The organism is Pseudomonas sp. Irchel 3E20, from assembly GCF_900187645.1.
GTDB lineage: Bacteria > Pseudomonadota > Gammaproteobacteria > Pseudomonadales > Pseudomonadaceae > Aquipseudomonas.
The window spans coordinates 396,970-487,141 of sequence record NZ_FYEE01000004.1; the positions used below are offsets into that span (position 1 = coordinate 396,970).

Genomic DNA, 90,172 nt, shown 5'->3' on the forward strand with positions numbered 1-90,172 from the left:
AAGTGCTGGCGGTAGATGTCTTCCAGTTCGGCGTAGTGGTACTGGCCGCTGAGGCGCTCGTTGAAGCGGTAGTCCAGGCCGTACATGTCAAAGTGCTCGGCGGTAACGTTGCAGGCGTAGCGCTTGTTCTTGCAGTGCACGCGGATGTCCTGGGCGTCGGTGGAATCCCGGGCGGTGTAGTGATCCAAGCGCGCAGCCATCACGGTGAGGTCCTTGACCTCGCGGGAGCTGAGCATCGCGCCATTGAACATCGTCGGCAGCAGGCGCCCGTCGTTGTACTTGAGCAGTGGCAGGTCGGGCAGCAGCGCACCGTATTTCACCACTGTCTCAGAAACCCGGGCCTTGGCGGTCAGGCCCAGCTTCGCGTATTGGTCCTTGGAACCGCGCGGGTTCTGCCCACTGGAGGGCAGCAGGCCGCTGTTGCTGCTGTCGGCGCTGGAGTCGAGCTTGAGGCCGAGCATGCCCAACGCATCCACGCCAAAGCCGACCGTGCCTTGGGTGTAGCCCGATTGCAGGTTGAGGATAAAACCCTGGGCCGCCTCTTCACGCTTGGATGCACCCTGGTCGCTGGCGGTGTGGCCGTCGCGAAAGTCCCGGTTGAAGTAGACGGTGCGCGATTCCAGCTTGGCGCTGGCGTCATCGAAAAAGCCCACGGCCCGCACCTGGGCAGTAAAACCGGCGCACAGCAGCAGCGCACCGAAACCCAGGGTCTGGCGCGCGGGGGTGAAGCAAAAAGGGGGACGCATGCAAAAAGCTCCAGCGGTATTGCCTTGCGCCAGGCCTGGCCCGGCGCAAACAACGGTCCGTCCAACGCGGCGCAGTGCCGTGAAGGAAGGTTCAAATCAAAGGGGTGAAGGCAAATGATGGCAGAAGGCTTGTAGGTACCCCACCCGACCTTAGTCGCAAACGGCGACGGCTGCGGTTTGCATTGCCTCGGCCGGCCAGTAAGAATGCCCACCCCCATGCACCGCGCAATCCCACCCGCCAGGAGGCCTTATGCGCTTATCGATACGCTCCCTTCCCACTGCCCTATTGCTGGCAACGGCCTGCACCCAGGCCCTGGCCGCCAAGCTCGAAGACGTGGCGCCCTATCCCAAGGCCGACAGCGGTTTCACCCGCTCGGTGATCCGCCTGCCCGAGCAAAGCCAGGAAGACAACTACAAGGTCGAGATCCTCGCCGGCAAAACCCTGGAGGTAGACTGCAACCGCCAACGCCTGGGCGGCGACCTGCAGGAAAAGAACCTCGAAGGCTGGGGTTACCCCTTCTATCGCCTCGACAGCGTGATCGGCCCGATGAGCACCCAGATGGCCTGCCCCGACAGCAAGGGCAAGTTCGCCTTCGTGCCGGTGGTCGGCGACGGTTACCTGCTGCGCTACAACAGCAAACTGCCCATCGTCATCTACGCGCCCAAGGACATCGAGGTGCGCTACCGCGTCTGGTCGGCTTCGGCCAGCGTCGGCAAAGCCGTGGCCGAATAAGCCGCGTCGTACACCGCCGCACGCTCGGCGACGTGGCGCAGGCTGTCGAAATTGATGTTGGCGCCGGAGTCGATCGCCACCAGGGTCTGGCCACAGGCCCCGGTGCGCGCCACGTACTGCTTGATCCCCGCCACCGCCAACGCACCCGACGGTTCAGTGATGGAGCGGGTGTCGTCGTAGATGTCCTTGATGGCCGCGCACAGTTGGTCGTTACTCACCGTCAGCACTTCGTCCACATGGTTGCGGCACACCTCAAAGCCATAGGCGCCGATCTGCGCCACCGCCACGCCATCGGCGAATGTGCCGACGCTGGGCAGCACCACCCGCTCCCCGGCCGCAAGCGCCGCGTGCAGGCATGCCGAATGCTCGGATTCGACGCCGATGATGCGGATCTCGGGGCGCAGGTATTTGACGTAGGCGGCGATACCGGCGATCAAGCCACCGCCGCCCACCGGCACGAAGATCGCGTGCAGCGGGCCCGGGTGCTGGCGCAGGATCTCCATGGCCACGGTGCCCTGGCCGGCGATCACGTGGGGGTCGTCGAAGGGCGAGACAAAGGTGCAACCACTGTCCTCGGCCAGGCGCAGGGCATGGGCCAGGGCAAAGGGGAAGCTCTCGCCGTGCAGCACTGCGTTGGCACCGCGGCTGCGCACGCCGAGTACCTTCAACTCGGGCGTGGCGCAAGGCATCACGATAGTGGCCTTGATGCCCAGCTCCCGCGCCGCCAGCGCCACGCCCTGGGCATGGTTACCTGCCGAGGCGGTGACCACACCCCGCAGCCGCTGCGCCGGGGTCAGTTGCACCAAGCGGTTGTACGCCCCGCGAATCTTGAAGGAAAAGGTCGGTTGCAAATCTTCGCGCTTGAGCAGGACTTGGTTGCCCAAGGCTTGGGACAACGCCGGCGCCGCTTGCAACGGCGTACACACGGCCAGGTCGTAAACCGGTGCGGCGAGGATTTTTTTCACGTAGGACTCAAGCAGGTCGGGTCCGGGGGTGTGGTCGGGCATGAGGCGCTCCTGGTGCTTGTGCAAAGCCCTGGAGACAGAAAGAGAAAACCCGCCTCTAGGGCGGGTTGGGTGCAGCCGTCAGCTAACCCGCCAAATAAGGAATGGCGGTAATAATGCTGGGCTGGCTACGCAGTACGGGGAAAGTCATGGGCTGAACTTAAACCGCGCCATGATGGCGAGTCAATGGCCAATTTCCCCCGCCGCTATTGCAGGCCCACCCGATACAGGGCGCCCTGGTCTTCGTCGGTCAGCACATAGAGGTACCCGTCCGGGCCCTGGCGCACGTCGCGGATGCACGACTTCAGCTCGCCGAGCAAACGTTCTTCATGCACTACCTGGTCGCCGTCGAGTTGCAGGCGGATCAGCTCTTGCGAGCCCAATGCGCCAATGAACAGGTTGTGCTGCCAGGCCCTGAAGCGATCGTGGTCATAGAACGCCATGCCACTGATGGCTGGGGACTTTTCCCACACATGGTGCGGCGCCAGGGTGCCTTCGACACGGCTGCCCTGGGCTTCGGGAATCGCCAGCCCCGAATAGTTGACGCCATGGGTGGCCAGGGGCCAGCCGTAGTTGCTGCCACGCTCGACGATGTTCACCTCATCGCCGCCACGGGGGCCGTGTTCGTTGACCCACAGGGCGCCGGTCCAGGGGTTGAGGGCCGCGCCCTGGGGGTTGCGGTGGCCGTAGGACCAGATTTCCTCGCGCACGCCGGGTTGGCCGACGAAGGGGTTGTCGTCCGGCACCTTACCATCGGGGTACAGGCGCACCACCTTGCCTTGCAACTTGTCCAAGTCCTGGGCGGTGGCCCGTTCGTTGTTTTCCCCCAGGGTGATGAACAAGGAGCCATCACGGTCGAACACCAGGCGCGAGCCGAAGTGGTTGCTGGTGGACAGCTTTGGGGCCTGGCGAAAGATCACCTGGAAGCCCTTGAGGCCGCTCAAATCTGCGGCCAGGCGCCCGCGCCCCACCGCCGTGCCGGCCTTACCGCCCTCGCCGCCGCCCTCGGCGTAGGCCAGGTAGACCATGCGGTCGTCCTTGAAAGTGGGCGACAGCACCACGTCCAGCAAACCGCCCTGACCCTTGGCCCAGACCTCGGGTACGCCGCTCAGCGGCTTCGACACCTTCCCCGCCGGGCTCACCAGGCGCAGGTTGCCCGCACGCTCGGTGACCAGCATGCCTTGCCCCTCGGGCAGGAACGCCAGCGCCCAGGGGTGTTGCAAGTCGCCCGCCACGCGGGTCGCGGTGAGCGGGCCGAGCTCGCTGTGCAATGGGGTTTCTGGTGCTGCCAGGGCAGGTGCAGCACCTGCCAACAACGCGCCAGCACAGAGGCTGACCCAAAGGGTTTTACGCAACATGTACAGTTCCTTCTAAAAAATTTGCTTAACGTGCCGGGTGAGCCGGCGTTTGCAGGCGGGGTGCGGGCGCGGTGTTGTCCGGGGTACGCGGGTAGCCGTTGCCGACGCCGCCGTTGGGCACGCTCGGCGGGCGGGGCACCGGCACCGTGTTCGGCGCCCGCAGCGGCGGCGCGCTCGGTTGCGTGCCTTGCAGGCTGTTGGGGTTGGCCCGGCGAATCGGGCTGTTGTAGGGGTTGGAGCTATTGGCCCCCGGCAGGTTTTGCGCCAGCCACAGGGGCGTTTCAGCCTGGGCCAGGGCGGCCATGGCCCACAGGCTCAAAGCAAGTACACAGCGGTTCATGGCTGCCTCACAAACACGGGAAGACACAGGCTTGGAGAACAGACTAGGCGCGCGGTTCGAATTTTAAAGCGAACAGTGCCGGGCAGATGTAACAAGAACTGTGGCGACTGGCGGCCTAAGGCTGAATGGCGGCCGCCGGGCCACGATGGGAGGGAGTCAAATGAGGATGAAGATCGCCAGCAGTGCGCCGAAGATCGCCCACTTTTCCAGGTAATAGCGTGCGCGATTGCGTTTTTTCAGCTCTTTGCCCCGCAAGCGGATCTTGTACAGGCGGGTAAAGGCGCGGTTAAGCCCGCCGGTCTTGTCCCCGGCATCGTTGGGCGCACCCGCCGCCGCCATCACGGTGCGGCTGAACCAGCGGTTGAACGCCGCCGCCCAGCGATATTTCATCGGCCGCTCCACGTCGCAGAACAGGATGATGCGGTTCTGTGACGTGGTGTTTTCGGCGTAATGGATAAAGGTTTCGTCGAACATCACCGCCTCGCCGTCGCGCCAGTGGTAGCGCTCGCCGTCGACCTCGATGTAGCAACCCGGGTCGTTGGGGGTATCCAGGCCCAGGTGATAGCGGTACGAGCCGGCATAAGGGTCGCGGTGGCGCACCAGTTTCGACCCCGGCGGCAACTCGGCGAACATCGCCGCCTTGATGCTGGCAATGCCTTGCACTAACTCCGTGGTGCGCGGGCACAGCTTCATGGCCGAGGGGTGGCTGTCGCCGTACCACTTGAGATAGAAGCGCTTCCAGCCGCTTTTGAAAAACGAGTTGAACCCCACATCGTCGTACTGCTGCGAGCGCTTGATCTCACCGGCCCTGAGCAGGTTCTGCCCTTCGCGGCGAATTTCTTCCCAATGGGTTTGCAGCGCCTCAAGCTCGGGGAATTCGGCCGGGTCCAGGTACGGGCGGTTGGGCTTTTTTGAGAACAGGTAAAGAAAGCAGTTGATCGGCGCGAGGAAGGTGGAATGGTCGCTTAACTGGCGGCCGATCTTATGCCGCACACGGCCGCGAAAATGCACATAAGCGATGGATAAAAGGTAAAGGCTGGCGATGATGAGTTTCACGGTGTAGGTCACAAGTCAGAGAACAACAGGCTGCTGTAAAAAATGCAGCGTCCGAAAGCGAAAATTCCGGCAATGAATGAGGACAAGCGAGGCTCGGATATCACCATTCAATAGCCAATGGCCGTTATTTAGCCACAATCTGTAACAACAGGTTAACGCTCAATTGTTAAAGACTGTCCGGGACTTTCGCCGGGTAGACATCCGCGCATTAGCCTGCGCAACGGCCACTCAGGGGTGCCAACCGGGCGGGCAACCGTCGGCAAAAGAGTGGGATTGCGGCTGCAAGGCCGGTTGCACCGGCTGATCGAAGCTGCCCAGTAACAGCGCCACCACAGGCTCGTCGTCCAGTGCGCCCAGGGTGCTACCGCACACGGGGCAGAAGGCGCGGCTCGAATAGTCCGAGGACCGGTAACGCGCAGGCTCACCGCCCTCGCCCGTCCACTGCACCGCGCCTTTGGGGAACTCCACCCAGCACAGGGTCAAGGCCCCGGAATGGCGCTGGCAGTTGCGGCACGAGCAACTGTGGGGGTTGAGCGCCTCGCCACGGGCGGCAAAACGCACCTGCCCGCACAGGCAGCCTCCTTCGTACACCGCCGCGCTCACGCCTTGACCGCCATCAGGGTGTAGCTCATGGGCAACTGCGCCACCTGGTCTTCGTACTGGTCGTAGAGTTCCTCCCGGTTGGAGTGCGGGTACTCCTTGAAATGGCTGATCTGCAACCCGGCGGCGATGGCGGCGCCGAAGATGTCGCCCAGGGTGTGCACGAACCAGTAGGACGCCGGGCTTTTACCCTCGGCCTTGCCCTCGTAGACGATGGCTTGCTCTTGCACGAATGGCTCACGGCGGAAATACGAGGTGGCCAAGGCAAAGGGCTCGGCGGCTTCAGGCTCGAACATCTCCAGGAACGGGTGGGTTTCATAGATCACCAACGTGCCGCCGACCTTGAGGGTGGCAGCCACCTGGGTAAAAAACCCGGCGATGTCCGGCATCCAACCCAGCACGCCGATGGTCACCAGCGCCAGGTCGAAGCGATTGTGCAGCTCAACCGGCAGCGCATAGACGTTGGCTTCCACCAACTCCAGAGCGTGGGGCGAACGGGCCGTTAACTCACGGGCCTGCTCCAGGAACTCATGGGCTTGATCCACCCCCACCACATGGCGCGCGCCCAAGCCGAACAGCGACAGGCACTCGCGGCCATTGTTGCAACCCAGTTGCACCGCCTCCTTACCCGCCACCCCAACACCCAGCAGCACCTCGCTCAGCGTTTCATCCAGGCAGGAAAACCGCGGGCCGGTGACGTCCGCCAACAACCGCTGCCAACCCTCGGTGCCCTTATGGTGCCGGGCCGAGTCGTTCCAAGCGTCGCGGTTGCTGGTGATGATGCGCGGATCGTGTCTGTCCATGAGGGGATGCTGTCCTTGAGATATCACGGGGCCGGGCTTCAACGCTGCTGACAAGCCACCGCACAGCGCACCGCCTCCGGCAAAGGGCACAGTTGTAAAGACTGCGCGGGGAAATGGCAATGTGAAATCACCGGGACAGTGTCGCAAGCCCCCTGCTCTGCTATCGTGCCGCCCTCAAAGCGCACTGCAATGGAAGTACCGAAGAATGGACTTATGCAAAGCCCTGGCGATTGCCCTACTGGCGTCGATCGGCACACAGGCCACGGCAGCCGAAAACAACAACCCGTTCCAAGCCGCGCTGATGCTTACCACCATCGTGCCGGCCGTCATCATCTCTGGCGCTACGGCAGCCACATCCAGCATTCCTGATCTTTTCAAGTCAGCCAAAGGCGATGCACTGGCGTTCATTGGCTCTGACGGCCAGATCCGTGGCGCGGAGTTTGAGCAGGCGTCCCGGTACTACCGTTCGGCCTACCGCTCTCCCCTGATGTCCGACGCGCAGTTGGCCCAGGCCATCGCGACCACTTTCTAAAAAAACTCCCGAACCCGGCCCAGCGCCATTTTTGGGGGGGCGGCCTATCGGTGCTTACCCGCTCCCGCTTACTCCTTGCGAGGACCAGGATGACATTTACGGTCGGTGCGTATGCCTGTGCGCCAAGCAAGGGAGGTATGTGGATCAGGACGAGCAGTGTTACAATCGCGCTCTTTAAGTCCGCACTTAGCGCCCTCGGTATCCGCGAGCGGTGCCAATACGACACGCGCCACACCTACACGACGATGTGCCTGACGGCCGGAATGAGCCCCGCGTTCATTGCCAGCCCACTTGGCCACAGCGTCGAGATGCTGCTTTCAACCTACGCCAAATGGCTCAGCTCTACCTGCGACTGCAGAGAGCTTGAGACGCTGCCGGTTCGTTACGAACGGGCCCCACGTTGGCCAAGGACGAAGGCTCCTACTCAATACATCGCTGAAACCCCAGCAGGATAAGCAATTGATCTCCACAGCTAACATCACGATGCAGTTCGGCGCCAAGCCGTTGTTCGAGAACGTCTCGGTCAAGTTTGGTGCAGGTAACCGTTATGGCCTGATCGGCGCCAACGGTTGCGGCAAGTCGACGTTCATGAAAATCCTCGGCGGCGACCTCGAGCCGTCCGGCGGCCAGGTCATGCTGGAGCCGAACGTGCGCCTGGGCAAGCTGCGCCAGGATCAGTTCGCCTACGAAGAATTCACCGTGATCGACACCGTCATCATGGGCCACGAGGAGCTGTGGAAGGTCAAGGCCGAGCGCGATCGCATCTACTCGCTGGCGGAAATGACCGAAGAAGACGGCATGGCCGTGGCCGAGCTGGAAACCGAGTTCGCCGAGATGGACGGCTACACCGCCGAGTCCCGCGCCGGCGAACTGCTGCTGGGCCTGGGCATCGGCATCGAGCAGCACCTGGGCCCGATGAGCGAAGTCTCGCCAGGCTGGAAGCTGCGTGTGTTGCTGGCCCAGGCGCTGTTTTCGGACCCGGAAGTGCTGCTGCTCGACGAGCCGACCAACCACCTGGACATCAACACCATCCGCTGGCTGGAAAACGTGCTGACCCAGCGCAACAGCCTGATGATTATCATTTCCCACGACCGTCACTTCCTCAACAGCGTGTGCACCCACATGGCTGACCTGGACTACGGCGAGTTGCGCCTGTTCCCGGGCAACTATGACGAGTACATGACCGTGGCTACCCAGTCGCGTGAGCAATTGCTCTCGGACAACGCCAAGAAGAAGGCCCAGATCAGCGAACTGCAATCGTTCGTCAGCCGTTTCTCGGCCAACGCCTCCAAAGCCAAGCAGGCCACGTCCCGCGCCAAGCAGATCGACAAGATCCAACTGGCCGAAGTCAAGCCATCGAGCCGGGTCAGCCCGTTCATTCGCTTTGAGCAGAACAAGAAGCTGCACCGCCAGGCCGTTATCGTCGAGCGCATGGCCAAGGGTTTTGACGGCAAGCCCCTGTTCAAGGATTTCAGCTTCACCGTCGAAGCCGGCGAGCGCGTGGCGATCATCGGCCCCAACGGTATTGGCAAGACCACCCTGCTGCGCACCCTGGTCAATGAGCTGAGCCCGGATGCCGGTTCGGTGAAATGGACCGACGCCGCCGAAATCGGCTACTACGCCCAGGACCACGCCTCGGACTTCGAAGACGAGTCGAGCCTGTTCGACTGGATGGGTCGCTGGACCCAGGGCGGCGAGCAACTGGTACGCGGCACCCTGGGCCGCATGCTGTTCTCCAACGACGAGATCCTCAAGTCGGTCAAGGTCATCTCCGGTGGTGAGCAAGGCCGCATGCTGTTCGGCAAGCTGATTTTGCAAAAGCCCAACGTGCTGGTGATGGACGAACCGACCAACCACTTGGACATGGAATCGATCGAGGCGCTCAACCTGGCGCTGGAGAACTACCCCGGCACGCTGATTTTCGTCAGCCACGACCGCGAGTTCGTTTCGTCCCTGGCCACGCGCATCATCGAGCTGAGCCCAAGCGGCGTGATCGACTTCAGCGGCACCTATGACGACTACCTGCGTAGCCAAGGTGTGCTGATCTAGGCCAGCCACGACAAGCCTTAAGCGGCAAGCTCTTGGCTCGCCGCGCGCAACTTGCAGCTAAAAGCTAGAAGCTTGCGGCTCCACGAAAGCCCTGTCCTGGTGACAGGGCTTTTTGCGTCTGGGGGTGGCCGGGTTGTTGCTCCAGCAACAGTGGGCAAGCAGTGGCTGTTGGATTTGCTGAGGGCCAAAGGCTTCGCCACAACGTTTCTAGAAACCAGTAAAAGCATTATTTATCAGTCGCTTATCACCCAATAGCCGGCTCAAAAAACAGCCATTTTTCCCTTGGCACGATCTCTGCTCTAGCCCCTTCAGTGAATTTTTTCCGGGGGAGACAGACATGCACCAACTTAATCCGATTACCAAGGGCCTGTGGCTCAGCCTGTTGTTGGCCGGGGGCGCGGCCAGCGATCTGGCGCTGGCCGCCGAGGCGCTGGGCAGTGACGCGGCGAGCAGCGAGCCGGCACTCAAAACCGTGACCGTGACCGCCCAGCACCGCGAGCAAACCTTGCAGGAAGTGCCGGTGGCCGTGTCCGCCGTGCAGGGCACCCGTATCACCGCCGACGGCGTGCGCGCCATGGGCGATATCACCACGTTCATTCCCAACGCCTCGGCGAAGAACCCCGACGGCGACGGCCGCCCGCGCTGGTACATCCGTGGCCTGGGCACCGGCGATACCGGCGCGGCCACGGTGTTCCCGGTGGGCATCTATGCCGACGACGTGTACCTCAACGCGCCGATTGCCGGGGGCGGCCCGCTGTTCGACCTGGAACGCATCGAGATCCTGCGCGGGCCCCAAGGCACCCTGTACGGCAAGAACACCACGGCCGGCGCGGTCAATGTGATCTCGAAAAAACCCACCTTCGACACCGACGGCTACGGCACGCTCGGTGTTGGCAGCAAGAACGAACGCATCCTCAGCGGCGCCCTCGGCGGTGCCCTGGTGGACGAACGCCTGGCGGCGCGGGTGGCGTTGTACTCCGAAGAGCGCGACGGCTTCCAGAAGAACCTCGACGACGACCACAGCTACGGCGACGTCAACAAAAAAGCCGTGCGCGTGCAGTTCCTCGCCCAGCTCAACCCGGACTTGCAAGCCCTGCTGAAAATCCACAGCCGCGAACACAAGGGCGACGGCAGCAACGGCTCGCTGCCGGTGGGCCGCTACTACAACGTCGGCTACCAGCGCCCCCATGGCCGCGACAACGACCTGAACGTGGACGAAGACGCCAAGCTCAACCACGACGGCACTTCCCTGACCCTCAACTGGAACCTGGGGGACTACACCCTCACCGCCATCAGCGCCTACGACCACCTCCGCGGGCAGTCGGTGAGCGACGCCGACTACACGCCCTACGAAGTCAACGGCGCCGCCGACAACGACAACCAATACACCCAGTATTCCCAGGAGCTGCGCCTGGCCTCGCCCCAGCAGGAAACCCTGCGCTGGCTGGTGGGCGCCCACTACTTCCACGAAGACCTGGACAGCAGCAGCGTGCGCACCATCACCCCAGGCCCGACGCCCAATGGCAGCGGCTCCAACCAAACGGGCGGCGCCACGGTTTTTCGTGACCTCAACTACGACCACCAAACCGACAGCTACGCGCTGTTCGGCAACCTGACCTACGACTTCACCGACAACTTCACCGTCACCGGTGGCCTGCGCTGGACCCAGGAAAAGAAAGACATCGACCTCAACCTCACCCAACTGACCCGCGCCAGCGCCAACGGCCCGCTGATCCCCCTGAGCGCCGCCGGCAGCAACGGCAGCCGCGAGGACAACAAAACCTGGGAAGCCTGGACCTACGACCTCACGCCCGAATACCGGATCAACGACAACGTGCGGGTGTTTTTGCGCTACGCCCACGGTTTTCGTTCCGGCGGCTTCAACACCGGGCTGTCCACCAGCCTGGCGCAGCTGACCTCGGTGGATCCGGAGCAACTGGACGCCTATGAAATCGGCGTCAAGTCCGAGTGGTTCAACAATCGCCTGAGCGCCAACGCGAACATTTTCTACTACGACTACAGCGACATTCAGGTCAACCTGCTGACCGTCAACAACGGCGTGCTCACCACGGCCCTCACCAACGGCGCCAAGGGCAAGGTCAAGGGCGCGGAGCTGGAACTCGAAGGCCAACCCACCGACTACCTGCACCTGCGCGCGGCGGTGTCGTTCCTGGACACCGAATACACCGATTTCAAGAACACCAACCCCAACACCGGCGCCGTCACCGGCGACTACAGCGGCAACCGCTTCGTGCGCTCGCCGCGCCATGTGGTGGCCCTGGGCGCCGACTACACCATCCCCCTGCAGGTGGGCGGCAAACTGGTGGCCGGCGGCGACATCAGCTACCGCGACAAGGAATTCTTCCTCGCTGACCGCCAGGGTGGCGGTGCCGACAAAACCCTCAACCAACCCCACTACACCTTGGCCAACACGCGCCTGACCTGGTTCAGCCCGGACGAAAAACTCAGCGTCACGGGGTTTGTCAACAACGTCACTGACCGCCGCTACCAGGTGCACGGGCGGCCCAACGGCCCGGTCGGCCAGTACGTCATCACCTACGGCGACCCGCGCACCGTGGGCCTGAGTGTGACGAGCCGGTTCTGATTTCCTGGCTATTTGTAGGTAGCACGCGGGCCTGGTGACGGGCTGCTGATGGGGTGTTGCTCCAGCAGCAGTCGCGGCCCCCTCCCGCTATGTGTGGGAGCGGGCTCGCCCGCGATCGCGGCCGGCCAGTTCCCCACTTTGGCCGCTGACACCGTGCAATCGCGGGCGAGCCTGCTCCCACAGGGCCATAGGTACACGGCCCTGGCACAGCTCTTGCGATAGCCCCCCGGTACTTCGCTCATTTAAGGCTGACCATGCCCAATCGCCCTCGCCGTTTACTGCTTGCCCTGACCTGGCTGATCTCGCCCCTGGCCCTGCTTGCCCTGTGGGCGGCGGTGGCGGCCGCCGGTGTGTTCCCGCGCAACCTGTTGGTGCCGCCGCTGGCGGTGGTGCAGACCTTCGCCGAGCTGCTGGCCAGTGGCGAACTGCAAGAACACCTGCACAGCAGCCTGTCGCGCCTGGGCCTGGGCTTTGTCTTTGGCGCCCTCGGTGGCCTGGGGTTGGGGGTGTTGATGGCGCTGTCGAAAACCGTCGACGCCTATTGCGGGCCGCTGTTCCACACCCTGCGCCAGATCCCCAGCATCGCCCTGATCCCGATGTTCGTGTTGCTGTTTGGCATCGACGAAACCTTCAAGATCATCATCGTCGCCAAGGCCGCGTTCTTTCCCGTGGCCCTGGCCGCCAGCGAAGGGGTACGGGCGATCCCGCGCAGCTATTTCGAGGTGGCCCAGGTGTATCGCTTGCCCTGGCCCACGTTCGTCTGGCGCATCGCCCTGCCCGCCGCCACGCCGCCGATCATCACCGGCCTGCGCATCAGCCTGACCCGCGCCTGGGTGGTGCTGGTGGCCACCGAGTTGCTGGCGGCCGACAGCGGCCTGGGGCAGATGATCGAGATGAGCCGGCAGATGCTGCGCATCGACATCGTGATGGTCGGGGTGGTGGTCACCGGCGTCGTCGGTTTTGCCCTGGATTTTTCCTTTCGCACCCTCGAACAGCGCTTGTTGCGCTGGCAAACCCGCTAGGAGGCGCTGATGCCCACATTGCTTGAAAGAACCCGCGGGCTCTTGCTGCCGCTGCTGTTGCTCGGCGCCTGGGAATACGCCTCGCGCCAGGACGCCGCCGGGGCCTACGCCTTTGTACCGCTATCGACCATCGGCGCCGCCCTGTTGGAACTGCTGGGCAACGGCGAGTTGCTGGTCAACCTGCTCGCCAGCCTCGCCCGCACCTGCACCGGCCTGGCCGTGGGCATTGTCGCCGGCGTCGCGCTGGGGGTGGCGATGGCCCTGTCGGCGCGGGCCAATCGCCTGATCGGGCCGCTGTTTCATGCGATCCGCCAGGTACCGATGCTCGGCTGGATCCCGCTGATCGCCATGTGGTTCGGCAATGGCGAGTTTTCCAAGGTGCTGATCGTTTCCCTCGCCGCGTTCTACCCCATGGCGCTTAACACCTACCAGGGCTTTCACCACGTCGAGCAGCGCTACCGCGAGGTGGGCCAGGTGCTGGTGCTTAGCCGCCGCCAGCAGTTTGTCCATGTGCTGTGGCCCGCCGCACTGCCGAGCCTGTGCACCGGGGTGCTGCATGCACTGGCGTTTGCCTGGGTGACAGCGGTGGGCAGCGAGCTGTTCCTGGCCTCCGGCGCCGGCCTGGGCAACCTGATGATGAACGCCGAGGCCGGCTCGCGCATGGAGGTGATCGTGCTGTGCGTGCTGTGCATCGGCCTGCTCGGTTATGTGATGAACCTGTTGTTTACCCGTTTGAGCCGCCACCTGCTGCGCTGGCGCCCGACCCGTTGAGAGGCCTGCCCATGAACGCCATCGCCCCATTCGCCACACACACCGGCGCACCTGCCGCGCTGGCCGCCGCCAGCGGCGCCGTGCAGGTCCGTGGCCTGAACAAAACCTACCGCCTGCAGGGCAAGGCCCTGCCGGTGCTTGCCGACATCGAGCTGGACGTGCGCCCCGGCGAGTTCGTCAGCATTGTCGGCGCCAGCGGTTGCGGCAAATCCACCCTGCTGCGCCTGATCGTGGGCCTGGAGGCCGAGTACGAGGGGCAGATCCGCCTCGACGGCGCGCTCATTACCGGCACCAGCCTGGAGCGCGGCATCGTGTTCCAGGACCACCGCTTGTTCCCCTGGATGAGCGTGGCCCAGAACATCGCCCTGGCCCTGAAAAACCACGCCCTGCCCCAGGCCGAGAAGGCGCGCCTGGTGGCCGAGCACATTGCCCTGGTCAACCTCGACGGCTTCGCCGACGCCTACCCGCACCAGCTCTCCGGCGGCATGGCGCAGCGCGCGGCCATTGCCCGGGCGCTTATCAACAAACCCAAAGTGCTGCTGCTGGACGAACCCCTGGGCGCCCTCGACGCCCTGACCCGGGTGCACTTGCAGCACGAGTTGCAGCGCATCTGGGTGCAACAGCGCTGCACGGTCATCATGGTCACCCACGACATCGAAGAAGCCCTGTACCTAGGCGACCGGGTGATCGTGATGGACGCCCACCCAGGGCGGATCAAGCGCCAGATCCACGTCGACCTGCCCCACCCCCGCGACCGCGCATCGCCCGTGCTGCAAGGCTACAAGGAGCAATTGCTGGAGGAGTTGGTGGGTCATTGAGCCCGAGAGGGCTGTGGGAGGACTCTCTGTAGCGGGAACTGCCTGTGGGAGCGAGCCTGCTCGCGATAGCGGCCTGTCTGTTACACCGCTATCGCGAACAGGCTCGCTCCCACAACCTCGTCCCCACCGTGAGGCGGTTATTGCCTGAGCAAACTTGGCGACACCCCAAGCACAACTTCTTATATATAAATTGACCCAGATCAACAAAACCAAACTTAATTAACTTTCCAGCCTCAGAAACAGCAAAAACTTGTAGGCCAGCAACTTTCTATCGCCATCATAGACGCTATCGATAATACTATCGACAAGCTTGATTGGCACCCAAAAAACTTCGCACTTACACTGCGCACCTTGTAAACCGGGGCTTGGCGCCCATACCGCTACCACCAAAGTCGTATATACGCCAAATAACTCAGTGTTTTAATGGGTTATCCGCCACTACCAACTACCCTCTGCAAAACGCCCGCCGAATAACTAATAACCTCACGGCGCGCGCTCGGTATTTGTCCGGATTTTGTATTAACCGTGAATAAGAAATCCTTGCGGGGGTTACCTCGTTATATAGGCGCTTGCCTGATGAGTCGTAACGCCGCCTGAACCAGGAGATTTAAATGGACCTTGGCAGAAGACAGTTCTTCAAGCTTTGTACTGTCGGCGTGGCTACGGCTACGACCGCGACCCTGGGCTTTGCCCCTGGCGTGGCGCAGGCAACGCAGTCGCGCCAGTACAAGCTGCTGCGGGCCAAGGAAACCCGCAATAACTGCACCTACTGCTCAGTCGGCTGCGGCATTTTGATGTACAGCCTGGGCGACGGCGCGAAGAACGCCAAGGCGCGGATTTTCCACATCGAAGGCGACCCCGATCACCCGGTCAGCCGTGGCTCGCTGTGCCCCAAGGGCGCGGGCCTGGTGGACTACATCCACAGCGAGCAGCGCCTGCTGTTCCCTGAATACCGCGCGCCGGGTTCCGACACCTGGCAGCGCATCAGTTGGGAGCACGCCATCGAGCGCATCGCGCGCCTGATGAAGGACGACCGCGACGCCAACTTCATCGAGAAAAACGCCAAGGGCACCACGGTCAACCGCTGGCTCAGCACCGGCATGCTTTGCTCCTCGGCGGCCAGCAGCGAAACCGGCTCGCTGGACCAGCGCTTCACCCGCGCCCTGGGCATCCTGGGCACCGACAGCCAGGCCCGGGTGTGCCACGCGCCGACGGTGTCGGCCCTGGCGCCGACCTTTGGCCGTGGCGCCATGACCAACAACTGGGTGGACATCAAGAACGCCAACGTGGTGCTCATCATGGGCGGCAACCCCGCCGAGGCGCACCCCGTGGGCTTTAAGTGGGTGATCGAAGCCAAGATCCGCAACGGCGCCAAGGTGATAGTCGTGGACCCGCGCTTCAACCGCAGCGCAGCGGTGGCCGACATCTACTCGCCGATCCGCGCCGGCTCCGACGTGACCTTCCTCATGGGCATGGTCAACTACCTGATTACCCACGACAAAATCCAGCATGAGTACGTGCGCGCCTACACCAACGCCAGCCTCATCGTGCGCCCCGACTATGCGTTCGACGATGGCCTGTTCAGTGGCTACGACGCGAAAAAACGCAGCTACGACCGCAGCTCCTGGACCTACGAACTCGACGCCCAGGGCTTTGCCAAGCGCGACCCGACCCTGAGCCACCCGCGCTGCGTGTGGAACCTGCTCAAGGCCCACGTCAGCCGCTACACCCCGGAAATGGTCACCAACATCTGCGGCACACCCAAGGACGACTTCCTGAAGATCTGCGCGATCCTGGGCGAAACCAGCGCCCCGGACAAAACCGCGACCTTCCTCTACGCCCTGGGCTGGACCCACCACACCAACGGCGCGCAGATGATCCGCGGCTCGGGCATGCTGCAATTGCTGCTGGGCAACATCGGCATGGCCGGCGGCGGCGTCAACGCCTTGCGCGGCCACTCCAACATCCAGGGCTACACCGACCTGGGCCTGCTGTCGCTGCGCCTGCCCGGTTACATGAACCTGCCCTCGGACGAACAGACCGACCTGGCCACCTACCTCAAGCAAACCACGCCCACCGCGTTGCAGGCCGACCAGGTCAACTACTACAAGAACACGCCGAAATTCTTCGTCAGCATGATGAAGAGCTTCTGGGGCGACAAAGCCACCCAGGCCAACGACTGGGGTTTCGACTGGCTGCCCAAGTGGGATGACAGCTACGACATCATCAACTTCACCAACCGCATGTACGAAGGCAAGGTCAACGGCTACATCGCCCAGGGCTTCAACCCGGTGGCCGCGTTCCCGGACAAGAACAAAGCCTCGGCGGCCCTGGCCAAGCTCAAGTTTCTGGTGATTATCGACCCGCTCGCCACCGAGACCTCCAGCTTCTGGAAAAACCACGGCGAGCAGAACGACGTCGACACCGCCGCCATCCAGACCGAAGTGTTCCGCCTGCCTTCCTCCTGTTTTGCCGAGGAGAACGGCTCGATCGTCAACTCCGGGCGTTGGCTGCAATGGCACTGGGCCGGCGCCGCGCCGCCGGGCGAGGCCTGGCACGACGGCAAGATCCTCGGCCACCTGTTCCTCAAACTGCGTGAGCTATACGCCAAAGAAGGCGGCGCCAACCCGGCGCCGATCCTCAACATGGCCTGGGACTACAAAGACCCGCTGGACCCGGCCCCCGAAGAAGTGGCCAAGGAATCCAACGGCTATGCCCTGGCCGACCTGTACGACGACAAAGGCGCGCTGATACTGCGCAAGGGCCAGTTGCTCAACGATTTTTCCCAATTGCGCGACGACGGCAGCACGGTGTGCTTCAACTGGATCTTCGCCGGTTCCTGGACCGAGCAAGGCAACCAGATGGCCCGGCGCGACAACGCTGACAGCGGCTTGGGCTGCACCCCGGGCTGGGCCTGGGCCTGGCCGCAGAACCGACGCATCCTCTACAACCGCGCCTCGGCCGACCCCCAAGGCCAGCCATGGGACCCCAAACGCAAAATCATCGGCTGGGACGGCACCCGCTGGAGCGGCAGCGACGTACCGGACTTCCCCGTCGGCGTGGCACCGGGCACCAGCACCAGCCCCTTCATCATGCTGCCCGAAGGCGTGGGCCGGTTGTTCTCGGTGGGCGCGCTCAACGACGGGCCGTTCCCGGAGCACTACGAACCCACCGAGAGCCCGCTGCTCAACAACCCGCTGCACCCTAACGTCACCTACAGCCCCACGGCGCGCCTGTATGAGCACGACCGTTCGCGCATGGGCAAACGGGACGAGTTCCCCTACGTGGCTACCACCTACTCGATCACCGAGTTGTTCCGCCACTGGACCAAGCACTCGCGCCTCAACGCCATCGTGCAGCCCGAGCAGTTCATCGAGATCGGCGAAAAGCTCGCGGCGGAAAAAGGCATCGTCCAGGGCGACACCGTGCGCGTGAGCACCAAGCGTGGCTACATCAAGGCCAAAGCCGTGGTGACCAAGCGCATCCGGCGCCTGGCCATCGACGGCCAGGACGTGGACACCATCGGCATCCCCTGCCACTGGGGCTACGAAGGGTCGACGCGCAAAGGCTTTTTGGCCAACACCCTGACGCCCGGTATCGGCGACTCCAACACCCACACGCCTGAGTACAAGGCCTTCCTCGTCAACATTGAAAAGGTCTAACGGAGCGCCCTTATGTCCCTGCAATCCCAAGACATCATCAAACGCTCCGCCACCCACGTGCTGACCCCGGCGCCCCACGCCCGCGACCAGCAAATGGAAGTGGCCAAGCTGATCGACGTGAGCATCTGCATCGGCTGTAAGGCCTGCCAGGTGGCGTGCAACGAGTGGAACGACCTGCGCGACGAAGTCGGGCACAACGTCGGTGTCTACGACAACCCGGCCGACCTCTCGGCCGACACCTGGACCCTGATGCGCTTCGACGAAGTCGAGGATGAAAGCGGCAAGCTCGAATGGCTGATCCGCAAGGACGGCTGCATGCACTGCGCCGACCCGGGCTGCCTCAAGGCCTGCCCGCAACCGGGGGCGATCATCCAGTACGCCAACGGCATCGTCGATTTCCAGTCCGAGCACTGCATCGGCTGCGGCTACTGCATCGCCGGGTGCCCGTTCGACGTGCCGCGCATCAACAAGAAGGACAACAAGGCCTACAAGTGCACCCTGTGCGTGGACCGCGTGGCGGTCGGCCAGGAGCCGGCGTGCGTCAAGACCTGCCCCACCGGCGCGATCAACTTCGGCAGCAAGCAAGACATGCAGCACCTGGCCGGCGAGCGCGTGGTGGAGTTGCAGGGCCGCGGCTTTGCCGGCGCCGGCCTGTATGACCCGCAAGGCGTGGGCGGCACCCACGTGATGTACGTGCTGCAACACGCCGACAAGCCGCACCTGTACCACAAGCTGCCCACCGACCCGCGTATCAGCACAGCGATCCAGGGCTGGAAAGGCTGGATGAAACCCCTGGCCGCCGCCGCGTTCTTCGCCACCCTCGGCGCGACGATGTTCCACTACATCGCCACCGGGCCCAACGAAGTGGACGAGCAGGAAGAACACGAAGAGGACACCCTGGTATGAACAAGGACAAGATGATCCTGCGCACGCCGTTCCTGGAACGCGCCTGCCATTGGCTGATGGTGCTGTGCTTCATCGCGGTGGCCCTGTCGGGGCTGTCGTGGTTCTTCCCTTCGTTCAACGGCCTCAACGCTGTGTTCGGCACGCCGCAACTGGCGCGCATCCTCCATCCGTTCTTCGGTGTGGCGGTGTTTTTGGCCCTGGTGTTCCTGTTTATCCGCTTCGTCAACTACAACCTGCCCGAACCCGAGGACAAGCAGTGGTTCACCCACCTCGACCGGGTCATCAGCGCGCGCCACGACAAGCCCCTGCACATCGGCAAGTACAACCCCGGGCAGAAGCTGTTGTTCTGGGGAATCATGGGCCTGATTAGCCTGCTGTTGCTCAGCGGCGTGGTGATCTGGCGGCCGTACTTCGCGCCGCTGTTCAGCATTCCGGTGATCCGCGTCGGCCTGTTCGTGCATGCCCTGGCCGGGTTGTCGCTGATCCTGCTGGTGATCGGCCACGCGTACCTGGCGTTCTGGGTCAAAGGCTCGATCCGCGGCATGGTCACCGGCTACGTCACCCGCAACTGGGCCAAGCAGCACCACGACCGCTGGTATCGCCAACTCAACGCCAAACAGCGCAAGGCGCGGGGCCCGAAATGAACAGCATCCACCTCACCCCCGTGCAGGAGCGCAGCCCCGGCATCGGCGAAATCACCGCGCTGCTGCTGCCCGAACTGGGCCTGCGCTACAGCCTGCGGGCCCAGCGCCTGCGCCACTTGGCGGCGGAGCATGCGATGGGCGACTACCTGCGCTTTGTCGCGCGCATCGCCGACGTGCAGCAGCAACTGCTCGACAGCGCACCGCTGCCCGCCGCCCTCAAGGCCTCCCTGGCTGCGCGCCTGGAGCATCCCGGCGCGCCCCTGGCCGGCAACGCCGACCTGAGCGAGCCCTACTGGCAAGAACTGCTGCGCCACCTGTGCGAAGCGCTGTACATCGACAGCTCGCCGACCATCCGCACCACCCTCGATGCCGTCACCGCGCTGGACGCCGCCGCCCTGCACGCCAAGGCCCAGGCCCTGCTGGCGGGGCGTTTCGCCGAGGTCGACAGCGGCCAGGCACTGTTTATCTGGGCGGCCCTGGCGCTGTACTTCACCCAACTGGCGGCGCATTTGCCGGCCTCGGCCAAGGCCTGTGTCGGCGAGCACCGCCAGCATTGCCCAGTGTGCGCCAGTACCCCGGTGGCCAGCCTGATAATGAGCGGCGCCCAGGCCGGCCTGCGCTACCTGCACTGCGGCCTGTGCGAGAGCCGCTGGCACATGGTGCGGGTCAAGTGCAGCAACTGCGAAGCCACCGGCAACCTCGACTACTGGAGCCTGGAGCAGCACAACGCCGCCGCCAAGGCCGAGAGTTGCGGCGACTGCCACAGCTACCTGAAGGTGTTCTACCCCGAGCACGACAGCGCCTTGGAGCTGGTGGCCGACGACCTGGCCAGCCTGGCCCTGGACGGCGAAGTCGAACGCCAGGGCTTTGCCCGCAGCGGCCTCAACCCGTTTTTGTTCCCCGGCTGAAAAAAACCGCTGCGGCGTTTTGCCCCTTGCCCCCACGCAACGCCGCGAGCGCTCTGGCTCGCGGCTTTGGCGCTGAGATCAAAAAGCCACCTTATGCGATTTAGGAATCAGCAAATTCTTTTATATTCCTTTAACGTTTTGCAACAGGCTGCAAGACTCGGCACCAGAATCATCCATTAAGTGTTGAGAACCCCATGAAAAAATTGACTGCCCTCACCGCCCTCACCCTCGCCGTGCTGTCCGGCCTGGCCCACGCCGATCGCCTGGATGACATCAAGAAATCCGGCGTACTGCGCGTGGCTTCGTTCGACAGCAACCCACCGTTCGGCTTTATCGACGCCAAAAGTAAGCAGATCGAAGGCCTGGACGTGGACTACGCCAAGGCCATCGCCGACAAGCTCGGGGTGAAGCTGCAACTGCAACCGACCAACCCGGCCAACCGCGTGCCGTTGCTGGTGGCCAACAAGGTCGACCTGGTGCTGGCCAACTTCACCATCACCCCCGAGCGCGCCGAGCAGGTCAACTTCAGCATTCCGTACTTCAGCTCCGGCCAGCAGTTCATCGTCAAGAAAGGCACCCTCAAGTCCCCTGAAGACCTGAACAAATGGCGCGTCGGCGTAGACAAAGGCACCGTCAACGAAGGCGTGCTGCGCGACAAGTTCCCCGGCGCCAAAGTGATCGCCTATGACGACACCCCGTTCGCCTTCACCGCCCTGCGCAACGGCAACGTGCAAGCCATTACCCAAGACGGCCCGAAACTCATCGGCCTGCTGGCCAACGTGCCGGACAAGGACAAGTACGAAGTACCGCCGTTCACCATCTCCAACGACCTGATCGGCGTGGGCGTGCCCAAGGGCGAAACCGCCCTGACCGAAGTGGTCAACCAGACCCTGCTGGAGCTGGAAAGCAAAGGCCAGGCGCAGAAGATCTACGACACCTGGTTCGGCCCCGACACCAAGACCCCGCTGACCCGCCTCTACAAGATCGGCGACAAGAGCTGAGCCCAGCGCTGTGTAATGCCACCAACAGCCCGCAGCGGATCACCGCGCGGGCGTTTTTGATTCTGCATGGACACTGCTTTGATGTTCGGTGAACTGCTCGGCCCGCAATACCTGCACTGGTTGTTCGATGGATTTGTCCTGACCCTGGCCCTGAGCGCCGTGGTTTGCCTGGTGGCCACAGCCCTGGGTTTCGTGGTCTGCCTGGCGCGCCTGTCGCCCTCGCGGCTGCTGGCCTGGCCGGCCCACGCCTACCTGGCGCTGTTTCGCAATACGCCGCTGCTGGTGCAGCTGTTTTTCTGGTACTTCGGCGTCAGCGCCCTGCTGCCCGAAGCCCTGGTGATGTGGTTGAACATGCCCCACGAGATCAGCCTCGCGGGCTGGGTCATCGGTTGGCCGTCCTTTGAGTTCATCGCCGGTTTCTGGGGCCTGACGCTCTACACCGCGGCTTTTATCGCCGAAGAATTCCGTGCCGGCATCGCCTCGGTACGCACCCAGCAGCGCGAGGCCGGGTTCGCCCTGGGCCTGCGCAGCGCCCAGGTGTGGCTGTACGTGGTGTTGCCGCAAGCCTTGCGCACCGCATTCGGGCCGCTGTTGGGGCAGTACATGAACGCATTGAAGAACTCGTCCCTGACCATGGCCATCGGCTTGGCCGAGTTGTCCTACGCCTCGCGCCAGGTCGAAACCGAAACCTTCAAGACCTTCCAGGCCTTCGGCTTCGCCACCCTGCTCTACGTGCTCAGCATTGCCCTGATCGAAGCCATCGGGCAGTGGGTGCAGCACAGCAAGCGCTATCGCCAGGGAGCGGCTTGAGCCATGGACTTTTCCGTCATTAGCGACAACCTCGACTACTTCCTGATCGGCGCCTACCCCAACGGCCCCCTTGGCGGCGCAGCGCTGACCCTGGTGCTGAGCCTGCTGTCCGGCACCATCGCCGCCGCCCTGGGCCTGGCCTTGGGCTTGGGCCTGACCCTGCTCAAAGGCTGGCCCCGGGGCGTGTTGCTGGCGGTGCTGGGCTTTTTACGGGCGATCCCGGTGCTGATGCTGATTTTCTGGAGCTACTTCCTCCTGCCCATCGTCTTCAAGGTGGACGTACCGGCCCTGGCCACGGTGGTCTGCGCCCTGTCGCTGATCGGTGGGGCCTACCTGGCGCACTCGGTGCACGCCGGCATCCAGAGCCTGCCCACAGGCCAATGGGCCGCCGCCCGCGCCCTGGGCATGCAGCCTTGGCAGGTGCTGCGCCTGATAATCCTGCCCCAGGCCCTGCCGATCATGCTGCCCTCGTTCCTCAACCAGTGGATCAGCCTTATCAAGGACACCTCCCTGGCCTACGTCATTGGAGTGGGTGAGTTGTCGTTCGTCGCCACCCAGGTCAGCAACCGGGTCATGGTCCATCCCACGGAGATCTTCCTGTTCGTGGCCCTGGTGTACTTCCTGTTCTGCGCCAGCCTCGACCTGGCCGCCAACTGGCTGACCCGCAAACCCACCCGCGCGTCGTAGCAAGCGGAGCACCGCCCGGCCCGCTCCCACAGCGGAGCGGCGGGCCAGCCAGCATAAGTGATCGACACCAGAGTGGGAGCGAGCCTGCTCGCGATGGCGGTATTCCAGCCACGATAACTGCATGGCCTGAACCGGCCTGATCGCAGGTAAGGCCCGCTCCCACCGTTGGAATGGTGGGTGTTCCTCTGTAGGAGCGAGCCTGCTCGCGATGGCGGTATTCCAGCCACGATAACTGCATGGCCTGGACCGGCCTCATCGCGGGCAGGGCCCGCTCCCACCGTTGGAATGGTGGGTGTTCCTCTGTAGGAGCGAGCCTGCTCGCGATGGCGGTATTCCAGCCTCGATAACTGCATGGCCTGAACTGCCCTCATCGCGGGCAGGGCCCGCTCCCACCGTTGGAATGGTGGGTGTTCCTCTGTAGGAGCGAGCCTGCTCGCGATGGCGGTATTCCAGCCTCGATAACAGCATGGCCTGGACCGGCCTCATCGCGGGCGAGGCCCGTTCCCACAGGGGATGGGGCTTAGAACGCGGCCTTGACCGACACCATGAAGTTGCGCGGTTCGCCGTAGAAGTTGCCGAAGTTCTCCGTGCCGATGGTGGCGTAGTAGCGCTTATCGAACAGGTTGTTGCCGTTCAGCGCCAGCGACCAGGTGTCGTCGATGCGGTAGCCGATGCGCCCGTTCCAGATGGCGTAGCCGGCCTGGTTGAACTTCTGACCGGTGGCCGGCGAGGCACGGAAGTTGTCGCTTTGCGCGTTCACGCCGGCGCCGAGGGTGAAGCGCTCCAGCGACCCGCCCAGGCTGTAGTCGCCCCACAGGCGCAGCATGTGCCGGGGCACGTAGGTGTTGAAAGCCACGCCGTTTTTCGTGGTGTCGATGTCGTCCAGGGTCTTGGTTTGGGTGTAGGTGTAGCCGGCCAGCAGTTGCAGGCGTTCGAGCACCTGGCCGCTGACTTCGGCTTCAAAGCCCTGGGCGCGGACTTTGCCGGCGTTGAGGTAGCAGTAACCGTCCGGGGTGGCGCAGTCGGAGGAGGCGTAGTCGGTTTGCGCCTGGTCTTTGCGCAGGGTGCGGAACAGGTTCACCGAGCTGTTCAGGCGCCCGTCCAGCCACTCGCCCTTGATCCCCAACTCATAGCTCTGCCCCACCATCGGTTTGAGGGAGGCGCCGCTGTCGCTGCGCAAATTGCCCTGCGGGGTAAAGATGTCGGAGTAGCTGGCGTAAGCCGTGAGGTGCTCGTTGAGGTCCAGCAGCACCCCGGCGAACGGCGTGACCTGGCCGGTTTCCGTGCTGTTGGACACTTCACGGGTTTGCGAGCGCAAGTAGAACGAGTCGGTGTCGGATTTGTACCAACTGACCCGGCTGCCGACGATCAGGGTCAGCGGGTCGGCCAGTTTCAGGCGCAGGGTGGAATACGCCCCGTACTGCTTGGTCAGCGAATCCACCGGGCCACCGCGGGTGGAGTTTTTGGTGAAGTAATCATCGCTGGGCTCGATGATGTTTTTGTCCGGGTGCAACACGTTCTGGTTCTGCGGCACGAAGGCCACGGAGTAGAAGTCGTCCTTGTGGGAACGGCTGGCGTTGACTCCCACGGTCAGTTCGTGTTGCTGGCCCAGGGCATCGAATTTGCCGTCCAGGTAGGCGTCGAAGCCGTAGTCGACCTGGTCGTAGTCATAGAAGCTGCCGAGCATGCGGGTTTCGTTGACGCCCGGGGTCACCGCGCCTGAGGCGAAGGCGTATTTGATGTCTTGGGTGTTCTTGGTGTACACGCCGGCCACTTTGAGCGCCCAGTCGTCGTTGAGCTGATGCTTGATGTCGCCGAACGCCGTGGTGCGTTTGCTGCGCCAGTTGTTCCACGCCGGGTCCAGGCAGGTGGAGCGGCGCAGCTTGAGGTCGCTGCCGTCCTTGTAGCGCGGCAGGCCGCCCCAGCACGGGGTGGCGTCGAGGTCTTCATAGGCCAGGCCGACGCCCAGGGTGGTGTCGGGGCTCAGGTCCAAATCCAGGGCGCCGTAGTAGGTCTGGTCGCGGCGCTCGGCGTTGTCGTAGAAGTAGCGCCGCGACTGCTCGGCCACCACCGCCCGGCCGCGCACGGTGCCGGCGTCGTTGAGGGGGCCGCCGGTGTCGACCTGGCCACGGTAGTTGTCCCAGGTGCCGCCACTGAGCGACAGCTCGGTGTGGGCGCTGCTCTGCCCGCGCTTGCGCACAAAGTTGACCGCGCCCGAGGTGCCGCCCGCGCCTTTCATCATGCCCGCTGCGCCGCGCAGCACTTCCACGCGGTCGAAGTAGGCCATGTCGCTGCTGAAGCTGTCGGCCTGTACGTAGTTGTTGCCCATGTCCAGGGGCACGCCGTCGTACTGGTACTGGCCGAGCATCTGGAAGCCACGGGAGTAGAAGTATTTGCCGCCCATGGGCGAGTCGTAGACGGTGATGCCGGGGACTTTTTCCATCACCTGGTCGATGGTGGTCAGGTTCTGGTCGTCAAGCATCTTGCGGGTCATGACGGTGAGGGACTGGGGCGTGTCCTTGAGGCTGTGGGCGCCCTTGCCGATGGTCACCGCGCCCGTGGTGTAGGAGCCGCTGTTCTCGGTGGTGGCCCCCAGTTGCTCGGCGGAAATGGTGGTGGCCCCCAGTTCCAGGGCCGCGCCGTCGGCCGCCACCGCCCGCAGCACGTAGCTGCCGTTGCTTTGCGCCTCGGCCTGCAAGCCGCTGCCCTGCAGGATGCGGGCAAAACCTTCGGCAACGCCGTAGGCGCCCCGCAGCCCGGCCGAGCGGCGGCCCTCGGTGTGGCGGGCGTCGAACGACAGCGCCACCCCGGCGGCACTGGCAAAACGGCTGAGCACTTCGGCCAGGCTGCCAGCGCCCACCTCGAACGTACGCGCCGCACCCTGCTCCTGGGCGACCTGGGCCGCCGCCGGCAAGGCCAACCCGGTGCTGCCCACCACCATGCCCAACAGCGCGATCTTGACCCCGTGGGCCAAGCGCCCCGCCCGCGGTTTTTGAATATGAGACATGCGTGCCCTTCCCCGATAACGATTATTAAACTCACTGGGGGATAAGCCGAGCGATGGGCGGTAAAAGTGCAAAGGCCGCAAAAAAATTTTCAGCCACCCGTTACTCAGGCGCTAACGCTGACCCAATAGCGGGTGTAGCGCGTGATCTTCAGGCCAAAGGCGCTGTGCAGCGCGGCCAGGGCCAGGTCGGTGTCGTCCAGCGGGAACGCGCCAGAGACTTTGAGCCCGGCAATCGCCGGGTCGCAGCGCAACACGCCCACCCGGTAACGCGCCAGTTCGGCCAGCAACTCGCCCAAGGGCCGGTCGATGGCAATCAGGCTGCCCTGCTGCCAGGCGCCCACCGACGCATCGTTGGCCCGCACCGGCCCCAACCCCTGCGCTTGCAGGGCCACCCGTTGCCCCGCTTCCAGGCGCAGCGCCGTACGCTGCCCCGCCAGGCTGACTTGCACGGCTTTGTCCAACACCGCCACTTCACCGCCCACGCCCTCGGCGCGCACGATAAACCGCGTGCCCAGGGCCAGCACGCGGCCCTGGCGGGTCTCGACGCGAAACGGCCGGCGCAGCGGGTCGGCGGCGGTGCTGACAAGGATTTCCCCGGCCAGCAGGTGCAACAAGCGCTGCTGGCCATCGAAGCGCACATTGACCGAGGTATTGGTGTTAAGCAGCAGCGAGCTGCCGTCCGCCAGGCGCACTTCGCGGCGCTCGCCGACGGCGGTGTGGTAATCGGCAAAGCGCTGTTGCGACGCCTCGCTGCGCCAGCCCAGCCAACCCACGGAGCCAGCCGACGCCAGCACCAGCACACTGCGCAGCACCTGGCGGCGCGAGCGCTCGGCCCCGCGCAGGGCTGGCGCCGCCAACTTGCCCGGCACCCCGGCCAGTTGCTCGCGCACCGATTCCATGCGCTGCCAGGCCTGTTCGTGCAGCGGGTCGGCGCCGCGCCAACGGTGCCAGGCCTGCTGGTCTTCGGCCGTGGCAGTGCCGGACTCCAAGCGCGCGAACCACTGCGCCGCGGCACTCAGGGCGGCCAGTTCGGCGGCGGGCAAAGACGACAACAAACGGCTCATGGCGCCTGCACCTGCAGTTGCATCAGGCAGCAATGCTCCATGGCCCGGGCCATGTGGTTATTCACGCTGCGCACCGAGATACCCAACTGCGCGGCGATCTGCACGTAGGTCAGGCCATCGAATTGGGACAGGATGAAGGTCTGGCGCACTTTCGCGCCCAGGCCTTCGAGCATGCGGTCGATGTCCACCAGGGCCTGCACCATGATCGCCTGCTCCTCGAGGGACGGCTGCTCCCACTGCGGCGCACTGGCCAGCACTTGCAGATAGGACTGCTCCAGGGAGCGGCGGCGGAACAGGTCTACCAGCAAGCCCTTGGCCACCCGCGACAGGTACGGGCGCGGCTCGCGGATGTCCAGGGCATTGCGCGCCTTGATGATGCGCACGAAGGTGTCCTGCACCAGGTCCGCCGCGTCGCTGCCGTTACCCAGGCGCTGGCGCAACCAGCCGTGCAACCAACCCTGATGGGTGCAATAGAGGTCGTTGACGGCACTGCGCAGGGACAACTCGTCGGAAGGCATAACGGCAAAAAGTCGTGAGTGATAATGACTCGCATTGTCGAGTAGAGTCCCGACAATGGCAATAGCCAAGCGCTATCAACCCGCTTTCTACACAGGGCGGCGAAACACCTTTATCTGTATATCCATACAGATAAAGGTTGCCCGATGCGCCATCTCTGGCCATGCTGTAGGCCTGCGCAAACGTTGCAAATGAGGGTGGTTATGCGGCTGTTCCTATGTGAGAAACCTTCCCAGGCCAAAGACATCGCAGCGGTGCTCGGCGCCACACGCCGGGGCGACGGCTGCTGGGTGGGCGCCACTGCCACCGTCACTTGGTGCATCGGCCACTTGCTGGAAACCGCCCCGCCGCACGCCTACGACGAACGCTACAAACGCTGGGTGCTGGCCGACCTGCCTATCGTCCCGGCCCAATGGAAAATGCGCGTCAAACCCAAGACCGCCAGCCAGTTCAAAGTGGTCAAACGCCTGTTGGGCGAGGCCCAGGAACTGGTGATCGCCACCGACGCCGACCGCGAAGGCGAGATGATCGCCCGCGAACTGGTGGAACATTGCCGCTATCGGGGGCCGATCCAGCGCCTGTGGCTGTCGGCCCTGGACGACGCGTCGATCCGCAAGGCCCTGGGCGCCCTCAAGCCCGGCGCCGAGACCTTCAGCCTGTACCACTCGGCCCTGGGCCGCTCCCGCGCCGACTGGCTGATCGGCATAAACATGAGCCGCTTGTTCACCTTGCTGGGGCGCCAGTCTGGCTACCAAGGCGTGCTGCCGGTGGGCCGGGTACAGACCCCAACCCTGCGCCTGGTGGTGGACCGCGACCGCAGCATCGCTGACTTCGTGCCCGTGGCCTATTGGGCCATCGACGTGCAGTTGCGCCATGCCGACACCCTGTTCACCGCCCAGTGGCGCGCCCCCGGCGATGCCTGCGACGACCAGGACCGCTGCCTCAACCAGGCCCTGGCCCACAACGCCGCCCAGGCCATGGCCAACGCCGCCAGCGCCCGGGTCACCAAACTGCGCACCGAACGCCTGCGCGAAGTGGCGCCGCTGCCGTTCGACCTGGGCACCCTGCAGGAAATCTGCTCGAAGAAACTCGGCCTCGGCGCCCAGGAAACCCTGGACGTCGCCCAGGCCCTGTACGAAACCTACAAGGTCATCACCTACCCGCGCAGCGACTGCGGCTACCTGCCCCTGAGCCAGCACGGCGAGGCGCCGGCGATCCTCGCTGCCCTGGCCGCCGCCGACCCGGCGCTGGCGGCTTTGGCCCCGCACCTGCGGGCCCAGCGCCGCTCGCGGGCGTGGAACGACGCCAAGGTCAGCGCCCACCACGGCATCATCCCCACCGCTGCGGCCGGCCAATTGGCGCGCCTGAGCGGCAAACACCACGCGGTGTACACCTTGATTCGCGCACGGTATTTGGCGCAGTTCCTCCCCGACCACGAATACGACCGCACCCAGGCCGATTTCGACTGTGCCGGCCACGCCCTGCGAGCGGTGGGCAAAGTGATCGTGGAGCCGGGCTGGAAACGCGCCCTGCCCGAAGCCCTGGCCCCGGCCAAAGGCCGTGAAGCCCCGGCGCCCCAGGCCTTGCCGGCCCTGGCCGAAGGCCTGGACTGCGCGGTGGCCAAGGTCACCCCCAAAGACCTGTGGACCCAACCGCCCAAGCCCTACACCGAAGGCGACCTGATTAAAGCGATGAAAAACGTCGCCAAACTGGTGCAAGACCCACTGCTCAAGCAAAAGCTCAAGGACACCACCGGCATCGGCACCGAAGCCACCCGCGCGGGGATCATCCAGGGCCTGCTGGACCGCGGCTACCTGAGCAAGCACGGCAAGGCCCTGGCCGCCACCGCGCCGGCGTTCAGCCTGATCGATGCCGTGCCCCGGGCCATCGCCGACCCCGGCACCACCGCCATCTGGGAACAGGCGCTGGACATGGTGCAAAGCGGGGAAATGAGCCTGGAGGAATTCGTCACCAAACAGGCCGGTTGGATGAGCAAGCAAGTGGCCCGCTGCGCCGGCCTGAGCCTGACCATCAGCGGCCCCGCCAGCCCCGGCGCCACGCCGTGGAAAAACAAACGCAAAAGCCCCAAACGCAAAACCCCGGCCAAGAAGCCACGCCCCGCGTCGGTGTAGCAACCGGGCTCGCCCGCGTGCTACACCGACGCGGGTAATGGGGTGATGCGGTAAACGCAGCGCCGGGATTCGTCCAGCAGGTGTTCTTCACGGTGCACCAGGGCCTGGGGGCCGGCGACTTCCTGGAACAGTTGCAGCTCGGAGCGGCAAAAGCCCTGGCAGGTGCGGGCCGCCGCGCAGATCGGGCAATGGTCTTCGATCAAGCGCCAGGCGTCGCCGTCGCGCTCGACCCGGGCCATGTAGCCTTCTTCGGTGCGCACCCGCGCCAGTTGCTCCAGGCGTTCGGCCAGGGTCTGGCCGTTGCAGCGCTGCTGGTAGGTGGCACGGGCTTCGCATTCGCGCTGGCCGATCAAGCGGTCCAGGCCTTCTTCGCCGAACAACTGGCGGATCGAGCCGATCAACTGCACCGTCAACTGCGCGTGGGCATCGGGGAAGCGCCGGTTGCCCGCCTCGGTCAACGCCCAGTTCTGCCGTGGCCGGCCGACGCCAGAGGTGGTGTCCTGGTGGCCTTCGATCAGCCCCGCGGCCAGGAGTTTTTGCAGTTGCTGGCGCGCCGCCTCGGCGGTCATGTCCAGGGCCTGGGCGATCGCCGCATTGGGCAACGGGCCACGGGTTTTGAGCAGAAACAGGATGCGTTCTGACGTAGGTTGCCCCTGTGCTTTATCCAAGCTTTCACTTGTGTAACTCAATGTATCCCCCTAATATCCAAGCCAACGCTTGGATATTAGGCGCCGGCCGCTCACCTGTCGAGGAAACCCTGATGCACACAGACCCAACCCCCACCGCCACTTGGGGCGAATTGTTCAGCGGGCGCAATGGCCTGCTGGCCCTCGCTTTGGTCGGCGGCGTGGCGCTACACGCGATCAACGTGCACATCGTCACCACCGTGCTGCCGTCGGTGGTGCGGGACATCGGCGGCCTCGCCTGGTACGCCTGGAACACCACACTCTTTGTGGTGGCCTCGATCATCGGCGCCGCCCTCTCGGTGTGGCTGCTGGCGGCGGCGGGCAAGCGCGGGGCCTGTGTCACGGCGCTGGCGGTGTTCGCCCTGGGCTCGGCGATCTGCGCCCTGGCGCCTTCGATGCCCTGGATGTTGTTCGGGCGCAGCGTGCAGGGCCTGGGCGGCGGTACGCTGGCGGCCCTCAGTTATGCGCTGATCCGCCTGGTGTTCGAGCCGCGCCTGTGGCCGCGGGCGGTGGCGCTGGTGTCGGGCATGTGGGGCGTGGCCACCCTGTGCGGGCCGGCCCTCGGTGGCCTGTTCGCCCAGGCCGGGCACTGGCGCTGGGCGTTCTGGACGCTGCTGCCGGTGGCGTTGCTGCAAGGCCTGCTGATCGTGGTGCAACTGCGCCCCGCACCCGGCCAGGCCCGGGGCAGCGATGGCCCGGTGCGCATTCCCTTTGTGCAGATCGCCCTGCTCGCCGCTTCGGTGTTGGCCATTGCCGCGGGCAGCCTGTCGCCACAACTGCTCTGGCAAGGGCTGGGTGTGCTCGGCGGCTTGCTGCTGGGGCTGGCGGCGGTGCGCCATGACCGCCGCGCCGAGGTGCGCATGCTGCCGCGCGGCGCCACGGCGCTGACCACGCCACTGGGCGCGGTGTACGCCAGTGTCGCCCTGCTGCTGGTGGGCACTACCTGCGAGATTTTCGTGCCGTACTTCCTTCAAACCCTGCACGGCCACACCCCCCTGGCGGCGGGTTACCTGACCGCTGCCATGGCCGGTGGCTGGAGCCTTGCTTCGGTGTTTTCCTCCGGGCGCAGCGGCGCCAGCGCCGAGCGCTTGCTGCGGGTTGGCCCTGCCCTTTGCGCCCTGAGCCTGGCAGCCCTGGCGCTGCTGATGCCCACGGCCGGGGTGTTTTCGCCAGCGATTGTGACCCTGCTTTGCGGCCTGGCCCTGGCCGGCGCCGGCGCGGGTGTGGGGATTTGCTGGCCGCACCTGCTGACCCGCGTCCTGACCCTGGCCCCGGCCGGCGAAGAGGGCATGGCCTCGGCGGCGATCACCACGGTGCAGTTGTATGGCATGGCGGTGGGCGCGGCAGTCGCCGGGCTGGTGGCCAACGCCGCCGGGCTCAACGGCCCTAACGGCGTCGCCGGTATTCAATCGGCCGCCCTATGGTTGTTCGCCACCTTTGCCCTGGCGCCGGTGTTGAGCTTCCTGCTGGCGCGGCGCATCAACCCCAAGGCTGCGGCCACCAACGCGGCCACGGCCAAGGAGTGCTGAGATGAGTACGCAATTGAGTGTCTGGATATTCCAAGCAATCAACGCCGTAGGCTTGAGCCTGTGGCTGCTGATCGCCGCGCTGAATAACTGCAAAGGCTTTGCCGGTTCCGTCGGCGCGGTGGGCGCCACGCTGTCGATGGCACCGCTCAAAGAGGCCCCTGCCATCGATACGCCGCTGTTGGGCCGCGCCTTGGCGGCACCGTGGTGGCCACGCCTGGCGCTGGGGGGGGTGCTGGCGCTGCAAGTGTTCGCCGCCCTCGCCTGCCTGGTGGGCACCTATCAGTTGTTGGTGGGCGGCGACCTGGCCGCCGCCCGGCCTTGGCTGAACCTGGCCCTGAGTGGGTTCGCCGGGTTCATCTTCGCCATGCACCTGGGCGGGTTGTGGTTCGGCTACTGGATTCGCCAGGAAGGCTTGCAACTGACCCACCTGGCGCTGCTGATCTGGGTCAGCCTGGCATTTTTTCTCTTTAACCTGTCCTTGGCATAAGGCGCGCGCTGCGCCATTCTGGGCGGCCACATCGTCCCTAGAAAACAAGGATGCGTATGCGTATCGAACGACTGGACCAACCCACGGATCAAGATCGCCTGGCGATCCTCAACCCGCTGTTGGCCTACAGCGAAAGCAAGGTCAACAACCCTTACTTTCAAAACTTCGCCCTGGTGGTGCGCGACGAACACAGCGACGAAATCCTCGGCGGCCTCTATGCCAAGATTTCCTACCAGTGGCTGTACGTCGAGCTGCTCAGCGTGCCGGAACAGGCCCGTGGCCAGGGCGTGGGTACGCGGTTGATGCACATGGTCGAAGAGCTGGCGCGGGAGAAGGACTGCACCGGCATCTGGCTCGGCACCTTCGACTTCCAGGCCCCGCAGTTCTACAAAAAACTCGGCTTTACCCAGTACGGCCAGATCGACGACTACCCGCCAGGGCATCGTCAGCACTTCTTCCAAAAGCGCCTCAAACCCTAAGTCCCATTGCCTCCCCCCTGTAGCCAGCACCGCCCCACCGTCAGTGGGCGCGGGCCGGTGGGTTTTGGTGCGAGCCTGCTCGCGATAACGCTGGCCCAGGCAATGAAGATGTCGGCTGTGCGACCGCCCTCGCGGGCAGGCCCGCTCCCACAGTGATGGCCGCAGCTTGGGTGGGGCGCGGCTTAAAACAACCCCAACTGCCCACCCACCAGGGTCGAGAAATCGTCGCCGACAAAGGGCAGGATCGCGTCGGCCACCGGTTGCAACTGGCGGGCCACGTAGTGCTCGTAGTCGATGGCGCCAGTGCGCACTTCCAGGGGTTCGGGGCCGGCCTGGGTCATCACGTAGCTGATCCAGCCACCGTTCTGGTACTGGCGCGGGCGGCCCTGGCGGTCGTTGTAGGCGTCGGCCAGGCGCGCCGCGCGCACGTGGGGCGGCACGTTGCGCTCGTAGTCGTCCAGGCGTCGGCGCAAGCGCTTGCGGTAGATCAGCAATTCATCCAATTCGCCTGCCAGGGTGCGTTGCACAAAATCGCGCACATAGCCCTGGTGCGGCTGGCGGTTGAAGATGCGCAGGTACAGCTCCTGCTGGAACTGCCGGGCCAGGGGCGACCAGTCGCTGCGCACGGTTTCCAGGCCCTTGTAGACCATCTCATCGCTGCCATCGGCGCGCCGCACCATGCCGGCGTAGCGCTTTTTGCTGCCCTCCTGCGCGCCGCGGATGGTGGGCATGAGGAAGCGCCGGAAATGGGTTTCAAACTGCAACTCCAGCACGCTCTCCAGGCCCATTTCGGCCCGCAGGTGCTCGCGCCACCACTGGTTGACCTGGGCCACCAGGGCCTGGCCGATGCGCGCGGCGTCCTCTTCGCTGTGGACGCTGCCGAGCCAGACAAAGGTGGAGTCGGTGTCGCCATAGATCACCTGATGGCCCTGGGCTTCGATCAGCTTGCGGGTCTGCTGCATGATCTGGTGCCCGCGCAGGGTAATGGATGAGGCCAGGCGCGGGTCGAAGAAGCGGCAACCGCTGGAGCCGAGCACGCCATAGAAGGCGTTCATGATGATTTTCAGCGCCTGGGACAGCGGCCCGTTGTGCTCGCGCTTGGCCACTTCGCGGCCTTCGGAGACCTGCGCGACGATGGCCGGCAGGCAGTGGCGGGTGCGCGAGAAACGAGCGCCACGAAAGCCCGCCACCGACTCGCTGTCATCGGGGTGGCGCAAACCTTCGACCAGGCCCAAAGGGTCGATGAGGAAGGTGCGGATGATCGACGGGTACAGGCTCTTGTAGTCCAGCACCAGCACCGACTCGTATAGGCCCGGGCGCGAGTCCATGACAAAACCGCCGGGGCTGGCCTGGGGCGGCAACGTCCCCAGGTTCGGCGCGACGAAGCCTTGGCGGTGCATCTGCGGAATGTACAAATGGCAGAACGCCGCCACCGAGCCGCCGCTGCGGTCCGCCGGTTGCCCGGTGACACTGGCCCGTTCCAGGAGGAAGGTGAGCAGCTCGGTCTTGGCGAAGATCCGCGTGACCAGTTCACAGTCCTTGAGGTTGTAGCGGGCCAGGGAGGGTTTGTCCTCGGCGAACATGCGGTCGATTTCGTCCATGCGCTGGTACGGGTTGTCGATGCACTTGCCTTCGCCGAGCAGGGTCTGGGCGACGTTTTCCAGGCTGAACGAGGGGAAACTCCAAGTGGCCGAACGCAGCGCCTCGATGCCATCGATAATCAGCCGCCCGGGGGCCGAGGCGAAGTAGTGGTTTTTGCGGTTGCCGTGCTCGCGCCATTCCATTTCGCCACCGTTGCGCCCCAGCAGCAGCGGCACGCCGAGGCGCCGGGCGTGTTCGTGGAGCACCCGCAGGTCGAACTGCACCACGTTCCAGCCGATGATGGCGTCGGGGTCGTGGCGCGCCAGCCACTGGTTGAGGCGTTCGAGCAACAGCACGCGGCTTTCGCAGTACGCCAGGTTGAAGCCCAGGGCCGGGTCGTTGTCTTCGCCGCGCCCGAGCATGTACACCTGGCGCTCGCCACAGCCTTCAAGGCCGATGCAGTACAGCTCGCCGAAGGCGTTGGTCTCGATGTCCAGGGACACCAGTTTCAGTGCCGGGCGATAAGCCGGCGCCGGTTTGAGCTGAGCGTCGGTGAGCAGGCCCGAAGCCTGGGCCACGCCGCTGAAGGCCACGGGCGCGGTGATGAAACGCTCCATCAGGTAGCGCTCGGGCGGGCGGATGTCGGCCTCGTAGACTTCCACCCCGGCCTTGCGCAGCACCTTGTCGAGGTGGATCAACTGGCGGTGCTGGCGGCAGTACAGGCCCAGCACCGGGCGGTGGTGAAAGTCCACCAATTGCAGCTCGCGCAGCTCCACCTCACGCTCATCCGCCAGCAACGCTTCACAGGCCCCGCGCTGCTCGGCCAGGACAAACGCCACCGAGGGCTGCACCGCCAGGCGCAGCAGGCGCGGGCCACGGTCGGTGGCCAGCCAGAATTCCACCTCGGTCCCGGCCGGCGTGTCGCGCCAATGGCGGGTCAGGATAAAACCCTGTTCGAGCACGCTGTTCACCTTTATCGGGCGGCCGGAATCTGTTTGACGTGGGCCAGCCACTGCGGGTTCAGGGCGATTTGCTCGGGCTCCAGGCCCAGCTCCAGCATGCGCTCGCGGTGGCGGTCGATCTCCTGCACCGACTGGCTCAGGGCGCTGGTGTTGGCGTCGAGCAGGTGCATCTGGGTCAGGCCCAGGTGATAGAAGCGCAGCAGTTTCATCGCCGTTTCATCCCCCGCCGCGACACCGGCCGTGACGTGGTGCATGACGTTGGTCACCCGCATCAGGTTGCGCTTGAGCTGCCAGCCATAGGCCGCAGACGCCATCCACGGCTGCGACCAGAACTTGAAACGCACCAGCGCCGCACACACCAGCACCGAAGCAATCACACCGCCCAGGTTGTAGCGGAAATTGTCGCCGCCCGGCTCACCCAACAGCTTCACCGCCAAACCCGACAGCACCAGGCCCAGCAACACGAACACCACGGCTATCACCAGGGTGCTGCGGCGGGTTTCGCGCCGGTAAAGGATGGGATCCTGGTGTTTGATCTCGAACATCATGGCAAAGGCGTCCAGTAGGGGGAGGAAAGAAAGCGGCGGGCATTATCACCGCTATGGCGGCCGACAGACACCGGCAATGACCCGATCAGGGCGGCTATTGCGCCAGATCAGGCCAATGCCTCACTTGACCCCGCTGGCGACAGGCCGGCGCACACCTCACGCACACAGCCGCGCAACCAGCGGTGGCCAGGGTCGGCGTCCAACCGTGGCGGCCAGAGCAGCGAGACAGTGATCGGCGCCAGCGCCAGCGGCAGGGCAAAGCTGTGCAGGCCCTGGCGCAGGCCGGTGGTGTGGTGCTCGGGCACGCTGGCGATCAATTCGCCGCTGCGCACCAGGGCCAGGGCGGTGGAAAAGCCGCCGACCACCGTCACGATGCGCCGTTGCAAGCCCAGGGTTTGCAGGGCCAGATCGATGGCCGCAGGCCCGTTGTGCAGGCCCGGGCGCGACACGCCGATGTGGCGGCCCTGGGCGTAACGGGCAGCGCTGACGACGCCCTCGGCCAGGGGATGCTCAGGGCTGACCACGCCGATAAAACGGTCGCGGAACAACCCTTGGGCGATCAGCTCCGGCGCGGTGCCGGGGCCCACTACCGCGGTTTCCAGGTCCACATCGCCGTCGCGCATCGCACTGCTTTCCTTGTTCGGTTTGCCGACGAAGCGCAACTGCACCCCCGGCGCCTGGGCCGCGACCCGGGCCAGCAGCGCCGGGCCGAAGGTTTCGACAAAACCGTCGCTGCTGCGCAAGGTGAAAGTGCGCGCCAGTTGCCCCAGGTCCAGCACCGTGGCCGGGCGCAGCACCGCTTCGGCGTCGCGCACCAATTGGCTGACCTGCTCGCGTAGCGCCAACGCCCGGGGCGTCGCCACCAACCCGCGGCCGGCGCGTACCAGCAAGGGGTCGCCGGTGGTGGCCCGCAGGCGCGCCAGGGCCCGACTCATCGCCGAGGGGCTCAGGTGCAGGCGCTGGGCGGCACGGGTCACGCTGCCTTCGCTGAGCAAGGCATCCAGGGTGAACAGCAGGTTGAGATCAGGTTTCGTCATGGCCGGACGATAGCACGTTGCCCATCGAGATATGGCGCCCCATGCACAGGTGATGTGCAACCCGTGCGTCTTCCGCCCCACCCCGGCGCGCCTTAGGCTGCTGCATGCGCCCACCCCGGGCGCGCCTCAGGAGCCCCATGTGAACCCGACCCCCGCCCTCGCCAGCTTGGCGCTGACCCTGTTGCTGTGTGCCCTGGGCTCCAGCATTGCCAACGTCGGTTTGCCCGCACTGGCCCAGGCTTTTGCCGCCCCGTTCGGCCAGGTGCAGTGGGTGGTTTTGGCCTACCTGCTGGCCATCACCTGCCTGATCGTCAGCGCCGGGCGCCTGGGCGACCTGCTGGGTCGGCGCCGGGTGCTGCTGGCCGGGGTCGCGCTGTTCAGCCTGGCGTCGGCCCTGTGCGCGGTGGCGCCCAGCCTGGGGATATTGATCGGCGCACGGGCCCTGCAAGGCGTCGGCGCCGCGCTGATGATGGCCCTGACCCTGGCCATGGTCGGCGACACCGTGGGCAAGGCCCGCACCGGCAGCGCCATGGGCCTGCTCGGGACGCTGTCGGCCATCGGCACGGCCCTGGGCCCGACCCTGGGCGGCGTGTTGATCGACGGGTTCGGCTGGCGGGGGCTGTTCGTACCCTGCGCCGCCCTGGGCCTGCTGACCCTGGCCCTAGGCTATCGCTACTTGCCCGCCGACCCACCCAGGACCGCACCCAGCGGCTTCGACCCCTTCGGCACCCTGCTGCTGGCCCTGGCGCTGGGCGCCTATGCTCTGGCCATGACCTTGGGGCGCGGCAGCCTGGGCCTACTTAATGCCCTGCTGTTGCTGGCGGCGGCGCTGGGCGCGGCGCTGTTCCTGTGGGTCGAGGCACGGGTGGCGGCGCCGTTGGTTCATCTGCCGCTGCTGCGGGCGCCATTGATGAGTACCAGCCTACTGCTCAACGTGCTGGTGGCGATGGTGATGATGGCCACCCTGGTGGTCGGCCCGTTCTATCTGACAGACGCCCTGGGCCTGGCCCCGGCCAGCGTGGGCCTGGTGATGTCGGTGGGGCCGCTGATGGCCGCGTTCAGTGGGGTGCCGGCGGGCAAACTGGTTGACCGCTGGGGCGCGTTGGCGGTGCTGCGCCTGGGTTTATTCACCCTGGCCCTGGGCGCATTGGCCCTGGGCTGGCTGGCGCCGTGGCTGGGGGTGGTGGGTTACCTCGTGGCGTTGGCGATCCTGACGCCGGGCTATCAGTTGTTCCTCGCGGCCAACAACACGGCAGTCATGCAGGATGTGCCCACCGCGCAACGTGGCGTGGTGTCGGGCCTGCTCAACCTGGCCCGTAACCTGGGCCTGCTGAGCGGCGCGTCACTGATGGGCACGGTGTATGCCCTCACCGCACAGCACGGTGGCGCCGGCCAAGGCCTGCAATGGACCTTCACCGGCGCCACCGTGCTGTTGGGGCTGGGCTTGGCGCTGGCCTGGCGCCTGCGCCGGTAGGCGATCAGGCCTTGGTCGCCACGCCTTGAACCTGTGCCGAGGGCTGCGCCGGGGTGCGCAGGGTCCACAGCAGGTAGACGCCCACCAAACCGGCGGCCGAGAGCGACAACATCCCCGCCCGTGGGTCGGTGAACCAGATCTCCATGTTGGCCTTGAGCATCGGCGCGACGAAACCGCCGATGTTGCCCATGGAACCGATCAAGGCAATCCCTCCCGCCGCCGCCACGCCGCCCAGGTAACTGGTGGGCAGGGTCCAGAACAGCGGTTGCACGGTGACGAACCCCGCCGCCGCAAAGCAGAACGCCAACAGCACCGGGCCGAAGCTGTTGAGCAAAGCCGAGGCGGCAATGCCGATGGCGGCCAGGGCGAGCATGCACATGGCCATTTTCAGGTGCGAACCGTGGCGGTCGGCGTAGCGGGTAACGAAGTACATGGCGATGGCCGCGCACAGCCAGGGCACGGCAATCAGCATGCCCACCTTGAACCCCACCGTGGTGCCCAGCAGCTCGGCGATGCGCGTGGGCAGGTAGAAGATCACCCCGTAGACACTCACCTGCACGCTGAAGTAGATCAGGATGAACTTCATCACCCGGGTGTTGCGCAGCAGGTCCAGCAACGTTTTCGGGCCGTGGCTGACCTTGAGTTTGTCCTCGGCCTGCAACTCCAGGCTCAGCGCGGCTTTCTCCTGGGCGGTCAGCCAGTTGGCCTCCTCGGGCTTACTCTTGAGGTAGAACAGCGCGATGATCCCCACCACTACCGCGGCCAGGCCTTCGACCAGGAACATCCACTGCCAGTTGGTCAGGCCGAACATGTCGTGCATTTCCAGCAACCACCCCGACAGCGGGCTGCCGAGCATCAGCGCCAGTGGCAGGCCGAAGTAGTAGATGCCGATCGCCTGGCCACGGCGCTGGGCCGGGAACCAGTAGGTCAGGTAGAGGATCACGCCCGGAGAGAAGCCCGCCTCGGCCACGCCCAGCAGAAAGCGCAGCACGTAGAACGTGGTTTCGTCGCGGGTGAACATCATCGCCGCCGACACCAGGCCCCAGGTAATCATGATCCGGCTCAGCCAGACCCGCGCCCCAACCCGGTGCAGCATGAGGTTGCTGGGCACCTCGAAAATCGCATAGCCAATGAAGAAAATCCCCGCGCCGAGGGCGAACGCCGCGTTGCTCAAGCCGATATCGGCTTGCAGCGCGGCCTTGGCGAAGCCGACGTTGGAACGGTCGATCATCGCCAGGGCGAACATCAGGGCAAGGAATGGCAACAGCTTCCAGCGGCACTTGGCGAGGGCGCTTTCGATGGCGGCCAGGTGGTCTGATCGTGTCTTTTCTGGGGTCATGGTATGAGCCTTATTATTAGATTTTTCCGCTATCAGCAGCGCTGACCCCGGCACGCTAGTGCAGCCCACCGATAAATCCCAATGACATATTTTCAACCTTTGATATCGTTTCGTTATCAATGCCTCGGGGTGCCCTATGGAAAACGACGAAATATCCTACGCCAGCGTCAGCAAGTGGCTGAAAATCAAACACCTGCTGCTGATCGACACCCTGGCCCGGACCCGCAACATGCACACCACCGCCGAGCTGATGAACCTCACCCAACCGGCCATCAGCAAAATGCTGCGCGACATCGAGCGGCTACTGGGCTTTGCCTTGTTCGAGCGCCAGACCCGCAGCATGGCCCTCACCGAACTGGGGGAATTCGTGGTGCGCTTTGCCCGCATGACGTTGCACGACACCCAGTCGTTCGTCGACCAACTGAACAAAGTGCGCAAGGGCGGCCACGGCCATTTGAAGATCGGCGCGATCTTCGCCGCCACCTCGGTGGTGCTGCCCGAAGCCATCACCCGCATCAAGCGCGAGCGGCCACGGTTGTCCATCGAAGTGATCGAACAAACCAGCAACCAGTTGCTGGAGATGCTGGAACACAAAAAACTCGACCTGATAATCGCCCGCTTCACCGACGAGCGTTACCAGACCCCTTACGACTTCCGCCCCCTGGGCCACGAACCGTTCTGCCTGGTGGTCAACCGCGAACACCCGCTGGCGCGTTTCGACACGGTGGCCATCGCGCAACTGAGCGACTGGCCGTGGGTCATGTACCCCTTCAACGCGCCCCTGCGCCGGCAAATGGACGCCGCCTTCGCCCGCTTCAACCTGCCCACCCCCACCGACACGGTGGAAACCATCTCCATGCCCACCTTCCTGCACCTTCTGCAATCGGGCCCGATGCTGGCCATGCTCCCCGAGTCGATGGTGCAACCCCAGGTGCAAAGCGGCTTGCTCAAGGTCCTCGACACCCCCTTCAAGGTCGAACCCCAGGACTACGGCATCATCACCCGCAAAGACGAACTGCCCAGCGAAGCGGCGCGGGTATTTGTCGAGATCCTGGTGGCGTTTGCGCGGGAGCGGGAGGGGCAAGTGGGTTAACGGGTCAGCTGCAGGGCAGTAGGCGGGTTCACCCCAGGCTATCGCCCCTCACGGCTGGCGCTCGCTGCGGTCATAAATTGTCGTAGGCCGATTCCCACCAATCGCGTCCGTTTGGTCTGATTTCGCGCAATAAATTGCCTCGCTAGCATCGCGTTTTGTCCTGCGCGAGTGCGTGCCATGCCGCCATCCTCTACCCCAGAACCCACTGTTCCCGCCGACAACATGCGCGTCGCCCTGGCGTACATCACCGGTGCCCCGGAAAAACTCTTCGACGCCAGTGTCGATACCGCCCTTTGGGTGTGGGAGGCGATCCAGGGGGATTTCAACCAAGACCGCAGCACCGGGCAAATCGCCTTCGACGCGGCGGTTTCCATGGTGCCCTTGGTGGACCAGGTCTGCGACATGCGCGATTTGGTCGCCAACTGCCGCGAACTGCAAAAAGACCACAGCAACACCTGGGCCTGGGTCGGCCTGTGCCTGACCCTGATCGGCCTGTTTCCGGTGCTCGGTTCCCTGGTCAAGGGCGTGCTGAAAATCTTCTTCCTGTTTATCCGCCGCTCCGGTGGCCATGCCGTGGAGCAGGCCGTGGACGAGGCGATGACCTGGGTCATCACCCTGCTGCGTAAAAAGGAAGTGGTGAAGTATTGGCGTGGCATGAAATGGGGCCAGGTGTTCCAGACACTGGCTGACGCCATCAAAAAGGTGCGCAATCAAATAGACGTCTTGAGGTTACTGCACGCCTTCGACCGGGGCATTGCCCTGCTCAACACCCTACTGGGCAAAGTCAAATACGTCCCTGGGGCCGCCGCCAAGGCCGAGCAAACCCTGAACATGGTCAAGGCCGTGCGTTTGCAAGCCAATGCCCATATCGGCAAAGCCCTGCAACCGATACGCGACGCCCTCGACATCGTGATCCGCCGGTTGGAGATGGAAGACCTGATGCAGCATCGGGCGATCCTGAACACGGTGAATGTGCACTTTCACGGCGGATTGCCCGAGGCTCGGGCGGTGAAATTGATGCGGGATGCGAAGCCGTTGCCGGGGTGGTTGAGTCGGGGGAAGCCGGGGGAGTTTCGGCCGTTGGAATACTCTAAAGAAATAGAAAAGATCAAAGAGAAAGCTAGGCAAGGCTTTCCCAACCTCGATGATAAGCAGATCAGAACCTTCGCAAAGGGATTGGAGGCAGTTGAACTGGTCGGTCCTCTACGCCTTTACCGCATCATAGGCCCCGGCAGTGTCGCCAGCGCCCAGGACTGGGTCACGGAAGCCGTGTTCAAGCAAATCATGGATTCAGCCAACCCCAAATCTGCCTGGCGCAAGTACCTGGCGGTGTGGCCGGACTGGAACGTCAATGGCCAGTTCGTGGTGTACGAACTCAAGGCCGGGGAAACCCTCAAGGTCTGGAAAGGCCCTGCGGCGTCCCAAGTCAAGGATGGGGAAATGGAACTAGGTGACCGCTATCTGGAAGGCGGCTGGGAGCAAATCAAGTTCGATGCCAAGTTCATCCGTAATAGCGCCGGCGAAAGTACCGCTGAAGCCTTCGACACCCTGACCTACTACCGCGTGGATCGCCAGACCGGTCGCATGGAACCTGCCCCGGACATGAACTACGAGCGTTACAAGAACCTGTCGCCACAAGAACAGGAGTTCTATGAGTGCCTGCGTGAAAAAATCAATCACCCCGCCATCAGCGGCCCCTTTGATACCACCTGGGGCATGACCGACTTTGATACCCAACTTAATAACGTGCGCCTCGGCCTGCCCAACTTACCCGGCCAAGTAACGGAGTTTAAAAAATGAATCCGCTTTATCCGATGACCCCGACTTATCACCTGTCTCTTTGGCAAAAACGCCAAGCGGCAATGCTCTATTACTACTCGTCGCAAAGTTACTTGGACGCGTTGTTGCCGAAAATCGAGGAGCTGATCGTTATGGCTGAGATGTTTCTAGAGCGGCGCTCTATTCTCGACCCCCTGATGGTCAGCGAACGCTGGGGTATACGCGATACTGCAGCCAACTGGAGCACCGGCGGTTTTCCGGCTTTGATTGCCTATCGGCAAAGCACGATGTGGCATATGGCTAAACGCGCCGACCAGTGCTACGGCATCACGGGAACCAATCAATGCGCCCATATGCTGGGCGAACTTTCGATGCAATGGGCCACTGCAGAGCAGGAAAACGAGTTTCGCGAGCGGGCCAACGAGGTATTTTCCTATGGGTTTAAAATAGATGGTGTTGTATGGCGCAACTGGGATGACATCACCTTCTGGTATATCTGGAAAGACTGCAAACAGCACTTCCCTCAATTACCAAAGTTCAAAGTTCATCTGGATATTGAAGGTGAGACGGGAAGAGTACCGATCCGCACGGGTGTGTACCTCCCGCAGGATGATCCTCATGGTGCTTTGCAGTTCGGTTGGACCGGAGGCGGTGAGGGGATGTGGAAGTCTCTTGAAGAGTGCCAAACATTCAACGACATCGGGCTGGACGCCTTGAACGCAGTTGGGCGAGCGGGCCTGTGGGGCGATGATGTCGGGTTATTGAACTTTGCCCGGCAAAGTAAATACGCCAGTGTGTTCCCTAACATTGAACATCCGGCCCGCCACGAAATAATGGATAAAGCCTTCACCGAACGCCCCTGCAAGTGGTACTTCGTCGAACTTCTCGAAGGCGAGTTCGAAGACAGCGACCCCGACGCCATGGCCGACGCGCCGGGTAGCGAACCGCAGCACCCGCCGCGCAAAGCCAGCGGCGAGCCGTGCCCCCACGCCGGTTGGTGGTTCAGCCCCGCCCGTGAAGGTTCGCGGCAGTATTTTCGCGATGGCGCAATTTTTCCCAAGCTGGAAGGCGACTACGGCTACACCTTCTGGCTCTGGAGCCCGGACCAGTCCAGGCCAACACTTTGACTGCTCACAGGCGATAGTCCTTGAACAACTCCTCCTTGATGATAAGTAGCGCGTCTTCGTAGTAACGCTCACCCCGGGCCTCGCTTAGCGGCACCGAGCGCACGCTGGGCGGGGCGCCTTTGGGCAGGTGTTCGCAGGTGAGGAAAAACTGTGCGGTGACGGGTTCGAATTCCAGGTAGTAGAACAGCTCGCGACCTTCTTTATTCCAGTAACCGATTTCTCTACGCATCGAAGCCTCCGGGCCCAGGTTGAACGCGGGTGATCGTGCGGGCTTCAGCTTCGCCTGTCCAGGCCGATAGGTTGGGCGACCGCACGCCTTTACTCAGGAGACGCCCTTTTGCGAACCGCCCTTGTTGCCCTGCCCTTCGCCGCCGCGCTGTTCAGCAGCCCGACCCAGGCCGCCGAGCCTTTTGCCCTGTACGACGTGACGCTGGGCAGCGGCTTCAATGAAGCCGCCGCTCACCTGCAAAACCTTTGCCCCCGTGGCTGCCCGGCGTACACCAGCCAGAACGCCACCGGCATTGCGGAGCTGCAGGTATTCATCAAGTTCGCCACGGTGTACTTCTCCAACACACGGCGTACTGAAGTGGACCGCGCCAAGCCCTATGAGGCGGTCATCATCACCACCGGGCCGGGCAAGAAAGTCATCTCCATCACCGGCGAGGTGTACAGCGACCCGCTGACGGCGCGCACCTACGCCGACAAAATGGCCGCCCGCGCGCCGATGCCGTTGCAGGCGTTCAGCGAGATGAACAAAGACACGCGCATCGACCTGCGCGCCGATGCCAGCACCGACCACGCCCTCAACCTCTACGCCCCCTACCTGCGCGGCCAGCGCATGCAGATCAGCCATTGGCAAACGCGCCCGGGCACCGCCATCGCCCGGGTGATGCTGATGGATTTCGACGCCATGAGGCAGTTGGAAGCGAGCAACCCCCAGGCCTTTGCGCAGCTGCGCAAGGCCCACCATTTACCGATGCGCCGCCATGGCACTGAGGGCCTGGCGTCCCGTGTCGGCAGTTCCCTGGAGTTGAGCCGCGCCCCGGGCTATCCCTCTGCGGCGGGCGCGCCCGTGACCAAGCTGGTAGACGGCCGCGACAGCCTCAAGGTCGTCGCCGAGCAGACCGAGGGGCCGAACAAGGCGCCGAGCCAGCTTATGGTCAATGGCGTGGTAGTGGCCAAGGCTGCGCTGTTCGATGACGGCATGACGTTCGAGGGCGTGCAAAAACTCGACCAGGCCCCGGGCCTGTACCGGGTGCACGCCAGTTGGTTCGGTAGCGGTTGCAGCGCCCAGCAGGAACTGCTGCTCAACGTCACCGACGGCAAGGGCTATTTGTCCGAACCCTTTGGCCGTTGCAACACTCTATTGACGGTCAACAACGGCGCGTACTACTTCAGCTATGAGGCTGACGAGTACGAATCGGCTACCACCCTGGTCGTCCAATGACGGTATAAGGGTAGGTGGCGTCCGTGCCAGAGCTGTCTAGGCTTAAGCCAGGCATCCCGCACGGGGCCCCATGCCAGTCACCGGCTCTTTCTGTTCAAGAGGTTGCTGCCCGTTCGCGGCGCGGCCACCTCGTTTTCTGGAATCCCTGCATGACCCAACGACACGTCATCAACGCCTCGGTTAGCCCCAAAGGCAGCCTCGAAACCCTGTCCCAGCGCGAAGTGCAGCAACTGAGCGAAGCCGGATCGGGCAGCATCTACACCCTCTTTCGCCAATGCGCCCTGGCCATCCTCAACACTGGCGCCCACGTCGATAACGCCAAGACCATCCTTGAGGCGTACCACGACTTCGAAGTGCGCATCCACCAGCAGGACCGCGGCGTGCGCCTGGAATTGCTCAACGCCCCCGCCGACGCGTTCGTCGATGGCGAAATGATAGCCAGCACCCGCGAGATGCTGTTCAGCGCCCTGCGCGACATCGTCTACACCGAAAACGAACTGGACAGCCAGCGCATCGACCTGAGCAGTTCCCAGGGCATCACCGACTACGTTTTCCACCTGCTGCGCAACGCCCGCACCCTGCGCCCGGGCGTGGAGCCGAAAATCGTCGTGTGCTGGGGCGGGCACTCCATCAGCACCGAGGAATACCAGTACACCAAAAAAGTCGGCCATGAACTGGGCCTGCGCAGCCAGGACATCTGCACCGGGTGCGGCCCCGGCGTGATGAAAGGGCCGATGAAGGGCGCGACCATTTCCCACGCCAAGCAGCGCATCAGCGGCGGGCGCTACCTGGGCCTGACCGAGCCGGGCATCATCGCCGCCGAAGCGCCGAACCCCATCGTCAACGAACTGGTGATCCTGCCCGATATCGAAAAACGCCTGGAAGCCTTCGTGCGCGTGGGCCACGGCATCATCATCTTCCCCGGCGGCGCCGGCACCGCTGAAGAATTCCTGTACCTGTTGGGCATCCTGATGCACCCGGACAACGCCGGCCTGCCCTTCCCCGTGGTCCTTACCGGGCCGCAAAGCGCCGCGCCGTACCTGGAGCAGTTGCACGCCTTCGTCGGCGCCACCCTGGGCGAAGCGGCCCAGGCCCATTACCAGATCATCATCGACGACCCGGCCCAGGTGGCGCGGGAGATGGTCCAGGGGCTCAAGGCCGTCAAGCAGTTCCGTCGCGAACGCAACGACGCCTTCCACTTCAACTGGTTGCTGAAGATCGACGAAGGCTTCCAACGCCCCTTCGACCCGACCCACGCCAACATGGCGGCCCTGCAACTCAACCACCAGTTGCCACCCCATGAGCTGGCGGCGAACCTGCGGCGGGCGTTCTCCGGCATCGTCGCCGGCAACGTCAAGGACAAGGGCATCCGCCTGATCGAAGAACACGGCCCCTACGAAATCCACGGTGACGCGGCGATCATGGGGCCGCTGGATCAACTGCTCAACGCCTTCGTCGCCCAGCACCGGATGAAACTCCCCGGCGGCGCGGCCTATGTGCCGTGCTACCGCGTGGTGACCTGAGGCGTCACAGCGCGTCGATGTGCCGGTAGTCCAGGCCCAGGCCTTGCGCCAGGGCTTGGGCGCGGCCCAGCAGGATCGGGCCGCGTTCAATGTCCACCAACAGCCCCGGGCAATTGAGCCGGGGCAGCCCCTGCCAATCCTTGACCCGACCGTCGGTCAACAGCAATAGGCGTTGCCGCTGCGCCGGCAGGCGTTTGCGCCGCGCTGCCAGCCATTGCCCGGCCTCGGCCAGCGCCGCCAACAACGGCGTACCACCCGCCGCCCCCAACGCCTGCAACCAGCCCTGCAACCCGGCACTGGCCTTGAGCCCTTGCACCTGCCAGTGCGGCGCGGCACCGCTGGCCGTCAGTAGCGCCAAACGCGCCCGTTGCCGGTAAGCCTCATCGAACACCTGGGCCAACAGCCCCTTGGCATCGCTCAAGGCCTGATGGCGACGGGTGGAGGCCGAGGCGTCGACGATCACCAGCCACACCTCATGGGGCGCACGGCTGCGGGCCTGATACAGCAAATCGGCGCGGCTGCGTGGGCGGCCCTTGAGCAAGGTGCCCGGCCAGTTGACCGTGCCGCTTTGCGCGCTGCGGCTGCGCCCTTGGCGGCCCTGATCCAGCAGCCCGGCGCGGGGCTTGGCATCCGCCCCCGCGTCAGGTCGGGGGCGGATGCCTAGGGCTTTTTTGGCCAGCTCGGCACCTCACGGCGCGCGCCCACCGGCACCGCCTGGGCAGGCATTTCGCCCCACTGGCCCTGGGCGGACGACGCGGGTGTTGGTGCGCCCGAGGCCGGCGGTGGGCTGGCTGCGGGCGGGGTGCTGGCGGCCGGGTCGCGGCGGCGGTGGCGCAGGGCAAAGTCGGCCACTGCGTCAATATCCACGCCCTCAATGGCCGTCGCCCCGCGCCACGCCGCGTGGGCCCGGGCCGCGCGCAGCCACACCAGGTCGGCACGCATACCATCCACCCCGGCGGTAAAACAGCCCTCGGTGATGTGCGCCAGCGCCGCGTCGTCCAGGGGGATCTGCGCCAGCGCCGCGCGGGCCTGTTGGCAGCGTTGGCGCAAGGCTTGTTGCGCGCTTTCCCACTCGGCGCAAAAGCCTTGCGGGTCGCTGTCGAACGCCAGGCGTCGGCGGATGATCTGCCCACGCTCGGCCGGGAGCGGTTGGCCGCTGAGGGCGACGTTAAGGCCGAAACGGTCGAGCAATTGCGGACGCAACTCGCCCTCCTCCGGGTTCATGGTGCCGATCAGCACGAAGCGCGCCGCATGCCGGTGGGAGATGCCGTCGCGCTCGACCAGGTTGGTGCCGCTGGCCGCCACGTCCAGCAGCAGGTCGACCAAATGGTCAGGCAGCAGGTTGACTTCATCCACATACAACACACCGCCATCGGCCTTGGCCAACACCCCCGGGGAGAACCGCGCCCGGCCCTCGGCCAGGGCGGCATCGAGGTCGAGGGTGCCTACCAGGCGTTCTTCGGTGGCGCCCAGGGGCAAGGTAACGAACGGGCCACCGGCCAACAGGTCCGCCAGGCCCCGGGCCAGGGTGGACTTGGCCATGCCCCGCGGGCCTTCGATCAATACCCCGCCGATCTGCGGGTCGATGGCCGTCAGGCACAGCGCCAGTTTCAACGCATCGGCCCCGACCACGGCGGCGAGGGGGTAATGGGGGGTGTCGGTCATGTCAGGCGTCTCGTGGAGGGGTCGTTTTTTTGTACAACGCAAAACTCTTGTGGGAGTGGGGCATCCTCAGAAGAGGAGGCATTCCCAGAGGGCAAGCCGATAGGCGCGGGTTTCATTGGCTCAGCCCTCTTCTTCGATATCCAGCAGCATTTGCTCCAGAGCCTCGCGATAGGCCCCTGGCTCCTGCCATAAGCCGCGTTGCTGGGCTTCGAGCAGGCGTTCGGTCATGTCCCGCAGGGCATGGGGGTTGTGCTGGCGGACGAAGTCGCGGGTGTCCGGGTCCAGCAGGTAGGCCTCGGCCAGCAAGGCGTATTGATGGTCGTCGATCAGCCCCGAGGTGGCGTCGAAGGCGAACAGGTTGTCGAGGGTCGCCGCCATCTCGAATGCGCCTTTGTAGCCGTGGCGCTTGACCCCGTCGAGCCATTTGGGGTTGGCCGCCCGGGCGCGGATCACCCGGTTCAGCTCTTCTTTCAAGGTGCGCACGCGCGGCCGGTCGGGTTGGCTGTGGTCGCCGTGGTAGCTCGCCGCCGGGGCGCCGCCGAGGGTTTCGACCGCCGCGAGCATGCCGCCCTGGAACTGGTAGTAGTCGTTGGAATCGAGCAGGTCATGTTCGCGGTTGTCCTGGTTTTGCACCACGGCCTGCACTTGGCTCAAGCGCTGGGCGAACTGGCTGCGGGCGGCGGTGCCCTCGTCGGCACCGCCATAGGCGTAGCCGCCCCAGTTGAGGTAGACCTCGGCCAGGTCGGCGCGGGTCTGCCATAGCCGCCCGTCGATGGCGCCCTGCACGCCCGCGCCATAGGCCCCGGGTTTGGCGCCGAAGATCCGCCAACCGGCCTGGCGCGCCGCCGCTTCCGGCGCGGTGCCCGCCGCCAGCAACGCCGCGCGTTCATCGCGCACTTTGGCCGCCAGGGGGTTGAGGTCGTCCGGTTCGTCCAGCGCGGCCACCGCTTGCACCGCCGCGTCGAACAGACGGATCAGGTTGGCGAAGGCATCGCGAAAGAACCCCGACACCCGCAACGTCACGTCCACCCGGGGCCGGTCCAGCAGGCTCAGGGGCAGGATCTCGAAGTCATCGACCCGTTGGCTGCCGGTGGCCCACACCGGGCGCACGCCCAGCAGGGCCATGGCCTGGGCGATGTCGTCGCCGCCGGTGCGCATGGTGGCGGTGCCCCACACCGAGAGGCCGAGTTGGCGCAAATGGTCGCCGTGGTCTTGCAGGTGCCGCTCCAGGATCAGGTTGGCCGAGGCAAAACCGATGCGCCACGCGGTGGTGGTGGGCAGGTTACGCACGTCCACCGAGAAAAAATTGCGCCCGGTGGGCAGCACGTCGAGGCGGCCCCGGCTCGGCGCGCCGCTGGGCCCGGCCGGCACGAACCGCCCGCCCAGGGCCGCGAGCAAGCCATTCATCTCGGCCGGGCCGCAGGCGTCCAGGCGCGGCGCGACCACCTCGCGCAGGTGCGCCAGGATTGCGTTGACCTCCAGCCACGGCTCCCCGGCAAACGGCGCGTCGGCCACAGCCAGGGCCTGTTCCACCACGGCCAGGGCGAACAACTCGAGGCGCTCGCGGGTGTCGCCCGCGGTGCGCCAGGGCTCGTGGCTGGCGCCTTGCAACTCAACCGGGCGCGGCCCGTTCCAGGGCTCGCCTAAATTGCAGTCCAGGGGATCAAAACCCAGGGCCAGGGCCTTGGCCAGCGCCCGCAGCAAACTCGACTGAGCGCCGCGGCCGTCGCCCCGGGGGATGCGCAGCAGCGCCAGCAAGGTGTCCAGGCGCAGGCGCCCGGCGGGGGATTCGCCGAACACGTGCAGGCCATCGCGGATCTGCGATTCCTTGAGGTCGCACAGGTAGGTGTCCAAACGCGGCAGCCAGATCGCCGCGTCGGCCTCGCTGTCCAGCGCAGCGTCCAGTTGCAGCTCGCGGTCGATGTGGGTGTCGCGCACCAGGGCGAGGATGTCTTTTTGCAGCTCGCGGGCACGGCGCGGGTCGAGCAATTGGGCGTCGTAGTATTCGTCGGCCAGGCGTTCGAGGTCGCGCAGCGGGCCGTAGGTTTCGGCGCGGGTCAAAGGCGGCATCAAGTGGTCGATGATGACCGCTTGGGTGCGGCGCTTGGCCTGGGCGCCCTCGCCCGGGTCATTGACGATAAAGGGGTAGATGTTCGGCAGCGGCCCCAGCAGCGCATCCGGCCAGCACTCCGGCGAGAGGCCCACACCCTTGCCCGGCAGCCATTCCAGGTTGCCGTGCTTGCCGACGTGGATCACGGCGTGGGCACCGTAGGTATGGCGCAGCCAGAAGTAGAACGCCAGATAACCATGGGGCGGCACCAGGTCCGGGTCGTGGTAGACCGCGCTGGGGTCCACTTGGTAACCGCGCGCCGGTTGAATGCCGACAAAGGTCAGGCCCAGGCGCAGGCCGGCGATCATCAGGCGCCCGGCGCGGTGCATGGGGTCCTGCTCGGGGGCGCCCCAACGGGCCAACACGGCCTGCTGGTTGGCCGCCGGCAGGGCCTGGAACAGGGCCTGATAGGCGTCCAGCGCCAGGCTTTGCTGGCATGGGCGCAGGTCGAGGCTGCCGAGGTCGTTGCTGACCCCGCCGAGCAACGCCTGAATCAGCGCCGTACCGCTGGCCGGCAGCTCCGCGGGGAGCGGATAACCTTGCGCGTGCAGGGCCCGCAGGATATTCAGCGCCGCCGCCGGGGTGTCCAGGCCCACGCCGTTGCCGATGCGCCCATCGCGGGTCGGGTAGTTGGCCAGGATCAAAGCGACGCGTTTGTCGCCGTTACCCAGGCGCGCCAGGTCCACCCAGCGCCGCGCCAGTTCGGCGACAAAATCCATGCGCTCGGGCTGGGCGCGGTAGCAGACCACATCGGATTGGCTGCGCTCGCTGCGCCAGGCCAGGTCCTTGAAGCTGATGGGGCGGCTGATGATGCGCCCGTCGAGTTCCGGCAAGGCGATGTGCATTGCCAGGTCTCGCGGCCCCAGGCCCTGCTCGCTGGCGCGCCACCCGGGCTCGTTGTCCTGGGCGCAAATGGCCTGGATCACCGGGATATCGCGGCGAAACGGGCGCAAATGGGGGGCTTCGGGGCTCGATTGGGCGAACCCGGTGGTGTTGAGGATCACCGCGGCTGCGGCCTCGTCCAACCAACCTTCCACTGCCGCCAGGCAACCGGGCTCCTTGAGGCTGGCCACCGCGATGGGTAAGGGGTTGAGGCCCGCCGCCTGCAAGCGCTGGCAGAACACATCGATGAACCCGGTGTTCGCCGCTTGCAAGTGGGAGCGGTAGAACAGCACCGCCGCCACGGCTTGCCCGGGCTGCCAGTCGGTATGCCATTGGCTTAGGCTGGCGTGGCCATGGCGAGGGTGGTAGATGGCGCTGCGCGGCAGCACCTGGGGCTCGCCCCACGAATAGTCGCGGCCCAGCCAGCCACTGGCCAGGCAGCGGTAGAAATCCAGGGCATTGCCCAAACCGCCCTGGCGCAAAAACTGCCACAGGCGATCGCGCTCGGGCGCGGCCACGGTGCTCAGGTCGCTCAGCTCCGGGTCGGGGCGGTCGTCCCCCGGCACCAGAATCAGTTGCACGCCGCGCTCGGCCAGTTGCACCAGGCGTTCGATGCCGTAGCGCCAATAGCCGATGCCGCCGTGCAGGGATATCAGGATGACCTTGGCGTGTTGCAGCACCTGCTCGACGTAGAGGTCCACCGAGGCGTGGTTCTGCACCTGCATCGGGTTGGCCAGGCGCAGGCTGGGGTAATCCTCGGGCAGTTGCCGGGCAGCTTCGGCCAGCAGTGCCAGGCTGGAATCGCCGCTGCACAGGACCACCAGTTCGGCGGGGGTTTGCCCCAGGTCAGCGATGTTGTCATCGGCGACGAAACCACCGGGTTGGGTCCTGAGCAGGTGCATGGGTCAGGCGCCGAGAGCGGCGCGCAGTTGCGCTTCGAGTTGGGCGGCATCCAGGTCTTGGCCGATCAACACCAGGTGGGTGGTGCGCGGCTCGTCGCTGCGCCAGGCGCGGTCGAAGTGCTTGTCGAAACGGCTACCCACGCCCTGGATCAGCAAACGCATCGGCTTGCCCGGGATGGCGGCAAAACCCTTGACCCGCAAGATGCCGTGCTTGACCACCAACTCGTTAAGGGCGGCCAGCAGCAGGCTTTCGTCGGCCTGGGGCAGCTCGATGGAAATGGAGTCGAACGCGTCGTGATCGTGGTCATCTTCGCCGCCATCGCCGTGATGGTGGTCGTGGTGGCTGTGGCGCCCGTCGATGTGCTCTTCGGAACCGGCGCCCAGGCCGATCAGCACGTCCAGGGGCACGCGACCGCTGCTGGCTTCGATGATCTTCACCGCTGGCGGCAGTTCTTCGGCCACTTCCTGGCGCACGCGCTCCAGGTCTTGCGGGGCGATCAGGTCGGTTTTATTGAGGATCACCAGGTCGGCGCTGGCCAATTGGTCGGCGAACAACTCGTGCAACGGGGACTCGTGGTCCAGGTTGGGGTCGAGTTTGCGCTGGGCGTCCACCTGGTCGGGGAAAGCGGCAAAGGTGCCGGCGGCCACGGCCGGGCTGTCAACCACGGTAATCACCGCATCGACGGTGCAGGCGCTGCGGATTTCCGGCCACTGGAAGGCTTGCACCAACGGCTTGGGCAGGGCCAGGCCGGAGGTTTCGATGAGGATGTGGTCCAGGTCGGCGCGGCGTGCCACCAGTTCGCGCATCACCGGGAAGAACTCTTCCTGCACCGTGCAGCACAGGCAGCCGTTGGCCAGTTCATAGACGCGGCCGTTGGCTTCTTCTTCGGTACAGCCGATGGCGCACTGCTTGAGGATTTCGCCGTCGATGCCCAGCTCGCCGAACTCATTGACGATCACCGCGATGCGCCGACCCTGGGCGTTGTCGAGCATGTGGCGCAGCAAGGTGGTTTTGCCCGAACCGAGGAACCCGGTGACGATGGTGACGGGGAGTTTGGCCAGTGTTTTCATCGGATGCCCTTTGGCAAAGGGGGCGGGCATACGGGACGGCTGGCCGGGCGCGGGGGGCGCCAAGGCAGATTTCGCCACCGGATCACCCCGCCCGGTTGAATGTGAGAATCAGTGACGAGGCAGGTCTCCTGGCTGACGGTGGGCCAGTCCTTGGACTGGCATTCGCTGCGCCTTCCCGCTTGGCCCGAAGGCATCAGCAGTGGCGTGGCAGCGAACAGCACCGTTCACAGTTGCGGGGGCAGCCGCGGCATTGACCGCGTTCCCTTCTTAGCTTCGGCACGGGCCGAAGAACCTCGAACGCGCAAGGCTACGCAGTGCGTAGGGGCGGGTCAATGCCGGGCGCCTCGGGCATTTGACGCCCCGCCCTCGCCCATGCTCTCCTACGCACCTTGTTACAGGTGCCCTTGACAGGGTGAAACGGGAAACCGGTGGATCATGTGCTTTACTCAAGCCCTTGATGAATCCGGTGCTGCCCCCGCAACGGTAAGCGAGAGAGGAATCACAGCCACTGTGCCAACCGGCATGGGAAGGCGATTCCAGCAGGCCACGGCGCAAGCCCGGCCCCTCGCAAGCCCGGAGACCGGCCAGTGACACGACAGTGCGCCCCCACGGCCACTTTCACCCAACAAACCCGCGGTGGGCGGGCGCTGTCTGAAGCCCTGCGGGCCCGCCTCGCAGGGGTTTGCATGCGCTCGATCCGCCCTGACACCACAAAGGGAAGCGCCATGTCGATCATCAGCAGCACTCGCCATACCGGCACCGCCAGCAGCACCGCCACCTTGAGCCAACGCCTCACTGCCGCCATCGGCGCGTCGATTTTGGGCGCGTGCCTGGTGTATTTCGCCGGGTTCTCCCACATCGAAGCGGTGCACAACGCCGCCCACGATACCCGCCACAGCGCCGCGTTCCCGTGCCATTGAGACCTGCCGCCATGATTAAGCGCATCGCCCAAACCGCAGGTTTCACCGGCCTGCTGGCCGCCCTGCTGCTGACCCTGCTGCAAAGCTTCTGGGTCGCGCCGTTGATCCTCCAGGCCGAAACCTATGAAAGCGCCCCGGCGGCCCAGGCCCATGAACACGCCGACAGTGCCGGCGCCGCCCACAGCCACGACGCCGAGGCCTGGGAGCCCGAAGACGGCTGGCAGCGCGTGTTGTCCACCACCGGCGGCAACCTGGTGGTGGCAGTCGGTTTCGCCCTGATGCTGGCCGGGCTCTACACCCTGCGCGCGCCCAACAGCACCGTGCAAGGCTTGTTCTGGGGCCTGGCAGGTTATGCGACCTTCTGCCTGGCGCCGACCCTGGGCCTGCCACCGGAATTGCCGGGCACCGCTGCCGCCGACCTGGCGCAACGGCAGATGTGGTGGGTCGGCACCGCCGCGTCCACTGCCGCGGGCATCGCCCTGGTGGTGTTCGGCAGGCACTGGGCGCTGAAGATCCTCGGCGCGGCGATCCTGGCCGTGCCACACGTGATCGGCGCGCCGCAGCCAGAAGTGCATTCGATGCTGGCCCCCGAAGCCCTCGAAGCGCAGTTCAAGATCGCCTCGCAACTGACCAATGCCGCGTTCTGGCTGGCCCTGGGCCTGATTAGCGCGTGGTTGTTCCGCCGCAAGGGTGGCGCCTCATACCCGGCGTGAGCCGCCCCAGCCCGGCGCCGATCCTGGTGATCGGCCTGGGCTGTCAGCGGGGCTGCACCGCCAGCACGCTGCGCGCGTTGCTCGACCAAGCCCTGCAAGCCCACCGCATCGACCTGGATGCGGTGCAAGCCCTGGCCAGCATCGACCTCAAGCGCCACGAACCGGGTCTGCTGGAACTGGCGGCGCAATTGGGCTTGCCGTTGACCTGCTTCAGTAGCGTGGAACTGGCCACCTATCAAGATCAACTGAGCCATCAATCTCAGATCGCTTTCGAGCGCACCGGGTGCTACGGCATCGCCGAAAGCGCCGCCCTGGCCCTGGCCGAGCGCCTGGCGCAAGAGCCCTCCAGCCTGGTGATTCGTCGGCAGAAATACGCCCAGGCCACCTTTGCATTGGCGCGGGCCACGCAAAAGCGCCGATAATCGCCGCCCCGATCATGAGCAATCTTCATCTGCAAGCCTGCTCGCCCCCCCTCTTTTGCCTAGGACACCGCCATGACGGTCTACTTTATCGGTGCCGGCCCCGGCGACCCGGAACTCATCACCGTCAAGGGCCAGCGCCTGATCCGCCGTTGCCCACTGATTATCTACGCCGGCTCCCTGGTGCCCGCTGCGGTGCTCGAAGGCCATAACGCCGAACAGGTCATCAATAGCGCCGAACTGCACTTGGAACAGATCATCGAGCACATCAAGAGCGCCCACGGCAAAGGCCAGGACGTGGCCCGCGTGCACTCCGGCGACCCGAGCCTGTATGGCGCCATCGGCGAGCAGATCCGCTGCCTGCGGGAATTGGCCATCCCCTTTGAAATCATCCCCGGCGTCACCGCCACTGCCGCTTGCGCCGCGTTGCTGGGGGTGGAACTGACCCTGCCGGATGTGGCGCAAAGCGTGATCCTGACCCGCTACGCCGACAAAACCGCGATGCCGCCCGGTGAAACCTTCGCCAGCCTTGCCGCCCATGGCACCACCATGGCTGTGCACCTGGGAGTCAACCATCTGGAAAAAATCGTCGCGCAGCTGCTGCCCCACTACGGCGCCGACTGCCCCATCGCCGTGGTGCACCGTGCCAGTTGGCCGGATCAGGACTGGGTGCTCGGCACCCTCGACGACATCGTGGGCAAGGTCCAGGCCAAGGGTTTTCGGCGTACGGCGCTGATCCTGGTGGGCCGGGTGCTGGCCAGCGACAGCTTTGGCGAATCGTCCCTGTACCGGGCGGGGCATGCGCACCTCTATCGGCCGTAGGAAGGGCGCCACAAGCTGCAAGCTTTAAGCTTGTAACTGCGCTTTTTGGGCATAAAAAAACGGCGCTCACGGGCGCCGTTTTTGGTGTGCAGCGAACGCCTTTAGTAGTAGGCGTTTTCTTTCTGCGTGTGGTCGGTCACGTCGCGCACGCCCTTGAGCTCCGGGATGCGCTCGAGCAGGGTGCGCTCGATGCCTTCGCGCAGGGTCACGTCGGCCTGGCCGCAGCCTTGGCAACCGCCGCCGAACTTGAGCACCGCGATGCCGTCGTCGACGACGTCGATCAGGCTGACCTGGCCGCCATGGCTGGCCAGGCCTGGGTTGATTTCGGTTTGCAGGTAGTAGTTGATGCGCTCGTTGACCGGGCTGTCGGCGCTGACCATTGGCACCTTGGCGTTCGGCGCCTTGATCGTCAACTGGCCGCCCATGCGGTCAGTGGCGTAGTCGACGACCGCGTCATCCAGGAAGGCTTCGCTGAACGAATCGATGTAGGCGGTGAAGCTCTTGAGCCCCAGCGCGGTGTCTTCGGGTTTTTCTTCCCCGGGCTTGCAGTAGGCAATGCAGGTCTCGGCGTACTGGGTGCCGGGCTGGGTGATAAAGACGCGAATGCCGATGCCCGGGGTGTTCTGCTTGGACAGCAGATCAGCCAGGTAGTCGTGGGCGGCGTCGGTGATGGTAATGGCAGTCATAAAAACTCCTCGCAGGCGTGCGGTGAGTTTACGCCAATCAAGGCCTCGGACAAAGTCCTAGTATTTTTGTCGGAAACAGGAGGCGGCTGAGAGCCGCCAGCGGCAAGCTACAAGCGTTGAACTTGCCGCTTGCCGCTCAAAGATTCCCATACCGATTCATATCCAAAACTCCCTCTTCCACCGGGTCTGTTTCCTGGATGTAGCGGCTCAGGTCGTGGAAGTACTGCCAGAACTGCGGATGGCTGCGGCGCACGCCCCAGCGTTCGACAATCTGCTCGAAGCGGTAGCGGTCGCGGGCGTTTTCCATCTGCTCGACGAAGGCCGGCACTTGCTCGGCCGGGATGTTGAACATGAAGTTGGGGTAGCTGCTCAGTACCCCCGGGTAGAGGGTCAGGGTGTCCAGGCCCGGTTGGTAGCGCATCGACTCACCCAGCAAAAACGCCACGTTGCTGTGGGCGCGGTTGCGCAGCAGGCTGTACACACCGCGCGTGCCGTCGCGGGTTTCGATGCGCAGCATCGTCGCCTCGGGCAACTGGTCAATGACCTTGAGCCCCGCGGCCGGGCGCGACACCAAGCGGCTGAGGGCCTGTTCGGCATGTTGCAGCGCCGGGTCGATGTTGGGCCGCGAGCAGTAGGCGTTTTCGCAGCGGTTGATCGGGTCGGGGTTGGCATTGAGCTCGCCGTAGCGCGCCAACAATTGCTGGGCGAAGTCGCGCTTGGGGTCGCGGGCATCGAGTTTCAGGGCGCTGGCCTTGTCGTTATCGATGCTTTCGTAGTCGAGCCACATCTTGACCTTGCCACTGTTCTGGTACCAATCGTCGAGGTAGGCATCCCGGGAGTTGGCCGGCATCAGGCGCAGGAAATTCTGCTCGGCGCCGTTGCGGATCAGGTCGAAGTACAGGCGCGTCTGGGCCTGGTGGGAGACGTTGCCGAACACATCGAAATTGACCGCCAACTGATAGTAGGTGCGCTCCAGCAGCGGGAAATCGAACAGCCACAGCGTCTGCGGCACTTCACCGATCAGGCCTTTGGTCACCGAGGCGCTGTCGAAGTGACGGAAGATGCTCAGCAGCGCGTTGTCGTTGCCGGCCCACAGGCTCGACCAGCTCGGTGCCGGGGCGTCGGCGTAGGCGCCGCGGCGCAGGGCCTCGTATTCATTGCGCTTGTCGCGGTAGGCGTGCCACAGGCTCAGGACACTACCGACGTCGTCGTTCTGCCCGGGCATGGCCAGCAGCGGCGTGGCGTGGCCACGGTAGTTGGGGTCGGTGATGTAGAGGTCGTGTTCGGGGGCCTGAAACAGCGCCCAGAAGTTATCGCGGATCACGTCCGTGGCGATCTGCCCCCGGCACACCGGGCCGCGAATAAAGGTGCGCACGAAGTATTCGGCGTTATCGAGCATGAACTGATAACGTGCCGCCGCAGGGATCGCCTCGAAGGTCTGGAACGGGTTCTCCCGCCGTGCCGGCCCGTAGCCCGGCAGCGCCGTGACCTGCCAGTTACCGCTGTAGAACAGGGTTTTGATCCGCGCCAGTTTCGCCGCGCTCAACGGGTAGGTGATGTGGGTCTTGTGCACGATCACCCCTTGCACCGGCCACAAGCGGTAGTACACCCGCGTGCCCGGGTCGTCGTTGGGGCGACGCGTGGCGATCAGGTCGATGGGTTGGCCGGGCGGCGTGCGCGAACGCACCCACTGAAAGAAATGCCCCGGCTCGCCGCCCTTGAAATACACATGGGCCAGGAACAGGTGCTCATACAACCAGCGCGCCACCAGGCTTTCCCGGGCGCCGGGGGCGTTGAGCAGGCTCTCCCATTGGATGATCTGCCCCGCTTCCTCGGCGGTGGGTGCCAAGGCCTGTTGGTCCAGGGGCGCGCCAGAGGCCAGCCAGCCTTGCAGGGTTTGGTATTGCGAGTCGCTCAGGCCGGTGACGGCCAGCGGCATGCCCTCCTTGGGGTGGGTGCTGGCGTAGGCGGCGAACTCCCCGGGCTGCGGGCACATGTTTTCGCGGTTCAGGCCCAGGACGATCTCTTCGGGCAACTTGGCGTTGGGCTGCAACGGCGCGCTGTGGCCCAGTTCCAGCATCCGCGCCATCAACCCGGCCTGGCTGCTTTGGGTGTCGAGCACCGAGGTAAACCCCTTGTCCTGCCACGCCGCTTTGCCGAAGGCGTCGTAGAACAAACGGGTAGGCATTTGCGCCTGGCTGCGCTCGCCGTTGTACACCGGCAGTTTCGTCGCGCCACGGGCCGCGCCTTCGGCGCTGCCCAGGTTGAGCTGGCAGGCGGCGTCGTTGCAGGCGTGGCAGGCCACGCACTTCTCGGTGAAGATCGGCTGCACGTCGCGGGTATAAGAAATGGCCGGCACCGGACGTTGGGCCAGCGCCAGGGTGCTGAACAACACCAGCACAGCGCTGATGGCGAGGCGATACGGCATGTCACGGGTCCCGAAGATAAAAAAACGTCGCGATTCTACCGGGCCACGGCCCCGGCCAACATGAGCGATATTCATGCAAAAGCCGTTCATGATTAAAAAGCATGCCGGTTTGCTATGATCGCCGCTCTTTTGTGTTGGCCTTACCAGGTAGTCCTATGTCCGATCGCAGCGCTCGCCTCCAAGCTCTTCATCAAGCTCTCAAAGAGCGCATCCTGATTCTCGATGGTGGCATGGGCACGATGATCCAGAGCTACAAGCTCGAAGAGCAGGACTACCGTGGCAAGCGTTTCGCCGACTGGCCCAGCGACGTCAAGGGCAACAACGACCTCTTGGTGCTCAGCCGCCCGGACGTGATCGGCGCAATTGAAAAGGCCTACCTGGACGCCGGCGCCGACATCCTGGAAACCAACACTTTCAACGCCACCCAGGTGTCTCAGGCCGACTACGGCATGCAGGCCCTGGCCTACGAACTCAACGTAGAAGGCGCACGCCTGGCGCGTAAAGTGGCCGACGCCAAAACCCTGGAAACCCCCGACAAACCGCGCTTCGTCGCCGGCGTGCTGGGGCCTACCAGCCGCACCTGTTCGCTGTCGCCGGACGTGAACAACCCCGGTTATCGCAACGTCACCTTCGATGAACTGGTGGAAAACTACACCGAGGCCACCAAGGGCCTGATCGAGGGCGGCGCGGACCTGATCCTGATCGAGACGATCTTCGACACCCTCAACGCCAAGGCCGCGATCTTCGCCGTGCAAGGCGTGTATGAAGAGTTGGGCGTGGAGTTGCCGATCATGATTTCCGGGACCATCACCGATGCGTCCGGGCGCACCCTGTCGGGGCAGACCACCGAAGCCTTCTGGAACTCCGTCAGCCACGCCAAGCCGATTTCCGTGGGCCTGAACTGCGCCCTGGGTGCCAGCGAATTGCGCCCTTACCTCGAAGAACTGTCGAACAAGGCCAACACCCACGTTTCGGCCCACCCCAACGCCGGCCTGCCCAACGAATTCGGCGAGTACGACGAACTGCCGGCCGAAACGGCCAAGGTCATCGAGGAGTTCGCCCAGAGCGGCTTCCTCAACATCGTCGGCGGCTGCTGTGGCACCACCCCGGGGCACATCGAGGCCATCGCCAAAGCCGTAGCCGGCTACGCGCCGCGGGCAATCCCGGACATCCCCAAGGCTTGCCGCCTGTCGGGCCTGGAGCCGTTCACCATCGATCGCAGCTCGTTGTTCGTCAACGTCGGCGAACGCACCAACATCACCGGTTCCGCCCGTTTCGCCCGCCTGATCCGTGAAGACAACTACACCGAAGCACTGGAAGTGGCCCTGCAGCAGGTCGAGGCCGGCGCCCAGGTGATCGACATCAACATGGACGAGGGCATGCTGGACTCGAAGAAGGCCATGGTCACCTTCCTCAACCTGATTGCCGGCGAGCCGGACATCTCCCGCGTGCCGATCATGATCGACTCCTCCAAGTGGGAAGTGATCGAGGCCGGCCTCAAGTGCATCCAGGGCAAGGGCATCGTCAACTCCATCAGCATGAAAGAAGGCGTGGAGCAGTTCATCCACCACGCCAAACTGTGCAAGCGCTACGGCGCGGCGGTGGTGGTGATGGCCTTCGACGAAGCGGGCCAGGCCGACACCGAGGCACGCAAGAAAGAGATCTGCAAGCGCTCCTACGACATCCTGGTCAACGACGTCGGCTTTCCACCCGAAGACATCATCTTCGACCCGAACATCTTCGCCGTGGCCACCGGCATTGAAGAGCACAACAACTACGCCGTCGATTTCATCAACGCCTGCGCCTATATCCGCGACGAACTGCCCTACGCCCTGACCTCGGGCGGGGTGTCCAACGTGTCGTTCTCGTTCCGTGGCAACAACCCGGTGCGCGAGGCGATCCACTCGGTGTTCCTGCTGCACGCGATCCGCAACGGCCTGAGCATGGGCATCGTCAACGCCGGGCAACTGGAGATCTACGACCAGATCCCCGCCGAGCTGCGCGACGCGGTCGAAGACGTGGTGCTCAACCGCACCCCCGAGGGCACCGACGCCCTACTGGCCATCGCCGACAAATACAAGGGCGACGGCAGCGTCAAGGAAGCGGAAACCGAAGAATGGCGCGGCTGGGACGTCAACAAGCGCCTGGAACATGCGCTGGTCAAGGGCATCACCACCCACATCGTCGAAGACACCGAAGAGTCGCGCCAATCCTTCAAGCGCCCGATCGAAGTGATCGAAGGCCCGCTGATGTCGGGCATGAACATCGTCGGCGACCTGTTCGGCGCCGGCAAAATGTTCCTGCCCCAAGTGGTGAAATCGGCGCGGGTGATGAAGCAGGCCGTGGCCCACCTGATCCCGTTCATCGAGCTAGAAAAAGGCGACAAACCCGAAGCCAAGGGCAAGATCCTGATGGCCACGGTCAAGGGCGACGTGCACGACATCGGCAAGAACATCGTCGGCGTGGTGCTAGGTTGCAACGGCTACGACATCGTCGACCTGGGCGTGATGGTGCCGGCGGAAAAAATCCTGCAAGTGGCCAAGGAACAGAAGTGCGACATCATCGGCCTCTCCGGCCTGATTACGCCGTCGCTGGATGAGATGGTCCACGTCGCCCGCGAGATGCAGCGCCAGGACTTCCACCTGCCGCTGATGATCGGTGGCGCCACCACCTCCAAGGCCCACACGGCGGTGAAGATCGAACCCAAGTACAGCAATGACGCGGTGATCTACGTCACCGACGCCTCCCGCGCCGTGGGCGTGGCCACCCAATTGCTGTCCAAGGAACTCAAGGCCGGTTTCGTCGAGAAAACCCGCCTGGAGTACGTGGAAGTGCGCGAACGCACCGCCAACCGCAGCGCCCGCACCGAACGCCTGAGCTATGCCGCCGCGGTGGCGAAAAAGCCGCAGTTCGACTGGAGTACCTACACCCCGGTGAAGCCGACCTTCACCGGCGCCCGAGTGCTGGACAACATCGACCTCAAGGTGCTGGCCGAGTACATCGACTGGACGCCGTTCTTCATCTCCTGGGACCTGGCCGGCAAGTACCCGCGCATCCTCACCGACGAGGTGGTGGGCGAAGCGGCCACGGCACTGTTCGCCGATGCCCAGGCGATGCTGGCCAAGCTGATCGACGAAAAACTCATCAGCGCCCGCGCAGTGTTCGGCTTCTGGCCGGCCAACCAGGTGCAGGACGACGACCTGGAAGTCTATGGCGACGACGGCCAACCCCTGGCGCGCCTACATCACCTGCGCCAGCAAATCATCAAGACCGACGGCAAGCCCAACTTCTGCCTGGCCGACTTCGTCGCGCCCAAGGCCAGCGGCATCACCGACTATGTGGGCGGCTTCATCACCACCGCCGGCATCGGCGCCGAAGAGGTGGCCAAGGCCTACCAGGACGCCGGCGACGACTACAACTCGATCATGGTCAAGGCCCTGGCCGACCGTTTGGCCGAGGCCTGCGCCGAATGGCTGCACCAACAGGTGCGTAAGGAACACTGGGGCTACGCCCGGGACGAGGCGCTGGACAACGAGGCGCTGATCCGCGAGCAGTACAGCGGCATCCGCCCTGCCCCCGGCTACCCGGCGTGCCCTGACCACACCGAAAAAGGCACCCTGTTCCAGTTGCTCGACCCCCAGGCCCAGGAAATGCAACCGGGGCGCAGCGGCGTGTTCCTCACCGAGCACTACGCCATGTTCCCGGCAGCGGCGGTCAGCGGCTGGTACTTCGCCCACCCCCAGGCGCAATACTTTGCCGTGGGCAAGGTGGACAAGGACCAGATCGACAGCTACACCGCCCGCAAAGGCCAGGACCTGAGCGTGACCGAACGCTGGCTGGCGCCGAACCTGGGCTACGACAACTGAGCCTGGGCCGCGGCCCTTCTAGTGGCAAGCGGGCTTGCCCGCGCTCGGGCGCGAAGCGGCCGTAAGCGGCACCCCACCGCCGAAGGCCGCCCGCGTGCTACCAAGTCAGGCGCAGGGCCAGGGCCGCGAGGGTCAACAGCAACACCGGGACGGTGAGGACGATGCCGACCTTGAAGTAGTAACCCCAGCCGATGCGGATGCCCTTGCGCGCCAGTACGTGCAGCCACAGCAAGGTGGCCAAGCTGCCGATGGGGGTGATTTTCGGCCCCAGGTCGCTGCCGATGACGTTGGCGTAGATCATCGCTTCCTTCACCGGGCCGACCGCGTGGCTGGCGTCGATGGACAAGGCGCCGATCAGCACCGTGGGCAAGTTGTTCATCACCGACGACAGCAGCGCCGTCAGCACCCCGGTGCCCATGGCCGCGCCCCACACCCCATAGCTGCCAAACCAGTCCAGCCACTGCGCCAGGTGCCCGGTCAGCCCAGCGTTGCGCAGGCCGTAGACCACCAGGTACATGCCCAGGGAAAAAATCACGATCTGCCACGGCGCGTCCTTCATCACCTTGCGCGTCGAGATCTTGTGCCCGCGCGCGGCAATCGCCAGCAGCAGTGCAGCGCACAGGGCCGAAATGGCGCTGATGGGGATCCCTAGCGGCTCCAGGGCAAAACACCCCACCAGCAGGATGCCCAGCACCCACCACCCGGCGATAAAGGTGGCACGGTCGTGGATCGCGTGTTCCGGGCGCTCCAGTTGCTCGGGGTCGTAGGCCACCGGAATGTCACGGCGGAAGTACCACAGCAACACCGCCAGGGTGGCGGCAACGCTGACCAGGTTCACCGGCACCATCACCGCCGCGTACTGGTTGAAGCCGATCTTGAAAAAATCCGCCGAGACGATGTTCACCAGGTTCGACACCACCAGCGGCAGGCTCGCGGTGTCGGCGATAAAGCCTGCGCCCATGACGAACGCCAGGGTCGCGGCGGCAGAAAAACGCAGGGCCAGCAGCATGGAAATCACAATGGGCGTGAGGATCAGCGCCGCGCCGTCATTGGCGAACAACGCCGAGACCATTGCCCCCAGCAGCACCATGTAGGCAAACAGGCGCCGCCCGCTGCCTCGCCCCCAACGGGCCACATGCAGGGCGGTCCAGGCGAAGAACCCGGCCTCGTCCAGCAACAGGCTGATGATAATCAGTGCCACGAAGGTACCCGTGGCGTTCCAGATGATTTGCCACACCAGCGGGATGTCACTCAACTGCACCACGCCGCACAACAGCGCCAGCACCGCGCCCAGGGTGGCGCTCCAGCCTACGCCCAGGCCTTTGGGTTGCCAGATCACCAGGGTAATGGTCAGCAAGAAAATCAACGACGCGATCAACATCTAAAAACAGCCTTGGCTAAGCAAAAGAACGGGGCAGCACCGCGACCGAAAGCGGCCGCCAGCAATGCCCGAGGAAAAGAAAGGGAGCGCGGATCAGGCTTTCTTGTGCTGCTCGACCCAAGCGCCAAAGGCGTTGATAAAACCTTGCAGGAAAGGTTGGGTGGCCTCGGACAGCTTGCCCGCGTCGTCGAACACCGCCCCGGCACCGCCCAGGTAGGCTTCCGGTTGCTGCATGCACGGCACGTTGAGGAACACCAGGGACTGGCGCAAGTGATGGTTGGCGCCAAAACCGCCGATCGCGCCGGGGGACACGCTAATCACCGCGCCGGGCTTGCCGCTCCAGGCGCTCTTGCCGTAAGGCCGGGAACCGACGTCAATCGCGTTTTTCAGCGGTGCCGGCACCGAGCGGTTGTATTCCGGGGTGACGAACAGCACTGCGTCGGATGAGGCCACGCACTGACGGAAAGTGCTGTAGGCTGCCGGCGGCGTAACATCGATATCCTCGTTGTAGAGCGGCAAATCGCCGATTTCGACAATGTTCAGCTTGAGGTTGGCCGGCGCCAGGTCTGCCAGTGCCTTGGCGACCTTGCGGTTGATCGACTCTTTTCTCAAGCTGCCGACCAGGACTGCAATCGTATAAACCGTGCTCATGGAGAATTCCCGACTATCTGGCTGAAAGAGCCCGTAGTTATAGATGATTGGGGCCCCGTGGAGCCAGCGGGTTTCACAGAATCTGTGGGCAAGACTATTTTTTATCTGTAGGAAAACTAACCTGGCTCGACCGGGGTCTACAGAACCGCAACTTGCGTGTTTTATTTCCAGAGGTTCTAAGCAGATGGCAGCAGTACTTGTCGGTCAGTTCCATGCCAGAGACGCCGAAGGGCGTGTCTACTCCGTGCATGAGTTCCAGGAATCCACCCCCGCGCCCGACCAGCAGGCCGGCTCGGACCCCGTCACCACCTATCGCCTGGCCATTGGCGACCGTGTCAACAAGGTCGACGACAACCAGTTCACCCTGGTCCAGTCGGGCATCATCCTCCTTCGCGAACCCGAGACCACGGCCTCCTCATAACGCTCTGTTATGAGCGCAAGTCAGATCAGCGGACTTGGGTTAGGATTCAGCGATGGATCCGCCACCTGCTGAACATGGACTTCACGCATGCGTCTACGCCACATCGAAGTGATTCACGCGCTCTTGCACACCGGCCACCTCGGCACGGCAGCCGAATGGCTGCAATTGCCGGTCAGTGAAGTGGAAAACACCCTGCGCGACGCCGAGGCAACGTTGGGGTTCATGTTGTTCGCCAGTGTGCGCGGGCGTTTGCAGGCGACCCACGAAACCCGGCAACTGCAAGGGCAAATGGGCCATTTCTACCAGGCGTTAGAGCCCTTGCAGCGCCTGGCCAGCAGCCTGCGCCAGTACCAGAGCGCGCCGCTGCGCATCCTTTGCACCCCGCCCCTGGCCCAGCAGCTGTTGCCCCAGAGCATCGCCAGCCTGCGCCGCAGTTTCGCCGATACCCCATGCAGCTTGGCCAGCCACAGCAGCGCCGAGATCATCAAGACCCTGTTACTGCGCGAGGGCGACCTGGGTTTGAGCCTGCACAACCCCGAACACCCGGACATCCACTGCCAGCCATTGGCCCAGGGCAAGCTGCAACTGCTGGCGCCCCACGGCTGGCTACAACCGCGGCAGAAGTACATCGCCGTGCAGGACCTGGCCGGGCAACCGCTGGTTGGCCTGGAAGGCCATGACCCCCTCAGCGCACTGCTCGAGAGCAAATTGCAGAACCTGCGCCCGGCGCCGCTGATCCAGATCCGCGTGCAGACCCAGCAGATGATGCGCAGCATGGTGGAGGCCGGCGAAGGCCTGGCCATTGTCGACCCTTTCACCGCCCTGGGCGCCAAGGCCGCAGGCCTGGACGTGTGCCCGCTGTCGCCACCGCAGCTCATCAGCCTCTATGCCCTGACCCTGGCCCACAGCACGCCGTCGCCGGCTGCCCTGGCCCTGATAGAGAAAGTCACGGAAAACGCCCAGGCCCTGCTGACGGGCTAGAGCGTGGCGTCGTCGAAGAGGCGATACCAGAAAATCGCCACTTCGGCGGTGTGCGGGTCGATGCCGCGATAGCGCAAGTGGTCGATGCCGCCCACCACATAACCGCAGCGTTCGTATAGGCGGCAGGCGCCCAGGTTGTTGTTCTGGGTTTCGAGCATGATCCCCGGCAGGTTCTTCTTCTGGCTCCAGAACTGCGCCACGTCCAGCAATGCCTTGGCCACCCCGTGGCGCCGCGCCGGAGCGTGGACCGCCAACTCGTCGATATGGGCAAAGCCGTTCCAATTGGTGCTGATGACCAAGTGCCCCACGGGGCAGTCGTCCAGGTGCGCGACGAAAATCGCGCTGTCGGCGGCGCCGCGAAAGCTGTCGAACTCCTGTGGGTCGATGCCGTAGCACTTGCGGTAGGGGCTGACGTTCTCCAGGGGCCACTGCTCCACCGGCAAGCCGACCTGGGCCAAGCCGTGGGCGTGTACGTGGAAGCTGAAATCGCTGCCCCAGACATAGGGCGCGAACTCCTCGCCCGCCACCCGCACCGCGAGGCCAGGGTGCTTGGGGTTGATAACCGGTTGCATAAGCGTGAAGGTCCTCACGGGCGGGGCGCTCGACGGCCTGTTACTTCAGGGTAGATCACGCCCGATGCCCGTCAGCCCTTGGCCTCTTCCAATTGCGTCCAGAGCGCTGCTGCGCCCGCAGATTTGGCGATGGCCTCCAGGCGCACGCGGTGTTCGGCCAGGTCGGTTTCGCTGGCGCGGATGATGCGGGTGGCCGGGCGGTCGGCCGGCAGGCGGCGAATTTCACTGGGCCGGTTGCCCGAGCCTTCGGAACCGTTGCCATCGGAGGCGTTGCCCGCCAGGGACAGGCTGGTCTGCCCGCCCGTCATGGTCAGGTAGACGTCGGCCAGGATCTCGGAGTCGAGCAGCGCGCCGTGCAGTTCGCGGCCCGAGTTGTCCACGCCATAGCGTTTGCACAAGGCGTCGAGGCTGTTGCGCTGGCCCGGGTGACGCTCACGGGCCATCAATAGGGTGTCGAGGATGGTGCAGTGCTGGGTGATGTCGGCGCGGTCTTTCTGCCCGGCCAGGGCGAACTCGTTGTTGATGAAGCCGACGTCGAACGCCGCGTTATGGATAATTAGCTGCGCGCCCTTGATGAACTCGAAGAATTCATCGGCCACTTCAGCGAACCGCGGCTTGCCCACCAGGAACTCGTTGGTGATGCCGTGGACCGCAATGGCGCCTTCGTCGCTTTCGCGATCCGGTTGCAGGTAGACGTGGAAATGCCGGCCGGTCAGGCGCCGCCCGAGCAACTCGACGCAGCCGATTTCCACGATGCGGTGGCCATCGGTCACCGGCATGCCGGTGGTTTCGGTATCGAGTACAACGGATCTGGTGGCCATCAGGGTTCAGCTCTCAACGGTTCAATCGTGCAAAAAAAGGGCGATGTTAACACGCAAGGCCGATCAGCTCTGCTTGTAGCCGCGCACATCATCCACGCCACGGTTGGCCAACTGGTCGGCCCGTTCGTTGCCCGGGTGGCCGATGTGGCCACGCACCCACTTCCAGGTGACGTTGTGGCGGTTGACTTGTTCGTCAAGTTGCTTCCACAGGTCAGCGTTCTTGACCGGCGCTTTGGCTGCGGTTTTCCAGCCGCGTTTTTTCCAGTTGGCCATCCACTCGTTGATGCCCTTCATCACGTACTGCGAGTCGGTCACCAGCAACACGTCGCAGGAGCGCTTGAGTTCTTCCAGGCCGCGAATGGCGCCCATCAGCTCCATGCGGTTATTGGTGGTGTTGGCTTCGCCGCCCCAGAGTTCCTTTTCCACGCCTTTGCACACCAGCAGCGCGCCCCAGCCGCCAGGGCCAGGGTTGCCCTTGCAGGCGCCATCGGTGAAGAGTTCTACGCTATCGCTCATTGCCAATCGATCCAGAAACGCTGGCCTGCCGGTCCGCGACCGACAACGCCAGAGACCGGGCAAGCCCGGTCAAGGTCAGAAAAAGGGGTTATTGCTCGCTGGGGCGGCGGTTGACCTTGGCCATCGGCAGCGGAATCAGCTTGCCCATGGTCTCGCGGCGCACCTGGCGCACCGGGCGCAGGCCGACCACGATCTTGCGCGCCACTAGCAGGTAAAAGCCGCCGCCGGACAACTGCCAGTCGCCGGCCTTGCGCTCCCACCCGGCCAACCGTGCCTGCCACAGCGGGGACGCAAGCGGCGGACGATAGCACCCGAAGCGGCGTTTCTCCAGCGCGAAGCCCAGCAGGTTGAGCCAGTCGGCCACCCGCGACGGCGAGATGCAGCGCGCCTGGCGCAAGCCATCGTGGGCGAACACATGGCGCAAACCCCAGGTGCTCCAGGGGTTGATCCCGACAATCAGCAAATGCCCGCCGGGGCGTACACTGCTGGCCGCTTCGCGCAGCAGGCCGTGGGGTGACAGGCAGAAATCCAGGCCATGCTGCAACACCACCACGTCGGCGGCGTGCTCACTCAACGGCCAGGCCTGTTCCTCGCAGACAATTTCCACCCCGGGCAGCGGCGCGCCCAGGCGAACATTACGCTGCACCTGCGGCGCCACCGGCGGGGTTTGCGCCGAGGGGCCGTAATGCACCAGATAGCCACCGAAAAAACGCCCCAACTCGTCTTCGAGCATGCGTCGCTCTTCATCCAGCAGCAATTGGCCAATGGGGCCCGCCAGCCAGTCACGGGCCGCGCCAATCAATGCCAGCCATTGCGGATCGGCCTGAGCGAAGGCTTTATCGGTCATTGCGTTCTCCAACTCGGCAAGAAGCGTCTAAGATGCGCCAATGTTATCCGCTTGGCGAATTCGACGATGATACAAATCAGTGCCCTGCCCGCCTTTACCGACAATTACATCTGGCTATTGCAGGATCACCGCATCCAACGCTGCGCCGTGGTCGACCCCGGTGATGCCGCGCCGGTACTGGCCTGGCTCGGGCAACACCCGGATTGGGCACTGAGCGACATTCTTATCACCCACCATCACCACGATCACGTCGGTGGCGTGGCGCAACTCAAGGCAACCACGGGTGCCACGGTCTATGGCCCGGCCAGCGAAAACATCCCGGGGCGCGACGTTGCCCTGAGCGATAACGACCGGGTCACCGCACTGGGCTGGGAGTTCGATGTAATCGCCGTGCCCGGCCACACCCTGGGCCACATTGCCTATTACCATCACGGCCTGCTGTTCTGCGGCGACACCCTGTTCGCCGCCGGGTGCGGGCGCCTGTTCGAGGGCACGCCCGAGCAGATGCACCATTCGCTGTCGCGCCTGGCCGCCCTGCCCGAAGGCACGCTGGTGTATTGCACTCACGAATACACACTGAGCAACCTGCGCTTCGCTCAAGCCGTGGAGCCGCACAACCCCGACATCGCCGAGCGCATGACGAAAGCCACCGAATTGCGGGCCGCCGGGCGCATGACCCTGCCTTCCACACTGGCCCTGGAAAAACTCACCAACCCGTTCCTGCGTACCGGCGAAACATCTGTTAAAGAAAAAGCGGACGAACGGAATGGCCAGGATAACCAGGCGCCCAGTGCGGTTTTTGCGGCCCTGCGGGCCTGGAAAGACACCTTCTAGAACGGGCCATCGATGGGACGGCAACGGGCAATGGTTGACCGCACCCTATGCGCTTTCTAGAATCGCCCGACATTTTTGCCCGGAACTTACTTCCAGCCAATGTCGTCATCTATCCGTAAATCCATCCATTCAGACGCATTGACCCGCCTGGCCCAAGCCATTGCGGTGGCAGTGTCCGCTATCCTGGCGGGCTGCCAAAGCACCAGCCAGGTGCCGCAAACCAACGCGGCCCATATTCCGAATCTGTCCACCCCTATCAAGCAAAAGCCCATCTGGCTGAGCGAGAAACCCAGCCCGCAAGTACCCCAGGATGTCTGGGAACGCATGCGCCAGGGCTTCCAGTTGCAAGACGTCCCCGGCGTGAACCCGCGCATCGAGCAACAGCGCCTGTGGTTCGCCAGCAACCCGTCCTTCCTGGAGAGCGCCGGCGAGCGTGGCAGCCTGTATATCCACTACATCGTCGAACGCCTTGAAGAACGCAACATGCCGCTGGAACTGGCCCTGCTGCCGGTGATTGAAAGCGCCTACAACCCCATGGCGTACTCCAGCGCCAACGCCGTCGGGCTGTGGCAGTTCATTCCGTCCACCGGGCGCTACTTCAACCTGCGCCAGACCCGTTTCTACGATGGCCGGCGCGACATCACCGCCTCGACCACCGCCGCGCTCGACTACCTGACGCGCCTGCACGACATGTTCAACGGCGACTGGTTGCTGGCCCTGGCGGCCTACAACTCCGGCGAAGGCACCGTCAGCCGCGCCATCGAGCGCAACGAGAAACTCGGCCTACCCACCGACTACTGGAACCTGCCGCTGCCCCAGGAAACCCAGGCCTACGTGCCCAAATTGCTGGCCCTGTCGCAAGTGGTCCTGGCCCCCGAAGCTTACGGGGTGAACCTCAACCCCATCGCCAACGAGCCCTATTTCCAGGTCGTCGAGATCAACCAGCGCATGGACCTCTCCAAGGTCGCGGCAGTGGCCAACATCGACGAAGACGAACTGTTCCAGCTCAACCCGGCCTTCAAACAACGCACCACCATCGACGGCCCCCAGCACTTGCTGGTGCCCACCTCCAAGGCGCAGTTGTTGACCACCAGCCTGTCAACCATGCGCCCCGAGGAACTGATAAGCCAACGCACCTTCAAGCCAGTGTTCGACAACCTCGACAGCGGCCCGCGCCTGACCCGCAACTATCGGGTCAAGCGTGGCGACAACCTGGCTTCCATCGCCAAGGCCAACAAGGTCCAGGTCAAGGACCTGCAACGCTGGAACAAACTCAGCGGCCACAACCTGAAAGTCGGCCAGACCCTGGTCATGCAGGACACCGGCCGCAAGACCACCACCCTGGCCGCCAACAACAAGAAGCAGACCCGCTACAAGGTCAAGCAAGGTGATTCGCTGTACATCGTGGCCAAGCGTTTCAACGTCGAGATGCAGCACCTCAAGCGCTGGAACCCACGGGTCGGCCAGGCGCTGAAACCAGGGCAGATGCTCACGGTCTACTCGCCACATTGAGGCCTTGGCCTGCCATCCGTCGCAAGGCCCCGCAGGCCTCGCCGGCGGCTTGGCTGGCAGCGATGCGCAGCGCTTTGATCCCCCACCTTTTTCCTGCCGATACAAGCTGTTACTGTGCCAGGCTAAAGCCCAAGCCGCATGGATCGAATTTCTGACTTGATGCGCCCTGTCCTCCTGCTTCTTATCAGCCTGGCCTTGAGCTTTCCCGCAAGCGCGACCATCAGCGAAAGCCACGGCTATGCGCAGTTCGGCACACTCAAGTACCCGGCCAAATTCACCCATTTCGATTGGGTCAACCCGTCTGCGCCCAAAGGCGGCACGTTGCGGGTGATGGCGTTCGGCACCTTCGACACCCTCAACCCCTATACCTTCAAGGGCACCAGCCCGGTGTCCACGGCCAATTTCCTGCAATACGGCATCAACGAACTCAACGAGCCCCTGATGGTCGGCACCGGCCAGTACGCGCCGTCGGGCGACGAGCCGATTTCCAGCTACGGCCTGATCGCCCAGTCGGTGGAATACAGCGAGGACCGCAGTTGGGTGGTGTTCAACCTGCGCCCTGAAGCGCGTTTTCACGATGGCAAGCCGATCACCGCCTATGACGTGGCGTTTTCCTATCGTCTGCTGCTCAAGGAAGGCCACCCGCAGTACCGCACCAACCTGCAGGAAGTGTTGCGGGTCGATATCCTCACTCCCCACCGCGTGCGTTTCGTGTTCAAGCGCGCCGGTAACCCGCTGTTGATCTTGCGCCTGGGGGAACTGCCGGTGCTGCCCCAGCACTACTGGAAAGACCGAGACTTCAAGGCCACCACCTTCGAGCCGCCCCTGGGCAGCGGCCCGTATCGGGTCCGCGAGGTGCAGCCGGGACGGCGTTTAGTGTACGAACGGGTTAGGGATTACTGGGGCAAGGACCTGCCGGTCAACCGTGGCAAGTACAATTTCGACCGCGCCGAAGTAGAGTTCTACCGCGACAGCGATGTTGCTTTCGAGGCGTTCAAGGCCGGTGAATTCGACATCTACATCGAGCACCAGGCCAAGAACTGGGCCAATGGCTATCGCTTCCCGGCGGTGGCGCGCGGCGACGTTATCAAGGCCCAGATCCCCCACCAAATCCCGACCCAGACCCAAGGCCTGTTCATGAACAGCCGCCGCAGCGCTTTTGCCGACGCCAAGGTGCGCGAGGCCCTGGGCCTGATGTTCGATTTCGAGTGGACCAACCGCACCCTGTTCAGCGACGCCTATCAACGGGCCATCAGCTACTACCCCAACAGCGAATTCTCCGCCAGCGGCGTGCCGGTGGGCCACGAGTGGCTGCTGCTCTCGCCCTACCGCAGCCAATTGCCGGCCAGCCTGTTCACCCAGCCCTTCAGCCTGCCGCGCACCGACGGCCGTGGCATCCCCCGCGACACCCTGCGCCGTGCCCTGGGCCTGCTGGGCGAGGCCGGTTGGAAACTCAACGGCCAGCGGCTGGTCAACAGCAGCGGCCAGCCGTTGAACCTGGAGATCCTGTTGGTCAACCCGAACCTGGAGCGCATCCTGCAGCCCTACACCGAGAACCTGGCGAGCATCGGCATCAACGCCCAACTGCGCACGGTGGACCGCGCCCAGTACAAGCAGCGCCTGGACCAGTTCGATTTCGACATGATCCTCATGACCCTCGACCAGACCTTAAGCCCCGGCCTTGAGCAGTGGCAGTACTTCCACTCCAGCCAGGTCGCGGTCAAGGGCAGCAAGAACTACGCCGGCGTGGCCAACCCGGTGGTCGACCACTTGCTGGAACAACTGCTCGCCGCCCAGACCCGCGATGCGCAACTGGCGGCCGGCCGGGCCCTGGACCGGGTCCTGCTGTGGCAGCACTACATCATTCCCAATTGGTACATCAACTATCATCGCCTGGCGTACCGCAACCGGTTCGCCTTCGTCGCCACGCCGCCCTATAGCCTGGGCCTGAGCGCGTGGTGGCTGAAGTCTTCGGAGAAAGTCCAATGATGCCTTTGCGTACCCTGATTGGCCTGCTGTTCGCGGGCGCCGCGCTGTTTGCCCACGCCGCCCCGCAACACGCCCTCACGCTCTACAACGAGCCGCCGAAATACCCCGCCGACTTCAAGCACTTCGCCTACGTCAACCCCGACGCCCCCAAGGGCGGCACCTTCCGCCAGGCCGGTTTCGGCGGTTTCGACAGCCTCAACCCGTTCATCAGCAAAGGCGTGCCGGTGGACGGCATCGGCGAGGTCTACGACACCCTCGCCAAGCAAGGCCTGGACGAGCCCTTTACCCAGTACGGCTTGATCGCCAGCAAGATCGAAAAGGCCCCCGACAACAGCTGGGTGCGCTTCTACCTGCGCCCCGAAGCGCGCTTCCATGATGGCCACCCGGTGCGCGCCGAAGACGTGGTGTTCAGCTTCCATACCCTCATCAAGAACGGCGGCCCGCTGTATCGCGGCTACTACGCCGACGTGGAAGAGGTGATAGCCGAAGATCCCCTGCGCGTGCTGTTCAAGTTCAAACACAGCAACAACCGCGAGCTGCCGCTGATCCTGGGGCAAATCGCGGTGCTGCCCAAGCATTGGTGGGCCACCCGCGATTTCACCAAGGGCAACCTGGAAATCCCCCTGGGCAGCGGCCCCTACAGGATCACCCAGGTCAAGGCCGGGCGCTCGGTGCGCTACGAGCGGGTCAAGGACTACTGGGGCAAGGACCTGCCGGTCAACCGGGGTTTCTACAACTTCGATGTGATGACCATCGACTACTACCGCGACAACACCGTCGCCGTCGAAGCCCTCAAGGCCGGGCAGTTCGACTACTGGCTCGAATCGGTGGCCAAGACCTGGGCCAACGCCTATAACATCCCCGCCGTGAGCGAAGGCCGCTTGATTAAGGAGCAGATCCCCAACGGCAACCCCACCGGCATGCAGGGTTTTGTCTACAACCTGCGCCGCCCGGTGTTCCAGGACGTGCGGGTGCGCGAGGCGCTAAGCCTATTGCTGGATTTCGAGTGGACCAACAAACAACTGTTCAACGGCGCCTACGTGCGCACCCGCAGTTACTTCGACAACTCGGAGATGGCCGCCACCGGCCGCCCCGACGCCGCCCAACTGGCGATCCTCGAACCCCTGCGCGGGCAAATCCCCGAGCAAGCGTTTGGCGATGCCTTCCAGAACTCTGTCACCGATGGCAGCGGCATGATCCGCGCCCAGCAACGCAAGGCCTATCAACTGCTGCAAGAGGCCGGTTGGCGCATCGTCGACGACAAAATGGTCGATGCCAGCGGCAAACCGGTGAGCCTCGAGTTCCTCCTGGTGCAGACCGATTTCGAACGCATCCTGCTGCCGTTCAAGCGTAACCTCAGCGACCTGGGCATCGACCTGGTGATCCGCCGCGTAGACGTCTCGCAGTACATCAACCGCCTGCGCTCGCGGGACTTCGACATGATCGTCGGCGGTTTCCCGCAATCGAACTCGCCAGGCAACGAACAGCGAGAATTCTGGAAGAGCGAAGCCGCCGACAACCCCGGCAGCCGCAATTTCATGGGCCTCAAAGACCCGGCCGTAGACCAAGTGGTGGAGCAACTCATCAACGCCGACTCGCGGCAGAGCCTGGTGGCCCACACCCGGGCGCTGGACCGCATCCTGCAATGGGGCTACTACGTGATCCCCAACTGGCATATCAAGACCTGGCGCGTGGTGTACTGGAACCACATCGGCCACCCCAAGGTGCCGCCAACCTACGACATCGGCACCGACACCTGGTGGATCAAGCCCGACGCCGCGCCGGCACCGGAAGTGCAGACCCAGGTACAAGCCACCACCGCCGAGGGGGCGCACTAACATGCTGGCCTATATCGCTCGGCGCCTGCTGCTGATTATCCCGACCCTGTTCGGCATCCTGCTCATCAACTTCGTCATCATCCAGGCCGCGCCTGGCGGCCCGGTGGAACAGATGATCGCCAAGCTCGAAGGCTTCGACGGCGCCACCAGCCGCATCGCCGGCGGCGGCTCGGAGGTGTCGGTGGCCGGTTCCAGCTACCGTGGCGCCCAGGGCCTGGACCCGGCGCTGATTAAGGAAATCGAGCACATGTACGGCTTCGACAAATCGGCGCCGGAACGCCTGTGGATCATGGTCAAGAACTACGCGCGCCTGGACTTTGGCGACAGCTTCTTCCGCGACGCCAAGGTCATCGACCTCATCAAGGAAAAAATGCCGGTGTCCATCTCCCTCGGGCTGTGGAGCACGCTGATTATGTACCTAGTGTCGATCCCCCTGGGGATCGCCAAGGCCACCCGCCACGGCAGCCATTTCGACGTGTGGACCAGCTCGGCGATCATCGTCGGCTACGCCATCCCCGCATTCCTGTTCGCCATCCTGCTGATCGTGGTGTTCGCCGGCGGCAGTTACCTGGACTGGTTCCCGCTACGTGGCCTGACCTCCAACAACTTCGAGGAACTGAGCTGGGGTGGCAAGATCCTCGACTACTTCTGGCACCTGGCCCTGCCCGTCACGGCCCTGGTGATCGGCAACTTTGCCACCATGACCCTGCTGACCAAGAACAGCTTCCTCGACGAAATCAACAAACAGTACGTGATTACCGCTAAGGCCAAAGGCCTGAGCAACCATCGGGTGCTCTACGGCCATGTGTTCCGCAACGCCATGCTGCTGGTGATCGCCGGGTTCCCCTCGGCCTTTATCGGGATTTTCTTCACCGGCTCGCTGCTGGTGGAAGTGATCTTCTCCCTCGACGGCCTCGGCCTGATGAGCTTTGAAGCGGCGATCAACCGCGATTACCCGGTGGTCTTCGGCACCCTGTTCATCTTCACCCTGCTGGGCCTGGTGGTGAAACTGATCGGCGACCTCACCTACACCTTGGTCGACCCTCGTATCGACTTTGAAAGCCGGGAGCAGTGAGATGACCCTATCGCCCCTCAATCGCCGCCGTTTCGAGCGTTTCAAGGCCAATAAGCGCGGCTGGTGGTCGCTGTGGCTGTTCCTGGTCCTGTTTGGCCTGAGCCTGGGCGCCGAGTTGATCGCCAACGACAAACCCCTGGCGGTGCACTACGACGGTGGCTGGTACTTCCCGGCCCTCAAGCGCTACCCGGAAACCACCTTCGGCGGCGAATTCCCGCTGGAAGCCAACTACAAGAGCCCCTACATCCGCGAACTGCTCAAGGCCAAGGACGCCTGGACCCTGTGGGCGCCGATCCCGTTCAGCTACCAGAGCATCAACTACGACCTCAAAGTGCCCGCCCCCGCGCCGCCCTCGGCAGACAACTGGCTAGGCACCGACGACCAGGGCCGCGATGTGCTGGCGCGGGTCATCTACGGTTTTCGCGTGTCGGTGCTGTTCGCCCTGACCCTGACCGTGCTCAGTTCCATCATCGGCGTGATCGCCGGCGCCCTGCAGGGCTTCTATGGCGGCTGGGTCGACCTGGCCGGGCAGCGCTTCCTGGAGATTTGGTCCGGGCTACCGGTGCTGTATCTGCTGATAATCCTCGCCAGCTTCGTGCAGCCCAACTTCTGGTGGCTGCTGGGCATCATGCTGCTGTTTTCCTGGATGAGCCTGGTGGACGTGGTGCGCGCCGAGTTCCTGCGCGGGCGGAACCTGGAATACGTACGCGCCGCCCGGGCCCTGGGCATGCGCAACGGCGCGATCATGTTCCGCCACATCCTGCCCAATGCCATGGTCTCGACCATGACCTTCATGCCGTTCATCCTCACCGGCGCCATCGGCACCCTCACCGCCCTGGACTTCCTCGGTTTCGGCCTGCCGCCCGGCGCGCCGTCCCTGGGCGAACTGGTGGCCCAGGGCAAATCCAACCTGCAAGCGCCGTGGCTGGGCATCAGTGCCTTCGCGGTGCTGGCGATCATGTTGAGTTTGCTGGTGTTTATCGGCGAGTCCGCTCGCGATGCCTTCGACCCGAGGAAGTGAAATGAATCAGGACAATCTGATCGAAGTACGCGACCTGGCCGTCGAATTCGTGGTGGGCGAGCAGTGCCAGCGCGTGGTCCATAGCGTCAGTTTCGATATCAAACGCGGCGAAACCCTGGCCCTGGTGGGCGAAAGCGGTTCGGGCAAGTCGGTCACCGCCCACTCCATCCTGCGGTTGCTGCCCTACCCCTTGGCGCGCCACCCCAGCGGCACCATCCATTACGCCGGCAAAAACCTACTGACCCTGGACGAAAAACCCCTACGGCAGATTCGCGGCAACCGCATCGCGATGATTTTCCAAGAGCCCATGACCTCGCTGAACCCGCTGCACTGCATCGAAAAGCAGATCAACGAAGTGCTCGGCCTGCACAAGGGCCTCACCGGCAAGGCCGCCACCCGGCGCACCCTGGAGTTGCTGGAGCTGGTGGGCATCCCCGAGCCCCACAAACGCCTCAAGGCCCTGCCCCACGAACTCTCGGGCGGCCAGCGCCAACGGGTGATGATCGCCATGGCCCTGGCCAACGAGCCGGAGCTGCTGATCGCCGACGAGCCGACCACCGCCCTGGACGTCACCGTCCAGTTGAAAATCCTCGAACTGCTCAAAGAGCTGCAAGCGCGCCTGGGCATGGCCCTGCTGCTGATTAGCCATGACCTCAACCTGGTGCGGCGCATCGCCCACCGGGTGTGCGTGATGCAGCGCGGCTGCATCGTTGAGCAAGCGCCGTGCGAGGAACTGTTCCGCGCGCCCCAGCACCCCTACACCCAGGAACTGCTGGCCGCCGAACCCAGTGGCGGCCCCGTAGACCACCTCCCCGGCGCGCCACTGCTGGAGGTGAACGACCTCAGGGTCTGGTTCCCGATCAAGAAAGGCTTTTTGCGCCGCACGGTCGATTACGTCAAAGCGGTGGACGGCATCCACTTCAGCCTGCCCCAGGGCCAGACCCTGGGCATCGTCGGCGAAAGCGGCTCGGGCAAGTCCACCCTGGGCCTGGCGATTTTGCGCCTGATCGCCAGCCAGGGCGGCATCCGCTTCGAGGGCCAGGCCCTGGACGGCTTGACCCAGCAGCAAGTGAGGCCCCTGCGCCGGGAAATGCAGGTGGTGTTCCAAGACCCCTTCGGCAGCCTCAGCCCGCGCATGTGCGTGAGCGAGATCGTCGGCGAAGGCCTGCGCATCCACAAGATCGGCACGGCGGCCGAGCAGGAAAAAGCCATTATCGAGGCCCTGGTGGAAGTCGGCCTCGACCCCCAGACCCGCCACCGCTACCCCCACGAATTCTCCGGCGGCCAGCGTCAGCGCATCGCCATCGCCCGCGCCCTGGTACTCAAGCCCCGGTTGATCCTGCTGGACGAACCCACCTCGGCCCTGGACCGCACCGTGCAGCGCCAGGTGGTGGAACTGCTGCGTTCGCTGCAACGCAAGTACAACCTGACCTACCTGTTCATCAGCCATGACCTGGCGGTGGTCAAGGCGTTGAGCCATCAGTTGATGGTGGTCAAGCAGGGCCAGGTAGTGGAGCAAGGCGAAGCCCAAGCGATATTCGCCGCGCCCCAGCATCCTTACACCCGGCAACTGCTCGAAGCGGCGTTCCTAGTGCCGGCCTCCTGACTGGCCGGGCTTAGGCCCTATATAGATACGTCCTGCTGGCTTGGGTTTGCGGCAAAGATGAGACGCCATCGAACACGATGGCGTTGATTCCCCACCCAGCCAAAGGACACCCCATGCAGGCAACCATCCCCGCCACTGACGCCGCCAGTGCCCCTTTCATAAGTAACTTTCGCCCGCTCTTTAGCCCCAGGTTCATCAGCCAGAACGATGCGGCCATGTATGTGCATGCCTTGATGACGGTGTACGACCATGAACAAGTCGAACAAGGCGGCTTCATTTTCAAACTGGCCGACCAGCACTATGTCGCGACCCTGCCTATCAAGGGCAAAAAATTCAGTTTTGAACTGAGCAGCATTTTCCCCCCGCACCCCTCCGGCCACGTCACGGTGCCGGAGGGTATCGAGATCTGTGCCGCCTACCATTCCCATGTGGATGTTGCGTTCAGTGTCATGTGGTCGTCGTTTTTTTCACTGCCGGATCTCTCCAATGCCATTCGCTACAGGGCTTTGATTCCGTCGTTCTTGGTGTCCCACCCCAAGAGTGGCTCGCTGCTCAAATACAGCGCCCATGATCTACCGGCCACCCAGGTGCTGCTCGAAAGGCTCCACCCCCAGGACGAATTAACCATTGCCCTGGAAAAGGAAATGCGCAAAGGGCGCCTGGACATGACCGATCTGGTGCGCCTGGTCGCGACGACCGGCAAGCTGGAGGTACTTGCCCCCGGCCAGATCTGGGGAAGCGTGGGCACCCTTTCACCTCAATGGAAAATGCCCAGCAGCACCTCTGAGCTGGTGGCCGCGCCGTACCTGGGGCCGGTGTTCAACAGCCAGTTGGCGGCATTCCTCGACTTGGAAACCCTTGTACTAGACACCTCCCAGCAATGCGCTGGGCTTATCCTCAAACACGTCCAACAGGAAAAATACCTCTACACCCGCCCGGTGACGGTGCGTGATAGTGGTTTTTCGCTGGCCAGTTTCTTGCCCCAGAGCGAGTCCGGCGAGCTGGCGCTGCCTGCGCACTATGAGATCGACGCCCTCTATCACACAGTGTCCGGCTTGCCTGCGGATATGGAGTGGCCAGCCCTTGAACTTGAGCAGAATTTTTTCAGCCCCGCCGACATGTTCCACTGCCTGTCCCGGGCCGCCGTGTACCCGGGGCTGCCCACCTACCTGCTGACCCCCAGCAACGCCAGCCTGAAATACACCCCGGCCCCCGGCCCCCTGCAAGATCAGCTCTTCGCCCTGCTCAACCCGTTCGGTGGCCCCCGCACCCGGTTGCAATTGGCCTTGAACAACGGAACGTCCACCCACCTCGATTACGTGCATCAGGTGATTGCCGCCGGTACCTTGCAGGTTGTGACCACCAGCCCCTTATGGCGCAACCGCGGCCCCGTGGCGGGCGATTGGCTACCGCTGCAAGCAGACGCAGAGCCTGACCCGCCGCAAGACTATTACCAGGGCGAGCAACTGGTGTTCGGCCCGATGTTCGATCACTCCGACGATGCCGTGGAATTTCAAGCCGCCAAGTTCGTGAGTTTTAGCCGGTTTACCGGTATTACCCTCAAGCACCCGCAGAAGAAAACCGTGCTAGCGGCGACGGTTTTTGCCGAACAGACGCTGACTTACCCGCGCCAGCGGATATTTTCCCCCGTCGCGCAAGAGCGCCCGGCAGAGGTGGAAGGGTTCGAGCCCGACGGCATCTACTTCACCAGCGGCGTCGCCTTCCCCATTGACCCGGCGTCGGCTGAACTGCTGCCCGCCAACTTCTTCGAGCCCCAGGCCCTGGCGTTCTTCTTTGACGTACGACGCGACAGCTTTAACGCCACCGCTGCCTACTGGGCGGGCCGCGACGGTGCACTGCTGCGCTACCGCGCCAGTAACAGTGCGGCCGAGCAGGCGTTGATCCAACGCCTGCAACCGGATACGCAAACCGGCATCAGCCCACTAGAGGCCGAACTCGCCACGCAGCAACTCGATACCCTGGGCTTCGCCCGCCTAGTGGCTGCGGCTGGGGAGCTTAGGGTGCTCAAGACCAGCAGCCAGTGGAAGGAACGCGGCCCGGTGCAGTTCGACTAAGACTGCAAAAGCAAACCAATATCATTTGCACCGCCGTCGGGCATTTGCTTTAATCGCGACCCATTCCCATTCGCACTCATGGCTTCGCGCCAACGGACACGTGCCCTTGATGACGGTTGCCGACAGTTCACAGGCCCACACCCTCTACGCCACCCATCACCGGTGGCTGTACGAGTTGCTGCGCCGGCGCCTGAGCAATGCGTTCGATGCCGCCGACCTGGCCCACGACACCTTCCTGCGGGTGCTCAAGCGCCCCCAGGCGTTCAATGGCGAAGTGCACGAGCGCTCGTACCTGGCCACCATCGCCCGGGGGCTGTGCATCGACCACTGGCGCCGGCGGCAGCTGGAACAGGCCTGGCTCCAGGCCCTGGGCCTGCAGCCGCCGGCCCTGCAACCGTCGCCTGAACAACGGGCGATCATCGTCGAAACCCTGCACGAGGTGGACGCCATGCTCCAGCGCCTGCCCCAGCGGGTCAGCGATGCCTTCGTGCTGGCCCAGTTGCACGGCATGCCCTACCGGGACATCGCCAGCACCCTTGGCGTATCCGAGCGCATGGTCAAGAAGTACCTGGCCCAGGCGCTGATGCACTGCGCCATCCTCGAGGCCGAACTCGACGGCCTGCTGATCGAGTAAGCCCCACGTGCCCGCCGCCCCCTTGAAAAAACTCAGCCACGCCAGCCTGCAAGAAGCCGCCCAGTGGTACGTGCAACTGCATGACCACGGCGCCAGCGACCAGCAGCGCCAGCATTGGCAGGCCTGGCTCGCGGCCAGTGGCGAACACCAGGACGCCTGGCGCTACGTCGAGCGTGTCAGCCAGCGCTTCGCGCCCCTGCAAGGCGATGCTGGGCAACAGGCCGCCAGCCACGCCCTGCGCAGTTCCCCCCGTGGCAGTACACGGCGCCAGGCCCTGAGCAGCCTGTTGGTGCTCGGCGGTGCCAGCCTGCTGGGCTGGAGCGCTTGGCGCGCAGGCCTGCCCGACAGCCTGCAACGCCTGAGCGCCGACCTCGCCACCGGCACCGGGCAAACCCGCGAAACCGTTCTGAGTGACGGCAGCCGCATCTGGCTCAACGCCCTCAGTGCCCTGGATGTGCGCTTTAGCCCAGCGCAGCGCCTGCTGCGCCTGCACCTGGGGGAAGTGTTGATCGATACCGCCAAAGACCCGCTACGGCCGTTTCTGGTGCACACCGAACACGGCCAACTGCGCGCCCTCGGCACCCGCTTCAGCGTGCGCCAGGAGCAGGGCCGCACCCTGCTCAACGTCTTCGCTGGGGCGGTAGAGGTGCGCACCGCCCGAGGCCAGGTGCAGGTGATCGACAGCGGCCAGCAAGTGGCCTTCGACGCCAACGGCCTGCACCCGCAATCCGCCGCCACCCCGGCCCGCGAAGCCTGGCGCCATGGCGTGCTGCTGGCCGACAACCTGCCCCTGGGCCAGTTGCTGGCCGAATTGAGCCGCTACCGCCCCGGCCACCTGGGGTGCGACCCGGCCGTGGCGGCGATGCCGGTGATGGGCTCCTTTCCCCTGCGCGACACCGACCAGGCCCTGGCCCTGCTGCAAGCGGCGTTGCCGATCCAGGTCGAAACCGCCCTGCCCTGGTGGGTCAGCGTCGGCCCCAAACGGGGCTGATGGATTTTTTCAACCTGCGGTTCCCTTTTTGGTTGTTCGTTCGGTTAACCCCACAGACGCACTTCAATTGCCGATCGAACCGATCCAAAGGGAACTCCATGTCGCCACGTTTTCGTTTTGCCCTGCGCCCGCTTGCGCTGGCCATCCCTGCCGCCCTGCTGAGCCTGTCGCCGGTGTTCAGCGCCCACGCCCAGGCTGCCAGCGAACAGGCGAGCACCCCAGCCCGCCAATACGCCATCGCCCCCGGCTCGCTGGTCAGCGTGCTGAACAGCTTCGCCGAGCAAAGCGGCATCTTCATCGCCGGCCACAATGACCTGGCCAGCGACAAGCGCAGCCCCGGCCTCAACGGCCGCTACACCCCGTCAGAAGCCCTGCAACGCCTGCTCCAGGGCAGCGGCCTGCAAGCCCAGCCCCAAGCCAACGGCGGCTACGTGCTGCAACGCGCGCCGCAGAGCGGTGGCCCGCTGGAACTGGGCGCCACCACTATCTCCGGGCAAGGCCTGGGCGCCACCACCGAAGACACCCACGCCTACACCACCGCCAGCATGTCCTCGGCCACCGGCCTGGCCCTGTCGATCCGCGAAACACCGCAAACCGTCACCGTTATCACCCGCCAGCAGATGGAGGACCAAGGCAGCACCAGCATCGCCGACACCCTGCGCCGCGCCCCCGGCATCAGCGTGCAGAACTACGACAGCGAACGCTGGGAGTTCTCCACCCGCGGCATGCCCATCACCAATTTCCAGTACGACGGCGTCAACTCCACCTATGACGGCGTGTACGACTACGGCACCACCAGCACCGACATGGCGATCTTCGACCGCGTCGAAGTGACCAAGGGCGCCACCGGCCTGATGACCGGCGCCGGCGACCCCTCGGCCACGGTCAACATGATCCGCAAGCGCCCGACCCGCGACTTCAAGGCCTCGATCACCGGCACCACCGGTTCCTGGGACAACTACCGGGGCGAGGGCGATATCTCCGGCCCGCTGACCGACAGCGGCAACGTGCGCGGGCGCTTCGTCGGTGTGTACCAGGACCGCAGCGGCTACATCGACAACTACCAAAACACCAAGGACATCGCCTACGGCATCCTTGAAGCCGACCTGACCCCCGACACCCTGCTCACCCTGGGTTTCGACCAGCAGAACACCCGCTCACGCGGCGCCTCCTGGACCGGGTTCCCGATGTACAACAGCGACGGCTCGCGCACCCACTTCTCGCGCTCCTTCAACCCGGCCACCGACTGGAGCCGCCGCGACTTCAAGAACCAGACCGCGTTCGCCTCCCTGGAGCAAAAACTGGCCAACGACTGGTCCCTCAAGGTCAGTGTCGATCGCAAACAACGCGAACACGACACCCTGCTTGGCTCCGCCAGCGGCGGCAACCCGGACCCGGTCACCGGCGACGGCATGTTCATGTACATGGGCAAATACAAGGGCGAGGAGGTGCAGAACAACCTCGACGTCAAACTCGACGGCCCCTTCAGCCTGCTGGGCCGCGAGCATCAGTTGATGGTGGGGTTCACCGCCCTCAATTCGCGCCAGGATGTGCCCTCCTATGGCTCGGTGTACCCGATGGTCGGCGGCAGCATCAACGACTGGCACGGCGAATTCCCCAAGCCGTACATCCCACGCTCCGGCGACGTCGATATCGTCGAGCGCCAGACCGGCGCCTACCTGGCCACGCGCCTCAAGCCCACCGATGATTTGTCGGTGATCCTCGGCACCCGGGTCAGCAACTTCAAGGGCTCGGACCACACCCGCTTCGACGACCCGGCCAAGGTCGACACCCGTACCGGCTACCACCAGACCAGCGTCATCACCCCCTACGCCGGTGTGGTCTACGACCTCAACGACACCTACTCGGTGTACGGCAGCTACACCAACATCTTCCAGCCGCAAATGAGCAAGGATGCCGACGGCGGCGTGCTCGACGCGGTCGAGGGCGATGCCTACGAGGCGGGCATCAAGGCCGAATACTTCGACGGCCGGGTCAACGCCAGCTTCGCCGTGTTCCACATCGAGCAGGACAACGTCGCCCAACTGGTCAGCGGCTACGACACCGACGCCATCTACAAGGCCGCCAAAGGTGCCACCACCAAGGGCTTCGAGTTTGAAGTGGCCGGCGAAGTGCTGGACGGCTGGAACCTCTCCGCCGGCTACAGCTACGCCCACACCCGCGACGCCAAAGGCGACTACGTGTACGGCTCGGTGCTGCAAACCACCGCCCCCGAGCAGTTGGTGCGGGTGTTCAGCACCTATCGCCTGCCCGGCGCCTGGGACAAGCTCACCGTGGGCGGCGGCGTGAACTGGCAGAGCGAGTTCTTCGGCAACGTGTTCCAACCCAACCCCAGCGATACCGTCAACTTCGGCCAGTACACCAAGATCACCCAGGACAGCTACTACCTGGCCGACCTGATGGCACGCTACCGCTTCAACGAGCACCTGAGCACCACCCTCAACGTGAAAAACCTGTTCGACCAGAAGTACTACACCGGCATGGGCAACTTCGGCACCGGGTTCTATGGCGACCCGCGCAGCCTGCAACTGACCACCAAGTGGGACTTCTGATCTAGGCCCCCGTAGGCGCCTGGCTTGCCAGCGATAGCGGTCTTGCGGCCGTCAGCGCGGGCGGGCCCCCTCCCACAGAGGCCGAGTGCCACAGGGCCGGCTCGACGGGGTGTGGGTGGCGCCGGCGGGGTATCCCTCGCGATTTACCCGCGCCACAAGCCCGCACAAGGCCTAAACTGCCAGCCTGCCTTGCCCTTGGAGCGCCCACCCATGCCCCGCATTCGTTTGCACAACCGCGACCAGGCCCCGCGTTTCTGGCGCGACCCGGCGTTGGCGTTCATCCAGGCCCGCGGCATCACCGATGGCCGCCAGGCCTGCTACGCCCGCCATTCCCATGCACACTTCTCCATCGGCGCGATCACCGCCGGGCACAGCACTTACCTGCATGAACACCAGCAATTTCGGGTCAGTGCTGGCACGGTGGTGCTGATGAACCCGGGCGAGGTGCACGCCTGCAACCCGGTCAACGACCAGCCCTGGTCGTACCGCATGCTCTACGTTGACACCCAGTGGCTCGCCGCCCTGCAGCAGCGGTTGGGGTTCAGCCGCGACGGCGCCTTCCAGCCTTTCGCCGTGACCCACAGCGAGGACGCCAGCGTGTATGCCGGGCTCAACGCGCTGTACGACTCCCTGCTGGACGAACACCTGAGCAGCACGCAAAAACAGGACGCCGCACACACCTTCTTCACAGCCCTGCATCAACGCCTGGCCACGGCCCAAGCCCCGCTGACGGCGCAGGACAACCACCTGGCGCAGGTCGCCGACTACATCCGCGCGCACTGCCAGCACGCCTTGAAACTGGACGACCTCTGCGCCCTGAGTGGGCTTTCCAGTTCCTACCTGATCCGCCGCTTCAAGCAGCGCTACGCCATGACGCCCCACGCCTTCCTGATTAACTGCCGCATCCAGCGCGCCGAAGAACAACTGCGCAACGGCCACGCCATCGCCGAGGTGGCCCTGGCGGCCGGGTTCGCCGACCAGGCGCATTTTCAGCGAGCCTTCAAGCAACACCTGGCGGCGACGCCGGGGCAGTACCGCAGCTGATTCAACCCAGCAGCAAGTACAAGGCACAGGCCACCAGCAGCAACGCCATGGTCCGGTTGAACAGGCGCATGCCCCTCGGGTTGTTCAGGTAACGGCGCAGGAAGGTGCCGGCGTAGGCCCAGCACGCCACCGACAGGTAGCACACCACCAGGTAGATCAGGGCAAAGTGCCAGACCAGCGCGGTTTCGCCATTGGCCACAAAAGCCCCCATCCCCGCCACACACGCGAGCCAGGCCTTGGGGTTGAGCCATTGCATCAGCGCGCCATACGCCATGGACGGCGCCCGGTTGGCCTCTTTGGCACTGATCTGGCCGTCATCCATCGCCAACTTGAAGGCCAGGTACAGCAAAAACGCCACCCCGGCCCACTCCACCGCACGGGTCAAAAAAGGCCACAGGCTTAGCACTTCATGCAGGCCCAGGCCCATCAGCACCAAGAGCAGGACAAACCCCAAGGTCGCCCCGGTGACGTGGCGCAGGCTGGCGCCAAAGCCGAAGCGGGCACCGCAGCTCAGGGCGACGATATTCACCGGGCCAGGGGTGATGGAAGAAGCCAGCGCAAACGCGGCCATGGACAGGGTCAAACTCATTGCAGGCACTCTTATTGTGTTGAAAGAGGGGCCGAGCCTAAGGGCGCACCTACAGGGCGTATTGAAGAAAATGCGTCTAGCCCGCGGGCCTCGCGGTTTGGCTGAAAAAAAACCTGCAATTTCTCGGCAAAACTACATACAAACCCCAATGATCCCGCCACAATCAGGCACTTTCGAGCCAAGTGGTCTCAAATAGCCACCACCGGTCGAAGCAGCTGTACTCACGCCCCCAGGGGCACACGCAAGACGGACACGTGAGTTTGCCTAGGGACGGGAATGGGATGCTTCGACACTCCAGCTGTATGCGCGCCGTGGTCACTCAACCACCCGCCCCTGCCTACCGGCCACCCTGGCCCAATCCGCTTTTGCAGCAAGCCCGACACGCCTTAACAACAATTAAAAAACTCTGTACTGGAGAACGTATGTTGCGTCCTGCCAACGTGGTAGCCGCTCGCGCGGCCTCGGCATTCCTGAGCCTTTTTTCACTCAAGCAACGCCCGCGAGCCACAAGCCGCAAGGGCTTGGCGCACCTGTTCGCCTGGCTGAGCCTGGCGCTGCTGGCCCTGGCGGCAAGCCCGGCGCTGGCCGGCCCCAGCACGCTGTGCCCCGATCAGTACATTACGGTGGCCTCGGGCGAGTCGAAGGAAGTCGACTTGACGTACTGCAATGGCGATGGCTTTGGCTTGATCGATAACAACGCGCAGGCCTCCCACGGCAAGATCACCGGCCTTATCAACAACGGCGACAACAAGGCGCTCTATACCAACTATGGCGACGGCGCCACCTCCGACTTCTTCATCTTGTTCGACGAACTCAGTGGCGAAGTCAGGGTTTTCGTCACCATTCTGCCCGCCACTTCGTCCATGACGATAACCCCGTCCAGCCTGCCCACGCCGGCGATCAGCGCAGCTTTTTCCACCACCCTGGCCACCAGCGGGGGCGTTGCGCCCTATACCTATGCCATCACCGCAGGCGCCTTGCCCGCCGGTTTGAGCTTGAACACCGCGAGCGGCACAATCTCCGGCACCCCCGTTGCCACAGGGTCCTTCAGTTTCAGCATCAGAGTGACCGACTCGACCCCCGCCACACCGCAGACCTTGACCCAGGCCTATTCCTTCACGATCAACCACCCCACGGTGCTGGTCACGGTCGATACCCCACCAGCGGCGGGATTGTCGACCCCCTACAACCATCAGTTCAGCGCCACGGGCGGCACCGCGCCTTACACCTTCAACGTTCAATCCGGCTCCCTTCCACCGGGCCTTTCAATGTCGCCTAGCGGCCAGTTGTCCGGCACACCGAGCACCCTGGGGAACTACAGCTTTTCCCTCAGAGCCCTGGACAGCAGCGGCGGCCTCGGGCCGTATGCCGGGGCCCAGAACTTCAGCGTGCAGGTCAATGCGGGCTCCCCACCGGTTGCCGGGGCGTCCAGCGTCACGGTCGCCGCAAACAGCACGGCCAACCCGATCAGTCTCAACCTCTCCGGTGGCGGCCCCACCAGCGTGGCCGTGGCCTCGGCGGCCAGTCATGGCACGGTAACGGCCAGCGGCACCAGCATTACCTACACCCCCACCGCAGGCTATTCCGGCCCCGACAGCTTTACCTATACGGCCACCAACACCTTCGGCACGTCCAGCCCCGCCACCGTGACCATTACCGTCAGTGCCACCGTGCCCGGGACCCCGACCATCGGCACCGCCACCGCAGGCAACGCAAGCGCTTCGGTGGGCTTCACGCCCCCCGCCAGCAACGGGGGTAGCCCGATCACCGGCTATACCGTCACCTCCAACTCAGGCGCCTTCGCAACCGGCACGGCCAGCCCCATCACCGTCACCGGCCTGAGCAATGGCACGGCCTACACCTTTACCGTCACCGCCACCAACGCGATGGGCACCGGCGCTGCGTCGGCAGCGTCCAACAGCGTCACGCCAGTGGCACCGCCGGTTGTGACCGGCCTGTCCCCCACCAGTGGGCCGACCAACGGCGGCACCACAGTCATCCTCACCGGTAGCAATTTCAGCGGCACCACGGCGGTCACCTTCGGCGCCACTGCTGCTACGGGGTTCACGGTCAATAACGCCACCCAGATCACCGCCACCGCACCGGCCGGAACAGGCACGGTAGACGTGCGCGTCACCACCGTAGGTGGCACCAGCGCCACCAGTGCCGCAGACCAGTTCACCTATGTGAATGCGCCGACAGTCAGTGCTATTTCCCCCAGCAGCGGGCCTAGAACGGGCGGCACTACGGTAGTCCTCACCGGCACTAACTTCGCCGGTACTACGGCGGTCACCTTCGGCGCCACCGCGGCTACCGGGTTTACGGTTAATAGCGCGACTCAAATCACCGCCACAGCACCGGCCGGCACCGGTACGGTCGACGTGCGCGTGACCACCACCGGTGGCACCAGTGCTACCAGTGCGGCGGATCAGTTCACCTATGTGGGTGCACCGACCGTCAGCAGCATTTCCCCCAGCAGTGGCCCCGCAACAGGCGGCACCACGGTAACGCTGACCGGCACCAATTTCAGCGGCACCACGGCGGTCACTTTCGGCGCCACCCCTGCTACCGGGTTCACCGTCAACAGCGCCACCCAAATCACCGCCACCGCCCCGGCAGGAACCGGCACGGTAGACGTGCGCGTCACTACCACGGGCGGCACCAGCGCTACCAGTGCGGCGGATCAGTTCACCTACGTCACCGCGCCAACGCTGACATCCATCAGCCCCAGCAGTGGCCCCGCAACAGGCGGCACCACGGTAACGCTGACCGGCACCAATTTCAGCGGCACCACGGCGGTCACTTTCGGCGCCACCCCTGCTACCGGGTTCACCGTCAACAGCGCCACCCAA

General features: G+C 64.4%; 74 protein-coding genes and 2 riboswitches (1 of these 76 cut by a window edge). Of the genes, 45 read left to right on the top strand and 29 right to left on the bottom strand.

Translation table 11 applies throughout. From position 1 onward, the window contains the following. Positions 1-746 carry the 5' portion of an OprD family porin gene (locus CKW13_RS10515; RefSeq protein ID WP_095108521.1) on the bottom strand. Its footprint begins 556 nt before the window's first position, so the window shows 746 of its 1,302 coding nt (coding positions 1-746); its start codon is at positions 744-746; its stop codon lies beyond the left edge, outside the window. 250 nt (positions 747-996) lie between these two features. Here CKW13_RS10515 and eco point away from each other — a divergent pair, with 250 nt between their 5' ends. Next, entirely contained in the window at positions 997-1,479 is a 483-nt protein-coding gene (gene eco / locus CKW13_RS10520) for a serine protease inhibitor ecotin (RefSeq protein WP_095108522.1), read from the top strand. Here eco and ilvA read toward each other — a convergent pair. From ilvA to CKW13_RS10550, 6 genes are all read right to left on the bottom strand, one after another. Continuing rightward, positions 1,428-2,486, bottom strand: a complete 1,059-nt coding sequence (gene ilvA / locus CKW13_RS10525) for a threonine ammonia-lyase, biosynthetic (RefSeq protein WP_095108523.1) — start codon at positions 2,484-2,486, stop codon at positions 1,428-1,430. The two genes, eco and ilvA, sit on opposite strands and share 52 nt — an antisense overlap. A gap of 203 nt (positions 2,487-2,689) precedes the next feature. After that, positions 2,690-3,841 (bottom strand): PQQ-dependent sugar dehydrogenase, encoded by a 1,152-nt coding sequence (locus tag CKW13_RS10530; RefSeq protein ID WP_095108524.1) that lies wholly within the window; start codon positions 3,839-3,841, stop codon positions 2,690-2,692. 25 nt (positions 3,842-3,866) lie between these two features. Continuing rightward, positions 3,867-4,181: a hypothetical protein gene (locus CKW13_RS10535; RefSeq protein WP_095108525.1), complete on the bottom strand. Its 315-nt coding sequence runs from the start codon at positions 4,179-4,181 to the stop codon at positions 3,867-3,869. Positions 4,182-4,337: 156 nt separating this feature from the next. Further along, positions 4,338-5,237 carry a lipid A hydroxylase LpxO gene (gene lpxO / locus CKW13_RS10540; RefSeq protein ID WP_095108611.1) on the bottom strand — a complete coding sequence of 300 codons (900 nt, stop codon included), beginning with the start codon at positions 5,235-5,237 and terminating at the stop codon, positions 4,338-4,340. A gap of 228 nt (positions 5,238-5,465) precedes the next feature. Continuing rightward, positions 5,466-5,840 carry a GFA family protein gene (locus CKW13_RS10545; RefSeq protein WP_095108526.1) on the bottom strand — a complete coding sequence of 125 codons (375 nt, stop codon included), beginning with the start codon at positions 5,838-5,840 and terminating at the stop codon, positions 5,466-5,468. Next, positions 5,837-6,640, bottom strand: coding sequence for a bifunctional 2-polyprenyl-6-hydroxyphenol methylase/3-demethylubiquinol 3-O-methyltransferase UbiG (locus CKW13_RS10550; protein ID WP_095108527.1), 804 nt, complete (start codon positions 6,638-6,640; stop codon positions 5,837-5,839). The genes CKW13_RS10545 and CKW13_RS10550 overlap by 4 nt, the downstream gene beginning before the upstream one ends. Before the next feature lie 205 nt (positions 6,641-6,845). Between CKW13_RS10550 and CKW13_RS10555 the strand changes: the two genes are divergently transcribed. The 14 genes from CKW13_RS10555 to CKW13_RS10620 all read left to right on the top strand — a co-directional run bounded on the left by CKW13_RS10555 (position 6,846) and on the right by CKW13_RS10620 (position 23,055). Then, entirely contained in the window at positions 6,846-7,172 is a 327-nt protein-coding gene (locus CKW13_RS10555; protein ID WP_095108528.1) for a DUF2388 domain-containing protein, read from the top strand. Positions 7,173-7,261: 89 nt separating this feature from the next. Next, positions 7,262-7,627 carry an integrase gene (locus CKW13_RS25000; protein ID WP_095108529.1) on the top strand — a complete coding sequence of 122 codons (366 nt, stop codon included), beginning with the start codon at positions 7,262-7,264 and terminating at the stop codon, positions 7,625-7,627. Positions 7,628-7,631: 4 nt separating this feature from the next. Next, positions 7,632-9,221, top strand: coding sequence for an ABC-F family ATPase (locus tag CKW13_RS10565; RefSeq protein ID WP_095108530.1), 1,590 nt, complete (start codon positions 7,632-7,634; stop codon positions 9,219-9,221). Positions 9,222-9,558: 337 nt separating this feature from the next. Further along, positions 9,559-11,826, top strand: a complete 2,268-nt coding sequence (locus CKW13_RS10570) for a TonB-dependent receptor (RefSeq protein WP_095108531.1) — start codon at positions 9,559-9,561, stop codon at positions 11,824-11,826. Between the two features lie 254 nt (positions 11,827-12,080). Next, the gene (locus CKW13_RS10575; RefSeq protein ID WP_095108532.1) at positions 12,081-12,848 is read left to right on the top strand and encodes an ABC transporter permease; all 768 of its coding nucleotides are present in this window, start codon (positions 12,081-12,083) and stop codon (positions 12,846-12,848) included. 9 nt (positions 12,849-12,857) lie between these two features. After that, positions 12,858-13,619, top strand: a complete 762-nt coding sequence (locus tag CKW13_RS10580) for an ABC transporter permease (RefSeq protein ID WP_095108533.1) — start codon at positions 12,858-12,860, stop codon at positions 13,617-13,619. Positions 13,620-13,630: 11 nt separating this feature from the next. Further along, positions 13,631-14,437, top strand: a complete 807-nt coding sequence (locus tag CKW13_RS10585; RefSeq protein WP_095108534.1) for an ABC transporter ATP-binding protein — start codon at positions 13,631-13,633, stop codon at positions 14,435-14,437. Between the two features lie 611 nt (positions 14,438-15,048). Then, positions 15,049-18,099, top strand: a complete 3,051-nt coding sequence (gene fdnG, locus CKW13_RS10590; protein WP_095108535.1) for a formate dehydrogenase-N subunit alpha — start codon at positions 15,049-15,051, stop codon at positions 18,097-18,099. A gap of 12 nt (positions 18,100-18,111) precedes the next feature. Beyond that, a complete protein-coding gene (gene fdxH / locus CKW13_RS10595; RefSeq protein ID WP_095108536.1) occupies positions 18,112-19,005 on the top strand; it encodes a formate dehydrogenase subunit beta in 894 nt (297 codons plus the stop codon). Then, entirely contained in the window at positions 19,002-19,649 is a 648-nt protein-coding gene (locus tag CKW13_RS10600) for a formate dehydrogenase subunit gamma (protein ID WP_095108537.1), read from the top strand. The genes fdxH and CKW13_RS10600 overlap by 4 nt, the downstream gene beginning before the upstream one ends. Next, complete coding sequence (gene fdhE / locus CKW13_RS10605; protein WP_095108538.1) at positions 19,646-20,557, top strand: formate dehydrogenase accessory protein FdhE; 912 nt, start codon at positions 19,646-19,648, stop codon at positions 20,555-20,557. The genes CKW13_RS10600 and fdhE overlap by 4 nt, the downstream gene beginning before the upstream one ends. Before the next feature lie 194 nt (positions 20,558-20,751). Beyond that, the gene (locus CKW13_RS10610) at positions 20,752-21,558 is read left to right on the top strand and encodes an ABC transporter substrate-binding protein (protein ID WP_095108539.1); all 807 of its coding nucleotides are present in this window, start codon (positions 20,752-20,754) and stop codon (positions 21,556-21,558) included. A gap of 81 nt (positions 21,559-21,639) precedes the next feature. Continuing rightward, positions 21,640-22,368, top strand: a complete 729-nt coding sequence (locus CKW13_RS10615) for an amino acid ABC transporter permease (protein WP_095108540.1) — start codon at positions 21,640-21,642, stop codon at positions 22,366-22,368. Positions 22,369-22,371: 3 nt separating this feature from the next. Beyond that, positions 22,372-23,055 carry an amino acid ABC transporter permease gene (locus CKW13_RS10620; RefSeq protein WP_095108541.1) on the top strand — a complete coding sequence of 228 codons (684 nt, stop codon included), beginning with the start codon at positions 22,372-22,374 and terminating at the stop codon, positions 23,053-23,055. A gap of 520 nt (positions 23,056-23,575) precedes the next feature. On the opposite strand, the gene CKW13_RS10625 is transcribed toward CKW13_RS10620, so the two are convergent. From CKW13_RS10625 to CKW13_RS10635, 3 genes are all read right to left on the bottom strand, one after another. Then, positions 23,576-26,062, bottom strand: a complete 2,487-nt coding sequence (locus CKW13_RS10625) for a TonB-dependent siderophore receptor (protein WP_095108542.1) — start codon at positions 26,060-26,062, stop codon at positions 23,576-23,578. Between the two features lie 104 nt (positions 26,063-26,166). Beyond that, positions 26,167-27,126, bottom strand: a complete 960-nt coding sequence (locus tag CKW13_RS10630) for a FecR domain-containing protein (RefSeq protein WP_095108543.1) — start codon at positions 27,124-27,126, stop codon at positions 26,167-26,169. Continuing rightward, positions 27,123-27,644 carry a sigma-70 family RNA polymerase sigma factor gene (locus CKW13_RS10635; protein ID WP_095108544.1) on the bottom strand — a complete coding sequence of 174 codons (522 nt, stop codon included), beginning with the start codon at positions 27,642-27,644 and terminating at the stop codon, positions 27,123-27,125. The genes CKW13_RS10630 and CKW13_RS10635 overlap by 4 nt, the downstream gene beginning before the upstream one ends. A gap of 201 nt (positions 27,645-27,845) precedes the next feature. On the opposite strand from CKW13_RS10635, the gene CKW13_RS10640 reads away from it, so the two are divergent. Beyond that, positions 27,846-29,774, top strand: a complete 1,929-nt coding sequence (locus CKW13_RS10640) for a DNA topoisomerase III (RefSeq protein ID WP_095108545.1) — start codon at positions 27,846-27,848, stop codon at positions 29,772-29,774. A gap of 20 nt (positions 29,775-29,794) precedes the next feature. Here the strand turns inward: CKW13_RS10640 and CKW13_RS10645 are convergent, their stop codons facing one another. Further along, complete coding sequence (locus CKW13_RS10645; RefSeq protein ID WP_218192048.1) at positions 29,795-30,442, bottom strand: metalloregulator ArsR/SmtB family transcription factor; 648 nt, start codon at positions 30,440-30,442, stop codon at positions 29,795-29,797. Positions 30,443-30,534: 92 nt separating this feature from the next. Here CKW13_RS10645 and CKW13_RS10650 point away from each other — a divergent pair, with 92 nt between their 5' ends. Genes CKW13_RS10650 through CKW13_RS10660 form a run of 3 tightly spaced genes read left to right on the top strand, consistent with a single transcriptional unit; the run spans position 30,535 to position 32,955 of the window. After that, positions 30,535-31,989 (top strand): MFS transporter, encoded by a 1,455-nt coding sequence (locus tag CKW13_RS10650; protein WP_095108547.1) that lies wholly within the window; start codon positions 30,535-30,537, stop codon positions 31,987-31,989. A 1-nt stretch (position 31,990) separates the two neighbouring features. Further along, positions 31,991-32,476 (top strand): DUF2165 family protein, encoded by a 486-nt coding sequence (locus tag CKW13_RS10655; RefSeq protein ID WP_095108548.1) that lies wholly within the window; start codon positions 31,991-31,993, stop codon positions 32,474-32,476. 50 nt (positions 32,477-32,526) lie between these two features. Beyond that, a complete protein-coding gene (locus CKW13_RS10660) occupies positions 32,527-32,955 on the top strand; it encodes an N-acetyltransferase (protein WP_095108549.1) in 429 nt (142 codons plus the stop codon). Between the two features lie 182 nt (positions 32,956-33,137). Here the strand turns inward: CKW13_RS10660 and CKW13_RS10665 are convergent, their stop codons facing one another. The 3 genes from CKW13_RS10665 to CKW13_RS10675 all read right to left on the bottom strand — a co-directional run bounded on the left by CKW13_RS10665 (position 33,138) and on the right by CKW13_RS10675 (position 37,083). Continuing rightward, complete coding sequence (locus CKW13_RS10665) at positions 33,138-35,498, bottom strand: DNA polymerase II (RefSeq protein ID WP_095108612.1); 2,361 nt, start codon at positions 35,496-35,498, stop codon at positions 33,138-33,140. An 11-nt stretch (positions 35,499-35,509) separates the two neighbouring features. Then, complete coding sequence (locus tag CKW13_RS10670; protein WP_095108613.1) at positions 35,510-36,043, bottom strand: DUF3087 family protein; 534 nt, start codon at positions 36,041-36,043, stop codon at positions 35,510-35,512. A gap of 110 nt (positions 36,044-36,153) precedes the next feature. Beyond that, entirely contained in the window at positions 36,154-37,083 is a 930-nt protein-coding gene (locus CKW13_RS10675) for a LysR family transcriptional regulator (RefSeq protein WP_095108550.1), read from the bottom strand. A gap of 139 nt (positions 37,084-37,222) precedes the next feature. Here CKW13_RS10675 and CKW13_RS10680 point away from each other — a divergent pair, with 139 nt between their 5' ends. Continuing rightward, positions 37,223-38,557 carry an MFS transporter gene (locus tag CKW13_RS10680; protein WP_256576565.1) on the top strand — a complete coding sequence of 445 codons (1,335 nt, stop codon included), beginning with the start codon at positions 37,223-37,225 and terminating at the stop codon, positions 38,555-38,557. 4 nt (positions 38,558-38,561) lie between these two features. Here CKW13_RS10680 and CKW13_RS10685 read toward each other — a convergent pair whose 3' ends face one another. Beyond that, complete coding sequence (locus tag CKW13_RS10685; protein ID WP_095108552.1) at positions 38,562-39,896, bottom strand: MFS transporter; 1,335 nt, start codon at positions 39,894-39,896, stop codon at positions 38,562-38,564. Positions 39,897-40,032: 136 nt separating this feature from the next. On the opposite strand from CKW13_RS10685, the gene CKW13_RS10690 reads away from it, so the two are divergent. From CKW13_RS10690 to CKW13_RS10700, 3 genes are all read left to right on the top strand, one after another. Next, positions 40,033-40,989, top strand: coding sequence for a LysR family transcriptional regulator (locus CKW13_RS10690; RefSeq protein ID WP_095108553.1), 957 nt, complete (start codon positions 40,033-40,035; stop codon positions 40,987-40,989). Positions 40,990-41,166: 177 nt separating this feature from the next. Next, positions 41,167-42,789 carry a hypothetical protein gene (locus CKW13_RS10695; RefSeq protein ID WP_256576566.1) on the top strand — a complete coding sequence of 541 codons (1,623 nt, stop codon included), beginning with the start codon at positions 41,167-41,169 and terminating at the stop codon, positions 42,787-42,789. Next, positions 42,786-43,895: a hypothetical protein gene (locus CKW13_RS10700; protein ID WP_095108555.1), complete on the top strand. Its 1,110-nt coding sequence runs from the start codon at positions 42,786-42,788 to the stop codon at positions 43,893-43,895. Before CKW13_RS10695 ends, CKW13_RS10700 begins: the two co-directional genes overlap by 4 nt. A 4-nt stretch (positions 43,896-43,899) precedes the next feature. Here CKW13_RS10700 and CKW13_RS10705 read toward each other — a convergent pair whose 3' ends face one another. Continuing rightward, positions 43,900-44,124, bottom strand: coding sequence for a hypothetical protein (locus CKW13_RS10705; protein ID WP_095108556.1), 225 nt, complete (start codon positions 44,122-44,124; stop codon positions 43,900-43,902). 108 nt (positions 44,125-44,232) lie between these two features. Here CKW13_RS10705 and CKW13_RS10710 point away from each other — a divergent pair, with 108 nt between their 5' ends. Together CKW13_RS10710 and ppnN are read left to right on the top strand one after the other, a co-directional pair. Then, positions 44,233-45,342: a hypothetical protein gene (locus tag CKW13_RS10710; RefSeq protein ID WP_095108557.1), complete on the top strand. Its 1,110-nt coding sequence runs from the start codon at positions 44,233-44,235 to the stop codon at positions 45,340-45,342. A gap of 149 nt (positions 45,343-45,491) precedes the next feature. After that, entirely contained in the window at positions 45,492-46,865 is a 1,374-nt protein-coding gene (gene ppnN, locus CKW13_RS10715; RefSeq protein WP_095108558.1) for a nucleotide 5'-monophosphate nucleosidase PpnN, read from the top strand. A gap of 4 nt (positions 46,866-46,869) precedes the next feature. Here the strand turns inward: ppnN and CKW13_RS10720 are convergent, their stop codons facing one another. The 4 genes from CKW13_RS10720 to cobW all read right to left on the bottom strand — a co-directional run bounded on the left by CKW13_RS10720 (position 46,870) and on the right by cobW (position 53,495). Then, a complete protein-coding gene (locus CKW13_RS10720) occupies positions 46,870-47,472 on the bottom strand; it encodes a VWA domain-containing protein (protein ID WP_095108559.1) in 603 nt (200 codons plus the stop codon). 53 nt (positions 47,473-47,525) lie between these two features. Further along, positions 47,526-48,530 carry an ATP-binding protein gene (locus CKW13_RS10725; protein ID WP_095108560.1) on the bottom strand — a complete coding sequence of 335 codons (1,005 nt, stop codon included), beginning with the start codon at positions 48,528-48,530 and terminating at the stop codon, positions 47,526-47,528. Positions 48,531-48,650: 120 nt separating this feature from the next. After that, positions 48,651-52,424 (bottom strand): cobaltochelatase subunit CobN, encoded by a 3,774-nt coding sequence (gene cobN / locus CKW13_RS10730; protein WP_095108561.1) that lies wholly within the window; start codon positions 52,422-52,424, stop codon positions 48,651-48,653. A gap of 3 nt (positions 52,425-52,427) precedes the next feature. Continuing rightward, the gene (cobW, locus tag CKW13_RS10735; RefSeq protein ID WP_095108562.1) at positions 52,428-53,495 is read right to left on the bottom strand and encodes a cobalamin biosynthesis protein CobW; all 1,068 of its coding nucleotides are present in this window, start codon (positions 53,493-53,495) and stop codon (positions 52,428-52,430) included. Between the two features lie 100 nt (positions 53,496-53,595). Further along, a riboswitch (cobalamin riboswitch) is annotated at positions 53,596-53,806 on the bottom strand. 68 nt (positions 53,807-53,874) lie between these two features. Beyond that, positions 53,875-54,099: riboswitch (cobalamin riboswitch) on the top strand. A 121-nt stretch (positions 54,100-54,220) separates the two neighbouring features. Between cobW and CKW13_RS10740 the strand changes: the two genes are divergently transcribed. The 4 genes from CKW13_RS10740 (at position 54,221) to cobM (ending at position 56,369) form a co-directional block, all read left to right on the top strand. Further along, the gene (locus tag CKW13_RS10740; RefSeq protein WP_095108563.1) at positions 54,221-54,415 is read left to right on the top strand and encodes a CbtB domain-containing protein; all 195 of its coding nucleotides are present in this window, start codon (positions 54,221-54,223) and stop codon (positions 54,413-54,415) included. Between the two features lie 11 nt (positions 54,416-54,426). Beyond that, positions 54,427-55,128 (top strand): CbtA family protein, encoded by a 702-nt coding sequence (locus CKW13_RS10745; protein WP_095108564.1) that lies wholly within the window; start codon positions 54,427-54,429, stop codon positions 55,126-55,128. Then, positions 55,125-55,550, top strand: a complete 426-nt coding sequence (locus tag CKW13_RS10750) for a cobalamin biosynthesis protein (RefSeq protein ID WP_095108565.1) — start codon at positions 55,125-55,127, stop codon at positions 55,548-55,550. Before CKW13_RS10745 ends, CKW13_RS10750 begins: the two co-directional genes overlap by 4 nt. A gap of 72 nt (positions 55,551-55,622) precedes the next feature. Beyond that, positions 55,623-56,369 carry a precorrin-4 C(11)-methyltransferase gene (cobM, locus tag CKW13_RS10755; RefSeq protein ID WP_095108566.1) on the top strand — a complete coding sequence of 249 codons (747 nt, stop codon included), beginning with the start codon at positions 55,623-55,625 and terminating at the stop codon, positions 56,367-56,369. 101 nt (positions 56,370-56,470) lie between these two features. Here cobM and nfuA read toward each other — a convergent pair whose 3' ends face one another. Further along, positions 56,471-57,055, bottom strand: coding sequence for a Fe-S biogenesis protein NfuA (gene nfuA, locus CKW13_RS10760; RefSeq protein ID WP_095108567.1), 585 nt, complete (start codon positions 57,053-57,055; stop codon positions 56,471-56,473). 136 nt (positions 57,056-57,191) lie between these two features. Then, positions 57,192-59,483 (bottom strand): fatty acid cis/trans isomerase, encoded by a 2,292-nt coding sequence (locus CKW13_RS10765; RefSeq protein WP_095108568.1) that lies wholly within the window; start codon positions 59,481-59,483, stop codon positions 57,192-57,194. Positions 59,484-59,638: 155 nt separating this feature from the next. Here CKW13_RS10765 and metH point away from each other — a divergent pair, with 155 nt between their 5' ends. Next, on the top strand, positions 59,639-63,349 hold the full coding sequence (metH, locus tag CKW13_RS10770; protein WP_095108569.1) for a methionine synthase: 3,711 nt from the start codon (positions 59,639-59,641) through the stop codon (positions 63,347-63,349). Between the two features lie 97 nt (positions 63,350-63,446). Here metH and CKW13_RS10775 read toward each other — a convergent pair whose 3' ends face one another. Together CKW13_RS10775 and CKW13_RS10780 are read right to left on the bottom strand one after the other, a co-directional pair. Then, positions 63,447-64,730 carry an arsenic transporter gene (locus tag CKW13_RS10775; RefSeq protein WP_095108570.1) on the bottom strand — a complete coding sequence of 428 codons (1,284 nt, stop codon included), beginning with the start codon at positions 64,728-64,730 and terminating at the stop codon, positions 63,447-63,449. A 93-nt stretch (positions 64,731-64,823) separates the two neighbouring features. Then, positions 64,824-65,381 (bottom strand): NADPH-dependent FMN reductase, encoded by a 558-nt coding sequence (locus tag CKW13_RS10780; protein ID WP_095108571.1) that lies wholly within the window; start codon positions 65,379-65,381, stop codon positions 64,824-64,826. A 184-nt stretch (positions 65,382-65,565) separates the two neighbouring features. Here CKW13_RS10780 and CKW13_RS10785 point away from each other — a divergent pair, with 184 nt between their 5' ends. Together CKW13_RS10785 and CKW13_RS10790 are read left to right on the top strand one after the other, a co-directional pair. Then, positions 65,566-65,802 (top strand): hypothetical protein, encoded by a 237-nt coding sequence (locus tag CKW13_RS10785; RefSeq protein ID WP_095108572.1) that lies wholly within the window; start codon positions 65,566-65,568, stop codon positions 65,800-65,802. An 87-nt stretch (positions 65,803-65,889) separates the two neighbouring features. Beyond that, positions 65,890-66,783, top strand: coding sequence for a LysR substrate-binding domain-containing protein (locus tag CKW13_RS10790; RefSeq protein WP_095108573.1), 894 nt, complete (start codon positions 65,890-65,892; stop codon positions 66,781-66,783). On the opposite strand, the gene CKW13_RS10795 is transcribed toward CKW13_RS10790, so the two are convergent. From CKW13_RS10795 to CKW13_RS10810, 4 genes are all read right to left on the bottom strand, one after another. Further along, entirely contained in the window at positions 66,780-67,355 is a 576-nt protein-coding gene (locus CKW13_RS10795) for a GNAT family N-acetyltransferase (protein ID WP_095108574.1), read from the bottom strand. The genes CKW13_RS10790 and CKW13_RS10795 overlap by 4 nt on opposite strands. Before the next feature lie 71 nt (positions 67,356-67,426). After that, entirely contained in the window at positions 67,427-68,176 is a 750-nt protein-coding gene (dnaQ, locus tag CKW13_RS10800; RefSeq protein WP_095108575.1) for a DNA polymerase III subunit epsilon, read from the bottom strand. Positions 68,177-68,239: 63 nt separating this feature from the next. Next, on the bottom strand, positions 68,240-68,692 hold the full coding sequence (rnhA, locus tag CKW13_RS10805) for a ribonuclease HI (protein ID WP_095108576.1): 453 nt from the start codon (positions 68,690-68,692) through the stop codon (positions 68,240-68,242). An 88-nt stretch (positions 68,693-68,780) separates the two neighbouring features. After that, positions 68,781-69,539 carry a class I SAM-dependent methyltransferase gene (locus CKW13_RS10810; RefSeq protein ID WP_095108577.1) on the bottom strand — a complete coding sequence of 253 codons (759 nt, stop codon included), beginning with the start codon at positions 69,537-69,539 and terminating at the stop codon, positions 68,781-68,783. 66 nt (positions 69,540-69,605) lie between these two features. On the opposite strand from CKW13_RS10810, the gene gloB reads away from it, so the two are divergent. The 12 genes from gloB to CKW13_RS10870 all read left to right on the top strand — a co-directional run bounded on the left by gloB (position 69,606) and on the right by CKW13_RS10870 (position 86,731). Continuing rightward, positions 69,606-70,373 (top strand): hydroxyacylglutathione hydrolase, encoded by a 768-nt coding sequence (gene gloB / locus CKW13_RS10815; RefSeq protein ID WP_095108578.1) that lies wholly within the window; start codon positions 69,606-69,608, stop codon positions 70,371-70,373. Between the two features lie 99 nt (positions 70,374-70,472). Beyond that, positions 70,473-71,885: a LysM peptidoglycan-binding domain-containing protein gene (locus tag CKW13_RS10820; RefSeq protein WP_095108579.1), complete on the top strand. Its 1,413-nt coding sequence runs from the start codon at positions 70,473-70,475 to the stop codon at positions 71,883-71,885. Positions 71,886-72,044: 159 nt separating this feature from the next. Next, positions 72,045-73,874 carry an extracellular solute-binding protein gene (locus tag CKW13_RS10825; protein WP_095108580.1) on the top strand — a complete coding sequence of 610 codons (1,830 nt, stop codon included), beginning with the start codon at positions 72,045-72,047 and terminating at the stop codon, positions 73,872-73,874. After that, on the top strand, positions 73,871-75,712 hold the full coding sequence (locus CKW13_RS10830; protein ID WP_095108581.1) for an extracellular solute-binding protein: 1,842 nt from the start codon (positions 73,871-73,873) through the stop codon (positions 75,710-75,712). The genes CKW13_RS10825 and CKW13_RS10830 overlap by 4 nt, the downstream gene beginning before the upstream one ends. A gap of 1 nt (position 75,713) precedes the next feature. Further along, on the top strand, positions 75,714-76,787 hold the full coding sequence (locus tag CKW13_RS10835) for a microcin C ABC transporter permease YejB (RefSeq protein WP_095108582.1): 1,074 nt from the start codon (positions 75,714-75,716) through the stop codon (positions 76,785-76,787). Position 76,788: 1 nt separating this feature from the next. Further along, positions 76,789-77,808, top strand: a complete 1,020-nt coding sequence (locus tag CKW13_RS10840) for an ABC transporter permease (protein ID WP_095108583.1) — start codon at positions 76,789-76,791, stop codon at positions 77,806-77,808. Between the two features lies 1 nt (position 77,809). Continuing rightward, positions 77,810-79,414: an ABC transporter ATP-binding protein gene (locus CKW13_RS10845; protein WP_095108584.1), complete on the top strand. Its 1,605-nt coding sequence runs from the start codon at positions 77,810-77,812 to the stop codon at positions 79,412-79,414. 113 nt (positions 79,415-79,527) lie between these two features. Next, entirely contained in the window at positions 79,528-81,489 is a 1,962-nt protein-coding gene (locus tag CKW13_RS10850) for a DUF4329 domain-containing protein (protein WP_176465091.1), read from the top strand. Positions 81,490-81,598: 109 nt separating this feature from the next. Beyond that, entirely contained in the window at positions 81,599-82,123 is a 525-nt protein-coding gene (locus tag CKW13_RS10855; RefSeq protein ID WP_095108586.1) for a sigma-70 family RNA polymerase sigma factor, read from the top strand. Between the two features lie 7 nt (positions 82,124-82,130). Then, positions 82,131-83,114 carry a FecR domain-containing protein gene (locus CKW13_RS10860; RefSeq protein WP_095108587.1) on the top strand — a complete coding sequence of 328 codons (984 nt, stop codon included), beginning with the start codon at positions 82,131-82,133 and terminating at the stop codon, positions 83,112-83,114. A 98-nt stretch (positions 83,115-83,212) separates the two neighbouring features. Beyond that, on the top strand, positions 83,213-85,687 hold the full coding sequence (locus tag CKW13_RS10865) for a TonB-dependent siderophore receptor (protein WP_095108588.1): 2,475 nt from the start codon (positions 83,213-83,215) through the stop codon (positions 85,685-85,687). Between the two features lie 210 nt (positions 85,688-85,897). Next, on the top strand, positions 85,898-86,731 hold the full coding sequence (locus CKW13_RS10870; protein ID WP_095108589.1) for an AraC family transcriptional regulator: 834 nt from the start codon (positions 85,898-85,900) through the stop codon (positions 86,729-86,731). A gap of 1 nt (position 86,732) precedes the next feature. Here CKW13_RS10870 and CKW13_RS10875 read toward each other — a convergent pair whose 3' ends face one another. Further along, positions 86,733-87,320 carry a LysE family translocator gene (locus CKW13_RS10875; protein WP_095108590.1) on the bottom strand — a complete coding sequence of 196 codons (588 nt, stop codon included), beginning with the start codon at positions 87,318-87,320 and terminating at the stop codon, positions 86,733-86,735. Between the two features lie 422 nt (positions 87,321-87,742). Between CKW13_RS10875 and CKW13_RS10880 the strand changes: the two genes are divergently transcribed. Then, on the top strand, positions 87,743-90,172 hold a 2,430-nt coding region (locus CKW13_RS10880), incomplete at its 3' end, for an S-layer family protein (RefSeq protein WP_176465092.1).

Coding starts and splice junctions, on each gene's coding strand:
- eco (WP_095108522.1), top strand. CDS start 997: ATGCGCTTATCGATACGCTCCCTTCCCACTGCCCTATTGCTGGCAACG.
- ilvA (WP_095108523.1), bottom strand. CDS start 2,486: ATGCCCGACCACACCCCCGGACCCGACCTGCTTGAGTCCTACGTGAAA.
- CKW13_RS10530 (WP_095108524.1), bottom strand. CDS start 3,841: ATGTTGCGTAAAACCCTTTGGGTCAGCCTCTGTGCTGGCGCGTTGTTG.
- CKW13_RS10535 (WP_095108525.1), bottom strand. CDS start 4,181: ATGAACCGCTGTGTACTTGCTTTGAGCCTGTGGGCCATGGCCGCCCTG.
- CKW13_RS10550 (WP_095108527.1), bottom strand. CDS start 6,640: ATGGACAGACACGATCCGCGCATCATCACCAGCAACCGCGACGCTTGG.
- CKW13_RS10555 (WP_095108528.1), top strand. CDS start 6,846: ATGGACTTATGCAAAGCCCTGGCGATTGCCCTACTGGCGTCGATCGGC.
- CKW13_RS25000 (WP_095108529.1), top strand. CDS start 7,262: ATGACATTTACGGTCGGTGCGTATGCCTGTGCGCCAAGCAAGGGAGGT.
- CKW13_RS10570 (WP_095108531.1), top strand. CDS start 9,559: ATGCACCAACTTAATCCGATTACCAAGGGCCTGTGGCTCAGCCTGTTG.
- CKW13_RS10575 (WP_095108532.1), top strand. CDS start 12,081: ATGCCCAATCGCCCTCGCCGTTTACTGCTTGCCCTGACCTGGCTGATC.
- CKW13_RS10580 (WP_095108533.1), top strand. CDS start 12,858: ATGCCCACATTGCTTGAAAGAACCCGCGGGCTCTTGCTGCCGCTGCTG.
- CKW13_RS10585 (WP_095108534.1), top strand. CDS start 13,631: ATGAACGCCATCGCCCCATTCGCCACACACACCGGCGCACCTGCCGCG.
- fdnG (WP_095108535.1), top strand. CDS start 15,049: ATGGACCTTGGCAGAAGACAGTTCTTCAAGCTTTGTACTGTCGGCGTG.
- fdxH (WP_095108536.1), top strand. CDS start 18,112: ATGTCCCTGCAATCCCAAGACATCATCAAACGCTCCGCCACCCACGTG.
- CKW13_RS10600 (WP_095108537.1), top strand. CDS start 19,002: ATGAACAAGGACAAGATGATCCTGCGCACGCCGTTCCTGGAACGCGCC.
- fdhE (WP_095108538.1), top strand. CDS start 19,646: ATGAACAGCATCCACCTCACCCCCGTGCAGGAGCGCAGCCCCGGCATC.
- CKW13_RS10610 (WP_095108539.1), top strand. CDS start 20,752: ATGAAAAAATTGACTGCCCTCACCGCCCTCACCCTCGCCGTGCTGTCC.
- CKW13_RS10615 (WP_095108540.1), top strand. CDS start 21,640: ATGTTCGGTGAACTGCTCGGCCCGCAATACCTGCACTGGTTGTTCGAT.
- CKW13_RS10620 (WP_095108541.1), top strand. CDS start 22,372: ATGGACTTTTCCGTCATTAGCGACAACCTCGACTACTTCCTGATCGGC.
- CKW13_RS10625 (WP_095108542.1), bottom strand. CDS start 26,062: ATGTCTCATATTCAAAAACCGCGGGCGGGGCGCTTGGCCCACGGGGTC.
- CKW13_RS10630 (WP_095108543.1), bottom strand. CDS start 27,126: ATGAGCCGTTTGTTGTCGTCTTTGCCCGCCGCCGAACTGGCCGCCCTG.
- CKW13_RS10635 (WP_095108544.1), bottom strand. CDS start 27,644: ATGCCTTCCGACGAGTTGTCCCTGCGCAGTGCCGTCAACGACCTCTAT.
- CKW13_RS10640 (WP_095108545.1), top strand. CDS start 27,846: ATGCGGCTGTTCCTATGTGAGAAACCTTCCCAGGCCAAAGACATCGCA.
- CKW13_RS10650 (WP_095108547.1), top strand. CDS start 30,535: ATGCACACAGACCCAACCCCCACCGCCACTTGGGGCGAATTGTTCAGC.
- CKW13_RS10655 (WP_095108548.1), top strand. CDS start 31,991: ATGAGTACGCAATTGAGTGTCTGGATATTCCAAGCAATCAACGCCGTA.
- CKW13_RS10660 (WP_095108549.1), top strand. CDS start 32,527: ATGCGTATGCGTATCGAACGACTGGACCAACCCACGGATCAAGATCGC.
- CKW13_RS10670 (WP_095108613.1), bottom strand. CDS start 36,043: ATGTTCGAGATCAAACACCAGGATCCCATCCTTTACCGGCGCGAAACC.
- CKW13_RS10675 (WP_095108550.1), bottom strand. CDS start 37,083: ATGACGAAACCTGATCTCAACCTGCTGTTCACCCTGGATGCCTTGCTC.
- CKW13_RS10685 (WP_095108552.1), bottom strand. CDS start 39,896: ATGACCCCAGAAAAGACACGATCAGACCACCTGGCCGCCATCGAAAGC.
- CKW13_RS10690 (WP_095108553.1), top strand. CDS start 40,033: ATGGAAAACGACGAAATATCCTACGCCAGCGTCAGCAAGTGGCTGAAA.
- CKW13_RS10695 (WP_256576566.1), top strand. CDS start 41,167: ATGCCGCCATCCTCTACCCCAGAACCCACTGTTCCCGCCGACAACATG.
- CKW13_RS10700 (WP_095108555.1), top strand. CDS start 42,786: ATGAATCCGCTTTATCCGATGACCCCGACTTATCACCTGTCTCTTTGG.
- CKW13_RS10705 (WP_095108556.1), bottom strand. CDS start 44,124: ATGCGTAGAGAAATCGGTTACTGGAATAAAGAAGGTCGCGAGCTGTTC.
- ppnN (WP_095108558.1), top strand. CDS start 45,492: ATGACCCAACGACACGTCATCAACGCCTCGGTTAGCCCCAAAGGCAGC.
- CKW13_RS10725 (WP_095108560.1), bottom strand. CDS start 48,530: ATGACCGACACCCCCCATTACCCCCTCGCCGCCGTGGTCGGGGCCGAT.
- cobN (WP_095108561.1), bottom strand. CDS start 52,424: ATGCACCTGCTCAGGACCCAACCCGGTGGTTTCGTCGCCGATGACAAC.
- cobW (WP_095108562.1), bottom strand. CDS start 53,495: ATGAAAACACTGGCCAAACTCCCCGTCACCATCGTCACCGGGTTCCTC.
- CKW13_RS10740 (WP_095108563.1), top strand. CDS start 54,221: ATGTCGATCATCAGCAGCACTCGCCATACCGGCACCGCCAGCAGCACC.
- CKW13_RS10745 (WP_095108564.1), top strand. CDS start 54,427: ATGATTAAGCGCATCGCCCAAACCGCAGGTTTCACCGGCCTGCTGGCC.
- cobM (WP_095108566.1), top strand. CDS start 55,623: ATGACGGTCTACTTTATCGGTGCCGGCCCCGGCGACCCGGAACTCATC.
- nfuA (WP_095108567.1), bottom strand. CDS start 57,055: ATGACTGCCATTACCATCACCGACGCCGCCCACGACTACCTGGCTGAT.
- CKW13_RS10765 (WP_095108568.1), bottom strand. CDS start 59,483: ATGCCGTATCGCCTCGCCATCAGCGCTGTGCTGGTGTTGTTCAGCACC.
- metH (WP_095108569.1), top strand. CDS start 59,639: ATGTCCGATCGCAGCGCTCGCCTCCAAGCTCTTCATCAAGCTCTCAAA.
- CKW13_RS10775 (WP_095108570.1), bottom strand. CDS start 64,730: ATGTTGATCGCGTCGTTGATTTTCTTGCTGACCATTACCCTGGTGATC.
- CKW13_RS10780 (WP_095108571.1), bottom strand. CDS start 65,381: ATGAGCACGGTTTATACGATTGCAGTCCTGGTCGGCAGCTTGAGAAAA.
- CKW13_RS10785 (WP_095108572.1), top strand. CDS start 65,566: ATGGCAGCAGTACTTGTCGGTCAGTTCCATGCCAGAGACGCCGAAGGG.
- CKW13_RS10790 (WP_095108573.1), top strand. CDS start 65,890: ATGCGTCTACGCCACATCGAAGTGATTCACGCGCTCTTGCACACCGGC.
- CKW13_RS10795 (WP_095108574.1), bottom strand. CDS start 67,355: ATGCAACCGGTTATCAACCCCAAGCACCCTGGCCTCGCGGTGCGGGTG.
- dnaQ (WP_095108575.1), bottom strand. CDS start 68,176: ATGGCCACCAGATCCGTTGTACTCGATACCGAAACCACCGGCATGCCG.
- rnhA (WP_095108576.1), bottom strand. CDS start 68,692: ATGAGCGATAGCGTAGAACTCTTCACCGATGGCGCCTGCAAGGGCAAC.
- CKW13_RS10810 (WP_095108577.1), bottom strand. CDS start 69,539: ATGACCGATAAAGCCTTCGCTCAGGCCGATCCGCAATGGCTGGCATTG.
- gloB (WP_095108578.1), top strand. CDS start 69,606: ATGATACAAATCAGTGCCCTGCCCGCCTTTACCGACAATTACATCTGG.
- CKW13_RS10820 (WP_095108579.1), top strand. CDS start 70,473: ATGTCGTCATCTATCCGTAAATCCATCCATTCAGACGCATTGACCCGC.
- CKW13_RS10825 (WP_095108580.1), top strand. CDS start 72,045: ATGCGCCCTGTCCTCCTGCTTCTTATCAGCCTGGCCTTGAGCTTTCCC.
- CKW13_RS10830 (WP_095108581.1), top strand. CDS start 73,871: ATGATGCCTTTGCGTACCCTGATTGGCCTGCTGTTCGCGGGCGCCGCG.
- CKW13_RS10835 (WP_095108582.1), top strand. CDS start 75,714: ATGCTGGCCTATATCGCTCGGCGCCTGCTGCTGATTATCCCGACCCTG.
- CKW13_RS10840 (WP_095108583.1), top strand. CDS start 76,789: ATGACCCTATCGCCCCTCAATCGCCGCCGTTTCGAGCGTTTCAAGGCC.
- CKW13_RS10845 (WP_095108584.1), top strand. CDS start 77,810: ATGAATCAGGACAATCTGATCGAAGTACGCGACCTGGCCGTCGAATTC.
- CKW13_RS10850 (WP_176465091.1), top strand. CDS start 79,528: ATGCAGGCAACCATCCCCGCCACTGACGCCGCCAGTGCCCCTTTCATA.
- CKW13_RS10855 (WP_095108586.1), top strand. CDS start 81,599: ATGACGGTTGCCGACAGTTCACAGGCCCACACCCTCTACGCCACCCAT.
- CKW13_RS10865 (WP_095108588.1), top strand. CDS start 83,213: ATGTCGCCACGTTTTCGTTTTGCCCTGCGCCCGCTTGCGCTGGCCATC.
- CKW13_RS10870 (WP_095108589.1), top strand. CDS start 85,898: ATGCCCCGCATTCGTTTGCACAACCGCGACCAGGCCCCGCGTTTCTGG.
- CKW13_RS10875 (WP_095108590.1), bottom strand. CDS start 87,320: ATGAGTTTGACCCTGTCCATGGCCGCGTTTGCGCTGGCTTCTTCCATC.